The sequence below is a fragment of the Catenulispora yoronensis genome (assembly GCF_039531695.1).
Lineage (GTDB): Bacteria > Actinomycetota > Actinomycetes > Streptomycetales > Catenulisporaceae > Catenulispora > Catenulispora yoronensis.
Genome location: NZ_BAAAQN010000002.1, coordinates 1 through 114353, shown reverse-complemented (window position 1 = coordinate 114353; position 114353 = coordinate 1). Strand labels below are relative to the sequence as shown.

Sequence of the window (114353 nt, the reverse complement as noted above, 5' to 3'; positions counted from 1 at the left end):
GCCGGGTCTGGTCCACCGGCTTGACGAACCGCACGACGTCGGCGATCCCGAGCCGCCGGGCCAGCCGGTGCAGATGGGTGGGCTCGGCCAGCCCCGACCCGCTGGGCCCGCCGACCACCGCGACCACCAGCTTCTCCCGCCGCGCCGGATCCCGGCCGATCAGCTCGGCGGCGGCGCGCAGCAGCACGTCCGGCGCCTTCAGCGGCTGGATCCGCCCGACGAACAGCAGGACCGCCGCGTCCTGCGGCAGGCCGACCATCTTGCGCGCGGCGAGCTTCCCGCCGGGGCGGAACCGCTCCAGGTCGACGCCGGGATTCACGGTCGACACCCGCAGCGGGTCGGCGCCGTAGAGCCGGACCAGCTCCGAGGCCTCCTGGTCGGTGTTCGCGATCAGCCGGTCGGCGGCGTCCACCACCTGGTCCTCGCCGACCAGCCGGGCCGTGGGCTCGGGGTCGTCGCCGAGCGCCAGCGCGGCGTTCTTCACCTTGCCCAGGGTGTGCATGGAGTGGATGAGCGGGACGCCCCAGCGCTCCTTGGCCAGCCAGCCCACCTGGCCGGAGAGCCAGTAGTGGGAGTGGATCAGGTCGTAGTAGCCGGGCTCGTGCATGGCCTCGGTGCGCAGCACGCCCGAGGTGAAGGCGCACAGCTGTCCGGGGAGGTCCTCCTTGGACAGGCCCTCGTAGGGGCCGGCTGTGACATGTCTCACCAGCACGCCCGGGGCCAGGTCCACGGCCGGCGGCAGCGCGCCGGTGGTGGCCCGGGTGAAGATCTCCACCTTGATCCCCAGGTCGGCCAGCCGCCGGGACAGCTCCACGATGTAGACGTTCATCCCACCGGCGTCACCGGTCCCCGGCTGGTGCAGCGGGGAGGTGTGCACGGACAGGAGCGCTACACGCCTGGGCAGCGTTTCCACGGCGCGCTACCTCCTCCATCGGGGTTCTACGGGAAGACCGACGGCAAAGGGCCGCCAACGTCACAACAGCGGACCGTCGGCGGCGCATTCCCGGAGCCGCCGGCGGCGGCCCGGAACCACCCCGCCGATGGTCCGATCGTCGGACGACTTTACGTGGCTCGGCGGCGGGAGAAAAAAGACGTCCGGGAAAAATGAGGAGAGCGAGGGGAGAAAAGAGAAGCCCGACCCCGCATACCGTGCACGCGGGGACGTGAACGGAACGGGGCCGGGCAGGCGCGCGGGTCTGCACTCGCACACCGCCGAGGGTCGGGCTCCCTCGGAGGGCTCTAAGCGTCGCATGTCCGATGTCAAAGCCACGTAAGGAGAATGCCTACATCTCGACTACACGCCGTGTTGGGCGGCGTGAGCTGCGGAAACCGCGCGCAAATTGGGTGACAGCACCGAACGCCGCCTACGTCGTCACAGCTCCACGCGGCAGGAACGAGGCGGTCACGAGGTCGCGCACCGAACGACGGCACTCCTCGTCGCCGAGCATCGCCGCCGAGTCGGGATCGCCGTGCCGGTGCATCGCGAACCATGCCACAGTCTCGATGACGAAGCGCGCGGCGACCGCGACGTCCGGCACCGGCCGCAGCAGACCGGCCTCGATCCGGGTCCGCAGGTAGCCGCCGAGCAGTTCGAGCAGGCCACGGCGGGTGTCGACGTAGTACCACTGCGCCAGCTCCGGCAGATCCTCGGAGCAGCGGGCGAACAGCTGGAGCACCACGCGGTTGCCCTCGACGAAGCCATAGACGCCGTCGACGACCTGGCCGAGCTCGACCTCGGCGGCGGCCCGCGAGCCGGCCGGGGGCCGCGCGAGCAGTTCGGCCACCGGCTCGAATCCGCTGCGAGCCGCGGCCCAGTCCCGGAGAAGCGCCACCACCTTGTCCGGCGACGGGGCGGTGACCGGCGGCGTCAGCGCGTCGACGGCCGCTGGGTCCAGCACCCGCAGCAACGCCAGATACAGCAGCGCCTGCTTGCTGTCGGCATAGGTGTAGACGGCGCCATGGCTGAGCCCCAGCGCCTTGGCCACATCGGAGATCCCGGCGGGCCGGAAGCCCTTGGCCGCGAAGACGCGGACCGCGGCGTCCGCCACCTCGCCCAACGGCCGGGCCGGGAGTCGTCCGCGCATGGCACGAACTTAAAGTGACCGACCCGATCGGTCAACGAACGCCGCCGGTCGGCGGGTCGGAATCGGAACGGCCCCGCCGGGCACCGTGCTCAGAACTGCCCCGCCGAACACCGTGCTCAGAACCGCCCCACCGCCACGAACACGGCCAGGCCGAAGTACGCCGCCGTCACCATCGCCAGCTTGCCCTGCCCCAGCCGGCCGTGGAGCGTCGTGGCCCCCACCATCAGCGCCATCCAGCACACCGCGGTGACCGGCACCATCACCGGCGCGATGTCGAGCAGCCGCGGCAGCACCAGCCCGAAGGCCGCCAGCACCTCCAGCGCCCCGATCGCCTTGATCGACCCGGCGCTGATCCCCTGCGTCCACTCCCCGCCCCGCTGCGCGGCCAGCTTCGCCTTCGGTATCGCCACCTTGACGGCACCGCCGACAAGGGCGACCGCGGCCAACAGTCCAGCGGCTATCCACAGTGCGACGTTCATGAGTTCTCCGGCGCCTTCCTCATCGTGATCCCGGTTACCGGATCCGGGACGAGACAGGCGGCGCGGACGTGACACAGGGCCGCCGGAGGGGTGCTCCGGCGGCCCTGTGTCGATGGCGTTTGCATGCGCTGCGCGCGTGCGGCGCTCGTCAGATGCTGCGGGCGGTGATGTCGCCCTTGGCGGTGGTGGCGCGGATGGTGAGCTCGGCGGCGGCACCCTCGGAGTTCTTCAGGGCGTTGGTGACGCGGCCCATCGTGGTGCCGGCGTCCAGCGTGGCCGAGGATTCGGGCGCGGCGCCGATGCTCAGGTTGCCCAGCTGGCTGGTCAACGTGACCGTGCCGGTGACGGCCTCGGCCACGGTGATGTCGCCCCGCTGGGTCGAGATCTCGGCGGCGCCGCCCAGGCGGCCGACAGTGACCGCGCCGTCCAGGACCGTCAGCGTGGCCGCAGCGGTCTCGTCGAGCTTGATCGGCCCCTGCGCGGTCTCGGCGGTGACGTCGCCGAGTCGGCCGACGCCGCGGATGTCGCCGGCGGAGGTCCTGGCCCGCACCGCCGACCCGGCCGGCAGCTTCACCGTGACCTCGACCGATCCGTTGTGGCCCAGGAGCTTGTGCTTGGGCGGCGCGGCCGCGACGCGCAGCACTCCGTCCGTGAACTCGACGGTGACCTGTTCGGCCAGCTTCACGTCGCGGCTCTTGGCGGCGTCGGCGGGGCGGACCTCGACGGCGGTGTCGGTGCGGTCGGCGGCGATGAGCTGGATGCGGCCGGCGGGGATGTCGAGGATCGCGGTGATGGCGGCGGGGGTCTGGAAGGTCTGCATCGTTCTGCTCCTCTGTCGGCGCTTGCTGCTTTCTGACAGTGGAAACGCTACGTTGCATTCATTGATCTGGCAACAGCTTCGTTGCACAGTATCGATGAAATCCCAGGCCAGACGCCTATAATCGTTGCAACAACGATGACGAGGAACGCAACGTTGCATCAGCCAGTCAGCGGCGCCTGCGGTAGTGCAGCTCGACGATCCCGCTGGGCGAGGGAGTGCTGGAGACGAGTTCGAGCGCGTAGGAGTGCGGGATCCCGTCGAACAGCCTGGTGCCCTCGCCGGCGATGTAAGGGAACATGCTCACAGTGAGCTCGTCGATCAGGTCGAGCTGCATGAGCGACCGGAAGAGGGAGACGCCGCCCCACACGATGATGTGGCCGTCGCCGCCCTGCCGGAGCTTGTCGATCTCCTCCGTCACGGGGCCGTCGGCGATGGTGGTGTTGGCCCATTCGGCCGTCTTCAGGGTGCGGGAGAAGACGACCTTGCGGCCGGCGGTCAGGAACTCGGCGAAGGGGTGGTCGGGATAGTTCTTGGTCATGGCCTCGAAGATGTCCAGATAGGTCTTGCGGCCCATGACGTGGGCGTAGGAGCTCCGGAGGAACTCCAGGTGCCCGGGGTCGTCGGGATTGCTGTTCTCGGGCTGGTCGAAGCAGAACCTGAAGAACTCCGTGCCCTCGTCGGCGAGGAGGCCGTCGAGGGAGTAGTTGAAGACTGTCGCGATGAGCGTCCGCATGATCAGAACTCCGTTGTCGGGGGGTGTCTGGGAGCCATGGGGCATCGGCCACCCGTCATCATGACGTGCGGTTCTGACACGTCGGCGGAGGTCGTGCGCTCGACCGCCGATCAGATCTCCGCGTTGAGCCGTCCGGGTGGTTGTGATCAACCTCGGTGGGGCCGACAGCGTTGGTGAAGAGTGGACACGGACAACACGAGCAAGGTGGCCAAGGCTGCACGGTGCGCAGCCGCTGTGGTGCTGGCGGCGGGCGGTGCGGCCGTGGGAGCGTCCGGCGACGCCCAGGCGGCCGACACGCAGGTGCAGGTGTGGTTGACGCCGGATCTGGCAGGCGCGACGGCGTTCGCCGATGCGGCGGCCACACCTGGCGGGGTCGGATTTCACCGGTATCTCAGCCCGAAGGCCTACACGGAGCGGTTCGGCGCTTCGGTCGCGCGGGCCAAGGCGGTCGCCGACTGGCTGACGCAGTCGGGCCTGGGTCAGGTGCGGGTCAGCAGCGGTCGGGACTACGTATCGGCCTCCGGGGCGGTGTCGAAACTGACGGTGCCTGCTTCGCTTGCGGCGGATGTGTTGGGCGTTACCGGGCTGGGTGGCGGCAGCGCCGCAACAACGGCTCCTGTTTCCTCGCCCGGCTGCTCGAAGTTCTGGGCAGAACACGTACAGAGCTTCCAGCTGGCGTATCAGGGCCTGGGCAAGGGATCGTTGCCGGTCTGCGGGTACTCGGCCGACCAGATCCGCGCCGCGTACGGCGCGTCGTCGGCGAACACCGGGAAGGGCGTCACCGTCGCGTTGACCGAGGGCGCTGCTCCGGCGGCCATGTTCACGACGCTGACCGAGTATGCGAAGAACAATCACTTGCCCGCGCCGCGTCGGGAGCAGTTCCGTCAGGTACAGGCAGGTGCTGACTGCGGCGCTGGGGCTGATGCTGACGGCGCGCACGTCGTGCATACCGCGCATACCGCGCACGCCGCGCAGGGAGTCGCCGTCGACGACGAGGCCCAGATGGACTCCGAAGCGCTCTACGCGATGGCGCCCGACGCCGACCAGTTGATGGTCGTCGGCGGAGGCTGCGACGAGGACCAGGCTCTGCTGAACGCCGCGCTGTCGGTGCTGATCGGCGACGGCGACCGTCCCGGCGCCAGCATCGTGTCCAACTCGTGGCAGATCCCCCTCGGCTTCGAGCCCGCGTCGATCATCCACGCGATCGACCTGCGCGCCGCGGCTGAGGGCGTCGGCATGTACTTCGTCTCCGGCGACACGCCGGGCCTGACCATGACCGGGTCCGACCCGTACGCGACCGTGGTCGGCGGCACCACGCTGGGCATCGGCGCGCGGAACGACCGGGTCTTCGAGACCGGCTGGTCGACCGACTACGCGTCGTTGGCCGACAACACATGGACCAGCCAGGGCATCAGCGGCGGCGGGGGCGGCGTCAGCCTGGAGTACGGGCAGCCCGCGTATCAGCGAGGCGTGGTGCCGACGCCCATGGCCCAGGTCCGCGTCGGCGGACGGACCGTGGCCAACCGCGCAGTACCCGACCTCGCCGCCGCCGCGGACCCGGACACCGGCTTCCTCGTCGGCTACATCCAGACCGGCGACGACACGCATCCCGGGCCGTACCAGTCCCAGCCGAACGCCGGCACCAGCCTGGCCTGCCCGCTGATCGCAGGCCTGATCGCGGACGCGGAGCAGGGCCAAGCATCTCCGTACGGATTCATCAACCCACTGCTATACCGCCTCGCCGGCACCGCATCGCTGCACGACATGCTCCCGCTCAACACCTCCGCACCGCAGCAGAACCGGGCCGCCTACCTGCCACCGGCCGACGGCTCCGGCCCCGGGCTCGACGTGTTCGGCGCGCAGGACCCGCACCAGACTCAGCAGGTCCTGGCGAAGGGCTACGACACGATGACCGGACTGGGCACGCCGAACGGCGACGCGTTTATCAGCGGGCTGCGTCAGGCGTCTCGCTGATCGGTACCGGATGTCTCACGGTCGGGCATGAGCCCGGGCAACTCGACGGGATAGAACGTCTCGCCGGTCGCCCGGAGCTCCTCCCGGCTCCACCATCGGTAGCCGATATGAGTGCGCTGCTCCATCGCGTCGAGCCAAGAACACCCGTCCCGCAACACGGTCCACCACCTCGACGCCATCCATGACGCCGAGCATGCCCTATCGACGCGACCGGATCATCGATACTGTCACGCGTCGAACCCCGGCGCCGGGGACCACACCAGGGAGGGAACCTCACACCATGCCGGGCACTGTGACCGTCATCGCCGCACGCGCGGACTTCGGCCGCTCCGGCCGCATGCGGGTCGGCGTCGACGGAACGACGGCGGGCAAGGTCCGCCAAGGAACGTCACTGGACCTGACCCTGGAGCCCGGCGAACACCACTTCCGCATTTCCGGAGGCGCGGGTCGCTCCAAGCAGGTCGCGCTGACCGTCACCGAAGGCAGCCGGCAACACCTCCACGCCGGCATCCACCCCGGACTGGGCCTGCTGGCCGTCATGGCCGGAGCAACCCTCGCCTACGTGGGCGGACCACTGGCCGCCCTACCCGTCATCCTCGCCTTCTTCGCCATCCCGGGATCATGGTTCTACCTCCGCACATCCGCCCTCTCGCCGGCCGCCGAAGCCCTGGACCGCGCCGAGGACAAGGCCGCCGACACCGCGCCCGGCGAACCCTGGTGGCTCAGCGACCCGAATCTGGCCAAGCGCTACCGGAAGACCTGACGCACCGCCGCCGGCTCCCGGCCGCCGACCATGGGATCCACGGTCTCCCGCCGACTGTCCGGCTACCGTGACGGGCCGCCCAGTGCCCTGCATCACACCAGCTAGCACCCGCTTGCAATTGCAAGCACCCCCGTGTCACGCTGGTCTCATGCCCCACAACCCCCTGGGAGCCCTCCCGATCAAACCGCTCGGCGAGTACATCCGCGAGCAGCGGCGCAATGCGCAGTACTCGGTGCGGCAGTTGGCGCAGGCGGCCGGGGTGTCGAACCCGTATCTCAGTCAGATCGAGCGGGGGTTGCGCAAGCCCAGTGCGGAGATCTTGCAGCAGCTTGCGCGGGCTTTGCAGATCTCGGCGGAGACGCTCTATGTGCAGGCGGGGTTGCTGGACAGCGTGGATGCCGGTGACGGCGTCGGCGAGGCGGCGACCGGTGGAGCGGCGACCGGTAGGACCGCGACCGGTGGGGAGTCGGGTGGCGTGCGGGAGGCCGTGGCCGCCGATCGGTGGCTCTCCGCGCGGCAGAAGAGTGTGTTGCTCGACATTTATGAGGCGTTCCGGGTCGAGGGCGCCCACGAATCATCCGACGCCGGGCCCTCCGGGCCCGACCAGCAGTGAATCGAGGCATGACATGAATCTTGTGGACAGTGCGCGGAAGTCCGTCACGACCACCGTCAGCAACCCCAAGCCGTTCTACTTCGCGGCCGGGGTGGGGGACGCGGCTGTGGAGGCCATCAAGGACGCGCCGGCGCGGTTGTCGGGTGCCTCGGCCAAGGCCGGGGAGGTCGCGACGTCGGTGGCCGGGCGGGTCGCCGGGGTGGCGGAGACCGTGCAGTCGAAGATCGCGCTGGGGCAGTGGCAGGACGACGCGAAGGCGCTGCGCGGCAGGATCGCCGAGCCGGATCTGCGGGCCGCGCGGGAGAAGGCCCAGACGCTGCTGCTGATGCAGGTCGGCCGGGCCCTCGAAGTGGCCGGCAAGGCCGTGGAGACCTACGACGGCTACTCCGAGCGCGGCAAGTCGATCGTGGACCGGGTGCTGGCCGGGCGCACGAGCGAGGTCGAGGTCGTGACCGTCGAGCAGGAGCGGGCCGGCGGCGTCACCGTCGAGTCGGTCACCGTCGTGGTGGAGGACCTCGCCGAGACCGAGGACGCCGCCCAGGCCGAGAACAAGGCCGGGGACAAGGCCGAGGCCAAGGCCGGGTTCCTGGCCGACGAGCCCCAGGCCGAGGCCCCGAAGGCGGCGCCCAAGGCCGCGCCGAAGGCCACCGCCCGCAAGTCCACGGCCTCCCGGGCCAAGAAGGCCGACCAGGCCTGAGCCCCGGAAGCCCGAGGCCCAGAAGTGGGAACGCGCCCGCCGGTCGCGTACGTTGAACCATGACGAACGGCGGGCCCCCGGGCCCGAAACCCTCATCGACGTGACAAGGAGGAGGACGACGGCATGATCGGCTCCGCATTGCGCGACGGTCTCCACAGCTTCGTCTCCCTGATCTCCCTCGCGGTGCTGGTCGGGCAGATCGTCGTCCTGATCGACGCCGCCAGCAAGCGCGAGGACGCCTACCGCGCGGCCGGCAAGCTCACCAAGCAGGGCTGGCTGATCATCCTCACCGTGGCGGTCGCCGCGAACCTGCTGCTGGGCCTGCTGTTCACCATCATCGGCGTGGTCGTCGCGATGGTGTACTGGGTCGACGTCCGCCCGGCGCTGAAGGAGGTCTCCGGCAGCAACCGCCGGGACAACCAGCGCCAGGGCCCCTACGGGCCGTGGTGACCGCGCTCCGCACACTGACGCTTTCGTACGCCGGCCCGGAGGGTGCCGGCGCCGCGCCCGAATACATCGCCGAATACGCGGTCCTGGGCGGCCCGGCCTCCAGCCGTCCGGTCTCCAGCAGCCCGGTCTCCAGCCGTCCGGTCCCGAGCAGCCCGGTCCCGAGCAGCCCGGCCCCCGACGGCCCCCACCCTCCGACCACCCTCTTCCTCCACGGCCTGGCCGGCTCCATCCAGGACACCCGGCCCCTGGCCTCCGGCCTGCCCGGCCGCAAGGTGTTCGTGCACCTCCCCGGCCACGGCCGCTCCACCGGCCCGGACCCGCTCTCCTACGACGCCCTGGCCGCCGCCGCGCTCGCCGTCGCCGACCACGAACACGCCACCGCCGCCGTCGGCGTCTCGCTCGGCGCCGCGACCCTGCTGCGGATCCTGGCCCGCGACCCCGGCCGCTTCGAGCGCGTCGTGCTGTACCTCCCGGCCGTCGCCGACGTCCCCCGCGCCCCCGAGTCCGTGGCCCCGCACCGCGCGCTGGCCGACCGCCTCGCGGCCGGCGACGCCGACGGCGTGGCCGCCGCGCTGCTGCGCACTCAACCGACCGCCGTCCGGACCGGCCTCGTGGCCCGCACCTGGGCCGCGCGCCGCGCCAAGGAGCTGCTCGCCGAGCTCGCCGCCAGCGGCGACGATCCCCGCCGCTGGCTCCCGCTGGCCGCCGCCGTGCCGCTGGAACCGGCGGACCTGCCCCGGCTGCACGAGGTCCGCGCCCCGGTCCTGGTGATCGGCCAGGAAGGCGACACCGCGCATCCGTCCGCGATCGCCCGCCAGGTCGCCGCCGCGCTGCCGACCGCGCGCCTGGTGGTCTTCGACGAGCAGGGCGCGTTGTGGGGCCATCGCACCGAACTCAGGGATCTGATGGCCGGTTTCCTCCGCGATCCGCTCGGCGCGGACCCGGTCCGGAGCTGATCGGCGGCACCGCGCGCCCTCCGCAGGCACCGTCATTTCCCGGCGTCGACCTGCGATTTCATTTCTCAGGGTTTTCTCACAGCCGTCTCAGCGAATCCCAGGGGCGGCCGGGCCATAGTGGTCTCACCCCCGAAAAACCCGGGAGAGCCCGACTCCCGGACGGTGTGGCTGCTGACGAGACGGCCACGCTGGGCCCCGGTCCTGACGGACCGGGGCGTCGGGTCAAGGCTTGAAGACCTGGCGGTGGGTGGACCGGTGGGGGCGCCGTTCGCGGCGTCTGGCGTGTGTGTGTATGTGTGTGGGACGCAAGACCCGGACCGTCCGTCCGGCGAGACCGCTCAGCCCTCCTCCCTGAGCAGCGGTGACGCCGGACGGGCGGTTTGGTGTGCAGGGCCGTTCCGGCGCCCCGGACCGGTCATCCGGTTCGGTGTTTTCCCGCTTCCCGGCCCTTCTTTAAAGACGCCTTAACCAACGCGTGCTCTGATGTCGTGACGCGCTGCGGCACGGGCAAGCCTGGGACGCCCAGCCGCGGCGCGCACCCATCGGGCTCCTCACACCTGCCGCGCCCGCCGCGCGCCCGCCGGGCTCTCCACCGGCTCGGCCAGATGGCCCCGCGCCAGCAGGGTCAGCGCCTCCAGCAGCACCGGCCGCAGCTCCTCCGGCAGCGAGCCGAGCGCCTCGGCGTGCACCCGGTCCACGACCGCCTGGCTCCGCTTCGCCATCTCCGCGCCGGCGTCCGTCACCGCGATGATCCGGGCCCGCCGGTCGGTCGCCGACGGCCGCCGCTCGGCCAGTCCGGCCTGCTCCAGCGCGTCGACCGTGACCACCATCGTGGTCTTGTCCATGTCGCCGATCTCGGCGATCTGGATCTGCGTGCGCTCCTCCTCCAGCGCCTTCACCAGCACGCAGTGCATGCGCGCGGTCATGCCGACCTCGGCGAGCGCCGCCGCCATCCGGGTGCGCAGCACGTGGGAGGTGTGGTCCAGCAGGAACGACAGGTCCGGCGAGGGGCAGTCCGCGATGTCGCCGGAGAACGCGGGGGCCAGAGAGGTCATGGCCGCCAGTCTACTCCGGCAGAACTCTTCCGATAGATCTTCCCGAGAAAGATTGTCTACTTCAAAACTATCCGCTAACGTCGTTCCTGTTCGCGTCCCCGGTCTTCCCGGTCCCCAGGAGTGATCCCATGTCCCACACGTCAGGCACGTCAGGTTCCCCGGCCGGCGCCCAGCGCCTGGCGCTGGCCGTCATCGCGGCCAGCGCGCTGATGGCGGTGCTCGACGGCAGCATCGTGACGGTCGCGATGCCGACCATCCAGGCCGACCTCGGCTTCTCCCCGGCCGGGCTGAGCTGGGTGATGAACGGCTACCTGCTGGCCTTCGGCGGCCTGCTGCTGCTCGCCGGGCGGCTCGGCGACCTGGTCGGCCGCAAGCGGATGTTCCTGGCCGGGACCGCGGTGTTCGTCGCCGCCTCGGCGCTGGCCGGCGTCGCGGACTCCCCCTCGGCCCTGGTCGTGGCCCGGATCCTGCAAGGCATCGGCGGTGCCGCGGCCTCCGGGGTGAGCTTGGGCATCCTGGTGACGCTCTACACCGAGCCGAAGGAGCGGGCCCGGGCGCTCGGGGTGTTCGCCTTCACCGGCGCCGCCGGGGCCTCGATCGGGCAGGTGCTCGGCGGGGTGCTGACCGAGTCGCTGAACTGGCACTGGAACTTCACGATCAACGTCCCGATCGGGGTGCTGACGCTGATCGGCGCGTGGAAGGCGATCCCGGACGACCGCGGCCGGGGGCTGCGCGCCGGCGTCGACGTGCTCGGCGCGCTGCTGGTCACCTCCGGGCTGATGCTCGCGATCTACACCGTCGTCGGCACCGCGGACCACGGGTGGGGCTCGGGCCGCACGCTCGGCCTCGGCGCGCTGGCCGCCTTGCTGCTGGCCGGGTTCTTCGTCCGCCAGGCCACGGCGGCCGACCCGCTGATGCCGCTGCGGATCCTGCGCTCGCGGGCCGTGGCGGGCGCGAACCTGGTGCAGATGCTGATGATCTCGGCGATGTTCGCCTTCCAGATCGTGGTGGCCCTGGACATGCAGAAGGTGCTGGGCTACGGCGCCACCAAGACCGGCCTGGCGATGCTGCCGGCGGCGCTGGCGATCGGCACCGTCGCGCTGGGCGTGTCGGCGCGGCTGATCGCCCGGTTCGGGGCCCGGGCCGTGATGATCGCCGGCCTGGTGCTGCTGACCGCCGCGCTGGCGCTGCTGCTGCGGCTGCCGGTGCACGCCGCCTACGCCACCGACCTGCTGCCGACGATGCTGCTGATCGGCGGCGGCGGCCTGGCCATGCCGGCGGCCGCCGGGCTGGGCATGACCGGCGTCCGCCCGCAGGACGCCGGGCTGGCCTCCGGGCTGTTCAACACCACGCAGCAGATCGGGGCCGCCACCGGCGCGGCGGTGCTGTCGACGCTGGCCGCCGGGCGGACCAGGGATCTGCTGGCCGAGGGCCGCGGCACGGCCGACGCGCTGGCCGGCGGCTACCGGGTGGCGTTCACGATCGGGGTCGCGCTGCTGGCCGCCGCGCTCGTGGTGACGGTCGGGCTGCTGCGGTCGGACCGGAACGCGCCGGAAGCGGCCGAATCAGCGGTCGCACCCGACCCGGCCGACCGGACCGAGCCGGCCGGCAGCACCGACAGCACCGACAGCACCGACAGCACCGACAGCACCGACCAGGATCTCGTACCGACCACATCCTGACCCCGGCTCCCTGCCTCAGCCTCAGCCCCTGCCCCAAGCCCCAGCCCTCACCCCTCGGCGCCGAGCGCGTCGAGGGGTCCCGGCGCCCGGATCCGCGACCGCAGGCCGAGCAGCCCGCCGAACACCGCGAATCCGGTGAACGCCGCGACCGCCTCGATCGCGACCGCCGGGAAGTCGAAGTCGCCGGTCAGCTGGTCCGGGAGCTTGAGCGTGAACCCGGCCGCGAACGAGATGACGGCCGCGGCCCGCCACGGATGGCGGCGCAGCTCCAGCCAGGAGATCAGCCGCGGCGTCCGCTCGACGGCCTCCGTCCAGCGCTCGACCACCAGCGAGTAGAGCCGCGCCGACCAGGTCCAGCGCCGCGCGAGGGCCTCGCAGCAGTCGGCGACGACGTCCAGCGTCGCCACGCCCTCCGACGGCTCGGCGCGCAACAGCGCCCTGACACTGAACACGGTCGCGACCGGCACGCCGAGCGCCACGAACGCGGACAGCGTCCCCACGAGCCGGCCCGCCCCGACGATGTTGCCCGCCGACACGACCGCGACCGGGATCAGCACCACCGTGGCCGCCGCCAACGCCCGCGCGGCGGTCGCCAGCCCCTGGGGCGGCCCGCCGAGCAGCCACGGCGCCACGACCGACAGCAGCAGCGCCGTCCCCGCGCAGAAGATGGCGACCTGCACCAGCAGCGCCGGGACGGCGTAGTAGAGGCGGCCGTCAGGCCACGGATGCGCCGGAGCGCCGCCGCGCAGCGCGAACCCGGCGGCGACGAAGGCCATGGCAACGCAGGCAGTCAGCGTCCAGGCCGCGGTCCGCGCGCTGTGCAGGGCACTGTCCCGGTTGAACTCGGCGGCGATCCGCTCTGGCGAGCCGAACCGCGCGGTCGCGGCGCGGGTGGCGGCCTGCGGCGTCAGCCCGGCGGCCTCCTCCTCGGCGACCAGGTCGGCCAGGTGCGCGGTCACCTCGTCGGCGATCCGCCGCCGGCCGCGCCGGCCGACCCGCAGCCGCCAGGCCAGGTCGTCCACGTAGGACTCGATCGATCGATAGGTCATGACGCCACCGTCCGCTCCGTCGGGCCGCCCGCTCCGAACACCCGCTCCACGGCGGCCGAGAACGACCGCCAGTCGTTCTGCCGCTGCTCGGCCGCACGGCGTCCGGCGGTCGTCAGCGCGTACACCCGGCGCCGCCGGCCGCCGACCTCCGACCAGCCGCTGGCCACCTGTCCGGCCCGCTCCAGGCGGTGCAGAGCCGGGTAGACCGAGCCCTCGGGCAGGTCGAAGAAACCGCCGCTGCGGTCCCGGAGGGCCTCGATGAGGCCGTAGCCGTGGGTCGGGCCGCCCCTGAGGACGGCCAGCACCAGGCCGTCGAGATGTCCGCGGATCAGGTCCTGGCTCATACCTAGAAATCCTAGGCTTAGGATTCCTCGGCATCAACCCCGGCGCCCGGCCGACCGCCGCCGGGCTCGCCGGATCCACGCCCGGTTCCCCGATTCGCCGGAACGGTTGTCGATTCCGGTGGGCGCCGTCCGACGTCCTCGGGAAGGCTGGAGCCACCAGCCCGATCCGCGTCCCGACGTCACGACCGAGGAGCACTGCCATGCCGAAGTTCATGGTCCTCATGCCCGGCGGCCCCGAGTCCGAGGCCGGGGCCATGCCGCCGCCGGAGATCGTCGCGGCCATGACCGCCTACAACGAGCAGCTGGCGAAGGCCGGAGTCCTGCTCGCGGCCGAGGGTCTGAAGCCGACGTCGGCCGCGGCCAAGGTGCGGTTCGACGACACCGAGCGCCGCACGGTCATCGACGGCCCGTTCACCGAGGCCAAGGAACTGGTGGCGGGCTACTGGCTGTTGGAGACCTCGTCGATGGCGGAGGCGCTGGAATGGGTGAAGCGGGCGCCGCTCGGCGGATGCGTGACGCTGGAGGTGCGGCCGATCTTCGACCCGGCCGAGCTCGGGCCGGAGTTCACCGCGGCGCTGACCGAGGCCGAGCAGCAGCTCGGCGAGTAGTGGACCGGACGGCGAGGCCGGGCTCCGGCCGGGCGCGGTCCCCGCCTGCCAGACTGGCCGGGTGGCGAAGGCGACAGGGACGAGGGCGGCGGCGGGAACGGCGGGAGCGGCGGCGGGCACAACGGCCGCCGGGGCCACCGATACCGCCGATACCGCCGGCACCGTCGAGGCGGTCTGGCGGATGGAGTCCGCGCGGGTCGTGGCCACCCTGGCCCGCTACACCGGCGACCTCGGCCTGGCCGAGGAGCTGGCGCAGGACGCGCTGGTCGCGGCGCTGGAGCAATGGCCGGCCGATGGGGTGCCGACCAGGCCCGGCGCCTGGCTGACCGCGGTCGCCAAGCGGCGCGCCGTGGACCAGTTCCGGCGCGCCGAGACCCTCCGCCGCAAGGTCGGCGAGCTGGGCCGGGAGCTGGAGATCGACGGCGAGGCCTACGAACCCGACCTCGACGCGCTCGACGCCGGGTCCGACGAGGCCATCGACGACGACCTGCTCCGCCTGGTCTTCACCGCCTGCCACCCGGTGCTGTCCGCCGAGGCGCGCGTGGCCCTGACGCTGCGCGTGCTCGGCGGGCTGTCCACCCCGGAGATCGCCCGCGCGTTCCTGGTCTCCGAGGCCACGGCCGCGCAGCGGATCGTCCGCGCCAAGCGCACCCTCGCCGACGCCGCCGTCCCGTTCGAGGCCCCCGACGGCCCGGAGCGCCGGCGGCGCCTGGAATCGGTGCTGGAGGTGGTCTACCTGATCTTCAACGAGGGCTACGCCGCCACCGCCGGCGACGACTGGCTCCGGGCCGACCTCTGCGCCGAGGCGCTGCGCCTGGGCCGCGTCCTGGCCGGGCTGATGCCGGCCGAACCGGAGGTCCACGCCCTGGTGGCGCTCATGGAGATCCAGGACTCGCGCCGCCACGCCCGCACCGGCCCGGACGGCGCACCGGTGCTGCTGCTGGACCAGGACCGGGCCAAGTGGGACTGGTCGCAGATCGAGCGCGGGCTGACGGCGCTGGCGCGGGCCGACGCCGTGTACGCGGCGGTCGGGGAGCCGGGCCCCTACCACCTGCAGGCCGCCCTGGCCGCCTGCCATGCCCGGGCCCGCACCGCCGAGGCCACCGACTGGCGCCTGATCGCCGACCTCTACGACCGCCTGGTCCACCGCACCCGCTCCCCCGTGGTCGAGCTCAACCGCGCGGTCGCGGTCGGCATGGCCGACGGTCCGGCGGCCGGGCTGGAGATCACCGAGGCGCTGGTCGGCCTGCGCGCCATGCAGGGCTACCACCTGCTCCCGAGCGTGCGCGGCGACCTGCTCCACCGGCTGGGGCGCTACTCCGAGGCCCGGGCCGAGTTCGAACGCGCCGCCGAGCTCACCGCCAACACCCGGGAGCGCGCGCTGTTGCTGGCGCGCGCCACCGCGTGCGGGAAGGCAGAACGCTGAGTCAGCTGTTCAGCGTCACGACGTCCGACATGCAGTCCGGCTGCGGGTGCCAGCCGTCGTTGCAGGACCCGGGGACGGACCCGGTGTCGAACTGGTCGCTGGAGACCACCTCGGAGGTGGTGCGGATGGTGCCGCCGTTCTCGTCGGGGATGGTGGTGACGATCGGGAACTCGGCGTGGCCGCCGGGCGGGATCGGGTCCAGGGTCATGTCGAACGACATCGGCTTGGTGGGGTCGTAGCGGTCCGGGATCCGCTTGCAGGAGGCCGCCGACCAGGTGTGGCCCTGGCACTCCCAGCCGGTGGTGCGCACCACGACGTTGGTGGCGGTGTTGGGCCCGTGGTTGGTGACGATCATGTCGTACTCCAGGCCGTTGTCGTCGACCAGGATCGGACCGTTGTGCGTGATGGTGAGCCGGATCAGGCCGTTGCAGGGGGAGCCGGCGTAGGCCGGCGCCGCGCCGGCGACGACCGTGCCCGCGGACAGGGCCAGGGCGGCGGTCCGGATCAGGGTTCGCAGAGTCATGGGTCACAGCTTCGGGGGCCGGGTCCCCGGGGGCCGCATTCGGTGGGGCCGAAAGGATGAATGTCCGCTGTAGTCGGCCGCGTCACGGCCGACCAGTGGGTTTCCGAACGAAATGCGGCGTTTGAATGGCCGCATGCTCCGCCATGACAGAGTCACCACCCGCCGTCGCGCGCGCCACCGCGCCGCCGTCGCCGCCATGCTGTCCGTCTCCGCCGGCGCCTGCCTGCTCGCCGCGGCCGCGACCGGTCCGGCCACCGCCTCCGGCAACGCGGCCGCCGCGCCGTGGATGACCACCGGCACCACCGAGAACCACGGCCTGATGTTCGAGACCTTCTCGCCGGACGGGAAGATCACCCTCGCGCACGGCGGTCCGGACCACGCACCGAAGGCCCTGCCGGTTCCCAAGAACCTGCGCCCGGCTCCCGGCGCGGTGGCGACCGCGGCCACCCCGACCGTCATCCCGATGCACGACAACGGGCGCCACGACAACCGGATCGACCTGGTCTTCGTGGGCGACGGCTACCTGGCCTCGGAGATGCCGATCTTCGCGCAGTCGGCGGAGAACGCCTGGCAGTCGCTGATGGCGTACGAGCCGTTCAAGACCTACCAGAACTTCTTCGACGGCTCCCGGGTCGAAGTGCCCTCGCCGGTGTCGGGCATCTCCAACGACCCGACCAACGGCATCGTCCGGCAGACGCCGCTGGGCATGCACTTCTTCTGCCACGACATCGACCGCCTGCTGTGCGTGGACACCAACGCGGCGCAGACCTACGCGAACCTGCTGCCGGGCATCAACCACGTGGTGTCGATCGCGCACACCACCACCTACGGCGGCGCCGGCGGCTCGATCACCACGCTGGCCGGCGAGAACCAGTTCTCGACCAACGTCATCGTGCACGAGATGGCCCACACCATCGCCGGGCTCGGCGACGAGTACCAGGTGCCGTTCGACACCTCGACCGGCGCCGAGGCCGGGCCGCTGGCCAACGTCACCTCCCGGACCGAGGACTACCTGAAGACCAACCACCACAAGTGGTGGCGCTGGCTCGGCAAGCCGAGCGCCGACGGCAGCACCGTCGGCGACTACGCGGGGGCGAACTACTACGCCGCGGGCTTCTACCGCCCCTCCCTGGACTCCGAGATGCGGACCCTGGGCAAGCCGTTCAACCCGCCGTCGATCGAGGCGCTGATCGAGTCCTTCTACGTGAGCCGCTACACCAGCGGCTCGATCGACCCGATCGACTCGGTGACCCCGGCGCCGACGCCCGACGGGATCGTGGACCGCTCCAACGTCACGCTCAAGGCGAGCCTGATCCCGCTGGTCGGCCAGGACTACACCGTCTGGTGGGGCATCGGCGGCGTGGCGGTGCCGGGCACGCTGGGGTCGACGAGCCTGGACCTGAACACCGCGCCGTTGAAGCCCGGGTGGAACCAGGTCAGCATCTACGTCGTGGACAACAACCCGGCGGTCATCGACGAGGACTTCCGGTCGGCGAACATGACCAAGACCCGGCTGTGGTGGGTGTGGGGCGGCTGATCGCCCGCTGACCAGTCTCCGAACACTCAGTCTCCGAACGCTCAGGGCCGCTCGGGCCAGTGCCGGCCGAGCGGCTCTTTGCTGCGCAGAAGCGGGTCGGTGATGCCGTCCCAGCAGGCCAACGACGCGGAGTCCCACCCTGCGAGCTGGGATCCCGCCTCGTAGGCCGACTGGAAGAACTCCAGTGCGCAGCCCACCGGGTCGTCGTGCTTGCGCGCGTCGTCATAGGAGTAGTTCGCTGTGTGGCTGCCGCGCGCGGGAACCCATAGCGCCGTGTCCGGACGCAGAGTCTCCGCCTCGATCCCCTTCGGCTCGGGATACGTATAGGAGTAGAAGGTGGGCTCCGGCGTGTTGGGGTCGCCGTACCAGAACCCGGAGCTGATCTGCTCCCGGGAGTAGGACTCGCGGGTGGCGTCGTCCATGCCTTCGGGGGCGGGGATCTGCCGGGGCGAGTAGCGCTGGGTGGCGATGTCGAAGGAGTGCCAGAAGATCTGGACCGGGCTGACCTTCCCGGAGAACGCCGCGCCGAACTCCTCCAGGATCCGCCCCACCTGGCTGAAGACCCGGAACGCCTGGTGCGCGTGCTCCGGCACATAGGTCTTGTGCTCGGTGTCCTGCGCGAACGGCCGGTCCTTGTCGGGCTGGTCGTACGGATACGGCTTCGCGATGTGCGGGTCGATGTCCAGGGAGCGCAGCGCGTCCTGGGTCTGCGCGTAGAAGGACGCCACGGTCTGGTCGGTCAACGGGACCACCGCCTGCCCGCCGTGGTCGGTGTCGATCCGCAGCACGTGGTCGAAGAAGTCGAACTCGCACGTGAACAGCGGCCCCTGCCGCGCGCTGCCGAGCTCGACCGTGGACCACCCGCGCGGCCGGTTGCGCAGGGTGATGTGCCACCAGTGGTTGCGGCGGACCCCGCGGGCCAGCGCCACCTTCCCGACGATCTGCAAGTAGCGGTGCAACGTCTCGCGAGTGGGCTGCCACTCCTCATAGGGGAGCGCCGGGAGGACTTCCGTCGGGATCGCGGTCGACTCGGTCATGCCAGCGAGCCTAAGCGCGGATCCGCTTCGGCGCTTGTCGGCTCAGATCGCTGAGCGGACCGCCCCGACCGGCAGGCCTCCGCCGAGCAGCGGCGACTCCGCGAACCGGGCCAGCACCGGCGCCTCGACGCCGAGCCGCCGAAGTGCCGCGACCAGCACCGGGCCCACCGCCCGCCGCTCGTGGTCGCCGTCACCGACCTTCAGCGCCACCGCGCGGCCGTCCGGCAGCGCGACCGCCTGCACGCCCTCGGCGCCGCCCTTGGCCAGCAGCCCGGGGACCCCGGCCATCAGATCGGTGTCGAGGCGGTCGGTGCCCGAGACGTAGTCGGGGTGCGCCCGCATCGCGTCGGCCACCCGGCGCTCGGGCGAGGACGGCACGGCCAGCACCGCGGCCCGGAAGGCGCGGGCCAGGCCGATCAGCGAGATGCCGTGCAGCGGGGCGCCGCAACCATCGACGGCGTCGTAGCGGACCGGCTCGCCGGCCAGCCGCGCCACCGTGTCCCGCGTCGCGCGCTGGAGCGGATGCGCCGGATCCAGGTAGCCCGCGGTCGGCCAGCCGTTGTGCACGCAGGTGGCCAGCATCGCGGCGTGCTTGCCGGAGCAGTTCATGGTGATCCGCTGCTTGCCGCCCCCGGCCCGGACCATCGCCAGCTTCGCGGCCTCGGCCAACGGCCAGTCCGGCGGACAGGCCAGGTCGTCCTCGGCCAGCCCGGCGCCGGCCAGGATCTTGCGGACGCCCTCCAGATGGAACGGCTCGCCGGCGTGCGAGGCCGCGGCCAGTGCCAGCAGCTCGCCGTTCAGGTCCAGGCCCTGCTCCAGCATCGCCACCGCCTGCATCGGCTTGTTGCTGGAACGCGGCAGCATCACCTCGGCCGCGTCCCCGTACTCGAAGGCCACCGAGCCGTCGGCGGCCAGGGCCACCAGGCGGCCGTCGTGCCACCCCTCGGTGAAGCCGGAACGGACTATCTCGGCCAGCGGGACGACACCTTGCGCGGTCATGTGTGGTGCTACTCCATCTTCTGCTCCTCATTGAGCAGATCGTCGACGGTTGCCTGCCCCTCACGGTAGCGGCGGGCCAGCTCGGCCGCGAACCGGTCGACGACCCCCTGCGCGATGTGCCGGTACTCCGAGACCTCCTGCTCGAAGTCCTTCAGCGCCAGCCGGGCCTCGCCCAGCCGCGCGTCGGACAGGTCGAGCACCATCGCCGGCCCGGCGGCGTCGATCCGCTCCTCCATCCGCGAGCGGTACTCGCCGGGATCCGGGTCCGGGACGATGTCCATGTGCCTGGGCGAGCGCGCGTTGGCCGGCGGGTCGTCGGCCAGGATCGCCGCCAGGGACTCCACCAGGCGCGCCTCGGACCCGGCGGCCCGGCGCCGCAGCTCGGCATCGATTATGTCGATCCGCCCGTGCAGCACGCGCCGCAGGTAGGAGAGCTCGGACTCCTCCCGCAGCGCGTCGCCGCGCTCCCGCCGGATCGTGGCGACGTCGAGGGCCTCGACCTCGCCGGCCGACCGGCGTGCGGCGGCCAGGACGCGGTCGAGTCTGGTGGCTTGGGTGCCCATAACAGCATCGTTCCATGGGCGGGAATAGTGCGGATCGAGGTTGGCCCGATCGCCACCCGATCGCGACGGCCGGTACGTGCGACCGGCGGACTCCGGACTCAACCACCGACCTGAGGATGGGCTGTTCAGGACACCGGATGATGCGGATATCAACGGCTCGGAGCGCGGCGCCGTCTCACGCTTCGAACGGCGGGAAACACGGGCTCTGACATGAAATCGCCGGCCGCGGACGCCGGGGCTCGGAGCGGGAGCCTTCGGCGGCCTTCGGGCCGACGCGCTACTGGGCCCGGAGCATTCCTGGGACCGACGCACTTCTGGGCTCGACGCGCACCGGAGCCGGCATACCCGGGCGATCCGGCGCGCTCCCGGACCCGGCCCGTCCCCGCGATCCGGCGGCCAGGCCCGGCCCGGCCCCGGCCCCCTACCTCCCGGCCCGGAACGCCGGCCGCCGGTTGGCCCCGGTCTCCGGTGCCACGACGACCTCCTGCGCGGCCGGTACTCCGTCGGCCGTCAGCTGCTCCTCGACCGGCGTCGTCCGCTTGACCAGCGCCATCGCCACCGGGCCGAGCTCGTAGTGCCGAGCCGCCGACGTGACGTGGCCGACCACCCGGCCGTCCCCGGTCGTCACCTCCGCGCCGTGCGCGGGCAGGTGCTCCGGTGTGCCGTCGAGGTGCAGGAACACCAGGCGCCGCGGCGGGTGGCCGAGGTTGTCCACGCGCGCCACCGTCTCCTGGCCCCGGTAGCAGCCCTTGTTGAGGTGCACCGCGCCCGGGTGGTCCTCGGTGGCGATCCAGTCGACCTCGTGCGGGATGGTCCGGTCGTCGGTCTCCAGGCCGACCCGGGGCCGGTGCGCGGCGATCCGCAGGGCCTCGTAGGCCCACATCCCGGCGGGAGCCCCGGCGCCGCCGTCCTCGGCGAACGCGGCCAGGCGCTCGCGCGGCAGGAACAGCTCGTGCCCGAGGTCGACCTCGCGCGCCAGGACCCCGTCCGGAACCGGACCGGTGGTGAGAACCACGGCGTACTGGTCCGTGACGTCCTGCGGCTCGACCCGCATCATGAAGCGCATCTTCTCCAGGAACGCCAGGAGCTCCGGCGCGGTCCCCGGTTCCACGTGGAACCACGTCGCCTCGCCATCGTCGACGAGGTAGAGCGCGTGCTCGACCCGGCCCTGCGGAGACAGGATGAGCGCCTCCACGGCCTCCCCCGGCCGCAGCCGCTCCAGATGCTGGCTGGTGAAGGAGTGCAGCCAGGTCAGCCGGTCCGGCCCGGAGACGCGCAGCACACCCCGGTGCGACAGGTCGACGAACCCGGTCCGTTCCTCCGCCAAGCGCCGTTGCTCGCCGTGCGGATCGCCGTAGTGCGCGGCGACTCCGGCGTCCGGCGGATCGGCCGCGACGGCGGTGGGCAGGGTCAGCAACGGGCTCGTCATGGTTCCAGTCTCTCCTATCGCAAAGCGCCTGCTACGCTGCCGTTCTCCCGGTGCGGCGCGACCGCTGTTCAGCAGCGGTGCGGCCCACGGGGTTCACAGGTTTCACCAGTGCAACGCACAGGGCGGGGAAATCCATGGCAAGGCCGACGGTCGTCGCGTGGGCGGCGTGCGCGGTACTGACCTTGGCCGGTTCGCTGACGGTGGGCGGGATCGCGGCGGCGAAGGTCCGGGAGGAGCCGCGACTGGCGCCCGCGTCGCCCGCTCCCGCGCTCACGGCACCGGCGCAGGCGGCGGCACCGGCAGCGGCTCCCGGCGAACAGACAGTCCTGCCGGCGGCGGTGAACGCAGCTGGTGAGGTGACCACCGCGGGCTCCGCGGCCGGATCCGCTAAGGCCGGCGGCTCTATAACCCAGAGCGAACTGGACGCCTTCCTCGCCGCGCACAGCACAGCCCTTAAGGGAAAGGACCGCGCAGCCTTCCTGGCCGCCGTCGACCCCAAAAACGCGGACCTGCTCAAGCAGCAGGGACAGCTGTACGACAACCTCCAAAAGATCCCGTTCGCGTCGGCCGCCTACCGGTTCGGCAGCATGGACGGCGGTGAGAGCACCTTCGCGCAGGGCGCACAGGCAACCGTCGCCGTGAACTTCGACCACCAGATCACGGGCGTGGACACCGCCCCGGTCGAGGAGCAGTACCGCTGGACGGTCGTCCGAGGCGCCACCGGCCTCCAGGTCACAGCCGTGGACGCCCCCACGAACCGCCGCGGGTACCCCGCCCCGTGGGACTCCATAGCGAACCTGACCGTGCTGACCCGCAAGCACGTCGTGATCATGGCGGACGACACCTCGTCCAGCTTCGCCAAGAGCCGCGCCGACGCCCTTGAGAGCGACGCGCAGTACGACTTCGCGCACTGGACCGGCGGTACCGGGACCGCACCGGGATTCGCGGTCTTCCTGACCTCGAACCGCGACACCTACGAGGGCATCTACGACCAGGGCCGCGACGAGTCGGTCGGCGTCACCGTCCCCATGCCCGCCGTCTCGGACCCGTCGAGCGCCGGCGGCACCTATCCCAGCTCCCGGATAGCGATCGACACGACGCACTACAAGAACCTCGATCCGGCCGACGCCGACATCATCTTCAAGCACGAGATGACCCACGCGATGATCGATCCGTTCGAGAACTTGAGCGGGCGGTCCGAACAGGATCACCTCTGGGTCGTGGAAGGGTTCGCCGAGTGGGAGTCGCAGCGGATGTACTCCCCCACGGAGCTGCTGTACGACGGCGACACCCTCCACGCCTACGCGACCAAGCACGGAGCGCCTAAGGCCCTCCCCACAGACGCGCAGGTCTACAGCTCGGACTCGGACGCTTCCTCTCTGGGCTACTTCTACTCGCACATGGCGATGCGCTACATGGCCGGCAAGTGGAGCCCCGAGAAGGTGGACCAGTTCGTGTTGTACGTCTACAAGAACGCCACCTCGGCGACCTGTGTGGACGACGCCATGAAGAACGTCCTCAGTACTACGACAGACCAGTTCACGCAGGGATACGCGTCCTGGTACCGGAGTTCGCTATGAGTGGGAACGTACTACGCGGGCCTGTACTGCCGAGCCTTATAGCGATCGGCGTGCTCGCCGCCTCCGTTGCCGGGACCATCGCGCTGACGGGGAAGGACAGCACCGCGTCCGCGTCCTCGCCGACGCGAACCGCGCCACCGCCAGTGCGGAACGCCGCATGGGTCGTCAACGGCGCCCACGACGCACCGTCGCTCAGCGCGCTGACCGGCTTCTGGATCGGTCCGGACGTCGTCGTCCGCGGCGGCGTCGACGGACTGCACGCCATGAAGCGCGCCGACGGCTCCCCCGCCTGGGACCTCCCGGCACCGGGCGGCGGCGACGTCTGCGGAATGTCGGCGGGCGTGGACGCGGGCGTCGGCATCGTCGCGACGCAGGGGACGGCGCAGACCCGGGTCAACGCCGCCTCCGAGTGCGCGGTGATCTCCGCGATCGACATCGCCAGCGGCAAAGTCCTGTGGACGACGCCGGCCTCGATGTCGTTCGGCGATCCGGACGCCGGAGCCGCGGACTACGCGGCGGCCGGCGGAATGGCGATCATCGACTCGGACCGCGCCACCGCCGGGACCGGGATCGTCGCGCTGGACTTGAAGACCGGCGAGCAGAAGTGGAAGCACCCCGGGGACTGTGAGCATCGGCCGCACGCGTTCGCCGTGTCCGGCACGAAGGTGGCGATAGCGGAGGTCTGTTCGGGGCAGCCGCAGGCCACGGTGAAGGTGCTCGACGCCGCGACCGGGGCGGAGGTGCCCAACGCGGCGGTCCCCGCCGGCGCGGCGATGGCAGGGGTGTCGCATCCGGAGATCGTGAGCGCGGATCCGGTGGTCGCCGTCGACGACGGCACCACCCCGAAAGCGCTGAGCTTCGGCGGCGTCGCGACCCCGGTCGCCGTCTCCGGGCTCGACGGGCTGATGGCGGCGCTGACTGCGAACGCCGCGACGCGGGCCCAGGTCGGCGTCGGCGCGGGTGTGCTGTGCGCGGGCGGGCACCAGGCGGCGTGCTGGGGCGCCGACGGGAAGGCCGTCGCTCCCCGCGGACTGCCGAACGCCGCCGCCGAGCACCACGACGTGTACGCGGTGGTCGGGAACGCGGACGTGGCGCGGGTGGTGACGACCGGCGTGCCGGGGCACCCGCGGGCGTCGCTGTGCCGGGTGGCCGGCGACGGCGGCGTGGTGGTCGAGGCGGATCTCTCCCAGGCGGTCTCCGACTACCTCGGCAAGAGCGGGAACCCGGGCTCGTACTCCGTGTACGGCGACGCCAAGGACCTGTTCCTGCTGGATCCGCATCCCAACGGCCGGGCGGCGGTCATCGACGTGCGGTTGGGCTGAGGGGCGGCCGGCAGAGGCCGTCAGCGGCCGTCAGGGATTTCCAGGGGACGTCAGTAGCCGTCAGGCGGTCTCGTCGTCGCTCTCGGCGGCGGCCGCCGCGGCGGCAGCGCAATCGGCGCAGTTGCCGAACACCGCGAGATGCCGGACGTCGGTCTCGAAGCCGTAGTCGGCCCGGAGCCGGTCGACCAGCGGCCCGGCCGCCGAGTCCGCGGCCTCGACGATCCGGCCGCAGCCGCGGCAGACCAGGTGGACGTGCGCGGGCTGGTCGGCGGTGTGGTAGATCTGCGCGCCGTGGCCCAGGTGCGTGTGGGTGACCAGCCCGAGTTCCTCAAGCAGTTCGAGGGTCCGGTAGACCGTGGACAGGTTCACCCCGCGGGCGGTCCGGCGGACCTCTTCGCAGATCGCCTCCGGCGTGGCGTGGTCCAACGACGCGATGGCCTGCAGAACGAACTGACGCTGCGGCGTCAGGCGGTAGCCCTTCGCACGCAGCTCATTGGTGAGGTCCGTGGTCGCGGTCTCCATACCTCCACTATCCCACCGGACGGGGACAGCCTCAGCCACATAAAGTGCGCGGGACGGCTCGCGGACCCCGTGCCGGACCGGTCGCGATTCGCTAGTTCGTCGCCTTGAGCTGGGCGGACAGGTGCGACTGCATCGGCTGGCCCATCGCCGCCATGTCGAACGCCCATAGCAGGTCGCCCTGGACCAGACCGTAGAGCCGGTGGCCCGCGGTGTACTCCTTGGCGGTCTCGGTGCGCGCGACGACGTCGGTCCGCAGCTCGACCTTCGCGCCGTCGGCCTCGCCGACCCAGATCTCGGAGATGCCGGTCGGGTGCGCGAGGGTCACTTCGAGCAGCGTTCGGGTGGTGCCGGCGGTGCCGTTCTCCTCGGTCCGCTTCTGCGGACGCCAGTAGCCGGACTCCTGGGCCAGCGGCCGGACCTGGTTGCCCTCGTCGTCCAGCAGCCAGGACCGGGACCCGTACTTGAGGAAGGGCTTTTCCGGCGTGTAGGAGAAGACCACCTCTTGTCCGAAATTGAAGGACTCGATGGTCGGATAGCCGCCGACGCCGGCGCCCGCCCAGGTGCCGAGCAGGAAGGCCAGGGGAACGCAGTCGGGGTGCAGGTCCGAGGGGATCTCCAGAGGCATGACGGCCGGCCCCTTCCCGCTCTAGCCCTGGCCCTTGAAGAGGCGCAGGACGACGAAGGAAGCGAACCAGAGAACCAGCACGGCCACCAGGACCAGGAGGATGTCGAAAAGGGTCTGCACGCTCATGATCTGGAGTCTAGCGGAGGGGCGGGAGCGCGACTTGGTGAGGTTGGTCTCGGGGAGTGAACCCGGGAACCGGCCGCCGGCCGACCCGATCCCCGCCGCCGCGAGGGGCCGCGGATCGGCGCCGGACACGACGACGCCCGCCGCCGATTGCTCGGCGGCGGGCGCTCCCCTCATACGTCCTGCGCTGTACGTCTTGCGCTGTACGTCCTACGTTGTCCGTCCCGCGCTGTCGCGGTCAGACCGCGAGGGCGACCTCGGCGACCTCACCCAGGGTGGCCTCGACGGTGGCGTCGACCGTGCCGCCGGGGACCAGGGCGCGGACGGTCCAGGTGCCGGGGGCCGCGAAGAAGCGGAAGCCGCCTTCGGGGCTGGTGGGGACCTCGGCGGTGAACTCGCCGCCGGCGTCGAGCAGGCGCACGTAACCGGTGACGGGGCTGCCGTCCCGCGAGACCGCGCCCTGGATGACCGTTTCCTTCGCCACGTCCACTCCTTCGATGCTGTATCCGCCTGCGGGGGCTCCGCACGAGTCCGTCACTGCTGGCCGCCTTCCGGGCTGCCCGGCGCGGTGCCGAGGGCGACGGGGACGCCGACCAGCGACCCGTACTCGGTCCAGGAGCCGTCGTAGTTCTTCACGTTGGCCTGGCCCAGCAGCTCGTGCAGCACGAACCAGGTGTGGGCCGAGCGCTCGCCGATGCGGCAGTAGGCGATGGTGTCCTTGGCCAGGTCCACGCCCTCGGCCTCGTACAGCGCGGTGAGGTCGGCGTCGGACTTGAAGGTGCCGTCGTCGTTGGCCGCCTTGGACCACGGGATGTTCGCCGCGGTGGGCACGTGGCCCGGACGCTGGCTCTGCTCCTGCGGGAGGTGGGCCGGGGCCAGCAGCTTGCCGGAGTACTCGTCGGGGCTGCGGACGTCGACCAGGTTGCTGCTGCCGATCGCGGCCACGACGTCGTCGCGGTAGGCGCGGATCGACTGGTCCTGCGGCTGCGCGGTGTAGGAGGTGGCGGCCCGCGACGGGACCTCGGCCACCAGCTCGCGCGACTCCAGCTCCCACTTCTTGCGGCCGCCGTCGAGCAGCTTCACGTCGCCGTGGCCGTAGAGCTTGAAGTACCAGTACGCGTAGGAGGCGAACCAGTTGTTGTTGCCGCCGTAGAGGACCACCGTGTCGTCGTTGCCGATGCCGCGCTCGGAGAGCAGGGCCGCGAACTGCTCCTGGTTGACGAAGTCGCGGCGGACCGGGTCCTGGAGGTCGCGCTTCCAGTCGATCCGGACAGCGTTGCGGATGTGGTTCTTCTCGTAGGCGGCGGTGTCCTCGTCGACCTCGACGAGGACGACCTTCGGGTCGTCCAGGTGCGCCTGGACCCAGTCGGCGTCGACCAGGACGTCGTTGCGACTCATGGGAGTCCTCCGGATGGTTCGGGGTTCGGATCGGAGTGGGGTGAGGCCCGGGCCGCCTGGTTCGGCGGGGTACGGGCACGCGGAAGCAGGAGCGTGTCCATCATGGGTCCGCGCTGAAACGAAGGGCATTTCTTGAGGGCCTGACCGGGCGATTCACGCCAGGCGTCCGGACCCCGGCACCGGGATCAGGGAAGCGGCCGACCCTTCGGGGTCAGCGCATTCGACACAGGCAGGCGGCGACGCGGCACAGATCGACTGCGCGTCGCTTGGTGAAATCCGCCTGCTGCTTCATACAAGCGATGCTAGAGAGGGCTCGGGGCGGTGTCACGTATGTACCGCACTGTGAGACGCCGGTCTTAAGTTTCGCGCACACCGCTGGTCATGAGCCCATCGGGACCGAGATGTCGTAGCCGTGATCGTCGACCCGGACCTCGAAGTGATCGATCTGGTCCGGCGTCAGGTTGGTGGCGGCCGGGATGTCGATCTGCTTGCCCACCGACTTCCAGCTGGAGAGCTGGAATTTGTTCTGCTGTTTGTCGTAGACGAACAGCGTACAGACGGTGTGCGTCGGCGCGCCGCTCATCTTGGCGTCGACCCAGGTGCCCCAGCCGCGGCTCTCGTACGAGATCTGCGCGGTGACGCCGCTCTGCGTGACCGCGGGCAGCGCGGTGGACGCCGGCGCCCGCGCCGGAGTGCGGTGCTGCCCCATCGCGTAACCGCCGCCGAGCAGCGCGAGCACGGCCAGCCCGCCGGCGGTGCCCAGGACCAGGCGCCGCCGCAGCGGCTTCAGTGCCGGAAACCGCTTCTTGACTGCCGGAAACCGCTTCTTGGGCGGCGCCGGCTCCGGCATCGGGGCGCCGACCAGGCCGATGTCCATGATCCGCTTCACCCCGACGAACGAGGTGTACTCCGCCTGGCACTCCGGGCAGTCGGCCAGGTGCCGGCGCACTTCCCGGGCCTCGTCCGGGTCCAGGGCGCCCAGTGCCAGCGCCCCGATGGAGAACTTCAGGTCCTCGCGGTCGCACAGCTCCCGATTCACGGCTTGATCCCCCGTTCCTCGAAAGCGGTCCGCAGCGCGCGCAGCGCATAATACGTGCGCGACTTGACGGTACCCGGGGGAATGCCCAGCACTTTCGCCGCCTCGGCGACCGACAACCCCTTGAAGTAGGTCTCCCGCAGCACGGCCCGGTGGTCGGGGCTCAACGTCGTCATGGCCTCCGCCACCTCCCATCCCAGCAGGATCCGATCGTGGTCGTCCTCGACGACGGCGCCGCGCGCCGCCGCCAGATGCAGCCCTTCCTCCCCGACCTCCTGCGGCCGGGAGCGACGGGCCCGCGCGTGGTCCACCACGATGTTCCGGGCGACCGTGCACAGCCAGGCCCGCGGCGAGCCGCGGTCCGGCGCGAACGCCTCGGAGTGCTGCCAGGCCCGTAGGAACGTCTCCTGCACCACGTCCTCGGCCTGCGACCGGTCGCCGTTGGTCAGTTTGAGGACGTACCCGAGCAGCGGGCCGGCATGGTCCGCATAGAGCGATCTGAGGCGCTCCGCGTCCGCGCTCGCGACGTCCACACCAGGGACACGCAAGGGCGGCGGGTCCGGTTCAATTCGCCTCCACCACGCCACAACACCGCATGATGGCACTGACTGTGCTCCCGCGGCACCTCTTCGCATCCGCCCGGGCTTGAACCGCCGCCGGATCCGGGCCGTGTCATCTGTATGAAACGCACAGCACTCGTCTCCGGGGTCGCGGCGACGCTGCTGGTCACCGTGGCCGCGTGCTCGTCGGGCACGTCCGGCTCGGCCGGCTCAGCAAGCTCCTCCGGCTCGCCCGCCCCGTCTGTAACCTCGTCCTCGCCGATGTCGGCGGGCACCATCACGATCGCGAGTTTCGCGTTCTCCGGGCCGGTGACGGTCCCGGCCGGCGCGACGGTCACGGTGACCAACACCGATTCGGCGGACCACACCGTCACCGGGGACAGCCCCGGGCAGTTCGACGTGCGCGTGCCCGCCGGGCAGACCGTGACGTTCACCGCCCCGGCCGCGGCCGGCACCTACGCCTTCCACTGCTCGATCCATCCGGACATGCACGGCAAGCTCATCGTCCGTTGAGCCGGCCCGGGCTGGCCGGCCGCCGGCGGCCGCGGCCGCCCTTGCTCAGCCGGAGATCCCCGAGCTGGTGATGGTGACGTTGTCGGCCTCGGCGCGCACCCGCAGTCCGTCGGCGGACGTCTTCAGGTCATTGAGCTCGAGCGTGAGGTTCATCGGCAGCCCCCCGAGCGGGAGCGGGAAGTCGAGCTCCTTCGGGATCCGGCCGGCCAGGCCCGGGACCGAGGTCTCCACCTTCGAGGCGGTGAGCTGGAGCCGGTTGTCCGGGCCCAGTCCGAGCCGGCTCTGCAGGGTGACCTTGCCCAGCCCGGCGATCGGGCCGGTGACCCGGATGGTGTTGTCCGGGCCCGCGGCCAGGGTGAGGTCGTTCAGTCCCTGGGTGGCCGCCGCGGCCTCCAGGTCGGCCCAGCTGAAGAAGGCGATGCCGGAGAGCTGGTCGACCTTGGCCTGCTTGAAGCCGTCGGAGGGGGCCACGCCGTTGAGGTCCACGTGCAGGTCGCTGACCCGGATCCCGTTGCGCACCACGCCGCGGGCGTCCATCGAGACGTGGTCCAGCTTCATCCCGATCAGCTGGGTCAGGAACGGGAAGTTGCTGATCGTGACCGACGGCTTGGCCGCCAGGTTCTGCGAGGTCTGCACCCGCTTGGCGATCTGGCTCTCGGCGACCCCGACCGCGATCCGGTCCGCCGCCACGAACAGCCCCGCCAGCACGAGCAGCACGATCACCAGCCGCAGCGGCCACTTGCGCCGCCGGACCGGCGGCGGTGGCTGCGCCTGCCAGTTCAGCTGTTCGATCCCCTCCTCGTAAGTCATGTCACGAGGATAGCCGCGGCGTAGGACGCCAGGGCGGCCCCGGTGGCCGGGAGCGCGACCACCACGACCCGGCTGGAGCCCAGTTCAGGGTTGCGCGCGGCCACCAGACCGAGCAGCGCGCCGACCGCCGCGCCGACCGCGACGGCCGACTGGTCCAGGCGCGCGGCGGGCACGAACAAGCCGGTCAGGCCCGCGAACAGCAGCGCCGAGGCGGCCGCGCCGACGGCCCGGACGGTGCCCGGTTCCACGCCGCGCCGCCGCGCACGGAACACAGCGTCGGCGGCCACTAGGAAGAAACCCGCGCCGAGTCCCCCAGCTATCGCAGTGGCCGACTCGTCGGCCTGGAATTTGAAGGCGCCGACGGTGGCGGCGAGCACCGGCAGCGCGACCAGGACGGCGGTGCGGCGCGAGGCGTAGCCGGCCAGGTCGAGGATCGCCCAGGCGACGAGTATCTGGAGCGGCAGGACCACGGCCGCCACAGCTTTGGTGGAGACGAAGGAAGCGATGACGAGTGCCGCGGTCGATGCGCCCAGGAACGGGAGATGGGCCGGCAGGGGAAGCGCTTGGCGCTGGCGCGGAGGGGCTTCGGGGCGATAGTCGGGTGAGTACTCGGACGCATAGCCGGATGCGTAGTCCGATGCGTCGTCGGGTGCGTACTCGGTGTCGTAATAGTCGGCGTCGTAGTCCTCGGCGGCCCCGTCGGAGCGGCGGCGGGTTTCGAAGCGCGGCTCGGCGTATTCGTCTACGTACTGCTGACTTGTGTACTGCTGGCTTGTGTACTGCTCGCCTGTGTATTGCTCGGTGTAGCCGTGGTCGTCGTATTCCGAGTAGCTGTTCTCGGAGGCGTACATCTCTTCCGGCGAGGGCCGGCCCCGGCGCGAGTGCGGTCGCTGCGGCTCAGGCGCATAGGCTTGAGGTTCCTCATATTGAGGCGTTTCATAGCTATACGCCTCGTATGTCTCATGGGAACCTGTGTCATAAGAGCCGGTGTCATAAGAGGCGGCATCATAGGAACCGGTCTCGTAGGAGCCAGTGTCGTAGCCGTACTCGTAGCCCGGCTGCTGTTCCGCGTACCCCTGCTCGTAATAGCCGTCGTAGCCGTCTTCGTACGAAGGCGATTCGGTGGCCTCCGGCTCAGAAGCCGGCCGCCCACGTCGTCGGCCTGTGTACTCGCCCACCCTGCGTCCTCCTGCCGACGGCCTGCCAGCCTGCAAGGTACCAGGGGCGGGGGTTCAGCCTCCGGCGAACGGCGGCAGGACCTCCACCACCGCGCCCGGCGGCAGGGGCACGGCGGCCGGGTCGCGGAGTCCCACTGGGGCGCCGTCCACCAGGAACGAGGAACGCCGCACCACCGCGCCGAGCTCCACGCCGTGCCGCGCCACCGCGGCGGCCAGGACGTCGGCGAGCACCTCGCCGTCATAGGGCTCCTCGGCGATGCCGGCGGCCGCTTTCGCCCCGGCCCAGTAACGGATCAGCCCACTCATCCCACTTCTCCCTCCATCTCCTTCTCCAGCGGTTCGGCAGCGGGCAGGGCCCGTACCCATTGGCCGATCCGGCCTATCAGGTCCTCGTCCGCGGCCGCCTCGGCGTGCCCGAAACCGGGCTCGATCCACAGTTCCCGGGGTTCGCCGGCGGCGGCGTACAGCGCCTCGGCGTGGGCCACCGGGAAGTAGCGGTCGGCGTCGCCGTGCACAACCAGTAACGGCACCGGCGCAATCCGCTCCACCAGTTCCACCGGCGACTCGGGCACGGGATTCCAGCCGTCGGGCAGGATCCGGGTCTTCAGCACCACCGCGGACACCAGGCGCCCGGCGCGGCGCTCCACCAGCCAGTGCACCATTCTCATGGGCCGCGTCGACCTCTCGTACCACCACCCGGGCCCGCTCACGGAGACCACCGCGTCGGTCGGCGAACCCGGTCCGACGCCCGAGCCGCAGAGCCCGCCGTGCCGCACCACGACCGAGGCGCCCATCGAGAAACCCACTGTCGCTACATTCCGGTAACCGAGTACCCGTGCCCACTCGACCACCGCGTGCAGGTCGAGCACCTCCAGATCACCGACCGTCGATCTCCCGTATGACTGTCCGTGACCGCGGAAATCGAATGCGATCACCCCGCCATATGCTCGTAACGTTCTCACGATCCGGGACATGTCCGCGCCACGCCACGATCCGCTGAATCCGTGGCACACCACGAATGCCCAGCGGCGGTCCACACCCGCCCTGTGCACCGCGTTGAGCCGCACGCCATCGGCGGTGAGCAGGGTCTGGCCACCCCCGCGACGGCTGGAGCTGCGCCTTTGCCCAGGTAAAATACGTGTGAACTCCGGCACGGAAACCTCGGGGAAACGGCTCATGACGGCTATCCTCTCTAACAGAGGACCAGGGCGATGAAGCCCCAAGGGTCCTCTGTGTGTTTTCTGGCGGGCGTCAACAAGAAAACGCCCCCGGACTGGCGAGGAGCGATCCGCGGATGTCCAACTTGTTGTTGTTGACCAACTCCCTCACCCCGTCCTCCGAGGTGCTCCCGGCCCTCGGCCTGCTGCTGCACAACGTCCGTGTGGCGCCGGCGGAGGCCTCCGCGCTGATCGACACTCCACCTGCCGACGCCATCCTGGTGGATGCCCGGCGCGATCTGCCGCAGATGCGCTCGTTGTGCCGGCTGCTGCGCACCACCGGAGTGGACTGCCCGTTGTTGCTGATCACCACCGAGGGCGCGCTGGCCGCGGTCACCGCCGAGTGGGGCATCGACGACGTGCTGCTGGAATCGGCCGGACCGGCCGAGGTGGAGGCCCGGCTGCGGCTGGCGGCCGGGAAGCTGGCGGCCGGCGCGGTCGCCGACGACGTGCCGCTGGAGATCAAGAACGGCGACCTGTCGATCGACGAGGGCACGTACACCGCGCGGATCCGCAACCGCGTGCTGGACCTGACCTTCAAGGAGTTCGAGCTGATCAAGTACCTGGCGCAGCACCCGGGCCGGGTGTTCACCCGGGCGCAGCTGCTCCAGGAGGTCTGGGGCTACGACTACTTCGGCGGCACCCGCACCGTGGACGTGCACGTCCGGCGGCTGCGCGCGAAGCTCGGCGTGGAGCACGAGGCGCTGATCGGCACCGTGCGCAACGTCGGCTACCGGTTCGTCACGCCGGACAAGCGCGGCTCGGGCTCGGGCTCCGGCGGGGCCGCCGGCGGCGGGTCGGTCGACGCCCGCGCCGCCGACCCCGAACCGGCCCGTAGCGTGGTGGGGTGAATGGAAACGCAGGTATTTCCGTAGGCGTCCTCCGCCAGGTGTCCGAGGCGGACGTCGCCGCGATCCGGGCCCTGGCCGGGGCCGCGGAACAGGCAGACGGTGTGGCGCCGCTCCCGGAGCAGGTCCTGCTCCAGCTGAAGCACCAGAGCGGCGCCGACATCTGGCACTTCGTGGCCCGGCGACTGTCAGGCCGGTCCTCGGAGCTGATCGGGTACGCGATCCTGGACAAGACCGAACTCGAGGAAGGTCCGTCCGCCGAGGTCGTGGTGGCCCCGTCGTCGCGCCGCCAGGGCGTCGGCGGGGCCTTGCTCGACGCCTTGCGGATGAAGGTCCGGCGCACCGACCCGCCGCTGCGGGTGTGGGCGCACGGCGGGCTCCCGGCCGCCGCCGCCCTGGCCGCCAAGCGCGGCCTGGAGCCGGTCCGCGAGCTCTGGGTGATGGCCCGGCCGCCGGCCGAGGTGCCGCCGGCCCCCGCGATCGAAGGCGTGACCGTGGCCGCCTTCCGGCCCGGCACCGACGACGAGGCCTGGGTCGAGCTCAACGCCCGGGCCTTCGCCCACCACCCGGAACAGGGTTCGATGACGGTCGCCGACCTGCGCGCGCGGATGGCCGAGCCCTGGTTCGACCCGGCCGGCTTCTTCCTGGCCTGGCGGGACGGGAAGCTGGTCGGCTTCCACTGGACCAAGGTGCACGACCACAGCGCCTACGGCCAGGGCCCGGTCGGCGAGGTGTACGTGCTGGGCGTCGATCCCTCCGAACAGGGCCGCGGCCTCGGCAAAGCCCTGACATTGATCGGATTGGCGCACCTGCGGGAGCGCGGCCTCGGCACGGTGATCCTCTACGTGGAGGGCGACAACGGGCCGGCCGTCGCCGTGTACAGCAAGCTCGGGTTCACCCGGCGCAGCGCCGACATCATGTACCGCATGCCCTGACCGCGCCGTGCGCCCTGTGCGCCCCGTACGCCCTGTGCGCCCCGTGAGCCCGGTCGGCGGACCCGCCGACCGGGCTCAGTCGCTGACGCCGACCAGCTGCGCGTACACCACCAGGTTGTCGGCGTAGTGCTTGCCGTCGAACGCGCCGCCGCAGGTGATCAGCCGCAGCTGCGCGCCGTCGGAGTCGTCGCCGGACCCGTACACGCGCTGCGCCGGGAACCGCCCCTTGTCCACCACCTCGACCGAGTTGACCCGGAACTGCGCGTGCTTCTTGTCGGCGCGGTCCACCACCACCAGGGCGCCGGGCTGCACATTGCCGAGCGGGTAGAACACCGCGCGGCCGTACTCGGTGTCGACGTGGCCGACGATGACCGCCGCGCCGCGCTCCCCCGGCGTCGGGTTGCCGATGAACCACCCGGCCTCGGTCGGCACCGACGTCGGCGGCACCGCGACCGCGCCGTCGGCGTCCAGGCCGAGCCGGATCAGCGGGGCGTCGATGCCGACCGAGGGCACCTTCACCCGCAGCGGCACCGAGCGCGCCAGCGGGGGCGCGCTCGGACCGGACCAGCTGCCGAACAGCGCGCCCCGCGAGGGCGAGGGCGGTCCGGTCAGGGCGCTGACCCCGGAACTGAGCAGTCTGAAACCGGCCAGCACCACGGCCACCGCCAGGACGACCTTCAGGGTGCGGCGCCGACCCGGCGGGCCGGCGCGTCCCGGGCCGGCCGCCGGGGCCGGATCACCCGACATGCGTGCCGGAGGCCCCGCGGCGCCGCATCGTCCACAGGCCGTAGCCGATGCCGCCGGCCACCAGCGCCAGGCCGCCGGCGGTCATGCCGACGTCGCCCTTCATCACCGAGCCGCCGCCGCCGGCCTTCGGCGGGTTGGTCGGGTGCGCGCCGCCGTAGACGGTGATGCTGGTGACGCCGTTCAGCTTGTTGGCGCCGGTCCCGCAGGTCACGTTCACCGACCACTGGCCGTCCTGCGCCGTGGAGACGATGGTCGCCGTGCCGGCCAGGCCCGCGCCCTTGGGGTTGCGGGTCAGCGAGACCGAGCCGTTGTTGGCGAACACCGAGGAGGTGGCCGTACCGCTCTCGGGCTGGATGCAGGTCGGCACCGTGATCAGCACCTGCTGCCCGGGCTTGGCCGCGCTGGGGGCGATCTCCACCGCCGGGCCGCTCAGGCCGCTGCCCGAGCTGCCGCTGTCGGCGGAGAAGGCGTCCGGCGCCGCGGCGCCGGACGCGCCGGACACCCCCGTGGCACCGGAGACGCCCGTGGCGCCGGACACTCCGGACACTCCGGAGGCCACGCCGTTCACGCCGCTCGACAGGCTCTGAACGCCGCCGGACAGGCTCTGGTACCCGCTTTGCAGGTTCTGGTAGCCGCTCTGCAGGTTCTGGTAGCCGTTCGAGACCGCGGAGGCGCCGTTCTTGACGTTGTCCACGAGGTCTCCGGCGCTGGCGTGCGTGTTCATCATCCACAACAGCGCGGCCGCACCGCCGCCCACCACCAGGGTCTTCATCCCGAACATCTCGGGGGCCTCCTCCTCGATCAGGGTTCGAAGCGGCAAAAGCAGGGGAGGTGTGCTCGGGCGGACCCGGGTACACCTTCCAGATCCATCGATACCGTCGTGGAAGGGGTTTCACCTGTTGAGCAGCGCATTTTCGCCCGGATGGCGCACGCGTTCACCCGGACGCCGAGAATCCACCCTCCGGCTACCCGCCGTTCATCGCCACGTGTCAGGCTGACAATCATGACCGGCCCGGCCCCCGAGACACGCTTCCTGGACCGGGAGATCTCCTGGCTCCGCTTCAACGAGCGCGTCCTCGAACTCGCCCAGGACTCAGCCCAGGTTCCCCTGTTGGAACGGGCGCGCTTCCTGGCGATCTTCGCCTCGAATCTCGACGAGTTCTACATGGTGCGGGTCGCCGGGCTGCGCCGCCGGCTGGCCACCGGGGTGGCCACCACCTCGGCCTCCGGCCTGCCCCCGGTCGAGGTGCTGCGCCGGATCCTGGCCGAGACCAGGGAGCTGATGGCCCGGCACGCCGCGGTCTTCCAGGAGAAGCTGCGCCCGGAGCTGTCGGCGGCCGGGATCGCCATCATCCGCTGGCACGATCTGGACGGCGAGGAGCGGGAGAAGCTGTTCCAGCTGTTCCGCTACCAGCTGTTCCCGGTGCTGACGCCGCTGGCGGTGGACCCGGCGCACCCGTTCCCCTACATCTCCGGGCTGTCCCTGAACCTGGCGGTCTCGCTGCGCGACCCGGACACCGGGCAGGAGCACTTCGCCCGGGTGAAGGTGCCGCCGCTGCTGCCCCGCTTCGTGGAGGCCGGCCCCGGGCGCTACGTGCCGGTCGAGGACGTCATCGCCGCGCACCTGGAGCTCTTGTTCCCGGGCATGGAGATCCTGGACCACCACGCGTTCCGGGTGACCCGCAACGAGGACCTGGAAGTCGAGGCGGACACCGACGAGAACCTGCTGCAGGCGCTGGAGCGGGAGCTGATGCGCCGCCGGTTCGGCCCGCCGGTCCGGCTGGAGGTCGACGAGAACATCCGGCCCCAGGTGCTGGACCTGCTGGTGCGCGAGCTGGACATCAACGAGGACGAGGTCTTCAAGCTCTCCGCGCCGCTGGACCTGACCGGGCTGCACCAGATCGCCGACATCGGCAAGCGCGGCGAGTACAGCGAGCTGCGCTTCCCCTCGTTCGTCACCAAGACCCACCCGGACCTGGCCGACGAGGGGCCGGGCAAACCGGCCGACGTGTTCGCCGCGATCCGGCGCCGGGACATCCTGCTGCACCACCCCTACGACTCCTTCGCCACCAGCGTGCAGGCCTTCCTGGAGCAGGCCGCGGCCGATCCGGACGTGCTGGCGATCAAGCAGACGCTGTACCGGACCAGCGGCGACTCGCCGATCGTGGACGCCCTGGTGGACGCCGCCGAGGCCGGCAAGCAGGTGCTGGTGCTGGTGGAGATCAAGGCCCGGTTCGACGAGCACGCCAACATCTCCTGGGCCCGCAAGCTGGAGCAGGCCGGCTGCCACGTGGTCTACGGGCTGATCGGCCTGAAGACGCACTGCAAGCTCTCGCTGGTGGTGCGCCGCGAGGGCGGGTTCCTGCGCCGCTACTCGCACGTCGGCACCGGCAACTACAACCCCAAGACCGCCCGGCTCTACGAGGACCTGGGCCTGCTCACCTGCGACAACGAGATCGGCGCGGACCTGTCGGACCTGTTCAACCGGCTGTCCGGGTTCGCCCACCCGACCAAGTTCGGGCGGCTGCTCACCGCGCCGAACGCGCTGCGGCCCGGGCTGATCGAGCTGATCGGGCAGCAGAAGGCGCGGGCCGAGGCCGGCGAGCCGGCCCGGATCCGGATCAAGGTGAACTCCATCGTCGACGAGGCGGTGATCGACGCCCTGTACGCGGCCTCGGACGCCGGCGTCCAGGTGGAGATGTGGGTGCGCGGCATCTGCGCGCTGCGGCCCGGGGTCGAGGGCCTGAGCGAGAACATCCGGGTGCGCAGCGTGCTGGGCCGGTTCCTGGAGCACTCGCGGGCCTTCGTGTTCGGGGTCGGGGACCAGACCGAGGTCTGGATCGGCAGCTCGGACCTGATGCACCGGAACCTGGACCGCCGGGTGGAGGCCCTGGTGCGGCTGGTCGAACCGCAGCAGCGGCGGGCCATCACGGCCCTGTTCGATCTGGCGATGGACCCCAAGACCGGAGCCTGGGACCTGGCCGGCGACGGGACCTGGACCCGCTCGGAGTACGCGCAGGACGGCTCACCGCTGGCGGACGTGCAGAGCACGCTGATCGCCGGCCGGGCCGACTGGTGGAGCCGGCGGCCGGGGTGAGCGAGGCGGACGCTGTGGGGGAGACAGCGGGCAGGACGGACCGTCCGAGGGTGCCGGACGGTTCGGGACACGCAGCACGAAGGATCAGTACCGCCATCCGGGCAACGGCGGAACCGAACCGTCAGGCGCGAAGCCTGACGCACGTCGTGGGGGCAGTGGCGGACACATGGATGCAGCGACTCAGCGCGCGATGGCCGGCTTCGGGGCGGCCTCGCCGGACGGACCGGCGGGACTGGCGGTGCGGGGGTATCTCGCCGAACAGTCCCGCGCCTTCCTGACGCACAGCGCGCTACCGGTGCAGCAGACGGCGGCGGTGCGGCTGCGCGCCGCCTGCCGCCGGGTCGGCTCGGCGCTGGCGGCCTGCCGCGACCTGGTCGATCCGGCCTGGGCCGACGAGCTGGGCCGGGAACTGGAGGCGACGGCGCGGGTACTGGCCGCCGAGCGGGACGCCGAGGCGGTGCGGCCCCGGCTGCTGGCGCCGCTGGACCGGTGGATCGCCGAGGGCCGTTACCCGGACGGCGGCGCGGCCCGGACCCGGACCCTGCTGACCCGGATGCTGGACCGGGAGCGCTCGGCGGCGCACGGGGCGGCGACCGCGGCGCTGGTCGGACCGGGCTTCCACGCCCTGGCCGACAAGATGGCGACGCTGGCCCGCGACGTGCCGCTGACCCCGGCGGCCGAGCGGCCGTGCGCCGACGTGCTGCCGGAGATCGCGGGCGGCGCCTACGACGCCTGGCGGCGGCAGGCCGAGGCGCTGCCGGAGCCGCTGACCGCCGAGGACGGCGACGGCGACGCCCGGTGGCTGGCGGCGGTCGGCGTGACCGAGGCCGCGCTGCACGCCACCGAGCTGTGCCGGCCGGCCGGGGCGGTCGTCGGCGGACACGATCCGGCCGCGTTGATCGCAAGGCTTACGCTGGTGAGTGGAGCGCTGGGCGAGCAGCGGGACGCGGTACTGGCCGCCGACTGCGTGCACCGGGCGGCCGACACGCCGCGGATCGCGGCCACCACCGGCTACGTGCTGGGGCGGCTGCACGAGGAGCAGCGGCTGGCGGTGCTGCGGGCCCGGAGCTCGGCGGTGCTGGTGGAGTGAGGCGGTGCCGGGCCCGGAGGCCCGGACCCGCGCACCCCGGCGCCGCCCGCGTGGAAGGCGGCATCCGGCCCCCGGGCCCGGAAGCCGCTGTCGCACAACGGGGACGGCGGCCGGCCAGGACGGCGTCCCGGGAACAGGAACCCGGTCCGGCCCCGCCCGGACCGCGGACGGCAGCGAGAAAGGTCGCCCCGCCATGAACGCCCCCACCGCCGCCGCGCCGCCGTCCGGCCCGATCCAGGTCCGGGCCGCGGGATGCGTGCTGTGGCGCCCGGCCGCCCTGGGCCCGGAAGTGGCACTGATCCACCGGCCCCGCTACGACGACTGGTCCTTCCCCAAGGGCAAGCTGGACCACGGCGAGAGCTGGCTGGCCGCGGCCGTCCGCGAAGTCCGCGAGGAGACCGGCTACCCGGTAGTGGTGGGCCGCCGCCTGCCGACCCAGGTCTACGACGTCTCCTACGGCGGCCCGGCCCGGATGAAGCGCGTGAAGTACTGGGCCGCACAAGCCGCCGCCGACGTGGAGTTCACTCCCAACTCCGAGGTCGACGACCTGCGCTGGGTACCGGTCCGCCTCGCCCGCGACGTGATCACCCGCCAGACCGACCAGGACCTCCTGGAAGCCTTCGCCGCCCTACCGGTCGACACCGTCCCGGTGATCCTGCTCCGCCACGCCGACGCCCTGTCCCGCAAACGCTGGGACGGCGCCGAACCCGAACGCCCACTGACCGACCCGGGCCGGGAAGAAGCAGAAGCCCTGGTACCGGCCCTGACGGCGTACGGCGACAACACCCTGGTGACCTCCCCGTTCACCCGCTGCATGCAGACCCTGCAACCGACGGCCGACCACCTCGGCACCGAGCTCACCACCGAACCGGCCCTCGCCGAGAACGCCGAACCAGAGGCCGCCCGCGCATGGCTCCGCCAGGTGGTGAAGGCAGGCCGCCCACTCGTGGCCTGCACCCACCGCCCGGTCCTGCCGGAACTGCTCGGCGAGAGCCCGCTGGGCCAAGCGGTCTGGGCCGGACGGCGCGCGCTGGCGCCGGGCGAGGCTTGGGTGCTGCATGTGCGGGACGGTTCGGTTATCGCTGTGGATCGGTTGAAGGCCTGAGGGCTGGGCGGGAGGGAGAGCTGGGGCAGCGGGGCAGATGCTTGCCAAAACCCCAGCTGAAGCCTGAAGGACTGAATGCCAGCCGGACCAGTCGCGTTGCCCTTGGCAGATGCTTGCCGAAAGCAGCTAAGGACCGAATGCTGGCCGGGCCAGTCACGTTGCCCTCGGCAGATGCTTGCTGGTTGAGAACCGAACGCTGGCCAGAGCAGTCCCGTTGCCCTTCAACGGTGCTTGCCGAAAGCCATGCAGCTGAAGACCGAATGCTGGGCCAGGCCAGTCGCGTTGCCCTCGGCAGATGCTTGCCGGTTGAGAACCGAATGCTGGCCAGGGCAGTCCCGTTGGCTCTCGGCAGATGCTTACCGAAAACCATGCGGCTGAAGACCGAATGCTGGCCAGGCTAGTCGGCAGGTGCTTGCCCAAGGCCGTGCGTGAGGACCGAATGCGGGCCAGGGCAGTCGTGTTGGACTTCGGTGAATGCTTGCCGAAGACCGTGCGGCTGAAAACCGAATACTGGCCACGCTAGTCGGCAGCTGCTTGCCGAAGGCCGTGCCGTCGAGGACCGAATTTCGACCGGGCCGGCGTTGCTGGTAGCGCTTGGCGCAAGGCGCTTTCGGAGATTTCGGAAATCTTTCCGCAAGCCTTCCGAAAGTCCCGACTCGGCGGCCCGGCTCAGCCGCCGCAGTCAGCCCCCGCCCGCCGCAGTCACCCCCGCCCTCAGCCCCCGATCCCGACCGTCTTCTCCGCCGTCACCCAGTCCGTCGCGATCGCCTTCTGCGCGGCGGCCAGCTGCACCTTCCCTGAGCACACCGCGTGGTTGAGGTCGTTCTCCACCTTGTCCTTGGCGTTCGGCGAGGCGCCGGGCTCGGGCCACAGGTTCTTCGGGTCCGAGGGCGCGCCGCCGAGTTCCAGGCTGATCAGGTGGTCCTCCTCGTATCCGGACAGGGCCGTGTTCGTGTAGCCGTAGGCCTTGATGCCGTCGGTCTTGAGCTTGTTCGTGAAGCTCACCGGTGGGCGGATGGTGGCGGTCCAGCCGGAGGCGCAGATCGTGGTGGCGATGTTCGCCTGGGTGACCTGGGGGTTGATCGCGCCCGGGGTGCAGGTCGGGTCCGGCAGCGGGCCGGGTCCGGCGTGGCAGCTGCCGCCGGCCGCGGGCGGGGTCGCCGTGGAGCCCGGGGCGGTGGTGGCGCCCGCGGAGTGGGTGGTGGTGCGCGAGCGTGGTTTGCCCCCGCTCGCCGTGCTCTTGCTCTGGCAGCCCGATTGGGTCACAGCCAGTGCCGCCGCCAGTGCGGTGCCGCAGACTCTGAGTGTCCATGTGCGCATCGTTCGCCCCTCCTCCGCGCGGGGCCGCGATGCCGCGCGCCGGCCGGTTTCCCGACTACCCGGCGTTGCCGAGGTTACACAGCACCTTCGGCCGCCCAGCACCGTTCACCCTGCGTTCACCTTCACCCGTCCATCGATTCACCTCGCCTCCCTAGCTTCGTCGATGACAGCGCATGCAAAAAGACTTCCGATGATTCGAAGGGACTTCCCGGTGAAGATCCACGCTGGTGTTAATGGACGCAGTGCCGCGGTCGGCGCCGGGGTGCTGGCCATCGCCCTGGCCGGCCTGACGGCTTGCGGCTCGGACAACAACTCCTCGTCGAGCTCCGGCGGTTCCTCGTCGACGACCTCGGCCGCGGGTGGTTCGACCAGCTCCGCTTCCGGCTCCTCCTCGTCGTCCGCCTCGGGCGCCACCGGCGACATCACGTGTGCCAGCGGCACCCTGTCCGGGCAGGGCTCGTCGGCGCAGGCCACGGCGATCACCCAGTTCATCAAGGACTACCAGACCAAGTGCGGCAGCGGCACGAACATCAGCTACAACGGCAACGGCTCCGGCCCGGGCGTGACGGCGTTCGTGCAGAAGCAGGCCGACTGGGCCGGCTCGGACTACCCGCTGAACGCCGACCAGCAGAAGCAGGCCGACCAGCGCTGCGGCGGCAAGCCGGCGGTCTCCGTGGGCACCATCCCCGGCGCGATCGCGGTCATGTACAACGTGCCGGGCGTGGACAAGCTGAACCTGTCGGCCTCCACCCTGGGCAAGATCTTCAACGGCAAGATCGCCAAGTGGAACGACGCCGCGATCACCGCCGAGAACCCCGGTGTCGCGCTCCCGGACCTGGCCATCCAGGCCTACCACCGGTCCGACGCCTCGGGCACCTCGTTCAACTTCTCGAACTACCTGAACAAGACCGCCGCGGCGGACTTCCCGACCCCGGCGAACAAGCAGTGGCCGGGCAGCAACGGCCAGGCGGCGCAGGGGTCGAAGGGCGTGGCCCAGGCCGTGCAGTCCACCTCCGGCGCGGTCGGCTACGCCGAGGTCTCCTACGCCACCCAGAACAACCTGAAGACCGCGGCGATCGGCAACGCGGCCGGCAAGTTCGTCCCGCTGACCATCAGCAACGCCTCGAACTTCATCTCCAAGGCGCAGGTGGACACCGCCGCCGGCAACTACAAGTTCAACTTCGACTACACCTACTCGGCCGACGACGCGTACCCGGCCGTCCTGGTGACGTACGAGATCATCTGCTCCACCGGCAACGACTCGGCCAAGCTCCCGGTGCTGAAGAACTTCCTGCAGTACACCGCGGGCAACGGCGCCCAGTCGCAGCTGGAGAAGCTGGGCTACGTGGCCCTGTCCTCCGACCAGCAGTCGAAGGTCGGCGCGATCTTCGCCGCGCTGAGCTAGTCCGCGGGCCCACCCTGAGGGGACACAGATCCTGATGCGACACGTCGGAGCCATCGGCCACCACCGATCGGCTCCGGCGTGTCGGCGCTGGAGCCCGCACAGCGCGGCGTTCCGGAATGTCCGTTTTGGTCTAACGGAATCGAAACCAGCAGTGAACGAATACCATCCGGGCCCAATCAGTGGGCGCCCGAGCGACGAGGCAGGACCCGAATGAGCGGCATAGCGCCGACCGCCACCCGGCCCACCCCGCGCCCCGGTGGCGGAGGCTCCGCCAAGAGCCTGGACTCCGGCACCCGCCGGGGCGACGCGGTCTTCTCCGGAGCGGTGCGCGGCTCCGCGATCCTTCTGCTGGTGCTGATGGGCGCGATCGCCGCGTTCCTGGTGTACCGGGCCCAGGACGCGCTGTCGGCGAACACCGCCAACGTGGTCACCTACACCGGCCAGTGGGCCCCCGACGACACCCCGCCGAAGTTCGGCATCGGGGCGCTGGCCTGGGGCACCCTGGTCACCTCGCTGATCGCCATCATCATCGCCGCGCCGGTCGCGGTGGGCGTGGCGCTGTTCATCACCCAGTACGCCCCGCGCCGCCTGGCCCAGGTGCTGGGCTACATCGTGGACCTGCTGGCCGCGGTCCCCTCGATCATCTACGGCCTGTGGGGCATCCTGTTCCTGGTGCCGCACATGCAGGGCGCCTCCCAGCTGGTCTCCGACGTCCTGGGCTGGATCCCGCTGTTCGAGTCCGGGATCTTCGGCCGCTCGGTGTTCACCGCCGGCGTGATCCTGTCCATCATGATCCTGCCGATCATCGCCGCGATCTCCCGCGAGGTGTTCCTGCAGACCCCGCGCGACCAGGTCGAGGCGGCCTACGCGCTCGGCGCCACCCGGTGGGAGATGATCAAGCTCGCGGTGCTGCCCTACGGCCGCAGCGGCGTGGGCTCGGCGGTCGTGCTGGGCTTCGGCCGCGCGCTCGGCGAGACCGTCGCGGTCGCGATGGTGCTCTCGCCGTCCTACATCTTCGTCACCAAGCTGCTCCAGCCCGGCGGCAACACCATCGCGGCGAACATCGCGCTGCAGTTCGGCTCGGCCTTCAGCACCGGGCAGGGCGCGCTGATCGCCTCCGGTCTGGTGCTGTTCGTGGTCACCTTCCTGGTGAACGCGCTGGCCCGGCGGATCACCAAGGGCGGCGAGCGCAAGGACGGGCGGCGCGGCATCTCCGGGCTGTTCCGGATCGGCAACCCCGGCGAGTCGATGCACTACGAGTCGGCCTACGACGCGGCCGAGGCCGCCGACCGGGCCGAGGGCCGGGGCGCCTTCGAGGCCAAGGACTCGGTGCCGGACGTGGCCGCGGACGACACGGCCGGCCGCGGCCGCTCGCACCGTGGCGCCGGCGCCACGGTGGGCGGCGGCGTGCTGTCCGCGCCCTCGCCGGCGCGCCGGCTGCGCAGCAGCCTGGCCGGGGGCCTGACGGTGGCCACCTTCGTCCTGGCGGTCGTCCCGCTGGCCTCGATCCTGTGGCTGGTGGTGTCCAAGGGCACGAACGCGCTGAACCTGGACTTCCTGACCCACTCGCTGCGCAACGTCTCCGAGAGCGACCCCGGCGGCGGCGTCTACCACGCCATCATCGGCACCCTGGAGCAGGCCGCCCTGGCCACCCTGATGGCGGTGCCGATCGGCCTGCTGGTGGCGGTCTACCTGGTGGAGTACGGGCGCGGGATGCTGGCCCGGTCGGTGACGTTCTTCGTGGACGTGATGATGGGCCTGCCCTCGATCGTGGCCGGCCTGTTCATCCTGTCGCTGTGGATCCTGGGCCTGGGCCAGAAGGCGAACGGCTTCGCCGGGGCGCTGGCGCTGATGATCCTGATGCTGCCGATCGTCATCCGCTCCAGCGAGGAGATGCTGAAGCTGGTGCCGGACTCGCTGCGCGAGGCGTCCTACGCGCTCGGCGTGCCGAAGTGGCGGACGATCACGAAGATCGTCATCCCGACGGCGTTGCCGGGCATCGTCACCGGCGTCATGCTGGGTGTGGCCCGGGTGATGGGCGAGACCGCCCCGATCCTGCTGGTGGTCGGGTACATCTCGAACATCAACCCCAACCCGTTCAGCGGTGCCGAGGGACAGGCCACGCTGCCGACGGTGATCTACAACACGTACACCTCGTCGCAGCCGGCCTCCAACGACCGCACCTGGTCCGCGGCCCTGCTGCTGATCATCATCATCATGCTGCTGAACGTCATCGCCAGGCTGATCGCCTGGTGGAAGAAGCCCGGCCGGGCCTAGGAGAGATCGAAATGGCGAAGCGAATAGACGTCGCGGGCCTGTCCGCCTACTACGGGCCGACCCGGGCCATCGAGGACATCTCGATGACCATCGAGCCGCGCACCGTGACGGCCTTCATCGGCCCCTCCGGCTGCGGCAAGTCCACCTTCCTGCGCACGCTCAACCGGATGCACGAGGTGATCCCGGGCGCGCGGGTGGAGGGCAAGGTCACGCTGGACGACGTGGACCTGTACGGCACCGGGGTGGACCCGGTGGCGGTGCGCCGCAGCATCGGCATGGTGTTCCAGCGCCCGAACCCGTTCCCGACGATGTCGATCTACGAGAACGTGGCCGCGGGTCTGCGCCTGGCCGGCGTGAAGAAGCGCAGCGAGCTCGACGACGTCGTCGAGTCCTCGCTCAAGGGCGCGAACCTGTGGAAGGAAGTCGAGAACCGGCTGAAGAAGCCGGGCTCGGGCCTGTCCGGCGGCCAGCAGCAGCGGCTGTGCATCGCGCGCGCCATCGCGGTGTCCCCGGACGTGCTGCTGATGGACGAGCCGTGCTCGGCCCTGGACCCGATCTCCACCACCGCGATCGAGGACCTGATCTCGCAGCTGAAGTCGGAGTACACGATCGTGATCGTGACCCACAACATGCAGCAGGCGGCGCGGGTCTCGGACCGGACGGCGTTCTTCAACATCTCCGGGACCGGCACGCCGGGCCGGCTGATCGAGATCGACGAGACCTCGCGGATCTTCGCCAACCCGACCGAGAAGGCGACCGAGGACTACATCACGGGCCGGTTCGGGTGAGCCGGTAGCGGTGCCGCAAGGCTCGAAGACCCCCAGCGCGACGAGGGACGCGCTGGGGGTCTTCGCTTTTTCGGAAGGGCTCGTGACGGCGCCGGGAGGCGGCGGCCCAGGCCTAGGACGGCGGCGCGAGGCGGCAGCCCAGGCCTAGGACGGCGGCGCGACCGGCGCGGTGGGATCGTCGTCGTCGTCCGGCGGTCCGACCGGCCCGGCGGGCCAGTGCTTGCAGCCGTCGGCGCTGGGCTGGAACGCGATCCACTGGCCGGACTCGCCGACGTGCCGCCGGCAGCCGATCAGCACCGGCGCCCCGTTCTCGATCCGGTACTGGGACTCGACCAGCCCGCCGGTGGCGGCGTCCGGGATCCCGGCGGTGGACTGCGAGACGATGGTCGCGTCGGCGCCCGGCGCGGCCTGCGGCAGCACCCCGACGATCGAGTCGCTGGTGATCCGCGGATCGAGCAGCCCGCCGAGGTCCTGCACCTTGCCGTCCCGCCACGCCAGAGCCACCAGCACCTGCCCGGTCCGGGCCCCGGGCAGCGCCAGGTAGAAGTTCCCGGCGCCGTCGACGCTGAACCGCTCGATGCCGGCGGTCAGGGCCTTGAACCCGTCCGGCGCGGACCAGAGCAGCTTCCCGTCGCCGCCGACCGCGACCAGCTTCGCGTTCGACCTGCCGGCCTCCGGCTCACCGGTCCGGAACAGGGCGAGCACGCCGCTGTCCGGCGTGAAGCCGTTGGCCCGCGTGACGAGCTTGCACGCGTCGCACCCGGACACGGCGCCCTGCAGCTCGGCATCGGTCAGCTCCGACTTCGCCCCGGTCTCGAACGCCGACGCGCTCTGCACCGGATAGAACGCCTGCGGATTCACCGACGGCTGCGCCCCGGCCGCCCCGTTCTGCGTCGCGGCGTTGCCGGATCCGCCCCCGGACAGCAGCACCACACTGGCCACGGCGACGCCGACGACAACGGCTGCCGCCGCTGCCAGCCGGCCGCGGGTGAGCTTGGGCAGGGTTTTGGTGAAGGCCGGTGCCGGGGTGGGTGATGACGGTTCGGTGTCCTGAGTCGGAGTGGCGGTTTCAGCCACAGCCTTAGGCGCTTCGAGCTTTTCAGGCTCGGGCTCCGGTTCAAGCTCCGGTTCTGGCTTGGGTTCTGGTTCTGGTTCTGGTTCTGGTTCTCGTTCTGGTTCTGGCTCCTCCGCCTTCCGGACCGGCGCGGCCCCGAAGGCGGCGTCGACCAGGCTCGCCACGTCGAAGTCGTCCTCGAAGTCAGCCACTGCTGGCCGCCGTCCCGGTCGCCTTCGGTGTGGCCGGAGTGCTCGGCGCCGAGCCCGTCGCGGTGGGCTCGGTGGGCTTCGGCGTGGTCGGCGTCGTCGGCGTGGTGTCCGGAGTGGCCGGCGTGCTCGGGGTCGTCGGGGTGCTCGGCGTCGTCGGGCTCGTCGGCGGGGCCGTCGGCGCCGGGTCGGCAGCGATGGCCGTGTAGGCCTTGTACGAGGTCCCCGAGAACAGCTGCGCCATCACGTTCAGCGCGCCCTGGGTGACCACCGCGGGCCCGCCCAGGACCACGATGTGCTTGGGATTCAGGATCTTGATCTCGGCCGCGGTCCAGGGGTTCAGGCCGCCGCTGTCGGTGGTCAGCAGCGGGGCGCCGACCAGGCCGGCGGCCGCGCCGCCGGTGAGGCCGTCGGCCAGGGTCAGGCCGTTGGCCAGGAAGACCGTGTCGACGGTGCCCTGGTGCTGGGTCATCGAGGCCAGCGCGGCGGCGGTCTGGTAGCGGTCGGCGCCCGCCGCACGGGTCACCGGGGCGTAGTTCCACAGCTGCGCCTGCACCGTGCCGGACACCGCCTTCAGGCCGCCCAGGACCACGATCTTGGTCGGGTGCAGGCGCTGGAGCTCGGCGGCGGTGGACGCCGTCAGGGCGTTGCTGTCGGTCAGCAGCACCGGCGCGCCCTCGTGCGCGCCGGCCGCGCCGGCCGCCATCGCGTCCGGGTAGCCGGTGCCCGCCGCCACGTAGGCGACCGGGACGCCGGGCGCGAACGCGTGCTGCGACACCGCCACGGCCGTGCCGTACCGGTCCGCGCCGGCCAGCCGCCGGACGCCGCCGCCGTGGGCGTAGCGGGCCAGCTGGGCCACCACCGCGTCGGAGACGACGGCGGGGCCGCCGAGGACGTAGATGGTCTGCGGCGCCAGCCGGTTCAGCTCGGCCGCGGTGGCCGCCGGCAGCGCGCCGGTGTCGGTCAGCAGGGTCGGCGCCTTGTCGTGGCCGGCCGCCGGGGCGCCGGTGAGGGCGTCGGCGAAGGCGGTGCCGTTGGCGATGTAGACCGACGACGCGCCGCTCGGGAACGCGTAGCGGGAGATCGCCGCCGCCGTGCCGTACCGGTCGGCGCCCGCCACCCGGTCCACGGTCGCGGCGTTGGACTGCCCCAGCATCGTGGCCAGGATGTCGGCCATCATCGTGGCCACCCGGCCGTCGGCGTAGCCGCGCCCGGTGTCGGCCAGCCCCTTGCCCCAGTTGAAGGTCCCGGCGTCGAAGACCCAGGCGTCGGACATCGCCTGGTAGAGCGTCGACTGCTGGAGGTACTGCGGCGCCGTGTTCGGCGCGTACCGGTTGGAGAACGGCGAGTTGGACAGCACATAGAACTGCTTCGCCTGCGGGTTGGCCTGGCCCGGCACCACCCGGTCGGCCTCCACGCCGATCAGCTTCGGGATCACCGCGCCCTTGCCGACCTGGGCCCCGGCCTGCGCCGGTCCCCCGGCGCCGCTGGAGATCCAGCTGGTGTCCGCGGCCATCGCCCACTCGTAGCTGGCGCCCAGGAGCGCCTGCTCGGGGCGGCCCAGATCCCGCCACAGCCGCGTGGTGGTCGGACCCTGCACCGGGTCGTTGATCCCCTTGTAGCAGACCACCACCCGGTCGGCCTGGCCGCTGCTCGACGGCTCGCTGCGCACCTGCCAGTAGATCGAGTTCGCCGACAGGAAGGCCAGGCTCAGGCCCTTCTGCTCGGCGGCCTGGAGCTTGTCGTACATCTGCCCGGACCAGTACTCGTCGTGGTTCGGGGAGATGTAGACCTTGTAGTTGCCCAGGTCGATCGTGTTCTGCTGCATGTCGGTCGACGTCGCGTAGGTGACGTCGTAGCCGTTCTGCTCCAGCCAGCGCGCGGTCCAGTTGGACCCGCGGTCACGCTCGCCGGCGCCGTACTCCTGCTGGTAGGGCCGGTCGAAGGAGACCTTCACGGCCTGGCCGGTGCCGGCCACCGTCATCGGCCCGAAGCCGACGTACAGGTTCTTGCCGTAGACCTGGTTGTAGGGCCACTCGTTGTAGGCCTCGTAGTTGTTCACCGGGTCCACGAGCACGATCTGCGAGGGCCGGGTCGGCTCGGTGACGGTGAAAGGGTCGGCCCACTGGTAGCCGCTGGCGTTGGTGAACACCGCGAGGTAGAGCCCGGACAGCCAGTCGTTCGGGACAGCGAGCTGCCAGCCGGTGGCCCAGTGGCACTCGATCAGGCCGGTCGGCACGTCCAGCGGGCAGGTCGGCTGCGGCCCGCCGGGGATCTGCTCGCTGGTCGTCATCAGCCGCGCGCCCGCGCCGCCGTAGTAGCCCATGCGGAAGATCTGGACGCTGTAGTTCTGCGCCGGGGTCGTGGTGACGTGGAAGCCGATGGTCTGGCCGTGCTGCACGCTGTTCGCGTCGGCGTACGCCTCCAGTTGCAGGTGCGCGTCGTCGCCGACCCGCTTGCCCGGCTGGGGTATCTGCCAGGCGCCGCTGCCAGGGTTCTGGTTCTCCAGGAAGATCGCGTTCGGGGTGGACTGCGGCGCCGGCGGCGGCAGCTGCGTGGGAGTGGTGACCGGCGGCGCGGCGGGCGTGGAGGAGGCCGCGGTCGTCGGCCCGGACCCCGGGGCCCCGGCGGTCTTCGCCGTCGTGGTCCGCGCCCCGGTGGCGGTACCGCTGGGCTTTGACGGCGAGGAGTGCGTCGCCGCGGCCGGAGCCGTCAGCCGCGCCCCGTCGCCGGCCGGCCGACCGGCGGCGGCCGCCGTCGGCATCACCCCCGCCGCGACCGCCAGCACCGTGGCACCGACCGCGATGCCCGCCGCGCCGGAGGCACGACGCGACCGCCGCGACGCACCGGCGGCGTCGGCCGCGGCAATCCTGAATCCGAACAACGTTTTCCCCAACCCTCACCACTCGTGAATCAGCCGAGGCACCGCGGCGGGGGTCCGGACGGCGGTGCGCGGCGATCGCCGCGCGGGGGCCGTCCGCCTGGCGCGCATACGCCGCCGGGCCCTGCGATCCTCGAACGGATCGCAGGGCCCGGCTGTCGTGGCGCGGCCGGCCGGAGTGCTCGTTACCAGTGTCGAGCAGGCCGGTCACCGGCATCCGGGTACGTAGTCGGAAATACGGTGGTTGTTGGACGGAGGGTTCGGGCGGCCGGATTACCCCTGCTCACCCGGCGGGTGGAGATGAGCCCTGGAAGGGCCGCCGGAGCCGGCGCGGGGCTTCGACCCCCGCCTCGGCCCGGACGCGCCGACGGCCGCCGCGGTCGCCGCCGCCAGAGCCGCGGCGTTCGCCGCGGTGGCGTTCGACGTGGCCGCGCCGGCCGTCGCCGTACCCGTGGTGGACCCCGAGATCGCGGGGCCCGTGGCTAAGGTCACGGCGGTGAGCCCGCCGGTGCCCTTCCGCTTGCGGTGCCGCGGCTCGGCCTCCAGGGCGCGCGCCGTGACCAGGTCGCGGTTGGCGGCGGCGAAGATGTCCTTGGTGAGCGCGAACGACGCCGCGGTCTCCGAGGCTTCGTCGGGGTACCAGATGGAACGGGAAGAGTGGAGATAATCCCCCATATAAATGTGGAATGCTCCGGTGAAACTGCGGCGGTTCGGATTGGCTATCCGGTGAATGGCGTCGTAGCCCATCAACACCGCGTCGCCTTCGCCGATGTCGACCGTTTCAGTCCGCTGTAAGCGGCCGCCGATCCGGGGGCTGGGGTGATAGAAGTCGTTGACCTCCAGACCTGCGTAAACCCCGGTCATCACCGGGGTGTTGTGGTTGTGCGCGGGGTAGGACATCCCCGGGGCCCACACCATGTTCTCGATGACCAGCTCAGGTCCCGCATACAGAACCTGCAGGTGGGCCTCGCGCGGGTCGCCGAAACACTCCCGCACCGGCGCGCACCCGCGCCCGAGTGTCCGGTCCAGCACGTCCTTGACCGCGTCGGCTCCGTCGGCCTCCCAAGCCTCCAGACACGCGCGGACGAACTCGTCGATGTCGAACTTGCGGCGTGATCGCGGCATCGCCTTGACTCCGTTCAGCTAATGGCTGACAGCGCTCCGTTCTCTCCCCGCCTACAAATGAAGCACTGACCGCCACCGGCGCGCCAGGGGCGCATCGCATCTTTCTACGAAATCCCCCGATCTCCAGGACCTGTTGGACGCCTTGTCAAACCGCCGCGGCCAGGAGTGAGTCAGCCACCGAAGTCCGTGCGTAGAGGACGGAACGGCCGGCGCGGTGCGCACTCACCATGCCGGCGCCGCGCAGCGCGGTGAGGTGTTCCGAGACGCCGCCGGCCGACATCCCGGTGCGCGCGGCCAGTTCCGTCGTGGACGCCGGCGCCTCCAGTTCGGCGAGCAGCAGCGCGCGGGAGCGGCCGATCACCGCCGCGACGGCTTCGGACGGCTCGGGCGCGCGGCGGGCGAAGACGGTGCCGACGCCGCGGGCGCCGTAGCAGAGCTGGGGGACGTCGCCGGTGGCGGCGCGAGTGAGAATCTTGTTCCAGGCGAAAGCGGACGGGACGAGAATCAGGCCCGGAGCATTGTCGTCGCGGCACAGGACGCGCTGGCGGTGCAGCATCCGCAGGGTTCCGCTGTTCCAGCTGACGTCCGGGTGCAGTTCGTTGAACAGTCTGGCCGCGCCGTGCTCGGCGACCTGGCGGGCGCGGTGGTAGACGTCGGCGTCCAGCAGGGTCCGGATCCGGGCCCAGTAGGGCGCCAGGGCTATCTCGAAGTACTGCTCGATCTCCGCCGACAGCTCGCAGAAGGCTGACTCGGTGTGGGTGCGCAGACGGTCGACGAAGGGCGGGCGCGGGCGGTCGGCGATCAGGCCGGCGTAGTAATCCAGATCAGCCGAAAGGTGGTCCGGCGAGGTCGACCGAATGGCGGCGAGTTCCTCGGCCAGGGTCGGGGCCGCGACGACCGGCACCGGGGACAGGAAGTCGGGGATGTAGCTCTCGGCGTGGAACAGCGAGGCCAGCCGGCCGGTCAGCAGTCCGGCGCCGGCCAGCCGCGGCCGGACCTGGTCGAACCAGGGGCCGTGGACCGGGTAGCGGCCCGGGCGGCTCAGCACCCGGAAGCTGGTGATCACTTCCCACATCGGCGAGACGGAGAAGCGCACCAGCGCCAGTTCCTCTGCGGTGAACGCCAACGTGGCCGACACGGCGCCCGCCCCCCTCCCGAACCCATCAGCGGATCTCCCCGCCCCGCGCCGGTGGATTCGGGCGGGGCCGAATCATTGTCGCATGATCGCCGCCGAGCGCCACTGTTGCCGCCATGACCACCACGAGCATCCGCCCGGCGGAAAGCGCGCCGGCCCGCATCCGCCGCCTCCGCAACCCCCTCGCGGCCTTCACCGGGTTCCCCAAGGCGATCTGGGTGATCTTCGCCGGCACCGTCGTCAACCGGATCGGCTTCCTGGTCGGCCCCTTCCTCGTGTTCTTCCTCGGCTCCCGCGGCGTGTCGGCGTCCGAGACCCCGTACGTCCTCGGCGCGCTGGGGGCCGGCAACCTGGTCGGCCCGGCGGTCGGCGGCTGGCTGGCCGACCTCCACAGCCGCAAGCTGACGATGCTGGCCGGCCTGCTGGGCACGGCCGCCGCCCAGGGGGCGCTGTTCCTGGCGCCGAACGTGGCGACCATGGCGCTGGCGGCGATCGCGCTGAGCAGCACGGCGACGATGGTGGGCCCGGCGTCGTACGCGACCCTGACCGACACCGTGGCCGCCGGCCGGCGCCGCGAGGCCTTCGCCCTGTTCGGCTGGGCGGTCAACATCGGCACCGCGATCGCGGGCGTCCTCGGCGGCTACCTCGCGGCGCACGGGTACTGGCTGCTGTTCGCCCTGGACGGGGGCACGTCGCTGGCGTTCGCGGCGATCGTGGCGACGCAGCTGCCGTCGGACCGGAGCGCGCGGGTGGCTGAGCGGGCGGCGGCGCGGGAGGGGGCGGGGTCGGGGTCTGCTGGGGGCGCCGAGGGCGCCCTGGGCAGCTCGGCCACCCCGAGCGCCTCCGCATCGCCCCGGAGCTCCGGCTACGGCGTCGTCTTCCGCGACCGCCTGGCCCGCAAGCTGATGCCGCTGTTCGGCATCCAGCTGTTCATCTACAGCCTCACCGAGAGCGCCCTGCCCCTGGCCATCCGCACCGACGGCCTCCCGGCCTCCTCGATGGGCCTGGCCGCCGCCGTCAACGCCGGCCTGGTGGTGGCCCTCCAGCCGCTGGCCACCACCTACCTGTCCCGCTTCCCCCGCACCCCGGTCTTCCTCGCCGGCAGCACCCTGATAGCCCTCGGCGTCGCCCTGACCGGCCTCGCCCACACCACCCCGGCCTACGCCGCCACGGTCGCCGTCTGGTCCCTCGGCGAAGTCGCCACCGGCGGCATAGCCGGCGCCCTGATCGCCGACCTCGCCCCCGCCGAAGCCCGCGGCCGCTACCAAGGCGCCTTCAGCTGGACCTGGGGCGTGGCCCGCTTCCTCGCCCTGACCCTCGGCACCACCGTCTACACCCTGGCCGGCCCGGCCTTCCTCTGGTGGGGCATGCTCGCCGCCGGCACCGCGGCGATCATCGGCATCGCCGCCCTCGGCCCGGCGATCGACCGGCGGGCGGCCGGGTGATGGTGAGTACGGATGGGTGATGGGAGGGAAGACCATGAGCGAAGAGGAAAGGACCTTCGTCGGCGCCGAGTCAGCACGGGACCGCAGGCGTCGGCTGATGTCCGACCCGGCTCGTGCAGCCAGGGTGTCGAAGATCCGTGAAGCGACCGCGGAGATGGACCGGATCTACGCCATGAACCTGGCGATGGTCCGGGAAGCGGCGGAACTGACGCAGGTCGAGGTGGCGAAAAGACTCGGTTCGGCTCAGGGAGTCGTGTCCAGAACCGAGAACCGTCGGGACATGTATCTGTCCACCTTGTACAACTACCTGACCGCGACCGGCGCGACCGACGTGGCGATCACGCTCACCATAAACGGCAAGGCAGTAGCACTGGACTTGGAAGCGATACTCGGCCATCCAGCGCTGCCGGAGTCGGAAACCAGCGACGAGGATGTGGAGCGCCCGGCAATCGCGGCCGCCGGAGAGCCGGCCGCACAGACCACCACAGCAGCTCGCCGATAGGTTTCCGACCGCACCTCCGCCACTCCGCCACTCGGCCACTCGGCCACAGGGTCTCCGCCACGTCGCGGGGACCCTGCGCCCCATATCAGTGTCTTTATACGTTGAACCTGAAGTCGACTACATCCCCATCCGCCATCACGTAGTCCTTCCCCTCCACCCGCGCCTTCCCCTTCGACCGCGCCTCGGCGACGGACCCGCACTCCACCAGGTCCTCGAACGACACGATCTCGGCCTTGATGAAGCCGCGCTGGAAGTCGGTGTGGATCACGCCGGCGGCTTCGGGGGCGGTGGCGCCCTTGCGGATGGTCCAGGCGCGGGATTCCTTCGGGCCGGCGGTCAGGTAGGTCTGCAGGCCCAGGGTGTTGAAGCCGACGCGGGCCAGCTGGTTCAGGCCGGACTCGTCCTGGCCCAGGCCCTGGAGGAGTTCCAGGGCCTCGTCGTCGGGGAGTTCCATCAGCTCGTGCTCGATCTTGGCGTCGAGGAAGATGGCCTCGGCCGGGGCGACGAGGGCGCGCATCTCGTCCTTCAGCGCCTCGTTGGTGAGTTCGTCCTCGTCGACGTTGAAGACGTAGAGGAAGGGCTTCGCCGTCAGCAGGTGGAGTTCGCGCAGCGGTTCGCGGTCCAGGCCGGCGGCGAAGACGGTGCGGCCGGAGTCCAGGACCTTCTTCGCCTCCTCGATCGCGGCGACGGTGGCCTGGGTCTCCTTCTTCATCCGGGCCTCCTTCTGGAGGCGCGGCAGGGCCTTCTCGATGGTCTGCAGGTCCGCCAGGATCAGCTCGGTGTTGATCGTCTCGATGTCATCGGCGGGCGAGACCTTGCCGTCGACGTGGATCACGTTCGGGTCGGTGAAGACCCGGATCACCTGGCAGATGGCGTCGGCCTCGCGGATGTTGGCCAGGAACTTGTTGCCCAGGCCCTGGCCCTCGGCGGCGCCGCGGACGATGCCGGCGATGTCGACGAAGGTCACCATCGCCGGGACCACCTTCTGCGAGCTGTAGAGCTCGGCCAGCCGGGCCAGCCGCGGGTCCGGCACGCCGACCACGCCCTCGTTGGGGTCGATGGTGGCGAACGGATAGTTCGCGGCGAGCACGTCGTTCTTGGTGAGCGCGTTGAACAAGGTCGACTTGCCCACGTTCGGGAGTCCGACGATTCCGATGGTGAGCGCCATTGTCCAACTGTCCTATCGACGTAGCGGTGAGGGCGGGCCCGAGGTGGTCCCGCTCGATTATCGCAGCCTGGCGGAGTAGCTAGGCCGATCGAGGGGACTCGCCGGTTGCGGCCCCGTTCCTCCACCGCGCTGAACGGCGCCCGCGCCACGCTCGGACGGGCCGCCGACGGGGCGGGACCAGGAGCGCTATCCAGTCGGGAGGTCGTCGTGCGGGGCACGCCTGCCACAGTCAAGAAGGCCGTGCTGGCCTGCGGCGCGGCCGGGATCGCGCTCGGCCTGGCCGCGCCGGCCGCGTTCGCCGCCGCCGGGCGCTCGCACTACGCCGCCTGGGACTTCGCCGGGGAGAGCGTCACCACCACCGCGAGCGGTTTCCCGTCGGCCCACGTCACCACCGACAGCCTCGCGCCGTCGTCGGCCTCCGGCCAGAGCGCCTTCCTCAACGCCGCCACCCCGTTCGGCCAGGTCTTCGGCAGCTCGCAGGGTCATCCGTACGCATTGCTGCGCACCGCCGCCGGCCGCGCCCCGTCGACCACCGTGCTGTCCTTCGCCCGCCCGCTGGCCGCCGGCACCTGGGGCTTCGCCCTCGGCGACGTCGACGCCGAGACGGTCCAGGTCATCGCCTTCGACCAGGACGGCCGTCCGCTCCCGGCCTCGGCGCTGGGCTTCCAGGGCACCTTCAACTACTGCGCCGGCAGCCCGCTGCCCAGTTCCTGCGTCGGGCAGCAGGGCACCGACCTGCCGGTCTGGGAGCCCGGGACCGGGACCCTGGTCGGCAACGTCGCCGACACCAACGGCGCCTCCGGCTGGTTCCGGCCGACGGCCGCGGTGGCCACGCTGGAGTTCCACGCCGCCGTCCAGTCCGGGCTGCCCACCTACCAGCTCTGGCTGGCCGCCGACGACCAGCCGCCGGCGGTGCGCGAGCGCCCGGCCCAGCCGCCGATCCTCACCTCGCCCGGCCGGCCGGTCGTCATCCCGGTCTGCGAGGGCGCCGCCCAGGACATCGGGGTGCTCAGCGGCGCGCGCCACGGGAAGATCTCCTCGCATCCGAACTGCACCGTCACCTACACCCCGGCCTCCGGGTTCAGCGGCGACGACGCCTTCACGCTGCGCATCGTCACCGCCGACGGCCAGGTCCTCGTCAAGTCCTTCGACGTCCGCGTACGCCAGCTGCTGGCGCAGACCGGCACCGCCGACGACCTGGTCGCGATGCTGCTGGCGGCCGGCGGCCTGCTGGGCGCCGGCCTGCTGCTGACCGTGCTCGCCCCGCGCGCCGATCGGTCACACTGGCGAGCCTCGGGGGACACTATGGACTCATGATGCCTGTGCTGCTGTTGGTGATCGGGATCGCGTTCGGCGCGCTGCTCGGCGTGCTGTGGGAGCGGTCCCGGCGGCTGGCGGTCAGCTCCGAGGCGATGGACCACTCCGCGGACCGGCTGCTGGCGCTGGCCGGCGCGCAGTTCGACGCGGCCGGCCGGCCGATCAACGAGTCGCTGTCCCGGCTCGACGACCGGCTGCGCGAGCTGGAGCGGGGCCGTGCCGCCTCGCAGGCGGCGCTGGCCCAGCAGATCGACGACGTGCGGGACGCCGCCGGCGCCCTCGGCACCCAGACCGCTGCCCTGGTCACCGCGCTGCGCCGGCCCGAGGTCCGCGGACAGTGGGGCGAGATGCACCTGCGGCGGGCCGTGGAGCTGGCCGGCATGGTCGACCGCTGCGATTTCCAGACCCAGACCGTGCTGCCGGGCTCGGCCGCCGCCACCGGCGGCGAGGGCCTGCTGCGTCCGGACCTGGTGGTGCGCCTGGCCGGGGACAAGTACGTGGTGGTGGACGCGAAGACGCCGCTGGCGGCGTACCTGGACGCGGCCGAGGCCACCGACGAGACCGAACGGCAGCAGTTCCTGGTCTCGCACGCCAAGCATCTGCGCACCCACGTCGACCAGCTGGCGTCGAAGGCGTACTGGCGCGCCCTCGGGGCCAGCGGGCGGCCGACGCCGGAGTTCGTGGTGCTGTTCGTCCCGGGCGAAGCTTTTCTTTCACAGGCTGTGGACATCGATGCGGAGCTGCTGGAGTACGCCGCCGCGCGCCGGGTCGTGGTCGCGACGCCGACCACGCTGATCGCGCTCCTGCGCACCGTCGCCTACGCCTGGACCCAGGACACGCTGGCGGCGAATGCGCGGGAGGTGTTCGAGCTCGGCCGCGAGCTATATGGGCGGCTGAACACGATGAGCGGCCACTTCGACCGTGTGGGGCGGGGACTGAATTCCGCGGTGGCCGCGTATAACCAGTCAGTCGGTTCTCTGGAGACTCGCGTCCTGGTCACCGCGCGACGCCTCAATGAGCTGGGCCTGGTGGACGAGGAGCTGACGGTTCCCGCGCAGGTCGAGGTGCAGACGCGCGCACTGGCGGATTGAGCAGCTCTCCGCACTATTACGTTCTCCATATGTGCGTTGTGCGAGTTCCTGTGTGTGCATCCCCCAGTAGTCTCCAGCGATCACCGGCAATCTCCAGCGTTCTCTTTTAAGGGAGTCGCTATAGGCGGCGTTTCGTTACCAGGAATGTGCCAGACAGCGCCGTAGGTTCGGATCCGTGAACCAAGGAGCCAGCCGCCTTGCCCCGCGTCCGGCCGCCCGGATCCCGGCGAACCGCCGCGAACGTGACGCCCTCCGCAGGGAACGCATGGCCGCCCCACTCGACTTCCGCTCCACCAGCCCGTCGCGGCCGGGGGTGCGCCCGCGCACAACACTCCCCCGCGCCGGGGTCGCCCCCGGCGCCGGCCGGACCCCCATCGGCCCCGGCCTGAGCCGGCCCGGTGTCGGGATCGGCAGTGCCGCCGCGCGCCGGCCGAGGCGGCGCCAGGCGCTGACCGCCTGGGGGGTGCTGCTGACGGTCACGGTGCCGACCGTGCTGGCCGCCGCTGCGGACGCGCTGCTCACCGGCGGCGTGCACTGGATCTTCGGCCTGGTCTTCGTCGCCGCCGCCTTCCACGCCGCCACCCTGGTCCGCCGCCGCGACCTGCTGGCCGGCGTGATCGTGCCGCCGCTGGCCTACTGCGCCGGGCTACTGGCCGCGATCGAGTGCGGTGTGCTGGACGCCGGGCACGGGATCGGGAACCACCTCGCCTCGCTCGGCGCCCTGCTCGCGCTCAAGCCGCGGCCGCTGTTCCTCGGGACCGGCCTGGCGGCGGCGCTGATCGCGGCACGCTGGGCCGGGACGCGAGGCGGCGCCAAGCGGTAGCGCGGCGCGGACGCGATGAACGGCGAGATCTGGTTCGAGATCGACTCCGGCGGGCGGTTCCCGCTGGACGATTACGGCTGCCGTTTCCTCGCCGGGCTGCGCCGCGCGGCTCTGGACTGGAACCCGCTCGGGGTGATCGCGTTCGACTCGTGGGCGCTGGCGCTCACCGGCCCCTCGGTGCTGGCGCTGCTGACGGTGCCGGAGGCCGACCCGTTCGGCCTGCAACTACGGCTGGGGCCCGGCGAGTTCGGCGGCTACTGGGGCGACGACTGCGCGATCTGGGACGACTACGAGCCCGGCGCGCCCGGCTACATCAACGTGCGGGACCCGCGGGCGGCGCCGGAGGACATGGCGGAGCACGCGGCGGAGTGGATCACGGCGCAGCTGGCACGGCCGTTGGCGCTGGAGGAGACGCGGAGCCCGGCGCTCGGGCGGCGGAGCCGGACCTGGGTGTTCGGGGACACCGGGGAGCGGACGCCGTGCTGCCGGAGCTGCCGGAAGCCGCCGTTCCCGGGGTCGAAGCCGCGGCGCGGGGAGACGGTGGTGGCGCCGTTGCGGGGGTCGGGATGACTTGAGATGACCAGAGGCGGCCTGAGGCGACCGGAGGCGACCGGAGGCGACCGGAGGCGACCGGAGGCGACCGGAGGCGACCGGAGGCGACCGGAGGCTACTTGAGGCGGCCGGAGGTGCGAGCGGTGGGGCCGCTCACACTCCCGGAGCCTCGCCGGCGGTCGCTGAACTGCTGCCGACCGCCAACTGCTAGCCGTTACCCGGTGTTAGCCGGTGTTACCCGCTACCCGCTACCCGCTACCCGGCGTTGTGCACGACCTCGCCGGCGTCCCGCATGTCCTTGCGCAGCTCCGGCGGCAGCGCGAACAGCAGCTTCTCCTCCGCCGAGCGCACCACCTCGACGGTGCCGTAGCCGCGCTCGGCGAGCCAGGCCAGCACGCCGTCGACCAGGTCCTCCGGCACCGAGGCGCCCGAGGTCAGGCCGACGGTGGTGACGCCGTCCAGCCAGTCCTCGCTGATCTCGGAGGCGTAGTCCACCAGGTGCGCGGCGCCGGCGCCGGACTCCAGCGCCACCTCGACCAGCCGCACCGAGTTCGAGGAGTTCTTCGAGCCGACGACGATCACCAGGTCGGACTCCCCGGCGATGCGCTTGACCGCGGTCTGCCGGTTCTGGGTGGCGTAGCAGATGTCGTCGGACGGCGGGTCCAGCAGCAGCGGGAACCGGGTGCGCAGCCGGTCCACGGTCTCGGTGGTCTCGTCCACCGACAGCGTGGTCTGGGACAGCCACGCCACCTTCGCCGGGTCCCGCACCTCGACGCCGGCCACCGCGTCCGGGCCGTCGACCAGGATGATGTGCTCGGGGGCCTCGCCGGTGGTGCCGACGACCTCCTCGTGGCCCTCGTGGCCGATGAGCAGGATGTCGTAGTCCTGCTCGGCGAACCGCACCGCTTCCTTGTGCACCTTGGTGACCAGCGGGCAGGTGGCGTCGATGGTCTTCAGGCGCCGCGCGGACGCCTCCTCGTGCACGATCGGCGCCACGCCGTGCGCGGAGAAGACCACGGTCGCGCCCTCGGGCACCTCGTCGGTCTCCTCGACGAACACCGCGCCGCGGTTCTGGAGGGTCTGCACCACGTGCTTGTTGTGGACGATCTCCTTGCGGACGTACACCGGAGCCCCGTAGAGCTCCAACGCCTTCTCCACGGTGACGACCGCGCGGTCCACTCCCGCGCAGTATCCGCGGGGTGCGGCGAGGAGGACGCGGCGTGCTTCAGGTGCGGAGGCGTTCATGGTCTCCATGGTAGGCGGCGCCCGCGGCCGTCCGGTCCGTGATCGGTTTTCTCCACAACTTCGCCACGTCGCAGCCAGGCCGCGCACGGTTCCCCCAGCGTCGGCACTGGTGGCTAGGCTCCTCCCCATGGCCATGCAATCCTCAGCAGATCAGCCGATCCCCGTCCGCCAGGTGTCCGAAGCGGTCGGCGGGTGGATCGCCAAGCTGGGGATGATCTGGGTCGAGGGGCAGTTGGCGCAGATCAACAAGCGTCCCGGTTCGCAAATGGTGTACCTGGTGCTGCGCGATCCTTCCGCGGACGTCTCTATGCAGGTCACCACGTTCCGCCGGGTCTTCGACACGGTGGTGCCTCCTCTTGCGGAGGGCGCGCGCGTCGTCGTATATGGGAAGCCGGACTTCTACGTTCCGCGTTCGACCTTCTCCATTCGCGCGGAAGAGATCCGGCAGGTTGGCCTCGGTGAACTGCTCGCGCGGTTGGAGATGCTCAAGGCGAAGCTCGGCGCTGAAGGGCTGTTCGCGCCGCAGCGGAAGAAGCCGTTGCCGTTCCTGCCGCGCTGTGTGGGACTGATCACAGGTCGGGCATCGGCGGCGGAGCGCGATGTGTTGGAGAACGCTAAGCGGCGGTGGCCAGGTGTGCAGTTCCGCGTCGAGAACACGGATGTGCAGGGGTCCAAGGCGGTGCCGCAGATCCTGCCGGCCTTGGCGAGGCTGGATGCCGATCCCGAGGTGGACGTCATCATCATCGCGCGCGGCGGAGGCTCTGTAGAGGACCTGCTGCCGTTCTCCGATGAGGCACTCATTAGGGCGGTCGCGGACTGTGCGACGCCCGTCGTCTCCGCGATCGGGCACGAGCCGGACTCGCCGATCCTGGACCTCGTCGCGGACTTCCGCGCGTCGACTCCCACGGACGCCGCTAAGCGCGTGGTCCCGGACGTCGCAGAGGAGATGGACCGCGTCGCCGAACTACGGCGCAACGCTTGGCGTTCGGTGGCGCGGATACTGGAGCGCGAGGCCATGGGGTTGGGCGCGTTCCGGCAGCGGCCGGTGCTGGCGTCCCCGTACTCGATGATCGACGGGCGCCGGAACGATCTGGACGAGCTGACGCGGCGGGCGCGCGCCACGGTCGGTCATCGGCTGGACCGGGCAGCCGACGACCTGGGTCACACGCTGGCGCGGGTGCGGGCGTTGTCGCCGATGGCGACGTTGGAGCGCGGGTACTCGATCGTTCTGGGACCGACCGGGCATGCGGTGCGGGCCGTGGAGGAAGTCGCCGAGGGAGATGTGCTGGACGTTCGGCTTGCTTCCGGGCGCCTTACCGCCACGGTCGCGGAAGTCACGCCATCTACGACGCCCACCACGTAAGCGCGGCACCGCTTGGTTCTTTGAAGCCGAGCTCGCGATAGAGGGCATCGCCGTACTCGCTGGCATGCAGCTCCACGCGCGGGATGCCCTGAGCGGTGTACCAGTCGAGAAGCGCGCGCATAACGAGGCGCGAGTACCCGCGACGCCTATAGCGTCCGTCGGTGCAGACGCCGTATACGTATCCGGACAAACCGGATGGGTTGCGCATATTGGGAAGCCGCTGATCCACCGCGCCGATGGCGCTGGCCGCGAGGCCTTCGCCGTCAGGCGCGTCGATGACGAAGACCACTGTGCCCGCTTCGTCGCCGATTTCCAGCCACGACCGCAGCAGCTTCAGCGCGGCGACGTGGTTGGCCTCGTCGGCCGACGGCGGTGCGATACCGAACACGTCATGCGCCATCTGATGCCGCAGCCGCAGTATCTCGCCCTCGTCGCCGGGCACTGCCCGGCGCGCATTCGCTTCAGCAGTCACAGGCGGAAACTATCCTTTTCCCATGGCGAACGAGACGACCAGTACCCAGAGCGAGACGCCCGACCTGTCCCACCTCGGCTATGAGCAGGCACGGGACGAGTTGATGGACGTCGTCCGGCGCCTGGAGACCGGCGGCCTGACGCTGGAGGAGTCGCTGGCCGCCTGGGAGCGCGGCGAGGCGCTCGCGAAGCATTGCCAGGCGAAGCTGGACGGCGCGCGGGCGCGGCTCGACGCGGCGATCGGCGGCGAAGAGGGCTGAGCCCTGTTTCGGGCCGCCCGCGCCAAGCACTGCTTCAGACCGCCCGCGCCGAGCACTACCTCAGGCTGCCCGCGCTGAGCCCTACTTCAGGCTGCCCGCGAAGCCGGCCAGCTCGGTGACCCCGACGGTGCCCGACACCACGACGCCGACCGGCCCGGCGGCCGCCGCCGCGGTCCCGGTGGGGGCCGTGGTCCGCACCAGCGCGTGCCGCTTGCCGTCGCCGGAGACGTAGACCTGCCAGTCGAAGCCGCCGCTGGTGACCTTGGCGGCGGAGCCGGTGAGCGGGGTCGCGTCCGGAGCCTGGTCGCCGAGCACCGACTCCACGCCGTGGGCGCCGGTGATCTGGTCCAGCGCCACGTACTGCTTGTCGGGGGTCAGGAACCCGAGCTCCCAGCGCTGCGGCTCGCCCGGCACGAGGTCCGCGTGGACCGACGTGGCGCGCCAGCCGGCCGGCAGGCTCGCCGGCGCCAGGGCGGTGAACGGCAGGTCCGGGTCGCGGCGGGCCTGGTCGAGCGGGATCGAGTAGTCGACGGTCTGGGCCGCGTCCTCGGGTTTCTTGGAGTCATGGGGGAACCACTCCACGATCGCCACGATCGGGAGGGAGATCACCGCCATCGACAGAACCATGTCCCGGACGGTTTTCTTCAGCGGGGAGACGCGGGCCATAGGGATATGGTCGCATCCGTCCCGGTGGGGTGTGCCACGGGCCCCCGTGCGGTACCCGGGTGGCGTGGTGCTCGATACGATCAACCTCGACATACCTCGTGAACCGCGACGTCGCGGATTACCCTCCTCGAGGAGTTCTTCACTCATGAACGCCGCAGTCCCGCAGGCGAACGAAACCCCTACTCAGGAAGCCCCCGACCGCAACCTGGCCCTGGAGCTGGCGCGCGTCACCGAGGCGGCGGCGATGGCCGCCGGCCGGTGGGTCGGCAAGGGCGACAAGAACGCCGCCGACGGCGCCGCCGTCAACGCGATGCGCAAACTGATCAACACCGTGTCGATGCGCGGCGTGGTGGTGATCGGCGAAGGCGAGAAGGACCACGCCCCGATGCTGTTCAACGGGGAGGAGGTCGGAGACGGCTCCGGGCCCGAGTGCGACGTGGCCGTGGATCCGATCGACGGCACCACGCTGACCGGCAAGGGCATGCCCAACGCGCTGGCGGTGATCGCCGTCGCCGACCGGCACAGCATGTACGACCCCTCGGCCGTCTTCTACATGGAGAAGCTGGTCACCGGACCGGAGGCGGCCGACGTGGTGGACATCACCGCGCCGGTGGCCGAGAACATCCGTGCGGTGGCCCGGGCCAAGCGCCGCGAGCCCGGCGACGTCACCGTGGTGGTGCTGGACCGGCCCCGGCACGACGGGCTGGTCGCCGAGATCCGCGCGGCCGGGGCCCGGATCAAGTTCATCACCGACGGCGACGTGGCCGGCGCCATCATGGCCGCCCGCGCCGGCACCGGCGTGGACCTGCTGATGGGGATCGGCGGCACCCCGGAGGGGATCATCGCGGCCTGCGCCATCAAGTGCCTGGGCGGCGTGATCCAGGGCCGGCTGTGGCCCAAGGACGAGGTCGAGCGCCGCAAGGCCGTGGAGGCCGGGCACGACCTGGACCGGGTGCTGCTCACCGACGACCTGGTCTCCGGCGAGAACTGCTTCGTGGCGATCACCGGCCTCACCGACGGCGAGCTGGTCCGGGGCGTCCACTACACCGGGGGCGGGGCCACCACCCAGTCGCTGGTCATGCGGTCCAAGTCCGGGACGGTGCGGATGATCGACTCCGAGCACCGGCTGGACAAGCTGCGGCAGTACAGCTCGGTGGCGTTCCACTGATCCTTGCGCTCCGGCGGCGGACTGGACGGTGAGCCAGTGCGGTGAGCCGGTGCAGTGAACCGGTGCGACGAGCCAGTGCGGTGAGCTGGGCGGCAAGGCCCTCAGGGGTCGAACATCCGCGCGGCTCACCCGTTCGACGCACCGCGTCGGCGGCACCGCGCAAACCGTGGTGAGCTGGTGCGGTGAGCGAAGCGACGACAGCAGCCGGATCCGGCGGGGGACGCCACGCGGGCGCCCCCGCCGGCCCGCACAACGAGGTGGCCCTGGTCTTCGCCGGCGTCATGCTGGGCATGCTGCTGGCCGCGCTGGACCAGACCATCGTCTCCACGGCGCTGCCGACCATCGTCTCCGACCTCGGCGGCGCCAACCACATCTCGTGGGTGGTGACCTCCTACCTGCTGGCCTCCACGGCGCTCACGCCGCTGTGGGGCAAGCTCGGCGACCAGTTCGGCCGCAAGCGGGTCTTCCAGATCTCGATCATCGTCTTCCTGATCGGCTCGGCGCTGTGCGGCATGGCGCAGAACATGGGCGAGCTGATCGCCGCGCGCGGGCTCCAGGGCATCGGCGGCGGCGGCCTGATGGTGCTGTCGATGGCGCTGATCGCCGACGTGGTGCCGCCCCGGGACCGGGGCAAGTACCAGGGCGTGATCGGCGCGGTGTTCGGCGTGGCCAGCGTCATCGGCCCGCTGATCGGCGGGTTCTTCGTGGACCACCTGAGCTGGCGCTGGGTCTTCTACGTCAACCTGCCGGTGGGCGCGATCGCGCTGGTGGTGGTGGCGATCGGGATGCGCACCCACACCGCGCACCGCAAGCCGGTGATCGACTACCTGGGCACCTTCCTGATCGCCGCCGCGGCCAGCTGCCTGATCCTGGTCACCAGCTTCGGCGGCAGCACCTGGGCCTGGGGCTCCTGGCAGGTGCTGGCCTGCTCGGGCCTGGCGGTGGTGCTGCTGATCGGCTGGTTCTTCGCCGAGAAGTACGCCAAGGAGCCGGTGCTGCCGCTGCACCTGTTCACCAACTCGGTGTTCGCGATGTGCAGCACCATCGGCTTCGTGCTCGGGCTGTGCATGATGGGCAGCCTGACGTTCCTGCCGCTCTACATGCAGATCGTGCACGGCGCCACGCCGACGGTGTCCGGGCTGCAACTGCTGCCGCTGATGGCCGGGGTGCTGATCGCCTCGATCGGCTCCGGGCAGCTGATCAGCAAGACCGGCCGCTACAAGATCTTCCCGATCGTCGGCACCGCGGTGATGACGGTCGGCGCGTGGATGCTGTCGCGGATGACGGACACGTCCACCACCTTCTACAACGCGATGGCGATGCTGGTGTTCGGCCTGGGGCTGGGCCTGGTGATGCAGGTGCTGATCATCGCGGTGCAGAACAACGTGGACTACGAGGAGCTGGGGACCGCGACGAGCGCGGTGACGTTCTTCCGCTCGATCGGCGGCGCGTTCGGGGCATCGGTGTTCGGCACCGTCTTCAACAACAAGCTGACCTCCGAGCTGAAGGACGCGGTGGCCGCCGGGCACATCGACCCGGCGTTCCCGTTCCAGAAGGCGATCGAGGATCCGAAGCTGATCAAGGAGTACCCGAAGGCGGTCACGCAGCCGTTCCTGCACGTCTACGCGCACGCGCTGCACTACGTGTTCGTCTACGCGATCCCCTTGTGCGCGCTGGCGTTCCTGCTCTCGCTGTTCCTGCGCGAGGTGCCGCTGCGCACGACAACGCGCGGCACCGGGGCCGCCGAGGCGGCGACCGGCCCGACGCAGCGCACGTCGATCGACGAGCTGGAGCGGGCGCTGACGGTGCTGTCGAGCCGGCAGAACGTGAAGGAACGGTACTCGCAGAGCATCGCGAAGTCAGGGATCGACATCACGGTGCCAGAGGCCTACGGCCTGTTCCGGCTGAAACAGTACGGCCCGACCCGCATCGAGGACATCCCCGGGCGACTGAAGCTGTCGATGGCGGAGATCCGTCCGCACCTGGACACGCTGGTGTCCACCGGCCGCGCCGCGGTCCACGGGAGCCCGCCGCACCAGACGCTGGTGATGACGGAGGCCGGGGAGGCGGCGGTGGACGCGCTGAGCGCGGCGCGGCGGGCGATACTGACGGATCAGCTGGACGGGTGGTCGCCGGAGCAGCATGCGGAGTTGTTGACGATGTTGCGGCAGTTGGCGGATTCGACGTTGGATCAGGAGGACAGTGCTTTGTGGGCGGGGTCGGGGTCGGGGTCGGGTCCGGGGGCAGGGTCGGGGCCGGGGCTGGAGAGTGGGGCGGGGTTGGGGTTGTAGGGGTGGGTGGTTTTGGCCTGCGGCGGCGGTCTGCGCCGCCGCTGATCTGTGCTGTAAGTGATCTGCGCTGTAACTGATCTGTGCTGTAACTGATCTGTGCCGCAGCTGATCTGCACAGCAACTAATTTGTGCCGCGACTAATCTGCGCAGCCGACCGGCCGGTCAGGTGGAACTGGTCGGTTGGTGATGTTGGTCGGTGGTGCTGGCCGGTGATGTTGGTCGGTGATGCTGGTCCGTAATGCTGGTCCGTGATGCTGGCCGGTGGTATTGGTTGGTGATGCTGGCCGATGGTGTTGGTCGACGATGCGGCCGGTGATGCTGGTTGGTGATGTTGGCCCGTGATGCTGGCCGGCGATGCTGGCCGGCGAGTCGAGATCGCGTTTGTCAGTGGTCCAAGACCTGCTGAGCGGCGGCCTCGACCGTTGCGAAATGCGCCTCGCGGGCGGCCGCGTTGATGGGCTCCTCGTACTTGGCCGCTCCCCCGGTGCGGCCGTCGAGCCCTTCGCGGAGGATGTCGGCGTGGCCGGCGTGGCGGTTGATGTCGAGGAGCATGTGGATCAGGATGTTGATCAATGTCGTCTCGGGCTCCGGCCACCAGGGCACGTGGCCGGGCGTGTCGGCCGAGAGTGTCTCGATCGTCGCGTCGGCGTGCTGGGCTGCGCGGCCGTAGAAGGCGATGATCTCGTCGCGGGTCTCGTCCGCGCGCACCCAGAGGTCGCTGCCGTCGGCCTCCTGCCAGGGCTGGATCGGCTCCGGGAAGGGGCGGCCGAAGACCTCGCCGAAGTAACGGGCTTCCCAGGTGGCGGCGTGTTTGACTAGGCCCAGGAGGTTGGTGCCGGTAACGGTCAGCGGGCGGCGGATGTCGTACTCGGACAGGCCGTCGAGCTTCCAGATCAGCACTTCGCGGTGGAAGCGCAGGCTGGCGAGCAGGTGGGCCTTCACGGAGTTGTTGGGGTCGTTGGGGTCGGTGGAGTCCTTGGTGTCGTCGCTCATGGGAAGCGAGCGTGCCAAGGGCGGCCCGGGGAGCTCAGAAGATTTCGAACTCTGAGATGGGGCTGGCGGGTGGCGGGAAGGCAGTGCGGCCCGGTTTTCGATCGTGGTGTTGTGTGGTGCGGTGAGACCGGGCCGCGCGGCGGGGTGGATCAGAGGCTGTTGAAGACCGGCGCCGTGATCACCGCGGTCCCGCCGAAGACGAGGCCGGTGTCGATCGAGCCGCCGGCCTTCTCGTCGTTGAGGAACCCGCGCGTGGAGGAAGGCAGAGCCTTGGGGTCGGTGAGCAGCAGCGGCCCGTCCAGGGTGCCCATGGCCGCACCGCCGGACAGCGCGTCGGCCCAGTTCAGGCCGGTGGCCAGGCCGTAGAAGTGCGGGGTCCCGGTGGAGCCGAAGAACTGCCGCGCCACGAGGGCGGCGGTGGCGTAGCGGTCCTTGCCGACCAGCGTGTCGAGCTTCAGGTTGCCGGCCGGGACGGCGCTGCCGAGGGTCTTGGCTGCGCTGTTCGCCGCGCCGCCGATCGGGTATACGTTCGCCCCGGCAGGGGTGCTGGCCCAGGTGCGCAGGAACGAGGCGGTCGCGGCCGGCATCTGCGCGTCGTTGGTGAGCACGAGAACGGTGTCCGGGGTGGCCCCGGCGGCGGTGCCGGCGGCGAGGGCGTCCGGGAAGTTCTGCGCGGTCGCCAGCAGCACGCGTTGCACGGCCGGCTTGCCCCCGGAGTCGCGCATGTCCGTCGCCATCGTGGAGGCGATCGCGGTCGCGGTGGCGTAGCGGTCGCTGCCGGACAGGCGCTTGGTGGCGAAGCCGAGATTCTGCACGGCTTTCTCGACGCCCGACGACAACGCCGCCTCGCCGCCGAGCAGGTAGACGGTGGCGCCGCGCGGCAGAGTGCGGGTGAGCTCCTGCGCGGTGGCGTGGTCCAGGGCGGCGGTGGAGCTGAGCAGCAGCGGACCGCCGAGATGCGCGGCCAACGCGGAGCCGCCGAGGGCGTCGTAGAAGTAGTCGGAGCGGGTCAGGACGGCGGTCTTGGCCAGTGGCCGCTTGTCGCCGGGGGCGTAGAAGTCGTTGACGTCGCCGGTGGTGTTCGGCCACAGCTCCTGCGAGGTGGCCACGGCGGTCCCGATGCGGTCGTTGCCGGCGAGGCGGACGGCGCGCTTGGTGGCGGGGTCGAACTGGACGTGGGCGGAGGGGGCCAGGTCCACTTGGTTCTCGTCGACGGTCAGCGTCGTGGAGCCGTATTTGCGGCTGACGTTCTGGAAGTACTGGTGGATCCGCTGGTGCTTGCCCCAGAGGGCGGCCGGGACGTAGGGATCGTTGGTGGTGGCGTTGAAGTTCGCCTGGTCCGCGGTGGTGCCGGCGATGTCGACCGCGGCGACGACGGAGCTCAGGGAGGGGTCGGCGACGATGTCGCTCATCACGCTGTGCCCGGTCGCCGGGTTGCCGGAGCCGCCGTAGACGCCGAGGTGGTAGCCGGATTGGGAGAGCCCGGCCGCGAAGGCCTTGATGTAGGTGTTCACGGCCTGCGCGGTCGCGTCCTCGTGGTAGGGCTCCATGTCGAGGAAGATCGTCGTGCCGGAGCCGAAGCCCAGCGTCTGCGCCTGCTTGACGGCGTCGGCGCCGTCCGCGGCACCGAGGGCCTGCGGGTTCGCGCCAGCCGCGATCAGGTCCGGGCCCTGCTTGCCCGCGTAGATGGCCCACATCCCCCACCCGGTCGCGGCCTGGTGCTGCACCCAGTCGGGGGTGTAGCCGCCGGAGGGCGCGGCGGCGGAGCCGCAGGCGTAGTGGGAGCCGCCGATGTAGACGCCGACTCCGCGGTAGGGGGAGTGGGCGTACCAGTCGTCCATCTGCGCGTCGCTGGGGGCGTTGCAGACGTCGAAGCCCTTGCCGCTGAAGGCGGTGGTGGGGGCGATGGCGGCGTGGGCGCTGGACGCTCCGATGCCGGCCAGTCCCAGGGAGCCCAGTGAGGATGCGGCTACGGCGGATGCGGTCAAGCGGATGCGGTTCATGACAATCCCTCCCGTGTGGTCTCGTTCAACCTAGACGCTGGGGAGGGGGGTGAGGGTTATGGGGGGTGAGGTTGGTCTAAAACTGGTGCGGTTTATGTAGACGATGGGGGTGAATCGGATCTTAGGTAGAGATCTTGGTCAGGAGGAGACGGGTAGGTGGAGGGTGAAGCGGCAGCCGTTGGTGGTGTTGGCGACGGTGACTGTGCCGGAGTGGGCTTCGGCGATGCCGCGGACGATGGCGAGGCCTAGGCCGGCGCCGGTGGTTGTGGGGGTGGGGGGGGGGGTGGGGGGGGGGGGGGTGGGGGTGGGAGTGCGGGCTTGCGTACCGCGCCAGGCGATGTCGAAGACGCGGGAGAGGTCGGCTTCGGGGATGCCGCCGCAGGTGTCGGTGACGGAGAGGGCGATTTCGGAGGCGGTGGAGGTGGAGGTGGAGGTGGAGGTGGCCTCGATGGTGATGTTGCCGCCGTCGGGGGTGTAGTTGATCGCGTTGACGACGAGGTTGGAGAGGGCTCGGGAGAGCTGCCGGATGTCGCCTCGGAGGGTGGGGCTTGGGGTGGGGATCGCCGCGACGAGCTTCGTGTTGCGCGCGTCGGCGAGGGGGCGCGCTTCGGAGACGACGCCGTCGACGAGGTCGGCGAGGGGGACGGTCTCGATGGTGAGGCGCAGTGTGCCGGAGTGGATGCGGGAGAGTTCGAAGAGGTCGTCGACCATGCCGGTGAGGCGGTCGGTGGCCTCGCGCATTTGGGTGTAGTAGCGCGCGGGGTCGGGGGCGACGCCGTCTTCGAGGGCTTCGGCCATGGCGCGCAGGCCGGCGAGGGGGGTGCGGAGGTCGTGGGAGACCCAGGCTACGAGGTCGCGGCGGGATTGTTCGAGGGCGCGTTCGCGGGCGCGGGATTCGGTGAGTTTGGTGCGGGTGGATTGGAGGTCGTGGGCTAGGCGGGAGAGTTCGGCGGTTTGGAGGGGTTGAGTTGGGACTTGGGTTGGGGTTGGGGTTTGGAGCGTGTCGCCGAGAGCTTGGAGGGCGGTGCGGAGGGTTTGGCTGTCGCGGGCAAGGCTGCGGCCGAGGAGGAACACGAGGAGCAGCGTCACGGCGGCGCCGGAGACGGAGACGATGAGGGAGACGGCGGCGTCGTGGGAGGAGATGAACATCGCGCGGGAGGCGATGGTGATGCCTGCGAAGACAGAGAGGACGCCGGTTGCGGCGGAGGCAAAGAGGGCGGATTGGAGGGAGTGGCCGCGGAGGGCGCGGAGGGTGAGCCAGCCGAGGAGGGAGGCGGCTAGGGCGGAGCCGGCGCCCATGGCGATTACTAGGAGTTGGTCACGCATGGGGGTCGGTGTGGGGGTGGGGGTCAGCGAGGCCGTGGGGGTCGAGGCCGTTTGGGTCCAGGCGGTAGCCGAGGCCCCAGACGGTGACCAGGAGGGTGGGAGAGGCGGGGTCGGGTTCGATCTTTTCGCGGAGGCGGCGGATGTGGACGGTGACAGTGGATTGGTCGCCGAAGGTCCAGCCCCAGACGTTTTTCATGAGTTCGGCGCGGGTGAAGGCTTGGTTGGGGTTGGCGAGGAGGAAGGAGAGGAGGTCGAATTCGCGGGCTGTGAGGGGGAGGGGGTGGGTGTGGAGGGTTGCTTTGTGGGCGGTGAGGTCTAGGTGGAGGGGGCCGGCGGTGAGGGTGGTGGGGGGTTGGAAGGCGGGGGGTTGGGAGGTGGGTAAGGGGGCTGTTTCCGGGGTCGGGGCCGCTTGCAGAGTTGGAGTGGGGGTGGCGCTCTGGGAGCGGCGCAGGACGCTTGCGGCGCGGAGGACCAGTTCGCGAGGGCTGAAGGGCTTGGTGACGTAGTCGTCGGCGCCGACTTGGAGGCCGAGGATGCGGTCGTCTTCTTCGCCGAGGGCGGTAAGCATGATGACTGGGACTTCGCCGAGGGTTCGGACCCGGCGCAGGACTTCGTAGCCGTCGAAGCCGGGGAGCATGAGGTCGAGGATCATGAGGTCGGGGAGGTGGGCTGTCGCGGCGGCGACGGCGGAGGGGCCGTCGGGGGCGTGGCGGACTTTGTAGCCGGCGTTGGTGAGGTAGGTGGCTACTACTTCGGCGACGGTTGTGTCGTCGTCGATGATGAGGATGGGGGTGGTGGGGGTGGTGGGGGTGGTGGGGGGTTCGGCGCTGGGAGTTTCGGTCACGCTGGCGTTCCCTTGGGGGCTGAGGTGGGGAGTTACCGGATCTAGTCTGCCCGGGCATTTAGTGTTGCGATTGTGACCACCACCTCAGCATCCGGCTACTCCGGCACACCGCTGCCCAAGAAGCTCGGCATCAAGTCCGGGCATCGCGTGTTGCTCCACGACGCGCCTGATGGGTTCGATCCGCAGCCGATGCCGGATGACGTGGTCGTTGAGCGGGTGGGTGGGGAGGATGAGGTCGTCTACGACGTGATCCTCGCGTTTGTTATGGATCGCGTGGCGTTGGAGGAGGTCTACGCGACGCTGCCCGCGAGGATGGCGACGAATGGGTCGCTGTGGGTGTGCTGGCCGAAGAAGGCTTCGAAGATCAAGACTGATGTGAGCGACAGTGTTGTTCGGGATGAGGCGCTTGCGTTGCCGATCGGGTTGGTCGATGTGAAGGTGGCGGCTATCGATGAGACGTGGTCGGGGTTGAAGTTGGTGTATCGGCTTACGCATCGGTGACTGATGTTGACGACCTTCGGCCACGGTGCTGACTGGTCGGTGGCGGTCGTTGGGTGGGGGGTGGAGTCAGTCTCCGAGAACTGTTGCGGGGGTGGGGAAACCCAAGGTCAAAGGCCAGATCAAAGGCCAGTCAAGGTCAACTGCGCCTCCGGCGGCCCCTCCGGGGAGGGCCTCGCTCTGGAAAGAGTGGGCCAGGCGGGCCGGCGCGGCCTTGGTCGGTGGTTCCGGTTTCGGTCCCGGCCTTTCCGTCGCATCGTCGCCTAAAGGAATCACACCGCCCAGGCGGTATCAAGGCGACCCTTCAGGCTTGTGCCCCAGCTCATGCGAGCCTTGACACCGCCTGGGCGGCGCGATTGGCTACGCCCGCCGAAGCGACGGAAAGACCGGAACCGAAGACCTAACTTTGGGGCAAAGCAAAAAGCGAGGCGACCGGTCGCGACCCATATCAGTCTTGCTAGCCGCCGCCGGTCAAAGTGGTGGAGCGGCGCTCGCTTGCAATGACCACCGGTTCCGCTGGCCGCCGCCGGTTCTGATGCTGGGCTGGGCGACCCGTCGCAATGCTGACCGGTTCTGCTGGCCGCCGCCGGTTGCGGTGGTGGCTGGGCAATCGGTTGCGATGCTGACCGGTTCCGCTGGCCGCCGCCGGTCGCGATACTGGCCAGGCTGTCAATTGCAGCGCCGGTCAGTTCTGCTAGCCGCCGCCGGTTCTAGCCGTAGCTAGACAGTCGGTTGCGATGCTGTCGGGCAGGCGAGTCGTCGCGATTGTCTCCGTTCGCGGTGGCACCAATCCTCGCCTCCGCTCCCCTCCCCCACGCCAGGCAGCCCCGGCGCGTGGTGCGCCGAGGCTGTCCAGGTCCCCCACTTGCGCTGGGGAGTGATGCGGGTGCTTGGGGCATCAGCTCTCGGAGTGCGAGTCGTACTCGGTGTGCTCGTCCTGCTCGAAGTGGGTGTCGGTCTCGCTGCCGTGCGGGCCGGTCTGGGTGTGGGTGTCGATCTCGGTGTGCTCGTCGTGCTCGTAGTGGACGTCGTCCTCGTGGTGCTGGCCGTGGCCGGAGTCGGAGTGGTGCTGGTCGGACTCGGTGTGGCTGTCGTGCTCGTAGTGGGAGTCGTCCTCGGTGTGGTGGCCGTGGCCGGAGTCGGAGTGGTGCTGGTCGCTCTCGGTGTGGTTGTCGTGCTCGTAGTGCGAGTCGTTCTCGTTGTGGTGGCCGTGGCCGGAGTTGGAGCTGTGCTGGTCGGACTCGGTGTGGTTGTCGTGCTCGTAGTGGGAGTCGTCCTCGTGGTGCGAGCCGTGGTTGCTCGAGGAGTGGTGCTGGTCGGACTCGGTGTGGCTGTCGTGCTCGTAGTGCGAGTCGCTCTCGTGGTGGTCGTGGTGCAGAGCGTGGTGGGCGCCGCCGAAGCCGGTCTTCGACAGGCGGGTGCCCAGGCGGCTCGGGGCCGCGGTGCCGGCTTCGACGCGGACGGCGCGCAGGCGGCCGGCTTCGTCCTCGGTGAGGCCGTTGGTGGCCGCGAACCCGTCGGGGTCGGCCATCACGGACTGCGCGAACTCGGTGTCGATCGCCATGCGGGCGACGATCTCGCGGTACTTGGCCTCAGACATTGCTGCGGCCCCCCTTCTCCCCCTACGCGCCGGCTGGTGGCCGGTCGCTGTCGTTTGTGGTCTCATCACTATTGAGCCCCAGGATTCGATTGGCGGGATCCGGCCTTTCCCTAGTGCTTCGCGCCAGTAGGCTGAATCGCATGCGGCAGCCCGTGCAGACCCTCCTCGAGCACGTGCGGAATGGCCGGGGCGGTGCCCTGCTGTTGGGTGGGGCCACCTCGGCGGAGTTGGCTGCCGTCGGGGGGCCCGAGTGGCCTGTCGACGGCTTCCGGGTGCTGCGGGCGGCCGGGTTCCAGGCCGAGGCGGCGTTGGCGTTCGCGGGGTTGGCGGATCTGGTGCGCCCGCTCGCGGACGGGTCGGAGTTCGATGTCGGGGCCGGGGGGCCGCATCTGCTGGGGGCCGCGGTGGCCGATCTGGTGGTGCGGACGGCGGCCGGGGCGCCGGTACTGGCGGTGGTCGCGGACGCGCACTGGCTGGATCCGGAGTCGGCGGCGGCGATCGCGGTGGCGGTGCGGGCCACGAAGCAGGCGCCGGTGGGGTGGGTGCTGGGCGTCGACGACGTGCGGCGCAGTCCGTTCGGGTCGTTGGGGGCGGTGACCGTCGCGGTGCGGCGGGCGGCCGCGGCCACGGAGCTGCCGACGGCCACGTCCAGGGCGTTGCTGGTGGTGGCCGCCAGTGCCACCGGGCACGTGGACGAGGTCGGGGGCGCGCTGGGCCGGCTCGGGCTGCATGTCGGGGACCTGGCCCCGGCGGTCGCCGACGGGTTGGTGGAGGCGACCGGGGCGGGGTGGCGGTTCCGCGACCACGGGGTGGCGACCGCCGTGTACGCGGCGGCGACTCCGGCGGAGCGGCGGGCCACGCACGCGGCGTTCGTGGAGGCGATCGCCGAGCTGCGGGCCGCGGAGAAGGGCGAGATCCTGGCCCGGCATCTGGCCGGGGCGGCGTCGGCCGCGGACGCGCACGCGGCGGTGGCGCTGGGGCGGGCCGCGGACGGGGCCCGGCTGCGGGGCGCGCTGGAGGCGGCCCGGGCCGCGTACGGGCGCGCGGCGAGTCTGTCCCCTGATTCGTCGGCGCGGGCCCGGTGGCTGGCCGGCGCCGCGGACACCTCGCGGCTGGTGGGCGACCTGGGCGGGGTCGGGCGCGCCATCCGCGAGGCCCGCATCCTCACCGACGAGCCGACGCTGCATCTGCGGCTGGACCGGATCGCGGCGCGGACCTCGGCGGTGCGGACCGTGCAGGGCGATATCAAGACTTTGCTGGAGCCCGGTACGCCGGGGACCGCGATCGGGCTGATCGTCGCCGGGAAGGCGGCCGAGGCCGAGGCCATGCTCGGGCCGGTGGTGGCCGCGGCGCTGCTCGCCGATCCGCTGGACATGGGCCCGCTGACGCTGCCCGCGATCGCGGCGGGAGCGATGTGGACCGGCGACGGCGGCGGCGCGGCGGCCGTGTTGGACCGCTCCATCGCGCTGCTGCGGGCCTACGGCGCCACCGAGCACCTGCCGGCGCTGCTCATCGTGCGGGCCGAGGCCGGGTTCCGGCTGGGGACCTGGCCCACGGCGCGGGACGACGCGGAGGAGGCGGCGGCGCTGGCCTCCCAGCTGGGGCAGCAGCCGGTGCGGGCGGTGGCGCGCGGACTGGCGCTGCGCGTCAGCTCCCTGATGGGGGCGCCGACCGAGCCGGCGTCGGCGCTGGAGGCCGAGTCGCTGGGCGCGGAGGCGTACGCGATGTGGTCCCGGCACGCCGTGGGCACCGCGCACCTGGCCGAGGGCCGGTGGCGGGAGGCGACCACGGCGCTGGGCGGGGTGGCCGACGGGTTGGAGCGGCTCGGGGTGCGCGAGCCCTCGGTGCTGCCGGTGGCCGGGGACCTGGTCGAGGCGGCGCTGCGGATCGGGGAGCTGGCGCGGGCGCGCAAGACCGCGCAGCGGGCGCAGGAGCTGGCCGGCGAGTCGACCTCGACGGTGGCGCGCGCCGTCGCCGAGCGCTGTCTCGGCCAGGTCGGCGAGGCCCGGTCGGCGAAGCCGTGCTTCGAGGCCGCCCTGCGGCTGCACGCCGAGACCGGCGACCGGTACGAGGAGGCCCGCACACTGCTCGCCTACGCGCGGCTGGACGGCGACCGGACAAGGCTGGAGGCGGCGGCGGACCGGTTCGCGACGCTGGGCGCCTGGCCCTGGCTGGCGCGGGTCGAGGCCGAGCTGAGCGGGGGTGCCAAGCCGGTGGACGACACGCTGGCGGCGCTGACCGCGCAGGAGCTGCGGGTGGCGCGGCTGGCGGCCGGCGGCGCGACGAACGACGAGGCGGCGGCCGCGCTGGGCATCTCGCCGCGCACAGTGGAGCAGCACCTGGGTGTGGTCTACGCGAAGCTGCACATCCGGCGGCGCGCGGAATTGGCACGGCTGTTCCGGGACTTGTAGGGGTCCGGGTGCGGTAGGACTGGAGGCATGGCGACTCTCCGCATCGGCATCAAGCTGAGCCAGCACGCGACGATCGACGAATACCGGCAGGTCTGGCGCATCGCCGACGAGGCCGGTTTCGACCACGTCTGGAACATGGACCATTTCGCGACCATCAACGGGGACGACGACGGCGACATCTTCGAGGCCTGGACCGCGCTGGCCGGCGCGGCGGCGCTGACCACCCGGGTCCGGATCGGCTGCTCGGTGACCGGCAACACCTACCGGCATCCGGGCGAGCTGGCGAAGATGGCGGTGACCGTGGACCACCTGTCCGGCGGCCGGCTGGAGTTCGGCATCGGGGCGGCGTGGGCCGAGAACGAGCACACGATGTTCGGGCTGCCGTTCGGCACCGCCGGCGACCGCGCGGACCGGCTGGAGGAGGCGCTGCAGATCCTGACCTCGCTGTGGACGCAGCCCCGGACCACCTTCGACGGCAAGCACTACCAGCTGAAGGACGCGATCGCGGAGCCGAAGCCGGTGCAGACCCCGCATCCGCCGATCTGGATCGGCGGCACCGGCCGGAGGCGGACGCTGCGGATGGCGGCGGAGTACGCGGCGGTGTGGAACGCGCCGGGCGGCGACCCGGAGCCGTTCGCGGAGCTGTCGGGGGTGCTGGACCGGCACTGCGCCGACATCGGGCGCGACCCGGCGACGATCCGCCGCTCGGTGCAGATCCGGACCGGCGACGACGTCGACGCGATGCTGCGCCGGGTCGAGGAGTTCGCGGCGATCGGGGTCACCGATCCGTTGCTGGTCCTCGGATACGACAACCCGGTCGCGCGCGCCGAGTGGGTCGCCGAGGCGTTGCCGCGCCTGCGCGAGATCGGCTGAGGGCCGGCTGACGGACGGAAGCGGCCGGCGGACACCCCCTCAGGGTCCGCCGGCCGAGTCCGCGGTCCGGCTCCGGTCACTCCGGCCACTCCGGTCCCGGCCACTCCGGTCCCTCTCCGGTCACTCCTGCCCGATGGCCGCCAGCAGGTCGAGCCGGGCGGCCCGGCGGGCCGGGCGGGCGGCGGCGAGCACGCCCGCGGCGGCCCCGGCCGCCAGGATCAGCAGCAGGATCGGCGGCGAGGCGGCGAAGGCGATCGCGGTGGACGAGCTCGCGGCGCGGACCAGCGTCCAGCCGAGGAAGGTGCCCAGCGCGACGCCACCGAGTGTGCCGAACAGCGCCACCAGCAGCGATTCCCAGCGCACCAGCGACCGGGCCTGGCGGCGGGTCAGGCCGACTGCGCGCAGCAGGCCCAGCTCCCGCGTCCGCTCGTGCACCGACAGCGCCAGGGTGTTCGCGATCCCGGCCAGCGCGATCACGATCGCGAGCACCAGCAGCACGTAGGAGATGGTCAGGACCACGTCCACGCCGGACGCCTGCGCGTCGGCGAACTGCTGCCGGTCCTGCACGTCCGGGCTGCCACAGGGGACCACGGCCGCGGTCAGCGCGGCGCGTCCGGCCGCCGGCGACGTCCCCGGGGCGAGCTTCACGATCACCTGGGTGTCAGTGGCCTGATCAGCGTGCCGCGACCAGGTCGCGGCGTCGATCAGGTAGTCCTCGAAGGAGCCGCGCGGGCCGTAGACGAGGCCCACCGGGACGGTGCCGGTGCTGCCGTCCGGGAACATCACGGACACAGTGCTGCCGAGCGGGTGCTTCTTGGCCTCCTTGTCCGAGACGCCGACCGCGTGGCCGCCGGCGAGGGCCGCGACCGAGCCTCCGCGCACGTCCAGCGACACCGCGCGCGCCAGGCTGTCGGTGTCGGCGAACGTCACGTCGGCCGACGCGCCGCCGATCGACGCCGTCCCCGTGCCGATGCCGACCGCGGCTTCGACCCCGGGCACCCGGCGCAGGTCCGCGGCTAGTTGCGGGCTCAGGCCGCCGCCGCCGAAGGCCGGCGAGGACACGGCCAGATCGCCCGCGAACGACCGGTCGACGTCGTCCTTCAGCGACTGCTTCACCGACGTGGCGAACACCGTCAGCAGCGTCACCACCGCGACCCCGACCATCAGCGCCGTGGCGGTCGCCGAGGTGCGGCGCGGGTCCCGGGCGGCGTTGCGGCGGGCCAGCACGCCGGTGGTGCCCGCCAGCCGGCCGCCGGCCGTCACCAGCGAACCCAGCACCCGCACCGCAGCGCGGGCCGCTACCGGGCCGAGCAGGACGACGCCGACCGTGGTGGCCGCCGCGCCGGCGCCGGCCGCCGCGATCGAGCCGCCGGCCACGGCCAGCACCACGCCGCCGCCCAGCAGCACCGCGCCCAGGGGCGTGCGCACCCGTCCGAATCCGGAGCGCGCTTCGCCAAGTGCCGCTTCCCGCAAAGCGGCCAGCGGCGGGACCCGCGAGGCCCGGACCGCCGGGCCGAGGGCGGCGAGCGCCGTCACGCCGACGCCGACCAGCAGCGCGAGCAGGATCGTGGTCCAGGTGACCGCCAGTCCCCCGGCGGGCAGCGCGAATCCGGCGGCGTCGAACAGCGCTTTCAGCCCTTGGGCGATGCCCAGGCCGCCGAGCACGCCGACCGCCGAGGCCAGCAGCCCCAGCAGGGCGGCTTCGGCCAGGGAGGACCGCAGGATCTGGGCGCGGGATGCGCCCAATGCCCGCAGCAGTGCGTTCTCCCTGGTCCGCTGTGCGGTGAGGATCGTGTAGGTGTTGTGGATCGAGAACGACGCCACCAGCAGCGCCACCGCGGCGAAGACGAGCAGGAAAGCCTTGAAGAAGGTCAGGAACGCCTTGCCGATGGCGTCGGTGTTCGCCTTCGTATATGCCGCGCCGCTGATCGCCGAGACGCCGGAGGGCAGCGCCTTGGTCACGGCGGCGACGACAGTATCCTGCGAAGCCCCGTTCTTGGCGGCGACCATGATCTGCGTCGCCTGCCCGGCGCGTCCGACGTACTTCTCGGCGACGGTCTGGGTGAAGCCGACGTAGGTGGACTGGCCGATGCCGTCCTGGCCGCCGAATCCGGCGATGCCGACGATGGTGACGCGGACCGGCAGCGGGGTCTGCACGGTCGTGGTGTCCCCCAGCTTCAGCTTGCCGGAGTTCGCGGCGCCCCGGTTGATGACCGCCTCGACCGGCTGCCCGGCCGCGACGTCGCGCGGCGCGCGCCCGGCGACCAGGTGGTAGGCGTTCAGCTGCTCGGAGGGGATCCAGTTGCCGGCCAGGCGCGGCGGTCCGTTGCCGCCGACCGCCTTGCCGTCGGCGCCGAGCAGCTGGCCGTAGCCGACGATGTCGGGCTCGGCGGCGGCGACGCCGGGCACGGTGCGCAGCGTGTCGGCCAGCCGGGACGGGACCGGGGCCCGCAGGCCGCCGATCGGGCCGGTGCGGGCGGAGTCGGAGATCAGGGTGTCCGAGCGCACGACGGCCGCGACGCCGTTGTCGGCGGTCGCGAAGAGGTTGTCGAAGTTGCGCGACAGGGTGGCGTTCAGGGTCATGGTGCCGGCGAGGAAGGCCACGCCGAGGAAGACCGCCAGGAAGGTGCCGATCAGCCGGCGGCGGCGCGCGGTGAGGTTGCGCAGGGCGATGGTGAGCATGGTGTTCCCTCAGTCGCCGAAGCGCTGCATCCGGGCCAGCACGGCGTCCCGCGTCGGCTGTTCCAGGCGGTCCACGAGCCGGCCGTCGCCCAGGAACAGGACCTCGTCGGCGTAGGCGGCGGCGGAGGGGTCGTGGGTGACCATCACCAGGGTCTGGCCGAGGTCGGTGACCATGGTCCGCAGCAGGCGCAGGACTTCGGCGGCGGATCGGGAGTCGAGGTTGCCGGTGGGCTCGTCGGCGAACACCACCTCGGGGCGCGCGGCCAGGGCCCGGGCCACCGCCACCCGCTGCTGCTGGCCGCCGGAGAGCTCGGCGGGCCGGTGCTTGAGCCGGTCGCCGAGATCGACGGTGTCGACGACGGTCCGCAGCCAGTCCTGGTCCGGGGTGCGGCCGGCCAGGTCCAGCGGGAGGGTGATGTTCTCGCCGGCGGACAGCGTGGGCAGCAGGTTGAAGGACTGGAAGACGAAGCCGAGCTTCTCGCGGCGCAGCAGCGTGAGCTGTTTGTCGGAGGCGGTGCCCAGCTCGACGTCGCCGATGTAGATCTGGCCGGAGGTGAGCCGGTCCAGGCCCGCCAGGCAGTGCATGAGGGTGGACTTGCCGGATCCGGAGGGGCCCATGACGGCGGTGAAGCGGCCGGTCGGGAGGGCGACGGTGACACCGTCGAGGGCGTAGACGGCCGCGTCGCCGCTGCCGTAGCGCTTGACGGCCGCCACCGCGCGGGCGGCCGGTGCCGTGATGGTCGTCGTGGTCGGGGTGGCGTTCATACCGTCGATTCCACTCGCGGCGGTGCTGCGGTGTAGTCGTACGGCGGAAGGCTCTCGCGGTACTTCGAGGGGAGTCAGCGCTGCTTCGAGCGGAGTCAGTGGTGCTTCGAGCGGAGTCAGCGCGAGACCGCGGCGACCGCCTCCGAGCGGTCGGCGATGCCCTCCAGGCGGTAGGAGACGGCGTCGGACTGCCAGACCAGGGTGCCGTCGGTGCGGTGCGCGGTGGCGGTGACCTGCCGGCCGGCGCGGTCGACGTAGACGACGTCCTGGGGTCCGGCGATCCACCAGCCGGGCGCGCCGTCGACGGTGACGTCGACCGGGTCGTTGCCGTAGGCGATCTTGGTGAAGACCTCGGAGAGGTGTCCATCGAACTCGTCGAGGCGCGCGCCGTCGCCGAAGATCAGCGATACGACGCGGCCGCTGTCGCTGACGGTGACGCGCGACGGCGTGCCGAGCCCGGGCGGCACGGTGATCGGGAACGACACGGCCCGGCGGGCGGCCGCGAGCGTCGTCTCGTGCTCGCCGGGGAGGGTCAGGGCGGTCGGGGCCTGTGACGGGGGTGGGGCAGGCGCGGGCAGCGAGCCGTGGTGCACCTCGACGCCGGCGAAGTGCAGGACGCGCTCGATCGCGGCGCGCACCTGGGGCGAGACCGCGGCGGCCAGGCCGAGGGCGGCCAGGACCAGGGCCAGCGCGGTGGCGGCGGTGCGCAGGCGGGCGATGGCCCGGGAGTGCCGGGACTTCACCGTGCCTCGCGGAAGTCCGAGCATCTCGGCGGTCTCGGCCTCGGAGAGTTCCAGGAAGTAGCGGCAGACGATGACCGCGCGGTCGCGCTCCGGCAGGCCTTTGACCGCTTCCAGGAGGCCTTCGCGGGTGATGGTGGCGAGCGCCTCCTCCTCGGAGCTGCGGTCCAGCAGCGCGACGCCGTTCTGGACGAAGTCCTCGCGCCGCGCGCGCCGGAGGCTGCCGCGGTGCAGGTTGCGGGTCTCGTTGACGACGATCCGCAGCAGCCAGGGCCGGAAGGTGCCGTCGTCGCGGAACCCGCCGATCCCGCGCAGGGCCTTGGCGAAGGCTTCCTGCACCACGTCGTCGGCGTCGTCGCCGGCGCCGGTGAGCTGCGCGGTGCGGCGGGCCAGGGGCGTGTAGCGGGTGACCAGGAGGGTGAACGCCTCCTGGTCACCCGCTTTGGCGCGGGCCACCGCCTCTTCGTCGTCCGTCGGAAACTCCTTGTGGTGCTTCGGTTCCGGCGCTAAGCCTTGGCCGGGGCCTGGCTCACGCGCCGCTGCCGTTTGTCGCCGAGCCGCCGCAGCAGGCGGGTCAGGGCCTTGAAATAGCCGTACCAGACGGGGAACAGCACGACGCCGATCCCGGCCACGATGATCATGTGGGCCCAGGGGTCGGGCACACTCTTGTGGACGAACTTACCGATGCGGCCGTTCCAGGCCAGGATGCCCAGGGCGATGAAGCCGTAGGTGCCGAGGATGGCGCACAGGCCGTAGAGGGTCATGCCCCATTGCTTCAGCGTCGGCAGTTTGCGGCGGCGCAGGTCCCGCCACAGGCCGCGGGTGAAGTAGGCGCGCGATTCCTCGCGCAGGCGCGGGAAGCGCATCGCGTCGGACAGCGCCATGTAGCCGTCCAGCGGCATCAGCGGGTTGAAGTTGTACAGGGTATTGAGATACAGGGCGAAGGCGATCTGGAACAGGATGGCGCCGGCCAGCGCCGAGTGCGAGTAGTAGGCGCCGATCGCCAGGCCGCCGGCGATCTCGGCGGTGACCAGCGGTCCGGACAGCGCGACCACGACCCGGGACCAGCGCGAGCCGAGCCACATGTCGGAAGTGTCGACGAAGGCGAACGGCATGCCCATCATCATCATGAAGCCGCCGCGGTTGACCCGGCGGCCGTAGGACTTCACCGCCATGGCGTGCGCCATCTCGTGCACCGTGCAGGCGGCGAAGAACACGATGAGGACGATCGCCCCGCCCCAGGGGCCGGCGCCCTCGGTGTCGAGCAGCTTGTACTTGTCGCGGTCGAACCAGAACGCGGCCAGGCCGGCCGGGACCACCAGGGCCAGCAGCAGGATCGCCGGGCGGGTGAAGAACCACCAGCCGAAGCGGCGGTAGCCGCGCTCGATCAGGCCGTCCAGGCCCTTGACCGAGATCTCCATGCGGAGCAGGGCGTTGAGGGTGGCGCGGCCGGCACGGCGCCAGAACGACAGCTCCGCGGTGCTGCGCTGGCCGGGCAGTCCGGCGACCAGGTCCACCGAGGCGAACATCTTCAGCGCCTGCTCGATGCGCGGCAGCGCGAGTTCGCCGTACTCCTCAAGGTAGGCGAACAGCAGGTCGCGGGTGGTGGCGCGGCCGTCGATCTGGTTCCAGACGAAGACCTGGCGCTCGTCCAGGCTCAGATAGGCGCCGGTGCGGGTGTTGCGCAGGGCCCACTCCAGGCGGCCGCGGTCGTCGGGGATCTGCTTCAGGGCCCAGCCGGAGCGTTTGCGCGGGGTGGCGGACAGCGGCTCGGCCGGAGCGTGCTCGTCGGCGATGGCGTCGGCCGGGCTGATGAGCTCCCGGGCCGGGGCCAGCATCGTCATGCCGGCCGGGCGGACCATGGTCTTGGAGCCGATCGCGGCGGTGCGCGGCTGCTCGAAGATCAGGGCGACGTCGCCGACGAACACGACGGAGCCGTCGTGCAGCCGGGCCTTGCCGCCACGGATGCGCTCGGCGTCCTGCGGCCCCAGGCCGCTGTCGACCCGGATGCCGTTCAGCGAGCCCAGGTCCTCCAGATAGTAGGAGCCGGACTCCCGGACGATGCGGGCGTGCTCCCGGGACACCGAAGGATGGTCCAGCTTCAGGTCGCAGCCCGAGGAGCGCCCGATGGTGAACGGCTCCCTGGACACCTTGGCCACCGAGGCGCCGGTGGAGCCGGGCTGCCGCAGCTGCGGCGCGTCGAACTGGTCGACCTGCGCCTTCTTGCGCTGGGTACCGCAGCGCAGGCAGTACGGGAAGTCCTTGCGGACCTGATATCGACACGAATGGCACAGCACAGTAAGTCCCCCCATCACCGAAAACTCACCTCAGGCGCCCGCGCACAACAGCGACGGCACCATCACCGAGACTTGGTACGTCTCCATGATGGTGCCGTCGTGTCGGCGTTGCACTAGTCCTTGTCGAACTGCAGGAGTATCGCTACCGCGACCGCGACTCCGGCGAGGAGTTCGAGCCCGGCGGTAAAGGCGTTGGCGTAGGCGGCGGGGGTGGGAGCGGCGCCGAGCGTGGAGTAGAACACGATCCCGATGACCGCGACGCCGACCGCGCCGCCGACCTGCATCACGGTGGAGACCACGCCGGAGGCGGCGCCGGTGTGCTGCGGGGCGACCCGGCCCATCGCGGCGGCGGCCAGCGGGCCGATGGTCAGGCCCATCCCCGCGCCGTCGGCGACCAGCGCCGGGACCAGCCAGAGCAGGGAGCCGTCAGTGCCGGTCAGGTGCAGCGTGACGATCATGTCCACCAGGCTCGCGGCCATCAGCAGGGTGCCGACGGCGGCCGTCTGCCGGCCCAGCTTCGCGACCACCTTCTGCGCGGTCATGGAGGTCACCAGGTAGCCGGCGCCGATCGGGGTGAAGATCAGGCCCGCCTGCAGGGCGTCCAGGCCGCGGCCGAGCTGCACGTAGAGGGCGAAGACCAGGAAGAACGAACCCTGACCCATCCAGAAGACGATCTGCGCCACGATGCCCTTGCCGAAGCCCTTGGTGCGGAACAGCGCCGGGTCGATCAGCGGGGCCCGGTCGGCGGCGGCCAGCCGGCCCTGGTACCAGCCGAAGGCGCCGAACAGGACCAGCGCGGCGGCGAAGCTCAGCCAGGTCCACAGCGGCCAGCCCTGGCTCTGGCCCTGGATCAGCGGCAGCACGGTGGCCACCAGCGCGCCGCTGACGAGGGCGACGCCGGGCAGGTCCAGGCGGGTCCGACCGGCGGCCCGGGACTCCGGGACGGCGCGCGGCACCAGGGTCAGCGCCACCGCGCCGACCGGGACGTTGATCAGGAAGCAGCTGCGCCAGCCCAGACCGCCGAAGTCCATGTCGATCAGCACGCCGCCGATCAGCTGGCCGAACACCGCCGCCAGACCCATGGCCAGCGCGTAGGCGGTGAAGGCGCGGACCCGCTTGGCGCCCTCGAAGGCGGTGCCGATGATGGCCAGCGTCTGCGGGCTCAGCAGCGCCGCGCCGATACCCTGCACGACGCGTGCCGCGATCAGCATTCCGGCGGTGGGGGCCAGGCCGCAGGCGGCCGAGGCGGCGGTGAACAGCGCCATGCCGAGCGCGTACATGCGGCGGCGGCCGAACATGTCGCCGAGGCGGCCGGCGGTGATGACGCCGGCGGCGACGGTGAGGCCGTAGCCGGCGACGATCCACTGGATGGCGGCCGGGGAGGCGTGGAGGTCGCGCTGGGTCTCCGGGATGGCGACGTTGACGATGAAGACGTCGAGGGTGGTCATGAAGACGCCGGCGAGCAGCACCAGGAGGGTGAGGTTCTGGGCCTTGGCGGTGGGGGCTGTGTCGGCCGTGTTGGCGGGCTTGGCGGGCGCCTTCTGCGCCGGGCTGGCCGGTGTCGCCGGCCGGGTCTCGGTTGCGGTCATGGGATAGACGATGGCGGCGGGGAGGGCAGGCCCGCGATTACCTGGCAGGTAACCCTCTCGGCTTTACCTCGCAGGTAATCGCCTGGTCAGGAGCCCGGACGGCAGTGTTGGGGACACAGGCCGCCGGGCAAGCCGGGGCCGGGACGGAAGGCACTGCCATGACTGACGTGACGAACCTCGTCGACGGCTACATCGCCGCGTGGAACGAGACCGACGCCGGCGCCCGCGCCAAGAAGATCGCGGAGGTGTTCGTCGAGCAGATCGAGTACACCGACCCGCTGGCCTCGGTGCGCGGCCACGACGAGCTCGGCGCGCTGATCGCCGGCGCCCAGGCCCAGTTCGCGGGCCTCAGCTTCCGCCTCGCCGGCGCCCCGGACGCGCACCACGACGTGGTCCGCTTCACCTGGGAGCTGGCCGCCGGGGACGACGAGGCGCTGGTGGTCGGCTTCGACGTGGCGCTGATCGCGCCGGACGGGCGGATCGGCGCGGTGGCGGGGTTCCTGGACAAGGTTCCCGCGATGTGAGACCCGATGCGTGGGCGTCGGAGACGGGGCGCGGTCTCAGGGCGGCGGTCTGGAGCTGAGGCTCCGGCCGGCGCCCTCGGCGTGTTGGCGCGTTGGTGTCGGTGTGTCGGCGTGTTGGCGGCGGTGTGTCGGCGGGTCGGCGTCGGCGTATTCAGGATTTCGATGTGTGGGTTATGCGAAGGATCTGGGTCGTGCTCTGGTCGGCGCGCGTCTGGACGACCGTGAGCGTGGTGCCGGAGCCGTCGAGGCCTGCCGAGAGCTCGACATCCTGGCCGACGGGGCCGGTGTAGGTCTGGATCACGGCCGGAGTGCGGGACGTTCTCCAGAACTGGATGGTCGCGTCGCCGGTCTGGGCGACAGCCAGGAGGTCGTCGCCCACGAACGTGAAGCGGGGCAAGGTCGCCGGGATGGTGCGGCGGCTGGCGAGGTCGGCGGTTTTGGAGCCGAGGTCCCAGAGGACGACGTGCTCGGTGTCGCAGGTGGCGAGGGTTCTGCCGTCGGGGGCGAAGGCCGTCCAGGGTTCGAAGTCGCCGGTGTTGGTCGGTATCAGCAGTTGACCCTTCAGGGCGTTGATGTTGCTGAGATCGAGGAGCTCGGTGCCCCAGAGTCCGGCGACCGCCACCTGGCGGGCCCGGGGCGGGCGCGGGGCCAGGCTCGTGATGACACCCCGGGCGCGAGTTGTGGCGAGGATGTGCGCGTGCGCCACGTCGGATGTTTGCCAGATCTTCACCGTTGAGCCGTCCGCTTCGAAGGAGCGGTCGGCCAGAGATGTGACGACTGGCGCGCCGGGTGGCATGGCAGAGGCCTTCGACGTGGTGGTGCGCGCGCGGGTGGAGGAGGCGACGAGTTCGACCGTCAGGGTCGTGGGTTGAGGGTCTTTTCCCTTGTCCCGTATGAGGATTCGGCCCGCGCCGCCGGCCAGGGCCAGGGTCCCGGCCAGCAGCCCGAGGGCCTCGCGACGTGAGGTTCGTCTCATCGGCGCGGCGAGCGCTTCGGGATCGGTCAGATCTATTTCGTAGAGCGGATCGTCGGTGTCCACGTTTCCAGCCGCTCCACGGTGACTGTGCCCGAGCTACCGCTTCTTGGCGGCGGTCGACGGGGTGGCGGGCGTGGTGGCCGGAGTCGGGTTCTGGTTCGGCGCCGGAGTCTGGCCCGGGGCGGCCGGGGTGCCCGGCGCGGTGCGCTTGGCCTGCGGCGTCGAGGCGTCCACGGCGGCGTCGACGACCAGCGGCTGGGGCCGGGTGGCGCCCAGGTAGTCGGCGGCCGCGATGGGGTCGAAGCGGATCACCGCGCCGGTGTGCGGGGCGTCGATCATGGCGCCGCCGCCGACGTAGATGCCGACGTGGTGGATGGACCCGGGGTTCTTCAGGTTGGTGGCGTAGAAGACCAGGTCGCCGGGCTGGAGCTGGTCGGTGGGGACGTGCGGGCCGGTGTACCACTGCTCGGAGGCGGTGCGGGGCATGGTGATCCCGACCGAGGTGTAGGCGGCCTGGACCAGGCCGGAGCAGTCGAACAGGCCGTCGGTGCCGTCGCCGCCCCACTCGTAGGGGGTGCCCAGGCGGTTGTAGGCGTAGGAGATCGCGCGGACCGCCATGTCCGAGGGCGCCAGCACCGGGTCCGGGGCGCGGAAGGCCTGCTCCAGGGCCTTGATGTTCTTCACGTAGGCCTGGGTCTCGGTGTAGGGCGGGATGCCCTGGAACTGCTGGACGGCGCCGGGGCCGGCGTTGTAGCCGGCCAGCATGTTGGCCACGTGGTCGCCGCCGATGCCGGAGAGCTGGTGGGCGATGGCGCAGTCGTAGCGGGCGGCGGCCGGGATGGCGTCGGCCGGGCTGCGCGGGTCCTGCTTGCCGTCGCCGTCCTGCGGCGAGGACCAGTTCGGCCAGGTGCCGGGCATGAACTGGGCGATCCCGATGGCGCCGGCCGGGGAGACGACGTTCGGGTCGAAGCCCGACTCCTGGTAGAGCTGGGCGGCCAGCAGCGAGGGGGTGAGCTCCGGGCACATGTGCCCTGATTTCTCCATGAGTACCGCATAGTCGGCCGGTACGGTACCCTCGGCGATCCGGCCCACTCCGGTGGTCGCCGTCGAACTGCCGGCGGCCACGCTCATGGTGCCGACCACGATCGCTCCGACAAGGAGGAAGGGCGTGGCCACCAGACCCGCGCCGACGATCACCGACGTGCGCATCAGACCTCTTCCTCTCCCCTTCGGACGATCATCGGACGACCCGATAACCAAGGTGTGCCGCGGACGGAATCAGGAAAACGACACCATAGGCAAGCTATCTGCCGTCCGCGTCATCCTCGTAGACTGAGTTCCCTACGCTACCGGCAGTGACACCACATCATCGTGAGTACGACGAACACCACCGTTATAACCACAGGACTGGAGGCAGGCGGTCATCGTGTCTGCACTGCAAGCTCTGCGCGGCGCGGCCCACACGGTTGCGGCGTTCCTCACCGACCCCCCGACGCCGACCCCGGCACCTCCGTCCAACTCGGGCAACGACATCAACACGATCATCGGCGGCATCGCCCCGAACTGGGGCCCGTTCGGCCGCGTGGGCAACGAGGCCCGGGTGATGATCGAGGTGATCATGGCCACCGCCATCATCATCTGCCTGGGCATCGCGGTCTGGGGCGCGGCCAAGCAGCGCATCGGCGCCACCGCCCTGCGCGACACCTTCTCCGCCGAGCAGGGCAAGGGCCTGATCGTGGCCGGCCTGACCGGTGTGTTCATCATCGGATCGCTCGGCACCCTGTTCACCATCGTGTACGGCATGGCGATCTGACGCCCCGCCCGAGGCGGGCGGAAGTCCTGCCACCGCACGCCGGCCGGCAAACCCGCGAGAAGCCATCCGGGTATTTGTTAGGAACTGGTGGCCCGACACGACGACGATGTAACACGACCGGGGCGTCCGGGGTGGGGAGACTTGAACATGGTTATCGACGGCGGTAGCGGCGGCGGCCCAGGCCGCGCGCGCGGCGACGCACGCCCGCGCCGCGCCCCCCGCCCGGCCCGCGACCGACGCCTGGAACAACCACAAACCGTCATCCGCCTCCCCCGCGACCCCTACGAGACCGACTACCCCCGCCCCAAGATCCGCCGCGGCCGCGGCGTCCTGGCCCTGGCCGCCGTGACCGTCGTCGTCGCCGCCGTGATCGCACTGAACAGCCACGGGGGCGGGAAGGGGCCGTCGGGAGATCAGGGGGCGAGTACCGGTGTGGGCGGCGGGGTGCCGCCGGCTACGGGGTCGGCGGGGTTGAGTGCTGCGACGGGTGGGGCGCCGGCGTTTCCGACGGCGAGCGCCGTCAACGGCCTGTCGGTGGGGTACCAGGACACGAAGGACGGCGCCGAGTCGGCCGCGACCAACTACATCGCCGCTTACGTGTCTGAACCGATGGTCCATGCCGACCAGCGGCACGCCATGATCCACACGATCGCCGATCCCGCGATAGAGACTCACCTCCAGAGCCAATTGGATACGGCTTTCGCGGCCGCCGCGCGTGGGTATGGCCTAGATGCAAACGGGAACCCGCCATCGGGCCAGACGTTGGTGTACCGCGGCGTGCCGGCAGGAGTCGAAGTGCTGTCGTACACCAAGGACAAGGCAGTCGTCTCCGTCTGGACCTGCACCATCGACGGCATCGCGGGTCAGGGCTCGACTTTCCCTGTCAGCGCGACCTGGTCGACCCTCACGGTCACCCTGACCTGGGTCAACAATGATTGGCGCTGGAACGACTTCGCCCAGGCCGACGGCCCGACACCGGTCGGAGGCACCCAACAGGCCTCCTCGTCCGCCGACCTGCAGAAGGCCGTCAAGCAGTTCGCGAGGCTGAAATATGCGCCTTGACATCGCACCGCACGCCGCCGCCCCGTCTGATCCGTGCGCCCTGCTGTTCGGAGCGGTCAAAAAGGCCTGTGAGAACACGCAACAAATGGTCAACCCGACCCAGAACCCCCCAGGCCAAGACCCCGCCCAAGCCCCAAGCACCGCCCAAGCAATCACCGACCCCCTCGGCGCCATCGCGCACGGCTGCGCGCAGGCCGCTCAGTGGGTCATCGACCATCTCTCGGACGCGATCGGTAAGACGGCTACCGTCAACTTCACCAACCTCGGGTTCCTGAAGCAGTACGCGATCGTGTTCGCTGCCTCGTCCATCCTGACGGTCTTGTTGTGGCTGCTCTCGGTGGTGAAGCGTGCTGTGCGGGGGGATTCGATCGTTACGGCGATAGGTGAGGCGACGGGGTATCTGTGGATGGCCGTGTTGGCTTCGGCGTTCACGCCGGTGATTCTGGCCGGGATGGTGAAGATCACTGATTCGGTCTCGGATGCTATTGGGAACGGGTCGGCTTCGGATCGGAATGGGTTCCTGGCTTCGTTCTCGCATGCTCTGGATCAGAACTCGGGGCTCGGGGGCGGGCCGATCATGTTGATCTTCGTCTCGGTGCTGTCGATGATCGCCGCGGCTTTGTTGTGGTTGGAGCTCATCATTCGGGCTGCGATGCTCTATGTCGGGGCGGCGTTGGCCACGGCTGTTTATGCGGGTTTTGTCGATAAGTCCATGTGGGGACATATTCGGCGGTGGGTCGGGTTGATGATCTCCATCGATCTGGTCAAGCCAATCATCGTGATCGTTCTGTCCCTGGCGACGGCGGTTTCGTCCAGTCCTCAGGACTCCTTCGGCGCGGTGTTGTCGGGCCTCGCCATCATGATCCTGTCGATCTTCGCGTCGGGGTTGGTCTACCGCTTCGTGCCGATGTTCGGCGACGAGATGCTCAGCCTGCACAAGGAGCGCGCGGCGAAGATCGGCAAGGCCGCGATCACCAGTGCCGCCTTCACCTCGACCGCGGGCACCATGCGCAACGGCATCGCCGCGCATGCCAATCGCATGGGCGGCGCGTTCGCCGGCGGCGGGGGCGGGAACGTCGGCAGTGCCATCACCGGCATGTCGGTGGGCGCTCTGGCCGGTGGTGCGAGCGCCGCCGCCGGGATCGCGGCGCACACCGGGCGTTCGCTGACGGTGCGCCCCGGCTCCGACGGCGGGGCGGCGGCCGGCGGCAGTGGCGGCAACGGCGGCGGCAACTCGCCCACGTCGGCGTCCCGGCTCCAGGCCACCCCGGCGCAGGTCGTCCCCAAGCCCCCGCCGCCGCCGCGCGGTGGTTCCTGAGCAGCGGCCGGGAGGCGAGGACATGAGGACCGGGTATCAGCACCCGATGAGGACCGGGCATCAGCACCCGCAATCGGCCGCAGCGGCCCGACGAGCGCCGTTCACGGCCGCCCGCGCCGCCTCGGGCCCGGAGGGCCCGGACGCCCTCCCCGCGCCCCCACGAGCCCCCCACGACCCACGCCGCGCGCCACGATCACCTGAACACCCGCTGGAAGGCCCCGCCGTGAGCACCACGCCATGCAGTGACACCCGCACCGACCCGGTCGCGACGAGCGGGGGACGCCGATGAGCACCACTCAACAAGAGCCTCCCCAGTACCGCCGCGCCTACCTGCTCGGCAAAGCCAAGCCCAGCGCGCTGATCGGCCGCAACCGGGAGACCGGCGAGATCGGCGTCATCGTGGTCTGCTGCGCGGTGTCGCTGCTCTCCGGCTTCTTCGTGCCCACCACCTTCCTCAAGGTGCTGGGCATCCTCGCCGGCCCGGCGCTGGCGCTGATCGTGGTGTTCATGCCCTACAACGGCCGGACCATCTACAAGTGGTTCGAGATCAACCGCTCCTACAAGCGGCTGCTCCGGTCGCCGCAGGCCACCTGGCGCTCGCGGGCCATGGAGGCCGGCACCAAGATCGACGGGACCGAGGTCGAGATCGGGCCGCCGCCGGGCGTCGGCCGGCTGCGCTGGCTGCGGGCGCAGTTCGGGCCGGACGAGATCGCGGTCCTGATGCACCTGGACCGGCGCACCGTCACCGCCACGCTGGAGATCGAGGGCCCCGGCGTCGGATCGCGCGACTCCGAGGACCAGGAGTCGCTGGTCGACCGGTTCGGCACGCTGCTGCGCCACGTCGCCAACGGCGACGGCTTCGTCACCCGGCTGCAGATGCTCGCGCGGACGCTGCCCGCGGACCCCGACGCGCACGCCAAGGACGTCGCCCGCCGCGGCGACGAGCACGCCCCGCGCTGGCTCCAGGAGTCCTACGAGCACCTGCTGTCGATGGTCTCCACCTCCTCCGAGCAGCACCGCGCGTACCTCATCGCGTGCATGCCCTACACCAAGGACCTGGCCTCGGAGGCGTACGTCATCGGCCGCGGCGCGGTCGACGTCGGGATCGGCATCATCATGGCGCGCGAGCTGGCCGACATCTGCGCCCGGCTGGCCGACGCCGACATCAAGGTGCGCCAGCCCCTGGGCCCGGTCGCGCTGTCCTCGCTCATCCACTCCATGTACGACCCCGACCATCCCATCGACCACCTGCACGCCATGTCGCGGCGCAACGCCTGGCCGGCGGAGCTGGACGCCACGCATCCGCAGTTCCTGCGCGCCAAGACCCGGGAGTCCACGACCGCCGAGCCGTGGTGCCACGCCACGGCGTGGATCAAGGAATGGCCGCTGACCCCGGTCGGCGTCAACTTCCTGGCCCCGCTGCTGGTCCACACCCCGGACGTGATCCGCACCGTCGCGGTCACCATGGACCTGGAGCCCACCGACGTCGCCATCGAGCGGATGCTCACCGAGAAGATCAACACCGATGCCGAGGCCGCGCGGCAGGCCAAGCTCGGCCGGGTGGACGACCCGCGGGAGCGGGCCCACGCCGGCCGGGTGGACCAGCGGGGCGAGGACTTGGCTTCCGGCGCCGCCGGGGTGAACCTGGTGGGGTACATCACCGTGTCCGCCCGCGGGCCGGAGCCGTTGAACCGGGACAAGCGCACCATCCGGGCCTCGGCCGGAAAGTCGTTCCTGAAGCTGGAGTGGTGCGACCGGGAGCACCACCGGGCGTTCACCAACACCCTGCCGTTCGCCACCGGACTGAGGAAGTAAGGAGCCTGACGCCATGGCCGGACGCTCCGTCATCGACTCGTTCACCGAGGGCTTCGCCTCGATGCTGTTCGGCAAGGTCGAGACCTCGCGGCCGCCGGTACGCACCTCCTCCTCGCAGGCGCAGGCGGTCTATCTGCCGACCGCCGCGCCGGGGCTGGGCGACTCCGGCGTGATCATCGGGCGGGAGGTGTACTCCGGCAAGGGGTACATCTACGACCCGTTCCAGCTGTACGGGCAGCAGCTGCCCGCGCCGCACTGGCTGGTGCTCGGCGAGTCCGGGAACGGCAAGTCGGCGCTGGAGAAGACCTACGTGCTGCGCCAGCTGCGGTTCAAGGACCGGCAGGTGGTGGTGCTGGACGCGCAGGGCGAGGACGGCGTCGGCGAGTGGCACCTGCTCGCCGAGTCGCTCGGGGTCACGCCGGTGCGGCTGGACCCGCACGGGGTGCGCGACGCCGGCCGGATCCGGCTGAACCCGCTGGACCCGGCGATCGCCTCCACCGGCCAGCTGGCGCTGCTGCGCACGATAGTGGAGGTGGCGCAGGGCCGGCCGCTGGACGAGCGGGCCGGCTACGCGCTGAAGTCGGCGCACCTGCGGGTCGGGGAGGCCGCGGCCCGCTACGCCCGGCAGCCGATCCTGTCCGACGTCGTGGAGGCCCTGCGCACCCCGGTGACCGCGGCCGCCGAGGACATGAACGTCACGATAGAGGAGGTGCAGGCCTGGGGCCTGGACGTGGCGCTGGTGCTGGACCGGCTGGTCGACGGCGACCTGGCCGGCATGTTCGACGGCCCCACCACGCAGGGCATCGACCTGGACTCCCCGCTGATCGTCTTCGACCTGTCGGCCATCGACCGCAACTCGATCGGGATGCCGATCCTGATGGCCATCGTCGGCGTCTGGCTGGAGCACACCTGGCTGCGGCCGGACCGGGTGAAGCGCATCCTGCTGGTCGAGGAGGCCTGGCACATCATCAACTCGCCGTTCGTGGCGCAGCTGTTCCAGCGGCTGCTGAAGTTCGGACGGCGCCTGGGCCTGTCCTTCGTCGCGGTGGTGCACCACCTGTCCGACGTGGTCGACGGCGCCGCGGCCAAGGAGGCGGCGGCGATCCTGAAGATGGCCTCCACCCGCACCGTCTACATGCAGAAAGCCGACGAGGCGCGCACCACCGGCAAGGTCTTGGGACTACCGCGCTGGGCGGTGGAGATCATCCCGTCGCTGACCCCCGGCATCGCGGTCTGGGACGTCAACGGCGACGTGCAGGTCGTGAAGCACATCGTCACCGAGCACGAGCGCCCGCTGGTGTTCACCGACCGCGCGATGACCGAGACCTCGGCGGAACGGGCCGAGGCGACGCTGGCGGCGGCCGAGGCCGAGGAGGCAGTGATGCTGCGGGAGCGCGAGACGCCCCCGATGCTGCCGGCTCCGGCCAACCCGCACCGCGCGATCGCCTCGGGCAACCAGCTCCAGGCCGGCCGGCACGAGCGGCCCGCGGTGCGGCCGATCGACCCCGACGAGGACGACGAGCTGACGGCGATCGCCGGGATGCTGTTCGGCAAGAAGGCCGAACTCCCCTACCGGATCGCGCCGATCATGCCGCCGCGGGAGGCCGAGGAGGACCGGCAGGGCCGGCAGGGCTGGCAGGACCAGCAGGACCAGCAGGACCAGTAGGGCTGGCAGGACCGGCAGCACCGGCAGAACCGGCGGGCGGCTGCGCCATGGCCAGGTCCAGCAGCCGCCCGGCCTGCTCCTCGCTGCGGCACGGCCACACGTCGCCGCACGTGCAGAACTGCGGCCCGGCCGCGCCGTCCGCCGCGCGCACCGCCACCCGGCGGTGCGCCGCGAAGAACACGCCGACCCAGCCCCGGGTATATCGGGCGACGGCATCATCAAGGCTTGCGACACTCAAGGTATGACCTCCAGTCTCCGCGAACTGCACCGTGCCCAACGACGGCCGGTACCGCGGGTGACGGGTGAATCCGCACAGTGAGCAAGGGGAGTCCCCACATGAAGTACCGCGTCCTCGGGACCGACGGCCCTCAGGTCTCCGCTCTCGGACTCGGCTGTATGGGCATGTCCGAGTTCTACAGCGCCGCCCCGGAGTCCGAGTCGGAGTCGCTAGCGGTCCTGCACCGCGCGCTCGACCTCGGGGTGACGCTCCTGGACACCGCGGACATGTACGGCAAGGGCGAGAACGAGAAGCTGGTCGGCCGGGCCCTGGCCGGCGGCCGGCGTGACCAGGTGGTGCTGGCCACCAAGTTCGCGATCTCGCGCGACCCGGAGACCGACGAGCGCGTCGTCCGGAACGACCCCGAGTACATCCGGGCCGCCGTCGACGCCTCGCTGGGCCGCCTCGGCGTGGACCACATCGACCTCTACTACATGCACCGCCGCAATCCCGAGGTACCGGTCGAGGAGTCGATCGGCGCGATGGCCGAACTGGTCCAGGCTGGCAAGGTCCGGTTCCTGGGCCTGTCCGAGGTGGACGCCGCGACGCTGCGCGCCGCGCACGCCGTGCACCCCATCACCGCGCTGCAGAGCGAGTACTCGCTGTTCACCCGCGACATCGAGGCCGAGGTGCTGCCGGCGGCCCGCGAACTCGGCATCGGCATCGTGCCCTACTCCCCCGTCGGCCGGGGCCTGCTGACCGGCGCCCTCACCACGGTCGACGGGCTGGCCGCCGACGACTTCCGGCGCGGCAACCCGCGCTTCGCCGACGGCAACCTGGAGGCGAACCTCAAGCTGGTCGCCGAGCTGCGCGCGGTCGCCGAGGAGAGCGGGCACACGCCGGTGCAGCTGGCGCTGGCCTGGCTGCTGGCCCAGGGCCCGGACGTGGTGCCGATCCCGGGCACCAAGCGCGTCGAGTATCTGGAGGAGAACAGCGCCGCGGCGGACGTCGAGCTCGACGCCGGGCAGCTGGCCCGGATCGAGGCCGCGATCCCGGCCGGGGCGGTGGCGGGGGCGCGGTACGCGCCGGAGGCCGCCCGGCGGGTCGAATCCCGCTGAGATACCGGCACCGAGCCTTCGATTCCAAGGCTCAGGACCGGGAAAAAGCTTCGACATCACGGCCCGGATGTGCTGTAAGCGCCTCTGAGGTACCTGAGGGCCATACCTAAGGTACCTCAGGGGCACGGAACTGGTCTGGTTCCTCATGTGTAGGGGTCACCTCCCAGTGGAGACTAGTACACGTCACCAGAAGAGAGATCCTCCGAGAGGGTGGGGACCCCACACCATGAACAACACGCTGTTCACGCTCGACATCGCCAAGTCCCGCAACGCCGACCTGATCCTGGCGGCCAAGCGCTACCGGCTGGCCAAGCTGACCGCGCGCCACGCCCGGGGCAAAAGCCCGGACAAGGTGCATTCCGTACGCCGGTCAGCACATTCCGATGAAACGCCGATGACCTGACCGAGGCGCCTGTGCGATGCTCGACCATGTGTCGATGCGCCAGGTGAGCCCCGTCTTCGTCGGCCGCGGGCCGGAGCTGTCCAAGCTCCGCTCGCTGCTGGCCGGAGCGGCCGGTGGGGAGCCGGCCGTGGTGGTGGTCGGCGGCGACGCCGGGATCGGCAAATCCCGGCTCATCGAGGAGTTCGTCCGGCCGCTGCTGGACCCCGAGACCGGCTTCCGGCCGCCCGCCGAGGGGGGCGAGCGGCCCGACGACGTCCGGGTGCTGATCGGGGGGTGCGCCGAGCTCGGCGATGAAGGGGTGGCCTACGCGCCCTTCCTCGCCGCGCTGCGGCAGCTGCTGCGGGACTGCCCGGCGGCGTTCGGGGACAACAACGGGGTGCGGCGCCGCGAGCTGTCCTGGCTGCTGCCCGAGCTCGGCGAGGGGATGGCCGAGGCGGCGCGCCCGGTCCACCTGGAGCGGCACGACGAGGGCCTGCCCGCGGTCACCCGGGCCGGCGAGATCTCGGCCCGCGGCCGGCTGTTCGACGCGGTGCTGGGCCTGCTGGAGGACCTGGGCTCGGACGAGACGCTGCTGCTGGTCCTGGAGGACCTGCACTGGGCCGACCGCTCCACCCGCGACCTGCTGGGCTTCCTGTCCCGCTCGCTGCGCGAGTCCCGGGTGCTGATCGCCGCCACCTACCGCACCGACGACCTGCACCGCGGCCACCCGCTGCGGCCGTTCCTGGCCGAGCTGGACCGGATCCGCGGCGTCCGGCGCATCGAGGTCGGGCCGCTGACCACCGGCGAGACCGCCGAGCAGCTGGCCTCCATCTACGGCCGCACCGGCCGCGACCTGCCGCCGGGCTTCGCCGAGGAGGTGTTCGCCCGGGCCGAGGGCAACCCGTTCTTCACCGAGGAGCTGGCCTGCGCGGTCACCGACGGCTCGAACCTGATGCCCTCCGACGTCGGCGGCTTCGCGCTCTCGGACACCCTGCGCGACCTGCTGCTGATCAAGGTGGAGCAGCTGCCCGAGCCGACCCAGCGGATGCTGCGCCTGCTGTCCGCGGCCCTGCCCCCGGTGGACCACCGGTTCCTGCTGCTGGTCACCGGGACCACCGACGACGAGCTCAATGAGCTGATACGCCCGGCGTTCCAGGCTCACATCCTGGTGCCCGGGCAGGGCCCGACCAGCTACCGGTTCCGGCACGCGCTGCTGCGCGAGGCCGTGCACAACGAACTGCTGCCCGGCGAGCACTCGGCCCTGCACCGCCGCTACGCCGAGCTGCTGGAGGCCGAGCCCTCGCTGGTGGCGGCCGAGATGCGCGAGGTGGAGCTGGCGCACCACTGGTACTCGGCCCGGGACTACCCGCGCGCCTACGACGCGGCGGTGAAGGCCGCCGAGACCGCGGACGCCCGGTACGCGTACGTCGAGGAGCACCAGATGCTCGAGCGCGCCCTGGACCTGTGGGACCAGGTGCCCGCGCCGGGGCTGGACTACGCGCGGCTGCTGTACAAGGCGGCCTGCGCGGCGCACCTGGCCGGCGATCCGCACCGGGCGCTGTTCCTCACCGACAAGGCCCTCAAGCGGGTGGACCCGGGCCAGGACCCGGAGCTGGCGGCCCTGCTGCACCACCTGCGCAGCCGGGACCACCACGTGCTGGGCCGCAGCGACGGCATGGCGGACATCTGGGCGGCGCTGGACCTGGTGGACGGCGAGTCCTGTCCGCAGGTCCGGGTGCAGATCACGAACAGCGCCTCCTTCATCAAGATGCTGACGTCCGACGACATCGACGCCGCGCTGCGCTTCGCCGAGGAGACGGCCCTGCTGGCCGACAAGATCGACTCCGATCTCTACCGCATCGCCGCGGCCATCACCAAGGGCACGGTCCTGGCCGGCCAGGTGTCGCTGGGCACCCACGAGGAAGGGCTGGCCAAGCTGCGCCAGGCCATCATCGACGCCCTAGGCTTCGGCGACCCCGGCGTCATCGCCCGCGGCTACATCAACCTGTGCAGCGCGCTGGAGACCCTGGACCGGCACCAGGAAGCGGTCCAGGTGGCCCGCGCCGGCCAGGCCGAGCTCAAGCGGCGCGGTGTCCGGCTGCGGATCGCCGAGAGCATGATGTGGACCAACATGGCCGAGTCGCTGATGGCCCTGGGCCGCTGGGACGAGGCCATGGTGGCGCTCAACTCCAGCCTCGACGTGGACCCGCCGGGCATCCACGGCGCCACCACCCACGAGTACCTGGCCGACCTCGCACTGCTGCGCGGCGACCCGGACACCGCGCGCGCCGAACTGGCCCTGGGCGCCCGCACCCCGAGTCGCGGCTTCGAGCACCAGTACGCGCTGCCGGGCATCCGCCGCGAGATCGAGAAGGCGGCCTGGCTGACCCGCTCGATCACCGACGCCCGCACCGCGTTCCAGGCCTTCCTCGACAAGCCCCAGTTCCTCGGCGACGAGCGCTACGCCTGGCGGGTCCTGACCGCGATGGCCATGGCCGAGGCCGACCACGCCGAGAAGTCCCGCGCCGTGGCCCGCTCCGGGGCGTCCCCGGCCGACACCGCGTCCTCGACGCTGATCACCGCCCTGGCCGAACGGGCGAGCCGGCTCCCGGCCGTCACCCCGAGCCAGGTCGCGGCCGCCGCGCAGGTGGCGGCGGAGCTCGCCCGCTGGCGCGGGGTGGCCGGCGCCCGGGAGTGGGCGGCCGCGAGCGAGCTGGCGAGCCGCGAGGGCGTCCACGCGTATCAGGCCGCGTACATCGGGTTCCGCGCCGCCGAGGCCGCCGCCGCGAACGGCGACCGCGACACCGCGGCCGCGCTGCTGCGCGCGGCGGTCCAGCCGGTGGCCACGCTGCCGACGGGGCCGCTGTGCCAGGAGATCCAGGCCCTGGCCCGGCGCGCGCGGCTGGACATCAGCGACTGCATGCCGGCGGCGCCGGAGCCGGACCGCCCGGGGGCGGACTCCGGGACCCCGCTGGGCCTGACGGCGCGCGAACTGGAGGTGCTGGCGCTGGTGGCGCAGGGGCTGTCGAACCGGCAGATCGGCGAGCGGCTGTTCATCTCGACGAAGACGGCGAGCGTGCACGTGTCGAACATCCTCGCCAAGCTCGGGGTCTCCGGGCGGGGCGAGGCGGCGGCGGTGGCACACCGGCTGCGGGTGTTCGAGGAGGCTTAAGGCTTCGGGGCCGGTCAGTCCCGCGTCGACATCGCGATGATCGAGGTCGACGAGGACATCGCCTTGGCTTCTTCGATGGCCTTGCGAAGCGGGTTGTTGTAGCGCTTTCCGCGGTGCGAGGCGTGCAGCAGGACGCAGGTCGCCGGCGCGATCACGGCGGCGAATCCGATCCAGGTCGCGGACCAGCCGATCCAGCCCGCCGTGAGGTACAGCCCGTCTTTCAGGAAGACAGGAACGGCAAGGGCTACGCCGAGCACAGCAAGAATCGCCAGCACTACGGCAATCCAGGAGTCCTCCAGACTCGTGCCGACGACGAGCACAGCCATCACCAACACACCCGGAGCGGAGGTGGCCAGTCCCGCAATGCCTCGCTCCACCCAACCGCCATGCTCTTTGGCGACATGCGCCTCGCGCCAGAAGCCGAGGGCCGACATGTAGAGCGCCATGACTCCCAGCACTATCCAGGCGTACGGTCCGCCACGCGGCTTCTTCAGCGTCGAAGTCGTTACCGCCGCCCATTCACCACGGGTGTGATGGGAGCCCATCAGCGCCAGCACTCGAAGACGATCCCGCCAATCCAGCGTCTCGACCATCTTGGCGTGCACCGGTTCGAGGCGGTAATAGCCCAGCAGCTCCTCTTCCAGTTTCTGCCCGGCCGGCGTCAGCGACGTCCGTCCCTCGGGCACGCTCAACGCCGCTTCTATTCGTGCGCTCGCCACCAGGTTGGCGGTCACCGCGCGGGCTCCCGCCCGGGTTTCCTTCAATACCGCGTCCGCGGCCTTGGCCACCGACTCCGGGGCGTCCGCCAGACTCGGATACTGCCGACCGACGACGACCGAGGCCAGGACGAACCGGAAGTCCAACTGTTCCGCGTCGGCGGGAATCTCGGTGGGATCACTGGCATTGACGAGCCTGTAGATCCTTCCCACGACTGCCGCCAGCACCTCGGAGCCACCACTGAACCGCTCCCAGACCCATAGGGTCGAGGCAGACGGAAGGCCCGAGAACGAACAGCGCGCCATGGTCTCCGACGCCACCGGGTCGTCCAGCCGCTCGGCCAGCCGCCACGCGGCACGCACCGCCGCCTCGTCGCTCCCGGCCAGCACCTCCACCAGCGCCTCCACCAGCGCCTCGATCGCGGACGGCGTGCCGATCATGGCGAGATCGTCCACCGCGGCCGCGCCGCCCTCGCGGGCAAAGGCCCGTAGCGAGGGAACCGCGAGATCACCCATCCAGGTCAGCACCGTCCGGGCCCGGGCATCACCGGACGCCGACTTCGCCGCGAGGAACTTCGCCGCGGACTCGTGCCCTGTCGCGCCGAGTGCCTGCATGGCGGGCCATTCATGGCGGGGATCCCGCGCCAGTTCGAAAAGTCTCTCCCGGATCAAGGCACTGCGCGGCCCGCTGCCCGCGGCGGCGTTGCCGAAGGTCTGGACCGCCTTGGCCCGGTCCAGGACGTCCCGCTCGTCGGTCAGCCGCTTCTCCAGCCGGTCGACCGCCTCCACCACGATGGACTCGGCCACGCGGGTGGTGACCGACGCGCACTCCAGCGCCATCGTGTGCGCGTCCGCCGAGTCGCTGTCCAGCAGGTGCCTGATCAGCGGCGTGGCGTCGCGATCCGCCCGTCCGCACCACAGCTTGACCGTCTCACGCCAGGCGTTCGGGTCCCGCTCGTACCGTTCGAGCAGCCCGTCCCGGTCGTCCCGCAGCTCCACCGCCGCGAGGTACTCCTGGAACGTCAGGTGCCGGAAGAAGTAGCTCGGCGCCACCCCGCCGCTGCTCGCCAGCAGCTCACTGCGATCCACGATCTCCCTGAGCAGCGGCTCGGCGTCGCTCTGGTCCAGGTCGATCGAAGCCGCGATGGTCCTGATGTGCTCCAGAGCCTGGGCGTGGGAGATGTTCAGCCGGTCCTCGTCCGTCCCGGCGCGCTCCTGAAGGATCAGCGCGATCCCGCGCAGCACCACGAGCTTCTTGTTCGCGGCGAAGTTCGAACGACCGCGGTTGAGCGTGTCGTCCCGCCGCACGAGATTCTCGATCGCGGTGTCGTAGAACTCCGCGCGCGAGGTCGGCAGCATGATGCCCATCGACGTCATCCAGGCCATCATCGACAACAACAGCGGGCTGCGGGCCAGCCGCTTGAGCGTGGGATTGGTCCCCAGCGTCCGATACAGGCGCTCCTGCGAGGCCGAGTCGAGATCGGACAAGCGGTAGAGCAGCCGGCGGATCGTGGCGTCGTCCAGCTCGGCGACCCGGACGACCGTGGGGAAGCCCAGGTCGTCCCGGTAGAGCGAGGAGCGGCACGTCACCACGACCTGGCAGTCGGGATATCGCTCGGCGAAGGCGGTCAGATGCCGCACCACATCGGCGAAGCGATCGGCCGTGACCTCGTCGAGGCCGTCGAACAGCACACTGATCCGGCCGTCCGCCAAGGCCGCCGGGACGAAGTCCGCCGCGCCCGCGAACCGGTGCGCCTCCAGGAACATCCGGATCTGCTCGGCCAGATCGACGGCGTCGGCCGGGACGGCGTTGAGCCGCCGCAGCTCGATCAGCACCGGGACCTTGCTCCGCCGGTCGGTGCGGCTGTCGGCCCACTCCAGCAGCGAATGCTTGAGCAGCATCGACTTGCCGGCTCCGGCCTCGCCGGTCACCACGCTGCGGCGTTCTTCGCGGACGGCTTCGTAGAGGTCTTCGCGCTTGTCGGCCACCTGCCGCGCCAGCGGTACGTAGACGTCCTGGACGTTGATCGGCTCGGTCCCGAAGCCGAGTGCGTGCTCGCGGGCGTACTCCCGTACCGAACGCTGGTACCGGCGGATGCGGCGCAGCGTCCGGGACCGCGCCAGAGCGAGCAGGTCGGCGGCGAGCTCCATCAAGCTGCCCCGGAGCAGCAGCGACGATGCGATGAGCGGACTGGCCCACCGGATGATAAGAGAAGAGACGACCAAGACAAGAAGGACACCCGTGGCGATCCCGACGAACAGGCCGCTCAAAGATCTGGATGCCTCGCTCGACGTGGCCACCGTCTGCGCCACCGCGACCTGCCGCGACACCACGCCCCACCCCTTCTCCACCAGGACCCCCGCCCGACCCGGCATCTCCGCCCCCTGAATCAGCGTCGGGGAATCGCAGCGTACCGGCTGATCACACACCGTGTCCGTCGAACAGGGGGCGAACACCGATCCGCGGCCGGGCCGCCTCCCGTCCGCCGCCCGCGCGCCCGGGCCCGCCCCGGCCCACCGATCCCTCATTCGGATGGATCGGCCCGCGCCGCTCCCGTGGCGGGCCCGGATCCAGGTCCACACTGGGGTTTCGCGCCCGTACCCTCCGAAAGGCCGCCATGAAGTCACCGGTCATGCCCGCGATCGAGGAGCTGCTGCACGCGGCGTTCGACGCCGCGCCGCTGCCGGCGGTGCTCGCCGACGGCCCGGAACACCTGCTGGTGGCCGCCAACGACGCCTGCGTGGCCGAGTTCGGGACCGTGGCGCTGCGGCTGCCGGTCGCGCGGGCGCTGCCGGAGCTGGCCGGGACCGGCCTGGCCGCGGCGCTGGACCAGGTCTACGACACCGGGCGGCCGGTGCTGCTGGAGGAGCGGCTGGTGCGGCTGCGGGGCGCCGACCGCTACTTCTCGATCGTGTGCGTGCCGGCCCGGGGCGGGGTCGCGGTGTTCTGCCGGGACGAGACCGAGCGGGTGCGGCGGGACGAGGCGCTGGCCGAGGAGGAGGCCCGGAACCGGAACATGGCGGTGGCGCTCCAGCGCTCGCTGCTGCCGCAGCGGATCGTGCAGCCCGACGAGATCCGGCTGGCCGCCTGCTACCTGCCTGCGCTGGTGCGGTACGAGGACTCCGCGCTCGACGACGAGCCGGTGCTGGAGGTCGGCGGCGACTGGTACGACGCCATCCCGCTGGGCGCCGGGCGCACCGCGCTGGTGGTGGGCGGCGTGACGCCGGAGGCCGGCGGCGTCGGGGTGCGGGCGGCGGCGGTGATGGGCCGGCTGCGGGCGGCGGTGCGCGCCTACGCCTCGCAGAACCTGCCGCCCGGCGAGGTGATGTACCACCTGGACCGGCACGCCCTGGAGTTCGACGGCGAGCGCACCGGCGCGGCGGTCGCCACCCTGGTCTACGCGGTCCACGACGCCGACACCGGCGCGCTGACCTACGCCAACGCCGGGCACCTGCCGCCGCTGCTGCGGCTGCCCGACGGCTACGTGGTGACCCTGGAGGGCGCCTCCGGCCCCTCGCTCGGCACCGGCGACTGGACCTGGCAGGAGGCCGCGGTGGCGGTGCCGCCGGGGTCGTATCTGGCCTTTTACACCCAGGGCCTGCTGGAGCGCGGAACCGGCGATCTGCGGCGGGTGTTCGCGCGGGCCCCGGAGGAGGAGCCGCCGCGGCCCGGCGCCGGACCGGTGGACCTGGTCCGGGACCACATCCTGGCCTCCATCGACCCGCTGTCGGTCTCCAGCGGCGGCCTGGACCCGGCCGGCGCGGTGCGGACCGACGACGTGGCGCTGCTGGTGGCGCACGCCCCGGTGTGGACCGGCGGGCGCGCCGCGCTGTTCCGCTCGGCCTCGATCGAGCTGGTCGGCGGTCCGGAGATCGCCGCGCACGCCCGCAGCTACACCGCCGGCGTGCTGACCACCTGGGGCCTGGCCGAGGACCTCACCGACACCGCGGTGCTGGCGGTCAGCGAGCTGGTCGCGAACGCCGTCACCCACGGCACCGCGCCGGTGGTGCTGCGGCTGCGCCGCACCGACCGCCGGCTGATCATCGACGTCGCCGACCAGTCCGACCATCTGCCCCGGCGCCGCCTGGCCCGGGAGACCGACGAGGACGGCCGGGGCATCAGCATCATCGTGGCGGTGGCGGCGGCCTGGGGCGCCCGGCCGCTGCCGGAGGGCAAGTCGGTGTGGTGCGAGTTCGAGTTCTGAGGAGATCACGGCCGCGTCGGTGAACGGTTGCCGATCCGAGCCCGATCCGACACCTCGTCCGGGGTGTCGGAAGCCGTCGGGGTGGGGCAGGAAGAGTGTCATGACCGTGATCAGGGAACGGACACCCCACTACGACGGCCTGGCCGAATGGTACGACCAGCACAACGCCGAGACCGCGGCGGCCGGCCACGGCCCGCTGCTGGAGCTGCTCGGCCCGGGCCGCGGCCTGTGCCTGGATCTGGGCTGCGGCACCGGCCAGAACCTGGCGGCGCTGCGCGCCTCCGGCCGCACCGTCGTCGGCCTGGACTACTCGGCGGACCAGCTGCGCCTGGCCCGCCGCCGGACCGCGCCCGGCGAGGGCCTGGTCCGCTCGGACGCGGCGGCGCTGCCGTTCCGCGACGGGGTCTTCGACGCCGTCGCGACGCTGTGGCTGTCCACCGACGTCGACGAGTTCGCCGCCGTCGTGCGCGAGGCGGCCCGGGTGCTGCGCCCCGGCGGAGCCCTGATCCACTACGGCGTCCACCCCTGCTTCAACGGCCCGCACACCGAGGTCGCCGACGACGGCTCCCGCGTCATCCATCCGACCTATCGCGCGGCGGGCTGGGCCCGGCGCGAGCCGTGGTGGCGCGAACCCGGCGTGCGCAGCCGGCTCGGCGTGCGGCACCTTCCGCTGGCCGAGCTCCTCAACGCCTTCGCCGAGGCCGGGCTGGCGATCACCCGCGCGCTGGAGCCGCGCACCGAGCCGGTGCCGTGGGTCCTGGCACTGCGCGGCGAGAAGGTCTGACACACCCGTTCGCGACGGTCCCGCCCCAGCTCGGTTCCTCCTGAAAAGACGCCCTGCCGCCGCACCCCGATCGAGCGATACCATGGGGATTCGGGGTTGTTGGCTGTCGCCGGTTCGCGACTGCCGGGGGATGCGTCGGATCAGGAGCTAACGGATGATTGTGGCGGGCGCTGTCGCCTGGCCGGTGCGCACCACATGGTGGGCGCGGCGGCGCCGCGCGGCCGTCGGCCCCGCCGCGGGGACCGGGGTCGCGGGCGTGATGGCCGCACTGCGGGAGGCGTTGAACACTCCCGAGGCCGAGGACACCGCCGGCGATCTGAGCGCCAGCGGGAACCACGCGCTGTCGATGATCGGCGGGAGCACCGCGCCGCGCGGCCATCGGGCCTTGCAGCCCGGCGCGGGACCGTCGCTGGCAGACCTCTACTACGCGCACCGGCTCTCGCTGGTGCGGCTGGCCATCCTGCTGGTCGACGACCAGGCCTCGGCCGAGGACGTGGTGCAGGACTCGTTCACCGGGCTGTGGCGCCGCTACGGCGACGACCTGACCGGCATGGAGAACCCGCTGGGCTACCTGCGCACCGCGGTGGTGAACAACGCGCGGTCGGTGCTGCGCCGGCGCAAGACCGCCCGCGGCTACACGCCGCCGCACGTGCCGGACGCCGCGAGCGCCGAGTCGGTGGCGATGCTGTCCGAGGAGCACCGCGAGGTGCTAGTGGCGATCCAGCAGCTGCCGCCGCGACAGCGCGAGGTGCTGGTGCTGCGGTACTGGTCCGACTTGTCGGAGGCGGACATCGCGGACGCGCTGGGGATCAGCCGCGGGACGGTGAAGTCCACGGCGAGCCGGGGCTTGGAAGCGTTGTCCAAGATCCTCAAGGGCTGACAGCGCGCTGGCGCGCGCTGGGCGCGGTTCGCCATACCTGAGTCGGTGTGTTGAGTTTGTCGGTCGGCCGCCTGGTTGTGGCTGGCCGGCGGTTGTCGCTCCCTGTCGCCGTGTCGCCGTGTCCGTGGGCACGATGTCGCCCGCCCTCACTCGCACGAGTGAATCAGGGTCACGGTTTACCGCATTGTGCCCGGTGACTCCCGCCACGCTATTGAGTTCTGTGTTGAATTAGAGCACGCTGCACTGCTACGCCCACCGTTTCTGATGACTCGTCAGGTGGTAGCACTCGATGACCTGCGCGCACTCGTTCCACCTCCGTACTCGACACCGCCGAACAGCCGCGGCGATCGTGGTCGCGGCTCTGTCGCTGTCCATGGGCGCTTGCGGCGCGCGTCTGTCGGCCGACCAGAAGTCCGCGGCCATCGCCTACGGCCAAGGACACGGCGGCGCCAATGGCGCTAACGGTGCCCAGAACGCCGACGGTTCGCAGATCTCTGGCGCCGACGGCGGCGCGAGCGGCGGAACCGGGGGTGTCACCGGCGGGAACGCTGCCAACAGCGCCGGCGGGACCAGCGCCGGGGGCACGACGGGCGGCGTCACCGGCGGTGCGTCCGGAGGTACCACTGGCGGATCCACGGGAGGCACCGGGGGGACTACGGGAGGGACCACCGGCGGGAAGACATCGGGCGGCACCACCGGCGGCAGCACCGGGGGAAAGACTTCGGGCGGCACGACCGGGGGAAAGACTTCGGGCGGCACGACCGGGGGTTCGACTGGGGGTTCGACCGGGGGTTCGACTGCCGGATCGACCGGCGGCAGCAGCGGCGGCCCCGCGGGTCCGGGCTCGGACACCTGCACCGGCACCGCCAGCGGCAGCACCGCCCCGGGCGTCACCGCGACCAGCATCAGCCTGGGCAACGCCAGCGACCTGTCCGGTCCGATCGGCGGCCTGTTCAGCTCGGCCGCGCAGGCGGTGCAGGCCTATGCGGCCTACTTCAACGCCACGCATCCCAATGGCATCTGCGGCCGCAAGCTCAGCGTCCACTCCTATGATTCGCAGACCTCGGACAGCGGCGACAACCAGCAGACACTCACCGCCTGCCAGGCCGACTTCGCGCTGGTCGGCTCGGTGTCGGCCTTCGACTCCGGCGGGGCGGCGTCGGCGGCGCAGTGCGGCATCCCGGACCTGCGCGCGGTGAGCACCACGCGGGCCCGGCAGACGTGCGCGGTGTGCTTCGGCACCGACTCCCAGCAGCTGCCGCTGGTGCCGCAGGTGCAGCCGGACTTCTGGAACAAGCAGATCCCGGGCGCCGGGACGAAGGCGGCGTTCGTCTACGTCGACACCGGCACCACGGCCCAGCAGGCCAAGTCCTGGGAACAGGCCTATGCCAAGGACGGCTTCACCTGGGTGCTGAACCAGCCGATCGGCATCTCGGAGTCGAACTACACGCCGTACGTCGTGAAGATGCAGCAGGCCGGTGTGCAGTACGTGCAGTTCCTCGGCGCGTTCCAGGAGGCCGCGACGCTGGCGCAGGCCATGCAGCAGCAGGGTTTCGTGCCGAAGGCGTTCGTGCTGGACCCGACCGGCTACGACCCGAACTACGTGCAGCAGGCCGGGGCGGCGGCGGACAAGACGTACGTGTTCAGCAACGCGGCGATGTTCGAGGAAGCCGGTTCGAACCCTGAGTTGCAGCTCTACACGAAGTGGCTGAAGCAGGTGGCGCCGGGCGCGGCGCCGACCTACTTCGGGATGTTCGCCTGGTCCTCGGCGGAGCTGTTCACCCGGCTGGCGAACCAGATCGGACCGAACCTGACCCGGCAGGCGATGGTGGACGCTCTGAGGAACGTCCACAACTACACCGGCAACGGCATGTTCGCGCCGCAGGACGTGGGCGGGAAGACGACCTCGCCGTGCGCGCTGTTCATGCAGCTGAACGGGACGGCGTGGAAGCGGGTCGCGCCGGGGTCGGGCTGGTCCTGCGGGAAGCTCATCGATTCCGGCGTGAACTGAGGACGGGGACGGACGGGGACGGACAAGGACGGACGAGGACGAGGACGAGGACGGACGAGGCGGTCGCCATGAACATCTTCCTCACGTACACGGTCCTGGGGTTCGTGATCGGCGCCTCGTACGCCATCGCCGCCTCAGGGCTCGTACTTACCTACGCGACCACGCGCATCTTCAACGTCGCGCACGGCGCCACGGCGATGGTCATGGCGTTCACGTACTGGGAGCTGGCCTACAACCAGGGCCTGTCCAACTGGCTGTCGGTGCTGATCGTGGTGTTCGTGGTGGCGCCGCTGTTCGGCGCGCTGCTGGAGCGCTGGGTGATCCGGCGGGTCGCGGAGGCCGGCGTCGGGGTGACGCTGGTGGTCACCTGTGCGGTGCTGGTCGGGCTGATCGGCGCCGCCGAGAAGATCTGGCCGCCGGGCGTGCACCAGTTGACGATGTTCTTCCCCGGGCACGGCGTGACCGTCGGCAAGGTGCACGTGATGGGGAACGATCTGCTGACGATCGGGCTGGCGGTCGTGGTGGGGGCGGTGCTGTACGGGTTCCTGACGTTCACCCGCACCGGTGTGGCGATGCGCGCGGCGGTCGACGACAGGGAGCTGCTGGCCCTGCACGGCGGCCGGCCGAATCTGATGGCGTCGCTCGCGTGGGCGATGGGGTCGGCGCTGGCAGCGCTGGCCGGGATCCTCATCGTGTCGGCGCAGCCCACGCAGCTGAACTACGTCTCGCTGACGTTGCTGGTGGTGAACTCCTACGCGGCGGCGATGGCGGGGCGGCTGACGAGCCTGCCGCGGACGTTCGCGGGGTCGGTGGTGCTGGGGCTGCTGAACGCTTATGCCTCGGGGTATTTGTGGACCGGTCCGGGGTGGACCGGGTTCCGTGAGGCGATACCGGCGATCTTCTTGCTGTTGATGCTGTTGCTGATGCCGCAGGCGCGGTTGCGGGTCGGGCGGTTGGCGGGTGTGCCGGGGGTGCGGACGCCGGAGCTGCGGCGGGTGGGGATCGCGGCGGTGGGGCTGTTGGGGGCGGTGCTGGTCGGGAACGCGGTGCTGAGCGCGGTGAACGTGAATCGGATGGCGTTGGGGTTGTGCTTCGCGATTCTGGCGCTGTCGTTGGTGCCGTTGACCGGGTTCAGCGGGTATGTGTCGCTGGCGCAGTTCAGCTTCTTCGGCGTCGGGGCGTTGACGGTGGCGAAGACGCATTCGTCGGCGCCGACGGCGGTGCTGTTGGGGGCGGTGCTGGCGGCGGCGGCCGGGGTGGTGGTGGCGTTGCCCTCGCTGCGATTGCAGGGGTTGTACCTGGCACTTTCGACGATTGCGTTCGCGCAGATCATGGATTCGATGGTGTTTCAGAACCCGTCGTTGGGCGGGTTCGGGGGGTCGTTGCGGACGGTGCGGCTGGAGGTGTTCGGGGTGCGGTTCACGTCGGACAGGGCTTATGCGGTGTTGGCGGCGGTGGTGTTCTGCGTGATCGGGGCGGTGGTGATCGGGGTGCGGAGGGGGAGGTATGGGAGGGTTCTGATCGCGTTGCGGGATTCGCCGGCGGCTTGTGCGACGTTGGGGTTGAATCCGCGGGGGGCGCGGGTGGCGGTTTTCGCGGGGTCGGCGGGGATCGCGGGGGTGGGGGGTGGGTTGTATGCGGGGTTGGAGAATCAGGTGGGGAGTACGAATTTTCAGTTTTTCAATAGTTTGCCGTTGTTGTTGATTGTGATGTGTGCTGGGGTGACGTCGGTGAGTGGGGCGTTGCTTGGGGGGATGTTGTTGATGGCTTTGAATAGTTTTCCGGGTGTGCAGGGGTATTTGTTTTTGGTGTTGGCGGGGGCGGCTGTGGGGTTGGGGAGGGAGCCTAATGGCATTGTGGGGTGGGGTTTTGAGGTGTGGGGGCGGGTGCGGGGGCACCGGCGGGGGCGGGGGCTTAGATGGGCCCGAGTAGCTGCGGAGGCTGAAGCATGACGCGCCTGGAGGTTCAGGATGTGACAGTGCGGTTCGGCGGGGTTACTGCGGTGAATGAGGCCACGATCTCGGCGGATGGCGGTCAGATCACGGCGTTGATCGGGCCGAATGGGGCGGGGAAGACGACGTTGTTCAACGTCATTACCGGGTTGCAGCGGCCGACGGCTGGGCGAGTGTTTTTGAATGGGAATGACATCACGCATACACCGACTCATCGAAGGGCGCGGGTTGGGGTTGCGCGGACGTTTCAGCGGTTGGAGGCGTTTGGGTCGCTGACGGTGGAGGAGAACGTTCGGGTTGCGGCTGATGCGGTGCGGAAGAAGGCTGGGAAGACCGTTCGGGGGCGGCAGCGTGATTCTGCGGCGGTTACCAGGGAGCTGATACGGAAGATCGGGCTGGAGCCGTATGCCGAGGTGAGGGCTGATGCGGTGCCGACCGGGGTCGCGAGGTTGGTGGAGTTGGCGCGGGCGTTGGCGATTGATCCGGCGTTGCTGTTGTTGGACGAGCCTTCGTCGGGGTTGTCGGAGGCGGAGACTGAGGCTTTTGGGGAGTTGTTGAGGGAGTTGGCCGGGCAGGGGCGGGCGGTGGTGATTGTGGAGCATGATATGGCGCTGATCATGCGGGTTTCGGATCGGATTCATGTGTTGGATCGGGGGGTGGTTATTGCTTCGGGGACGCCGGGGGTGGTGCAGACGGATCCGGTGGTGCGGAGGGCTTATTTGGGGGACGGGGATGGGGATGGGGGCCGGGACGGGGATGACCATCAGGATTTTGATGCAGATGTAGCCGTCGTGAAGCCCGAGCCGCTGCTGCCGGCGAATGAGGGGGGCTGGTTTTGATGGCGGCGATTCTTGAGTTGCAGGACGTGCATGCGGCCTATGGGCGGATCGAGGTGCTGCACGGCGTTGACCTGACAGTGCCGAGGGGTGCGGTCGTCGCGTTGCTGGGGCCGAACGGGGCCGGGAAGTCGACGTTGATGAAGGTGTGCTCGGGGCGGATGCGGGCGACGTCGGGGCATGTGCATCTGGGCGGGTCGCACGTCAACGGGGCGGCGCCCGACGCTTTGGCGCGGGCGGGGCTGTGCATGATCCCCGAGGGGCGAGGGGTCTTTCCGAATCTGACGGTCGCGGAGAATCTGCGGCTGTCGGGGTTGGCGGGGCAGGCGACGACGGCGCAGATCTACGAGACGGCTTTCACTCGGTTTCCCCGGTTGGCGGAGCGATACGACCAGTTGGCGGGGTCGATGTCGGGTGGGGAGCAGCAGATGCTCGCGATGGCGAGGGCTTTGGTGACGAATCCGGCGGTGCTGCTGGTCGACGAGTTGTCGATGGGGCTGGCGCCGTTGATCGTGCGGGAACTGTATGAAGTGCTGGCGCAGATTGCGGAGCAGGGAGTGACGGTGGTCGCGGTGGAGCAGTTCGCTGATATGGCTTTGGCGGTGGCGGATTTCGCGGCCGTTATGACGCATGGGAGGGTTGTTGCTTTTGATGAGCCGGGGGTGGTGCGGAGGGATTTGGCGGAGCTGTATTTGGGCGGAGATTTGGGCGGGGATTTGGGCGGGGATTTGGGCCGGGCGATGCCGGTATGAGGGCGGGGAGGGGTGGGGTGGTGGCGGGGGCTCTAGCCTTGGTTGCGTTGGGGGCGCCGGTGCCGGTGGGGGCGGCGTCGGTGGAGCCGGGGGCGGCGGTGGCGGTCGCGGGGGCGGCGGGGCCGAGTGGGTTGGGTGGGTGGACGCTGTCGGCTTCCGCGGCGCCGTTCACCATGGAGATTTATGACCCGAAGATCCCGATTCCGGCCATGCCGGGCAAGCCGAATCTTGAGTTCGACTTCAGCTACACGCGGGCCTCGTTCGGGTCTGGGCCGACCGGAGCTTCGACGGCGAGTTGGCTGTGGCCCGGGGATGCGATCGCGTTCGGGTTGGGGCAGTTTTTGAATGATCCGAATGTGAAGTATCCGGTTCTGACGAACGTCCAATTCCCGGGGCAGACGCCGGATGCGACGATGCAGCCGATTCCGGGGTCGTATATGCAGTCGCACTCGGGGAGTGATGGGGCTAGGTCGGTTTCGACGTTTGGGTTGCCGTTGCCGGGGACCGGGCCGGGGGCGGGGCCAGCGACTGGGCCGGGGACGCCGACGTCGTCCGGAGCGCCGGGGGTCGGTGGCGGGTTGTTGGGTGGGGGCTTGTTGGGAGGTGTGCTGCCACAGCCGCAGTTGCCGGATCTGGGGACGATGGTGAAGTTCCTGACCGGGCAGGCGGCGTTGGTGGACGTGCAGGGTGAGCGGTCGGAGAGTTCGGCCACCGTGACCGGGAACAAGGCGGTCGCGACGGCGGAGTCGGATGCCGGGAAGGTGCTGATTCTGGGTGGGCTGATCGAGTTCGACGGGTTGAAGGTCACGTCGCAGAGCACGTCGGACGGGGCGAAGGGGGCGGCGACGGGGAATGTCGACTACGGGTCGATGTCGGTGGCCGGGGTGCCGTTCGGGGTTACGGCGAACGGGATTCAGACGCCGTTCGGGATGATCGCGCTGCCGCAGTTGCCGGATGCGATGAATCAGGTGCTGGCGCCGTTGGGGGTCACGGTGACGATGCCGGCGGCGAGTGATGTGTCGAAGGATACGGCTGGTGAGATGTTCAGCCATGGGATGCAGATCAGCATTGATACGGCGGTGTTGAAGAGGATGCTGCCGTTCACGCCGGTGTTGAAGCAGTTGATCGCGCAGGTGCCGGCGCAGGTGACGCAGCAGTTGCCGCCGCAGTTGAGTCAGGTTATTGGGATTCTGCCGGATTTGGCGCCGAGGGTTGTGGTGACGGTGGGGTCGGCGAAGTCGAAGGCTGATGCTTCGGGGGTTGTTGATGTTTCGGGGGGTGGGGGGACGACGGTTGGGAGTTCTTCCGGGGTGGCGGGGACTTCGGGGGCGGCGGGGACGACGGGGACGGCAGGGGCATCGGGGAGCACTGGGAGTGTCGGGAGTTCGGGGGGTAGCACGAGTGGTTCGGGGGTCAGTGGCGGCGTTTCCGGGAGCGCGGGGAGCGTCGGTGGTGGGACTACTAGTGCGGGAGGCAGCACTAGCGCTGTTGGGGGCAGCACTGTTGGGGACAGCACTGTTGGAGGCGTGAGCGGGGGTGCTGTGAGTGGGAGTGCGGGGGTGAGTGGAGGCACGAGCGGAGGCTTGGTGCCGAGTCCACCGATGCAGGCGAGTGCGGAGAAGGTGGGGCCGGCTGCTTTTGGGGGGCTGCCGGGGCAGTTGGTAGTGGGAGGTTTTGTGGCGGCTTGTGGGGTGGCTTGGGCGTTGCGGAAGTACAGCACTTTGTTGTTCGGGGGTGCGGGGGCCGGGTGTGAGTTGGGGCATGGGAGCGGGGTGCCGGATTTGCGGGAGGTCGATGGGGATTGAGTGAGGGGGTTTTAGTTGAGTTCGTGATTGGTTCGGCCGAGTTCGTGATTGGTTCGGACTGGCTGGCTGGCTGGCGAGCGAGGAGGATGGTGGATGAGTACTGCGAAGACATGGGCCACCCGTGTGGCTGCCGGGACTACGCGGCCGGGAATCGGTGTCGCGGCGAGGCCGAAGGTGCGAACCACTGAGTCGGAACGGCTGATGCAGCAAGGGCTTGGGCTGGCCGGCAGTCTGCTGATGCCGTTGGGGTTGGTCGCGATCGGGTTGGGGTGGTTCGGGGCGGCTCATACGCCGTATACGTTTGAGCAGGTTGCTTACCTGGTGTCGGGTGGGATTGGGGGGTTGGCGCTGACGACGTTGGGTGGGTTTTTGTTTTTTGGGTCGTGGCTTGCGCGGATTGCGCATCAGCAGCGGCAGCAGACTGAGTTGTTGGCTGGGGAGGTTGGGCGGTTGGCGGATGCGGTGTTGGGGTTGGGGGGCGGGGGTGACAGTCGAGACTGAGGGAAAGGCCAGTCAAGGTCAACTGCGCCTCCGGCGGCCCCTCCGGGGAGGGCCTCGCTCTGGAAAGAGTGGGGCCGGGCGGGTTGGCGCGGCCTTGGTCGGTGGTTCCGGTTTCGGTTCCGGCCTTTCCGTCGCATCGTCGCC

General features: G+C 71.0%; 99 protein-coding genes and 2 pseudogenes (1 of these 101 running past the window's edge). 53 read left to right on the top strand and 48 right to left on the bottom strand.

Annotated elements, in window-relative coordinates; genetic code table 11:
• The 5 genes from mshA to ABD481_RS01930 form a co-directional block, all read right to left on the bottom strand.
• Positions 1-913 carry the 5' portion of a D-inositol-3-phosphate glycosyltransferase gene (gene mshA / locus ABD481_RS01950; RefSeq protein ID WP_344663716.1) on the bottom strand. It extends 371 nt beyond the left edge of the window, so the window shows 913 of its 1284 coding nt (coding positions 1-913); the start codon lies at positions 911-913; its stop codon lies beyond the left edge, outside the window.
• A 451-nt stretch (positions 914-1364) separates the two neighbouring features.
• Positions 1365-2084: a TetR/AcrR family transcriptional regulator gene (locus ABD481_RS01945; protein WP_344663715.1), complete on the bottom strand. Its 720-nt coding sequence runs from the start codon at positions 2082-2084 to the stop codon at positions 1365-1367.
• Positions 2085-2200: 116 nt separating this feature from the next.
• A complete protein-coding gene (locus tag ABD481_RS01940) occupies positions 2201-2563 on the bottom strand; it encodes a DoxX family protein (protein ID WP_344663714.1) in 363 nt (120 codons plus the stop codon).
• A gap of 148 nt (positions 2564-2711) precedes the next feature.
• On the bottom strand, positions 2712-3383 hold the full coding sequence (locus ABD481_RS01935; protein WP_344663713.1) for a DUF4097 family beta strand repeat-containing protein: 672 nt from the start codon (positions 3381-3383) through the stop codon (positions 2712-2714).
• 166 nt (positions 3384-3549) lie between these two features.
• Entirely contained in the window at positions 3550-4116 is a 567-nt protein-coding gene (locus tag ABD481_RS01930) for a dihydrofolate reductase family protein (RefSeq protein ID WP_344663712.1), read from the bottom strand.
• 180 nt (positions 4117-4296) lie between these two features.
• Between ABD481_RS01930 and ABD481_RS01925 the strand changes: the two genes are divergently transcribed.
• The 6 genes from ABD481_RS01925 (at position 4297) to ABD481_RS01900 (ending at position 9569) form a co-directional block, all read left to right on the top strand.
• The gene (locus ABD481_RS01925) at positions 4297-6090 is read left to right on the top strand and encodes a S53 family peptidase (protein WP_344663711.1); all 1794 of its coding nucleotides are present in this window, start codon (positions 4297-4299) and stop codon (positions 6088-6090) included.
• A 280-nt stretch (positions 6091-6370) separates the two neighbouring features.
• Positions 6371-6853, top strand: coding sequence for a hypothetical protein (locus ABD481_RS01920; protein WP_344663710.1), 483 nt, complete (start codon positions 6371-6373; stop codon positions 6851-6853).
• Positions 6854-7001: 148 nt separating this feature from the next.
• On the top strand, positions 7002-7466 hold the full coding sequence (locus ABD481_RS01915; protein WP_425559094.1) for a helix-turn-helix domain-containing protein: 465 nt from the start codon (positions 7002-7004) through the stop codon (positions 7464-7466).
• Positions 7467-7479: 13 nt separating this feature from the next.
• Positions 7480-8163: a hypothetical protein gene (locus ABD481_RS01910; protein ID WP_344663709.1), complete on the top strand. Its 684-nt coding sequence runs from the start codon at positions 7480-7482 to the stop codon at positions 8161-8163.
• A 123-nt stretch (positions 8164-8286) separates the two neighbouring features.
• A complete protein-coding gene (locus tag ABD481_RS01905; RefSeq protein WP_344663708.1) occupies positions 8287-8613 on the top strand; it encodes a DUF2516 family protein in 327 nt (108 codons plus the stop codon).
• A complete protein-coding gene (locus tag ABD481_RS01900) occupies positions 8607-9569 on the top strand; it encodes an alpha/beta fold hydrolase (RefSeq protein WP_344663707.1) in 963 nt (320 codons plus the stop codon). Before ABD481_RS01905 ends, ABD481_RS01900 begins: the two co-directional genes overlap by 7 nt.
• Positions 9570-10120: 551 nt before the next feature.
• On the opposite strand, the gene ABD481_RS01895 is transcribed toward ABD481_RS01900, so the two are convergent.
• A complete protein-coding gene (locus ABD481_RS01895) occupies positions 10121-10624 on the bottom strand; it encodes a MarR family winged helix-turn-helix transcriptional regulator (protein WP_344663706.1) in 504 nt (167 codons plus the stop codon).
• 128 nt (positions 10625-10752) lie between these two features.
• On the opposite strand from ABD481_RS01895, the gene ABD481_RS01890 reads away from it, so the two are divergent.
• Positions 10753-12306, top strand: a complete 1554-nt coding sequence (locus ABD481_RS01890; RefSeq protein ID WP_344663705.1) for an MFS transporter — start codon at positions 10753-10755, stop codon at positions 12304-12306.
• 47 nt (positions 12307-12353) lie between these two features.
• On the opposite strand, the gene ABD481_RS01885 is transcribed toward ABD481_RS01890, so the two are convergent.
• Both ABD481_RS01885 and ABD481_RS01880 read right to left on the bottom strand, forming a co-directional pair.
• Positions 12354-13355 carry a permease prefix domain 1-containing protein gene (locus ABD481_RS01885; protein WP_344663704.1) on the bottom strand — a complete coding sequence of 334 codons (1002 nt, stop codon included), beginning with the start codon at positions 13353-13355 and terminating at the stop codon, positions 12354-12356.
• Positions 13352-13699 (bottom strand): PadR family transcriptional regulator, encoded by a 348-nt coding sequence (locus ABD481_RS01880; RefSeq protein WP_344663703.1) that lies wholly within the window; start codon positions 13697-13699, stop codon positions 13352-13354. The genes ABD481_RS01885 and ABD481_RS01880 overlap by 4 nt, the downstream gene beginning before the upstream one ends.
• Before the next feature lie 200 nt (positions 13700-13899).
• On the opposite strand from ABD481_RS01880, the gene ABD481_RS01875 reads away from it, so the two are divergent.
• Positions 13900-14307 carry a YciI family protein gene (locus ABD481_RS01875; RefSeq protein ID WP_344663702.1) on the top strand — a complete coding sequence of 136 codons (408 nt, stop codon included), beginning with the start codon at positions 13900-13902 and terminating at the stop codon, positions 14305-14307.
• A 181-nt stretch (positions 14308-14488) separates the two neighbouring features.
• Positions 14489-15733: an RNA polymerase sigma factor gene (locus ABD481_RS01870; RefSeq protein ID WP_344663915.1), complete on the top strand. Its 1245-nt coding sequence runs from the start codon at positions 14489-14491 to the stop codon at positions 15731-15733.
• 1 nt (position 15734) lies between these two features.
• Here the strand turns inward: ABD481_RS01870 and ABD481_RS01865 are convergent, their stop codons facing one another.
• Positions 15735-16256: a hypothetical protein gene (locus ABD481_RS01865; RefSeq protein WP_344663701.1), complete on the bottom strand. Its 522-nt coding sequence runs from the start codon at positions 16254-16256 to the stop codon at positions 15735-15737.
• A 133-nt stretch (positions 16257-16389) separates the two neighbouring features.
• On the opposite strand from ABD481_RS01865, the gene ABD481_RS01860 reads away from it, so the two are divergent.
• Positions 16390-17793 (top strand): M64 family metallopeptidase, encoded by a 1404-nt coding sequence (locus ABD481_RS01860; protein ID WP_344663700.1) that lies wholly within the window; start codon positions 16390-16392, stop codon positions 17791-17793.
• 41 nt (positions 17794-17834) lie between these two features.
• Here ABD481_RS01860 and ABD481_RS01855 read toward each other — a convergent pair whose 3' ends face one another.
• The 4 genes from ABD481_RS01855 to ygfZ form a co-directional block, all read right to left on the bottom strand.
• Positions 17835-18830 carry a DUF5996 family protein gene (locus ABD481_RS01855; protein ID WP_344663699.1) on the bottom strand — a complete coding sequence of 332 codons (996 nt, stop codon included), beginning with the start codon at positions 18828-18830 and terminating at the stop codon, positions 17835-17837.
• Between the two features lie 42 nt (positions 18831-18872).
• Complete coding sequence (locus ABD481_RS01850; RefSeq protein ID WP_344663698.1) at positions 18873-19829, bottom strand: asparaginase; 957 nt, start codon at positions 19827-19829, stop codon at positions 18873-18875.
• Positions 19830-19837: 8 nt separating this feature from the next.
• Entirely contained in the window at positions 19838-20392 is a 555-nt protein-coding gene (locus tag ABD481_RS01845) for an RsiG family protein (protein ID WP_344663697.1), read from the bottom strand.
• A 421-nt stretch (positions 20393-20813) separates the two neighbouring features.
• On the bottom strand, positions 20814-21821 hold the full coding sequence (gene ygfZ / locus ABD481_RS01840) for a CAF17-like 4Fe-4S cluster assembly/insertion protein YgfZ (protein ID WP_344663696.1): 1008 nt from the start codon (positions 21819-21821) through the stop codon (positions 20814-20816).
• Between the two features lie 134 nt (positions 21822-21955).
• Between ygfZ and ABD481_RS01835 the strand changes: the two genes are divergently transcribed.
• Both ABD481_RS01835 and ABD481_RS01830 read left to right on the top strand, forming a co-directional pair.
• Positions 21956-23401: a hypothetical protein gene (locus ABD481_RS01835; protein ID WP_344663695.1), complete on the top strand. Its 1446-nt coding sequence runs from the start codon at positions 21956-21958 to the stop codon at positions 23399-23401.
• Complete coding sequence (locus ABD481_RS01830) at positions 23398-24723, top strand: outer membrane protein assembly factor BamB family protein (protein WP_344663694.1); 1326 nt, start codon at positions 23398-23400, stop codon at positions 24721-24723. The genes ABD481_RS01835 and ABD481_RS01830 overlap by 4 nt, the downstream gene beginning before the upstream one ends.
• A gap of 60 nt (positions 24724-24783) precedes the next feature.
• Here the strand turns inward: ABD481_RS01830 and ABD481_RS01825 are convergent, their stop codons facing one another.
• The 7 genes from ABD481_RS01825 to ABD481_RS01800 form a co-directional block, all read right to left on the bottom strand.
• The gene (locus tag ABD481_RS01825) at positions 24784-25245 is read right to left on the bottom strand and encodes a Fur family transcriptional regulator (RefSeq protein ID WP_344663693.1); all 462 of its coding nucleotides are present in this window, start codon (positions 25243-25245) and stop codon (positions 24784-24786) included.
• Positions 25246-25336: 91 nt separating this feature from the next.
• Positions 25337-25870, bottom strand: coding sequence for a heme-binding beta-barrel domain-containing protein (locus ABD481_RS01820; RefSeq protein ID WP_344663692.1), 534 nt, complete (start codon positions 25868-25870; stop codon positions 25337-25339).
• A 361-nt stretch (positions 25871-26231) separates the two neighbouring features.
• A complete protein-coding gene (locus ABD481_RS01815; protein WP_344663691.1) occupies positions 26232-26531 on the bottom strand; it encodes a DUF1416 domain-containing protein in 300 nt (99 codons plus the stop codon).
• Complete coding sequence (locus tag ABD481_RS01810; protein WP_344663690.1) at positions 26528-27391, bottom strand: sulfurtransferase; 864 nt, start codon at positions 27389-27391, stop codon at positions 26528-26530. The genes ABD481_RS01815 and ABD481_RS01810 overlap by 4 nt, the downstream gene beginning before the upstream one ends.
• Positions 27392-27602: 211 nt before the next feature.
• Positions 27603-27683 carry an Ms5788A family Cys-rich leader peptide gene (locus tag ABD481_RS47315; protein ID WP_344661945.1) on the bottom strand — a complete coding sequence of 27 codons (81 nt, stop codon included), beginning with the start codon at positions 27681-27683 and terminating at the stop codon, positions 27603-27605.
• A gap of 87 nt (positions 27684-27770) precedes the next feature.
• A complete protein-coding gene (locus ABD481_RS01805) occupies positions 27771-28430 on the bottom strand; it encodes an anti-sigma factor family protein (RefSeq protein ID WP_344663689.1) in 660 nt (219 codons plus the stop codon).
• Positions 28427-28975 carry a sigma-70 family RNA polymerase sigma factor gene (locus ABD481_RS01800; protein ID WP_344663688.1) on the bottom strand — a complete coding sequence of 183 codons (549 nt, stop codon included), beginning with the start codon at positions 28973-28975 and terminating at the stop codon, positions 28427-28429. Before ABD481_RS01800 ends, ABD481_RS01805 begins: the two co-directional genes overlap by 4 nt.
• A gap of 132 nt (positions 28976-29107) precedes the next feature.
• On the opposite strand from ABD481_RS01800, the gene ABD481_RS01795 reads away from it, so the two are divergent.
• On the top strand, positions 29108-29500 hold the full coding sequence (locus tag ABD481_RS01795; RefSeq protein ID WP_344663687.1) for a cupredoxin domain-containing protein: 393 nt from the start codon (positions 29108-29110) through the stop codon (positions 29498-29500).
• 45 nt (positions 29501-29545) lie between these two features.
• On the opposite strand, the gene ABD481_RS01790 is transcribed toward ABD481_RS01795, so the two are convergent.
• From ABD481_RS01790 to ABD481_RS01775, 4 genes are all read right to left on the bottom strand, one after another.
• Positions 29546-30310, bottom strand: coding sequence for an LmeA family phospholipid-binding protein (locus ABD481_RS01790; protein ID WP_344663686.1), 765 nt, complete (start codon positions 30308-30310; stop codon positions 29546-29548).
• A complete protein-coding gene (locus ABD481_RS01785) occupies positions 30307-31161 on the bottom strand; it encodes a TgpA N-terminal domain-containing protein (protein WP_344663685.1) in 855 nt (284 codons plus the stop codon). The genes ABD481_RS01790 and ABD481_RS01785 overlap by 4 nt, the downstream gene beginning before the upstream one ends.
• 381 nt (positions 31162-31542) lie before the next feature.
• On the bottom strand, positions 31543-31794 hold the full coding sequence (locus tag ABD481_RS01780) for a MoaD/ThiS family protein (RefSeq protein WP_344663684.1): 252 nt from the start codon (positions 31792-31794) through the stop codon (positions 31543-31545).
• Positions 31791-32666, bottom strand: coding sequence for an alpha/beta hydrolase (locus tag ABD481_RS01775; protein ID WP_344663683.1), 876 nt, complete (start codon positions 32664-32666; stop codon positions 31791-31793). The genes ABD481_RS01780 and ABD481_RS01775 overlap by 4 nt, the downstream gene beginning before the upstream one ends.
• Before the next feature lie 116 nt (positions 32667-32782).
• Here ABD481_RS01775 and ABD481_RS01770 point away from each other — a divergent pair, with 116 nt between their 5' ends.
• Together ABD481_RS01770 and mshD are read left to right on the top strand one after the other, a co-directional pair.
• Positions 32783-33556: a response regulator transcription factor gene (locus tag ABD481_RS01770; RefSeq protein ID WP_344663682.1), complete on the top strand. Its 774-nt coding sequence runs from the start codon at positions 32783-32785 to the stop codon at positions 33554-33556.
• Positions 33553-34488, top strand: a complete 936-nt coding sequence (mshD, locus tag ABD481_RS01765) for a mycothiol synthase (RefSeq protein WP_425559093.1) — start codon at positions 33553-33555, stop codon at positions 34486-34488. The genes ABD481_RS01770 and mshD overlap by 4 nt, the downstream gene beginning before the upstream one ends.
• A gap of 75 nt (positions 34489-34563) precedes the next feature.
• Here mshD and ABD481_RS01760 read toward each other — a convergent pair whose 3' ends face one another.
• Positions 34564-35235 (bottom strand): class F sortase, encoded by a 672-nt coding sequence (locus ABD481_RS01760; RefSeq protein WP_344663680.1) that lies wholly within the window; start codon positions 35233-35235, stop codon positions 34564-34566.
• Positions 35225-36055 carry a hypothetical protein gene (locus ABD481_RS01755; protein ID WP_344663679.1) on the bottom strand — a complete coding sequence of 277 codons (831 nt, stop codon included), beginning with the start codon at positions 36053-36055 and terminating at the stop codon, positions 35225-35227. The genes ABD481_RS01760 and ABD481_RS01755 overlap by 11 nt, the downstream gene beginning before the upstream one ends.
• 183 nt (positions 36056-36238) lie before the next feature.
• Between ABD481_RS01755 and ABD481_RS01750 the strand changes: the two genes are divergently transcribed.
• The 3 genes from ABD481_RS01750 to ABD481_RS01740 all read left to right on the top strand — a co-directional run bounded on the left by ABD481_RS01750 (position 36239) and on the right by ABD481_RS01740 (position 40527).
• Complete coding sequence (locus tag ABD481_RS01750; protein WP_344663678.1) at positions 36239-38332, top strand: RNA degradosome polyphosphate kinase; 2094 nt, start codon at positions 36239-36241, stop codon at positions 38330-38332.
• A gap of 166 nt (positions 38333-38498) precedes the next feature.
• On the top strand, positions 38499-39422 hold the full coding sequence (locus ABD481_RS01745; RefSeq protein WP_344663677.1) for a CHAD domain-containing protein: 924 nt from the start codon (positions 38499-38501) through the stop codon (positions 39420-39422).
• 193 nt (positions 39423-39615) lie between these two features.
• Positions 39616-40527, top strand: coding sequence for an NUDIX hydrolase (locus tag ABD481_RS01740; protein ID WP_344663676.1), 912 nt, complete (start codon positions 39616-39618; stop codon positions 40525-40527).
• A gap of 714 nt (positions 40528-41241) precedes the next feature.
• Here ABD481_RS01740 and ABD481_RS01735 read toward each other — a convergent pair.
• Positions 41242-41847 carry a hypothetical protein gene (locus tag ABD481_RS01735; RefSeq protein WP_344663675.1) on the bottom strand — a complete coding sequence of 202 codons (606 nt, stop codon included), beginning with the start codon at positions 41845-41847 and terminating at the stop codon, positions 41242-41244.
• 211 nt (positions 41848-42058) lie between these two features.
• On the opposite strand from ABD481_RS01735, the gene pstS reads away from it, so the two are divergent.
• The 4 genes and pseudogenes from pstS (at position 42059) to pstB (ending at position 46317) form a co-directional block, all read left to right on the top strand.
• Positions 42059-43252 carry a phosphate ABC transporter substrate-binding protein PstS gene (gene pstS / locus ABD481_RS01730; protein ID WP_344663674.1) on the top strand — a complete coding sequence of 398 codons (1194 nt, stop codon included), beginning with the start codon at positions 42059-42061 and terminating at the stop codon, positions 43250-43252.
• Between the two features lie 210 nt (positions 43253-43462).
• A pseudogene (pstC, locus tag ABD481_RS01725) lies at positions 43463-44425 on the top strand (phosphate ABC transporter permease subunit PstC); the annotation flags it as partial.
• Positions 44426-44647: 222 nt separating this feature from the next.
• The gene (pstA, locus tag ABD481_RS01720) at positions 44648-45529 is read left to right on the top strand and encodes a phosphate ABC transporter permease PstA (protein WP_425559099.1); all 882 of its coding nucleotides are present in this window, start codon (positions 44648-44650) and stop codon (positions 45527-45529) included.
• An 11-nt stretch (positions 45530-45540) separates the two neighbouring features.
• Positions 45541-46317, top strand: a complete 777-nt coding sequence (gene pstB / locus ABD481_RS01715) for a phosphate ABC transporter ATP-binding protein PstB (RefSeq protein ID WP_344663673.1) — start codon at positions 45541-45543, stop codon at positions 46315-46317.
• A 144-nt stretch (positions 46318-46461) separates the two neighbouring features.
• On the opposite strand, the gene ABD481_RS01710 is transcribed toward pstB, so the two are convergent.
• The 4 genes from ABD481_RS01710 to ABD481_RS01695 form a co-directional block, all read right to left on the bottom strand.
• Positions 46462-47583, bottom strand: a complete 1122-nt coding sequence (locus ABD481_RS01710) for a hypothetical protein (RefSeq protein WP_344663672.1) — start codon at positions 47581-47583, stop codon at positions 46462-46464.
• A complete protein-coding gene (locus tag ABD481_RS01705) occupies positions 47576-50464 on the bottom strand; it encodes a N,N-dimethylformamidase beta subunit family domain-containing protein (protein ID WP_344663671.1) in 2889 nt (962 codons plus the stop codon). The genes ABD481_RS01710 and ABD481_RS01705 overlap by 8 nt, the downstream gene beginning before the upstream one ends.
• Positions 50465-50734: 270 nt before the next feature.
• Positions 50735-51586, bottom strand: coding sequence for a hypothetical protein (locus ABD481_RS01700; protein WP_344663670.1), 852 nt, complete (start codon positions 51584-51586; stop codon positions 50735-50737).
• A 145-nt stretch (positions 51587-51731) separates the two neighbouring features.
• Positions 51732-52724, bottom strand: coding sequence for an ArsR/SmtB family transcription factor (locus tag ABD481_RS01695; protein WP_344663669.1), 993 nt, complete (start codon positions 52722-52724; stop codon positions 51732-51734).
• Positions 52725-52837: 113 nt separating this feature from the next.
• Between ABD481_RS01695 and ABD481_RS01690 the strand changes: the two genes are divergently transcribed.
• Both ABD481_RS01690 and ABD481_RS01685 read left to right on the top strand, forming a co-directional pair.
• Positions 52838-54166, top strand: coding sequence for an MFS transporter (locus ABD481_RS01690; RefSeq protein ID WP_344663668.1), 1329 nt, complete (start codon positions 52838-52840; stop codon positions 54164-54166).
• 34 nt (positions 54167-54200) lie between these two features.
• Positions 54201-54668 carry a helix-turn-helix domain-containing protein gene (locus tag ABD481_RS01685; protein WP_344663667.1) on the top strand — a complete coding sequence of 156 codons (468 nt, stop codon included), beginning with the start codon at positions 54201-54203 and terminating at the stop codon, positions 54666-54668.
• Between the two features lie 94 nt (positions 54669-54762).
• Here the strand turns inward: ABD481_RS01685 and ychF are convergent, their stop codons facing one another.
• Positions 54763-55836 carry a redox-regulated ATPase YchF gene (gene ychF / locus ABD481_RS01680; protein WP_344663666.1) on the bottom strand — a complete coding sequence of 358 codons (1074 nt, stop codon included), beginning with the start codon at positions 55834-55836 and terminating at the stop codon, positions 54763-54765.
• A gap of 207 nt (positions 55837-56043) precedes the next feature.
• Here ychF and ABD481_RS01675 point away from each other — a divergent pair, with 207 nt between their 5' ends.
• The 4 genes from ABD481_RS01675 to ABD481_RS01660 all read left to right on the top strand — a co-directional run bounded on the left by ABD481_RS01675 (position 56044) and on the right by ABD481_RS01660 (position 59637).
• Positions 56044-57153 (top strand): Ig-like domain-containing protein, encoded by a 1110-nt coding sequence (locus ABD481_RS01675; RefSeq protein WP_344663665.1) that lies wholly within the window; start codon positions 56044-56046, stop codon positions 57151-57153.
• Positions 57150-58244: a DNA recombination protein RmuC gene (locus tag ABD481_RS01670; RefSeq protein WP_344663664.1), complete on the top strand. Its 1095-nt coding sequence runs from the start codon at positions 57150-57152 to the stop codon at positions 58242-58244. Before ABD481_RS01675 ends, ABD481_RS01670 begins: the two co-directional genes overlap by 4 nt.
• 265 nt (positions 58245-58509) lie before the next feature.
• Entirely contained in the window at positions 58510-59067 is a 558-nt protein-coding gene (locus ABD481_RS01665; protein WP_344663663.1) for a DUF6542 domain-containing protein, read from the top strand.
• Between the two features lie 15 nt (positions 59068-59082).
• The gene (locus ABD481_RS01660) at positions 59083-59637 is read left to right on the top strand and encodes a hypothetical protein (RefSeq protein ID WP_344663662.1); all 555 of its coding nucleotides are present in this window, start codon (positions 59083-59085) and stop codon (positions 59635-59637) included.
• Positions 59638-59874: 237 nt separating this feature from the next.
• On the opposite strand, the gene ABD481_RS01655 is transcribed toward ABD481_RS01660, so the two are convergent.
• Positions 59875-60873: a 4-hydroxy-3-methylbut-2-enyl diphosphate reductase gene (locus ABD481_RS01655; RefSeq protein ID WP_344663661.1), complete on the bottom strand. Its 999-nt coding sequence runs from the start codon at positions 60871-60873 to the stop codon at positions 59875-59877.
• Positions 60874-60991: 118 nt separating this feature from the next.
• On the opposite strand from ABD481_RS01655, the gene xseA reads away from it, so the two are divergent.
• On the top strand, positions 60992-62227 hold the full coding sequence (gene xseA / locus ABD481_RS01650) for an exodeoxyribonuclease VII large subunit (RefSeq protein ID WP_344663913.1): 1236 nt from the start codon (positions 60992-60994) through the stop codon (positions 62225-62227).
• On the opposite strand, the gene ABD481_RS01645 is transcribed toward xseA, so the two are convergent.
• Positions 62208-62699: a GNAT family N-acetyltransferase gene (locus tag ABD481_RS01645; RefSeq protein ID WP_344663660.1), complete on the bottom strand. Its 492-nt coding sequence runs from the start codon at positions 62697-62699 to the stop codon at positions 62208-62210. The two genes, xseA and ABD481_RS01645, sit on opposite strands and share 20 nt — an antisense overlap.
• Before the next feature lie 22 nt (positions 62700-62721).
• On the opposite strand from ABD481_RS01645, the gene ABD481_RS01640 reads away from it, so the two are divergent.
• Positions 62722-62958 carry an exodeoxyribonuclease VII small subunit gene (locus tag ABD481_RS01640; RefSeq protein WP_344663659.1) on the top strand — a complete coding sequence of 79 codons (237 nt, stop codon included), beginning with the start codon at positions 62722-62724 and terminating at the stop codon, positions 62956-62958.
• An 81-nt stretch (positions 62959-63039) separates the two neighbouring features.
• Here ABD481_RS01640 and ABD481_RS01635 read toward each other — a convergent pair whose 3' ends face one another.
• On the bottom strand, positions 63040-63624 hold the full coding sequence (locus ABD481_RS01635) for a DUF4245 domain-containing protein (RefSeq protein WP_344663658.1): 585 nt from the start codon (positions 63622-63624) through the stop codon (positions 63040-63042).
• Positions 63625-63769: 145 nt separating this feature from the next.
• Here ABD481_RS01635 and glpX point away from each other — a divergent pair, with 145 nt between their 5' ends.
• Together glpX and ABD481_RS01625 are read left to right on the top strand one after the other, a co-directional pair.
• Positions 63770-64792, top strand: coding sequence for a class II fructose-bisphosphatase (gene glpX, locus ABD481_RS01630; RefSeq protein WP_344663657.1), 1023 nt, complete (start codon positions 63770-63772; stop codon positions 64790-64792).
• Between the two features lie 182 nt (positions 64793-64974).
• Positions 64975-67083, top strand: coding sequence for an MFS transporter (locus tag ABD481_RS01625; RefSeq protein ID WP_344663656.1), 2109 nt, complete (start codon positions 64975-64977; stop codon positions 67081-67083).
• A gap of 384 nt (positions 67084-67467) precedes the next feature.
• Here ABD481_RS01625 and ABD481_RS01620 read toward each other — a convergent pair whose 3' ends face one another.
• From ABD481_RS01620 to ABD481_RS01605, 4 genes are all read right to left on the bottom strand, one after another.
• On the bottom strand, positions 67468-68076 hold the full coding sequence (locus ABD481_RS01620) for a DinB family protein (protein WP_344663655.1): 609 nt from the start codon (positions 68074-68076) through the stop codon (positions 67468-67470).
• 149 nt (positions 68077-68225) lie between these two features.
• Positions 68226-70079 (bottom strand): cell wall-binding repeat-containing protein, encoded by a 1854-nt coding sequence (locus tag ABD481_RS01615; RefSeq protein ID WP_344663654.1) that lies wholly within the window; start codon positions 70077-70079, stop codon positions 68226-68228.
• A gap of 138 nt (positions 70080-70217) precedes the next feature.
• A complete protein-coding gene (locus ABD481_RS01610) occupies positions 70218-71405 on the bottom strand; it encodes a sensor histidine kinase (protein WP_344663653.1) in 1188 nt (395 codons plus the stop codon).
• On the bottom strand, positions 71398-72249 hold the full coding sequence (locus tag ABD481_RS01605) for a response regulator transcription factor (protein WP_344663652.1): 852 nt from the start codon (positions 72247-72249) through the stop codon (positions 71398-71400). Before ABD481_RS01605 ends, ABD481_RS01610 begins: the two co-directional genes overlap by 8 nt.
• Before the next feature lie 72 nt (positions 72250-72321).
• Here ABD481_RS01605 and ABD481_RS01600 point away from each other — a divergent pair, with 72 nt between their 5' ends.
• Complete coding sequence (locus ABD481_RS01600; RefSeq protein ID WP_344663651.1) at positions 72322-72750, top strand: DUF3052 domain-containing protein; 429 nt, start codon at positions 72322-72324, stop codon at positions 72748-72750.
• 895 nt (positions 72751-73645) lie between these two features.
• Here the strand turns inward: ABD481_RS01600 and ABD481_RS01595 are convergent.
• Positions 73646-74347 carry a hypothetical protein gene (locus ABD481_RS01595; protein ID WP_344663650.1) on the bottom strand — a complete coding sequence of 234 codons (702 nt, stop codon included), beginning with the start codon at positions 74345-74347 and terminating at the stop codon, positions 73646-73648.
• A gap of 140 nt (positions 74348-74487) precedes the next feature.
• On the opposite strand from ABD481_RS01595, the gene ABD481_RS01590 reads away from it, so the two are divergent.
• Both ABD481_RS01590 and ABD481_RS01585 read left to right on the top strand, forming a co-directional pair.
• Entirely contained in the window at positions 74488-76758 is a 2271-nt protein-coding gene (locus tag ABD481_RS01590; RefSeq protein ID WP_344663649.1) for a LuxR C-terminal-related transcriptional regulator, read from the top strand.
• Positions 76759-76785: 27 nt separating this feature from the next.
• A complete protein-coding gene (locus tag ABD481_RS01585) occupies positions 76786-77631 on the top strand; it encodes a TIGR03560 family F420-dependent LLM class oxidoreductase (protein WP_344663648.1) in 846 nt (281 codons plus the stop codon).
• Positions 77632-77751: 120 nt separating this feature from the next.
• Here ABD481_RS01585 and ABD481_RS01580 read toward each other — a convergent pair whose 3' ends face one another.
• The 5 genes from ABD481_RS01580 to ABD481_RS01560 form a co-directional block, all read right to left on the bottom strand.
• The gene (locus ABD481_RS01580) at positions 77752-80313 is read right to left on the bottom strand and encodes an ABC transporter permease (protein ID WP_344663647.1); all 2562 of its coding nucleotides are present in this window, start codon (positions 80311-80313) and stop codon (positions 77752-77754) included.
• Positions 80314-80322: 9 nt separating this feature from the next.
• The gene (locus ABD481_RS01575; RefSeq protein WP_344663646.1) at positions 80323-81078 is read right to left on the bottom strand and encodes an ABC transporter ATP-binding protein; all 756 of its coding nucleotides are present in this window, start codon (positions 81076-81078) and stop codon (positions 80323-80325) included.
• Between the two features lie 116 nt (positions 81079-81194).
• A complete protein-coding gene (locus tag ABD481_RS01570) occupies positions 81195-82274 on the bottom strand; it encodes an RNA polymerase sigma factor (protein ID WP_344663645.1) in 1080 nt (359 codons plus the stop codon).
• Positions 82275-82324: 50 nt separating this feature from the next.
• Positions 82325-84130, bottom strand: a complete 1806-nt coding sequence (locus ABD481_RS01565) for an FHA domain-containing protein (RefSeq protein ID WP_344663644.1) — start codon at positions 84128-84130, stop codon at positions 82325-82327.
• Between the two features lie 98 nt (positions 84131-84228).
• The gene (locus tag ABD481_RS01560) at positions 84229-85704 is read right to left on the bottom strand and encodes an MFS transporter (RefSeq protein WP_344663643.1); all 1476 of its coding nucleotides are present in this window, start codon (positions 85702-85704) and stop codon (positions 84229-84231) included.
• Positions 85705-85862: 158 nt separating this feature from the next.
• Between ABD481_RS01560 and ABD481_RS01555 the strand changes: the two genes are divergently transcribed.
• Positions 85863-86228, top strand: coding sequence for a nuclear transport factor 2 family protein (locus tag ABD481_RS01555; protein WP_344663642.1), 366 nt, complete (start codon positions 85863-85865; stop codon positions 86226-86228).
• 151 nt (positions 86229-86379) lie between these two features.
• Here the strand turns inward: ABD481_RS01555 and ABD481_RS01550 are convergent, their stop codons facing one another.
• Together ABD481_RS01550 and ABD481_RS01545 are read right to left on the bottom strand one after the other, a co-directional pair.
• A complete protein-coding gene (locus ABD481_RS01550; RefSeq protein WP_344663641.1) occupies positions 86380-87267 on the bottom strand; it encodes a WD40 repeat domain-containing protein in 888 nt (295 codons plus the stop codon).
• Between the two features lie 33 nt (positions 87268-87300).
• Positions 87301-88413 (bottom strand): C40 family peptidase, encoded by a 1113-nt coding sequence (locus ABD481_RS01545; RefSeq protein WP_344663640.1) that lies wholly within the window; start codon positions 88411-88413, stop codon positions 87301-87303.
• 322 nt (positions 88414-88735) lie between these two features.
• Here ABD481_RS01545 and ABD481_RS01540 point away from each other — a divergent pair, with 322 nt between their 5' ends.
• From ABD481_RS01540 to ABD481_RS01505, 8 genes and pseudogenes are all read left to right on the top strand, one after another.
• Complete coding sequence (locus ABD481_RS01540; RefSeq protein ID WP_344663912.1) at positions 88736-89017, top strand: hypothetical protein; 282 nt, start codon at positions 88736-88738, stop codon at positions 89015-89017.
• Positions 89018-89164: 147 nt separating this feature from the next.
• Entirely contained in the window at positions 89165-90079 is a 915-nt protein-coding gene (locus ABD481_RS01535; RefSeq protein ID WP_344663639.1) for a DUF8175 domain-containg protein, read from the top strand.
• Positions 90069-91397 (top strand): hypothetical protein, encoded by a 1329-nt coding sequence (locus ABD481_RS01530; RefSeq protein ID WP_344663638.1) that lies wholly within the window; start codon positions 90069-90071, stop codon positions 91395-91397. The genes ABD481_RS01535 and ABD481_RS01530 overlap by 11 nt, the downstream gene beginning before the upstream one ends.
• A gap of 285 nt (positions 91398-91682) precedes the next feature.
• Complete coding sequence (locus ABD481_RS01525) at positions 91683-93212, top strand: SCO6880 family protein (RefSeq protein WP_344663637.1); 1530 nt, start codon at positions 91683-91685, stop codon at positions 93210-93212.
• Positions 93213-93225: 13 nt separating this feature from the next.
• Positions 93226-94584 (top strand): annotated as a pseudogene (locus tag ABD481_RS01520) (ATP-binding protein); the annotation flags it as partial.
• A 630-nt stretch (positions 94585-95214) separates the two neighbouring features.
• Entirely contained in the window at positions 95215-96213 is a 999-nt protein-coding gene (locus ABD481_RS01515; protein ID WP_344663636.1) for an aldo/keto reductase, read from the top strand.
• 226 nt (positions 96214-96439) lie between these two features.
• Complete coding sequence (locus ABD481_RS01510; protein ID WP_344663635.1) at positions 96440-96616, top strand: hypothetical protein; 177 nt, start codon at positions 96440-96442, stop codon at positions 96614-96616.
• Positions 96617-96650: 34 nt separating this feature from the next.
• A complete protein-coding gene (locus ABD481_RS01505) occupies positions 96651-99767 on the top strand; it encodes a helix-turn-helix transcriptional regulator (RefSeq protein ID WP_344663634.1) in 3117 nt (1038 codons plus the stop codon).
• A 14-nt stretch (positions 99768-99781) separates the two neighbouring features.
• Here ABD481_RS01505 and ABD481_RS01500 read toward each other — a convergent pair whose 3' ends face one another.
• Positions 99782-102859, bottom strand: a complete 3078-nt coding sequence (locus tag ABD481_RS01500; protein ID WP_344663633.1) for an NACHT domain-containing protein — start codon at positions 102857-102859, stop codon at positions 99782-99784.
• Positions 102860-103101: 242 nt separating this feature from the next.
• On the opposite strand from ABD481_RS01500, the gene ABD481_RS01495 reads away from it, so the two are divergent.
• The 9 genes from ABD481_RS01495 (at position 103102) to ABD481_RS01455 (ending at position 114209) form a co-directional block, all read left to right on the top strand.
• Positions 103102-104688, top strand: a complete 1587-nt coding sequence (locus ABD481_RS01495; protein ID WP_344663632.1) for an ATP-binding SpoIIE family protein phosphatase — start codon at positions 103102-103104, stop codon at positions 104686-104688.
• Between the two features lie 100 nt (positions 104689-104788).
• Positions 104789-105472, top strand: coding sequence for a class I SAM-dependent methyltransferase (locus tag ABD481_RS01490; protein WP_344663631.1), 684 nt, complete (start codon positions 104789-104791; stop codon positions 105470-105472).
• A 346-nt stretch (positions 105473-105818) separates the two neighbouring features.
• Positions 105819-106352, top strand: coding sequence for an RNA polymerase sigma factor (locus tag ABD481_RS01485; protein WP_344663911.1), 534 nt, complete (start codon positions 105819-105821; stop codon positions 106350-106352).
• Between the two features lie 289 nt (positions 106353-106641).
• Positions 106642-108363, top strand: coding sequence for an ABC transporter substrate-binding protein (locus ABD481_RS01480; RefSeq protein WP_344663630.1), 1722 nt, complete (start codon positions 106642-106644; stop codon positions 108361-108363).
• Between the two features lie 68 nt (positions 108364-108431).
• Positions 108432-110315 (top strand): ABC transporter permease, encoded by a 1884-nt coding sequence (locus ABD481_RS01475; protein WP_344663629.1) that lies wholly within the window; start codon positions 108432-108434, stop codon positions 110313-110315.
• The gene (locus ABD481_RS01470) at positions 110312-111154 is read left to right on the top strand and encodes an ABC transporter ATP-binding protein (RefSeq protein ID WP_344663628.1); all 843 of its coding nucleotides are present in this window, start codon (positions 110312-110314) and stop codon (positions 111152-111154) included. Before ABD481_RS01475 ends, ABD481_RS01470 begins: the two co-directional genes overlap by 4 nt.
• On the top strand, positions 111154-111903 hold the full coding sequence (locus ABD481_RS01465) for an ABC transporter ATP-binding protein (RefSeq protein ID WP_344663627.1): 750 nt from the start codon (positions 111154-111156) through the stop codon (positions 111901-111903). Before ABD481_RS01470 ends, ABD481_RS01465 begins: the two co-directional genes overlap by 1 nt.
• Positions 111904-111920: 17 nt before the next feature.
• Positions 111921-113708, top strand: a complete 1788-nt coding sequence (locus ABD481_RS01460; protein ID WP_344663626.1) for a choice-of-anchor P family protein — start codon at positions 111921-111923, stop codon at positions 113706-113708.
• Positions 113709-113801: 93 nt separating this feature from the next.
• The gene (locus ABD481_RS01455) at positions 113802-114209 is read left to right on the top strand and encodes a hypothetical protein (protein WP_344663625.1); all 408 of its coding nucleotides are present in this window, start codon (positions 113802-113804) and stop codon (positions 114207-114209) included.
• Positions 114210-114353 lie beyond the last annotated feature (144 nt).

What these genes read in the sequence shown, in the direction of transcription:
- ABD481_RS01945 (WP_344663715.1), bottom strand. Translation starts at nt 2,084, where the DNA reads ATGCGCGGACGACTCCCGGCCCGGCCGTTGGGCGAGGTGGCGGACGCC.
- ABD481_RS01940 (WP_344663714.1), bottom strand. Translation starts at nt 2,563, where the DNA reads ATGAACGTCGCACTGTGGATAGCCGCTGGACTGTTGGCCGCGGTCGCC.
- ABD481_RS01935 (WP_344663713.1), bottom strand. Translation starts at nt 3,383, where the DNA reads ATGCAGACCTTCCAGACCCCCGCCGCCATCACCGCGATCCTCGACATC.
- ABD481_RS01930 (WP_344663712.1), bottom strand. Translation starts at nt 4,116, where the DNA reads ATGCGGACGCTCATCGCGACAGTCTTCAACTACTCCCTCGACGGCCTC.
- ABD481_RS01920 (WP_344663710.1), top strand. Translation starts at nt 6,371, where the DNA reads ATGCCGGGCACTGTGACCGTCATCGCCGCACGCGCGGACTTCGGCCGC.
- ABD481_RS01915 (WP_425559094.1), top strand. Translation starts at nt 7,002, where the DNA reads ATGCCCCACAACCCCCTGGGAGCCCTCCCGATCAAACCGCTCGGCGAG.
- ABD481_RS01910 (WP_344663709.1), top strand. Translation starts at nt 7,480, where the DNA reads ATGAATCTTGTGGACAGTGCGCGGAAGTCCGTCACGACCACCGTCAGC.
- ABD481_RS01905 (WP_344663708.1), top strand. Translation starts at nt 8,287, where the DNA reads ATGATCGGCTCCGCATTGCGCGACGGTCTCCACAGCTTCGTCTCCCTG.
- ABD481_RS01895 (WP_344663706.1), bottom strand. Translation starts at nt 10,624, where the DNA reads ATGACCTCTCTGGCCCCCGCGTTCTCCGGCGACATCGCGGACTGCCCC.
- ABD481_RS01890 (WP_344663705.1), top strand. Translation starts at nt 10,753, where the DNA reads ATGTCCCACACGTCAGGCACGTCAGGTTCCCCGGCCGGCGCCCAGCGC.
- ABD481_RS01885 (WP_344663704.1), bottom strand. Translation starts at nt 13,355, where the DNA reads ATGACCTATCGATCGATCGAGTCCTACGTGGACGACCTGGCCTGGCGG.
- ABD481_RS01880 (WP_344663703.1), bottom strand. Translation starts at nt 13,699, where the DNA reads ATGAGCCAGGACCTGATCCGCGGACATCTCGACGGCCTGGTGCTGGCC.
- ABD481_RS01875 (WP_344663702.1), top strand. Translation starts at nt 13,900, where the DNA reads ATGCCGAAGTTCATGGTCCTCATGCCCGGCGGCCCCGAGTCCGAGGCC.
- ABD481_RS01870 (WP_344663915.1), top strand. Translation starts at nt 14,489, where the DNA reads ATGGAGTCCGCGCGGGTCGTGGCCACCCTGGCCCGCTACACCGGCGAC.
- ABD481_RS01865 (WP_344663701.1), bottom strand. Translation starts at nt 16,256, where the DNA reads ATGACTCTGCGAACCCTGATCCGGACCGCCGCCCTGGCCCTGTCCGCG.
- ABD481_RS01860 (WP_344663700.1), top strand. Translation starts at nt 16,390, where the DNA reads ATGCTCCGCCATGACAGAGTCACCACCCGCCGTCGCGCGCGCCACCGC.
- ABD481_RS01855 (WP_344663699.1), bottom strand. Translation starts at nt 18,830, where the DNA reads ATGACCGAGTCGACCGCGATCCCGACGGAAGTCCTCCCGGCGCTCCCC.
- ABD481_RS01850 (WP_344663698.1), bottom strand. Translation starts at nt 19,829, where the DNA reads ATGACCGCGCAAGGTGTCGTCCCGCTGGCCGAGATAGTCCGTTCCGGC.
- ABD481_RS01845 (WP_344663697.1), bottom strand. Translation starts at nt 20,392, where the DNA reads ATGGGCACCCAAGCCACCAGACTCGACCGCGTCCTGGCCGCCGCACGC.
- ygfZ (WP_344663696.1), bottom strand. Translation starts at nt 21,821, where the DNA reads ATGACGAGCCCGTTGCTGACCCTGCCCACCGCCGTCGCGGCCGATCCG.
- ABD481_RS01835 (WP_344663695.1), top strand. Translation starts at nt 21,956, where the DNA reads ATGGCAAGGCCGACGGTCGTCGCGTGGGCGGCGTGCGCGGTACTGACC.
- ABD481_RS01830 (WP_344663694.1), top strand. Translation starts at nt 23,398, where the DNA reads ATGAGTGGGAACGTACTACGCGGGCCTGTACTGCCGAGCCTTATAGCG.
- ABD481_RS01825 (WP_344663693.1), bottom strand. Translation starts at nt 25,245, where the DNA reads ATGGAGACCGCGACCACGGACCTCACCAATGAGCTGCGTGCGAAGGGC.
- ABD481_RS01820 (WP_344663692.1), bottom strand. Translation starts at nt 25,870, where the DNA reads ATGCCTCTGGAGATCCCCTCGGACCTGCACCCCGACTGCGTTCCCCTG.
- ABD481_RS01810 (WP_344663690.1), bottom strand. Translation starts at nt 27,391, where the DNA reads ATGAGTCGCAACGACGTCCTGGTCGACGCCGACTGGGTCCAGGCGCAC.
- ABD481_RS47315 (WP_344661945.1), bottom strand. Translation starts at nt 27,683, where the DNA reads ATGAAGCAGCAGGCGGATTTCACCAAGCGACGCGCAGTCGATCTGTGC.
- ABD481_RS01795 (WP_344663687.1), top strand. Translation starts at nt 29,108, where the DNA reads ATGAAACGCACAGCACTCGTCTCCGGGGTCGCGGCGACGCTGCTGGTC.
- ABD481_RS01790 (WP_344663686.1), bottom strand. Translation starts at nt 30,310, where the DNA reads ATGACTTACGAGGAGGGGATCGAACAGCTGAACTGGCAGGCGCAGCCA.
- ABD481_RS01785 (WP_344663685.1), bottom strand. Translation starts at nt 31,161, where the DNA reads ATGTACGCCTCCGAGAACAGCTACTCGGAATACGACGACCACGGCTAC.
- ABD481_RS01780 (WP_344663684.1), bottom strand. Translation starts at nt 31,794, where the DNA reads ATGAGTGGGCTGATCCGTTACTGGGCCGGGGCGAAAGCGGCCGCCGGC.
- ABD481_RS01775 (WP_344663683.1), bottom strand. Translation starts at nt 32,666, where the DNA reads ATGAGCCGTTTCCCCGAGGTTTCCGTGCCGGAGTTCACACGTATTTTA.
- ABD481_RS01770 (WP_344663682.1), top strand. Translation starts at nt 32,783, where the DNA reads ATGTCCAACTTGTTGTTGTTGACCAACTCCCTCACCCCGTCCTCCGAG.
- ABD481_RS01760 (WP_344663680.1), bottom strand. Translation starts at nt 35,235, where the DNA reads ATGTCGGGTGATCCGGCCCCGGCGGCCGGCCCGGGACGCGCCGGCCCG.
- ABD481_RS01750 (WP_344663678.1), top strand. Translation starts at nt 36,239, where the DNA reads ATGACCGGCCCGGCCCCCGAGACACGCTTCCTGGACCGGGAGATCTCC.
- ABD481_RS01745 (WP_344663677.1), top strand. Translation starts at nt 38,499, where the DNA reads ATGGATGCAGCGACTCAGCGCGCGATGGCCGGCTTCGGGGCGGCCTCG.
- ABD481_RS01740 (WP_344663676.1), top strand. Translation starts at nt 39,616, where the DNA reads ATGAACGCCCCCACCGCCGCCGCGCCGCCGTCCGGCCCGATCCAGGTC.
- ABD481_RS01735 (WP_344663675.1), bottom strand. Translation starts at nt 41,847, where the DNA reads ATGCGCACATGGACACTCAGAGTCTGCGGCACCGCACTGGCGGCGGCA.
- pstB (WP_344663673.1), top strand. Translation starts at nt 45,541, where the DNA reads ATGGCGAAGCGAATAGACGTCGCGGGCCTGTCCGCCTACTACGGGCCG.
- ABD481_RS01700 (WP_344663670.1), bottom strand. Translation starts at nt 51,586, where the DNA reads ATGCCGCGATCACGCCGCAAGTTCGACATCGACGAGTTCGTCCGCGCG.
- ABD481_RS01690 (WP_344663668.1), top strand. Translation starts at nt 52,838, where the DNA reads ATGACCACCACGAGCATCCGCCCGGCGGAAAGCGCGCCGGCCCGCATC.
- ABD481_RS01685 (WP_344663667.1), top strand. Translation starts at nt 54,201, where the DNA reads ATGAGCGAAGAGGAAAGGACCTTCGTCGGCGCCGAGTCAGCACGGGAC.
- ychF (WP_344663666.1), bottom strand. Translation starts at nt 55,836, where the DNA reads ATGGCGCTCACCATCGGAATCGTCGGACTCCCGAACGTGGGCAAGTCG.
- ABD481_RS01670 (WP_344663664.1), top strand. Translation starts at nt 57,150, where the DNA reads ATGATGCCTGTGCTGCTGTTGGTGATCGGGATCGCGTTCGGCGCGCTG.
- ABD481_RS01665 (WP_344663663.1), top strand. Translation starts at nt 58,510, where the DNA reads ATGGCCGCCCCACTCGACTTCCGCTCCACCAGCCCGTCGCGGCCGGGG.
- ABD481_RS01660 (WP_344663662.1), top strand. Translation starts at nt 59,083, where the DNA reads ATGAACGGCGAGATCTGGTTCGAGATCGACTCCGGCGGGCGGTTCCCG.
- ABD481_RS01655 (WP_344663661.1), bottom strand. Translation starts at nt 60,873, where the DNA reads ATGGAGACCATGAACGCCTCCGCACCTGAAGCACGCCGCGTCCTCCTC.
- xseA (WP_344663913.1), top strand. Translation starts at nt 60,992, where the DNA reads ATGGCCATGCAATCCTCAGCAGATCAGCCGATCCCCGTCCGCCAGGTG.
- ABD481_RS01640 (WP_344663659.1), top strand. Translation starts at nt 62,722, where the DNA reads ATGGCGAACGAGACGACCAGTACCCAGAGCGAGACGCCCGACCTGTCC.
- ABD481_RS01635 (WP_344663658.1), bottom strand. Translation starts at nt 63,624, where the DNA reads ATGGCCCGCGTCTCCCCGCTGAAGAAAACCGTCCGGGACATGGTTCTG.
- glpX (WP_344663657.1), top strand. Translation starts at nt 63,770, where the DNA reads ATGAACGCCGCAGTCCCGCAGGCGAACGAAACCCCTACTCAGGAAGCC.
- ABD481_RS01620 (WP_344663655.1), bottom strand. Translation starts at nt 68,076, where the DNA reads ATGAGCGACGACACCAAGGACTCCACCGACCCCAACGACCCCAACAAC.
- ABD481_RS01615 (WP_344663654.1), bottom strand. Translation starts at nt 70,079, where the DNA reads ATGAACCGCATCCGCTTGACCGCATCCGCCGTAGCCGCATCCTCACTG.
- ABD481_RS01610 (WP_344663653.1), bottom strand. Translation starts at nt 71,405, where the DNA reads ATGCGTGACCAACTCCTAGTAATCGCCATGGGCGCCGGCTCCGCCCTA.
- ABD481_RS01595 (WP_344663650.1), bottom strand. Translation starts at nt 74,347, where the DNA reads ATGTCTGAGGCCAAGTACCGCGAGATCGTCGCCCGCATGGCGATCGAC.
- ABD481_RS01590 (WP_344663649.1), top strand. Translation starts at nt 74,488, where the DNA reads ATGCGGCAGCCCGTGCAGACCCTCCTCGAGCACGTGCGGAATGGCCGG.
- ABD481_RS01585 (WP_344663648.1), top strand. Translation starts at nt 76,786, where the DNA reads ATGGCGACTCTCCGCATCGGCATCAAGCTGAGCCAGCACGCGACGATC.
- ABD481_RS01580 (WP_344663647.1), bottom strand. Translation starts at nt 80,313, where the DNA reads ATGCTCACCATCGCCCTGCGCAACCTCACCGCGCGCCGCCGCCGGCTG.
- ABD481_RS01575 (WP_344663646.1), bottom strand. Translation starts at nt 81,078, where the DNA reads ATGAACGCCACCCCGACCACGACGACCATCACGGCACCGGCCGCCCGC.
- ABD481_RS01565 (WP_344663644.1), bottom strand. Translation starts at nt 84,130, where the DNA reads ATGGGGGGACTTACTGTGCTGTGCCATTCGTGTCGATATCAGGTCCGC.
- ABD481_RS01560 (WP_344663643.1), bottom strand. Translation starts at nt 85,704, where the DNA reads ATGACCGCAACCGAGACCCGGCCGGCGACACCGGCCAGCCCGGCGCAG.
- ABD481_RS01555 (WP_344663642.1), top strand. Translation starts at nt 85,863, where the DNA reads ATGACTGACGTGACGAACCTCGTCGACGGCTACATCGCCGCGTGGAAC.
- ABD481_RS01545 (WP_344663640.1), bottom strand. Translation starts at nt 88,413, where the DNA reads ATGCGCACGTCGGTGATCGTCGGCGCGGGTCTGGTGGCCACGCCCTTC.
- ABD481_RS01535 (WP_344663639.1), top strand. Translation starts at nt 89,165, where the DNA reads ATGGTTATCGACGGCGGTAGCGGCGGCGGCCCAGGCCGCGCGCGCGGC.
- ABD481_RS01530 (WP_344663638.1), top strand. Translation starts at nt 90,069, where the DNA reads ATGCGCCTTGACATCGCACCGCACGCCGCCGCCCCGTCTGATCCGTGC.
- ABD481_RS01525 (WP_344663637.1), top strand. Translation starts at nt 91,683, where the DNA reads ATGAGCACCACTCAACAAGAGCCTCCCCAGTACCGCCGCGCCTACCTG.
- ABD481_RS01515 (WP_344663636.1), top strand. Translation starts at nt 95,215, where the DNA reads ATGAAGTACCGCGTCCTCGGGACCGACGGCCCTCAGGTCTCCGCTCTC.
- ABD481_RS01510 (WP_344663635.1), top strand. Translation starts at nt 96,440, where the DNA reads ATGAACAACACGCTGTTCACGCTCGACATCGCCAAGTCCCGCAACGCC.
- ABD481_RS01505 (WP_344663634.1), top strand. Translation starts at nt 96,651, where the DNA reads ATGCGCCAGGTGAGCCCCGTCTTCGTCGGCCGCGGGCCGGAGCTGTCC.
- ABD481_RS01500 (WP_344663633.1), bottom strand. Translation starts at nt 102,859, where the DNA reads ATGCCGGGTCGGGCGGGGGTCCTGGTGGAGAAGGGGTGGGGCGTGGTG.
- ABD481_RS01495 (WP_344663632.1), top strand. Translation starts at nt 103,102, where the DNA reads ATGAAGTCACCGGTCATGCCCGCGATCGAGGAGCTGCTGCACGCGGCG.
- ABD481_RS01490 (WP_344663631.1), top strand. Translation starts at nt 104,789, where the DNA reads ATGACCGTGATCAGGGAACGGACACCCCACTACGACGGCCTGGCCGAA.
- ABD481_RS01485 (WP_344663911.1), top strand. Translation starts at nt 105,819, where the DNA reads ATGATCGGCGGGAGCACCGCGCCGCGCGGCCATCGGGCCTTGCAGCCC.
- ABD481_RS01480 (WP_344663630.1), top strand. Translation starts at nt 106,642, where the DNA reads ATGACCTGCGCGCACTCGTTCCACCTCCGTACTCGACACCGCCGAACA.
- ABD481_RS01475 (WP_344663629.1), top strand. Translation starts at nt 108,432, where the DNA reads ATGAACATCTTCCTCACGTACACGGTCCTGGGGTTCGTGATCGGCGCC.
- ABD481_RS01470 (WP_344663628.1), top strand. Translation starts at nt 110,312, where the DNA reads ATGACGCGCCTGGAGGTTCAGGATGTGACAGTGCGGTTCGGCGGGGTT.
- ABD481_RS01465 (WP_344663627.1), top strand. Translation starts at nt 111,154, where the DNA reads ATGGCGGCGATTCTTGAGTTGCAGGACGTGCATGCGGCCTATGGGCGG.
- ABD481_RS01455 (WP_344663625.1), top strand. Translation starts at nt 113,802, where the DNA reads ATGAGTACTGCGAAGACATGGGCCACCCGTGTGGCTGCCGGGACTACG.